The following is a 113284-nucleotide window of genomic DNA, read 5'->3' as shown; positions in this document are numbered from 1 at the left end:
TCGTGGCTTGCCGCGACGGGGGCAGAGCCCCCTACCCTTACATGTGGATTACGCGCCCATAAGCATCCAGAACGGCTTCGTGCATCATCTCTGACAGGGTCGGATGCGGGAAGACGGTGTTTATCAAATCTTCTTCGGTGGTCTCCAACTGGCGGCCAACCACATAGCCCTGAATCAGTTCTGTCACTTCCGCGCCGATCATATGGGCGCCCAGCAGCTCTCCGGTCTTGGCGTCAAAGACAGTTTTGATCAGACCTTCAGGCTCGCCCAGTGCGATGGCCTTGCCATTGCCGATGAAGGGGAAGCGACCGACCTTGATGTCATAGCCAAGTTCCTTTGCCTTGGCTTCGCTGTACCCGACCGAAGCGACCTGGGGCTGACAATACGTACATCCTGCGATGCTTTCGGGCTTGACCGGGTGCGCGTGTTTCCCGGCGATCAGGTCCGCGACCATAACGCCTTCGTGGCTTGCCTTATGCGCCAGCCAGGGGGCGCCTGCGATATCACCAATGGCATAGAGCCAATCGACGCCCGTACGGCAATACTCATCCGTGACGACATGGGTCCGGTCGATTTTCACGCCCAGAGCCTCAAGCCCCAGGTTTTCGACATTGCCGACGATTCCAACAGCGGAGATCACAGTGTCGAAATCGTGTTTTTCGATTTTGCCCTTCACCTCGATATGCGCGGTAACCTTGCCCTTGGCGCGATCCAGTTGTTTGACCATCGCCTTTTCCATGATGGTCATGCCTTGTTTGGTAAAGGCCTTCTTGGCAAAGGCGCTGATCTCTGCATCTTCGACGGGCAGTACGCGGTCCATGACTTCGACAACGGTCGTATCCGCGCCCAGCGTGTTGTAGAAACTGGCGAATTCGATCCCGATGGCGCCTGAGCCGATAACGAGCAGCTTCTTCGGCATCCGCGGCGGTTGCAGCGCGTGTTTATATGTCCAAACCAGATCGCCGTCAGCTTCCAACCCCGGCAATTCACGCGCCCGAGCGCCGGTGGCCAGAACGATGTTCTTGGCGGTCAGTTCTTCGTTGCCTTTGTCTGTTTTGACTGTGACCTTGCCTTTGGCCGGGATCGTCGCCTCGCCCATCACCACGGTCACTTTGTTCTTCTTCAGCAGGTGTCCGATGCCACCCGAAAGCTGCCCTGCTACGCCGCGTGAGCGTTTGACGACCGCGTCCAGATCATATCCGACCTTGTCCGCCTTCAGGCCGAAATCCTTGGCACGCTCCATCAGGTGGAACACCTCGGAAGAGCGCAGCAGTGCCTTGGTCGGGATACAGCCCCAATTCAGGCATATCCCGCCCAGATGCTCTCGTTCAACCACACAGGTATTTAACCCCAATTGCGCGGCGCGGATTGCAGCGACATAGCCCCCCGGACCAGCCCCGATAACGATCAGATCAAAAGATTGTGCAGCCATGTGTCCCTCTCGGCGCAGGTCGAACGAAATTTAGTTTACCATTAAACTACTTTTCAGAGCGCATCAACACAGCACATCCGCGACAAAAGCGACGCGAGGAACCAGCAGCGAAAAGGCGCTGTTTTCAGCCTATACCCGGGACTGCCCAAAGGCTAGAACAGAAGAGCCTTAGGCAATTTCATAGTCTCAACCCCAGTTTATTCGAAAGGCTTCCCATGGCCAAAACATTGAAAGATCTTTTGCTCGCGCTGCTCAATGCCACCCTGATCCTGGTGGCCCTTTGCCTATTTCTTGGCTGGAAACTAGCATCGAGTGTGGAGAGTATTTCGGCTAATTTTTCGGATGTCATTCAAGTCGTTGCCCCCTTGCGCGACGAAGCCCAGGGCATTCGCGGAGAGCTGACTGCCCTGCGTAGCGAACTGGCTTCTCTGCCAACCGATGGCAGCGCATTGGATACGGCCACCACGCAGCGTATTTCCATGACGCTGAATCGTTTGGACGCGATTGAAGACAGTTTGAAATCTGCTCAGACCCGGTTCTCCGACCTGGCCGAAGAACCTGATGTGTTGGTGGAGACGGCCATCACCACCGCAGGCGATGTGATCGCCGAGAAGGTTCTGGCCATTCGCGGATGCGTGCCCGAGGTTTAACCCCCAGCCTGTAATTCCCGTACTGTCGAGCCATAGCCGCCCATGCTGACATAGGCCATTTCATGTTCGGTGGAATGGCGTGACAAAGCCTCATTCCGATAGGGGAACCGGCCGAATTTGCGGATCACCTCACGGTGGGCGCGTGCATGTAGCAGATTGCTGGGCTCGCTGCTGAGGTTTTGGCAAATCAAGCGGACACAGCGTTCCTGATCGCACAGGTTTTCTGAATGCATCATCGGCAGATAGAAGAACTGCCGCGCCGGTTCATCGATCTTAAGGTCCCAGCCTTTGTCGACCGCACATTTGGCTGCGGCCAGCGCAGCCCGGTCAGTTGAGAATGCCCGCGCACTGCCCCGGAACATGTTGCGTGGAAATTGGTCGGTCAGAATGATGTATGCCAAGGCACCGCTGGGATATGTCAACCAAAGCGAGAACTTGCCTTCGGTCGATGCTTCCCAGGTTTTCAGAAAACGATCACGGATTTTTGCGTCCAAGGCATCATCCTGCAGATACCAACCGTCTGGACCAACTTCATCCAACCAAAAACTCAGTACGTCTTCAGGCCCTACCATTGCCCTAAACTCCGTCTTGTGCCCTCCCCAGGGACGTAAGGTCATTTATTGCCATTTTACAGATTTGTTACAGTAAAATATTGCAACAATATCGACATATTTTCGTGTCTTAAGCTGTTTCCTGCGCATCCTGCTCGGCCTCGGCGGCTTCAATGGCAACTTCCTGCGCCACCTCAAACGCCACAGGCGAGGCTGTGGGGTAAAGCGGCGACATCGTACCGGTCTCGTCAACAGGAACCGTCGGGCGCTGCGTGGTCCGATAAAGCGCATAAATCGCGGTCATGAACAGCAATGCGGCGAGGAACAGGAAAAAGCCCTGCGGGCCAAAGACCTCATCGCCCATTAACCAACCCGTGATCAGTGGGCCCGCAATGGCGCCCAAGCCGTTGATGAAAACTAATCCGCCTGAAGCTGCGGCCATATCCTCGTGATCAAGAAAGTCGTTCGCATGCGCAATCAGCAATGAATAAAGCGGGTTCGACAGACCTCCGATGACAAACGCCGACCCAAGCAAAACAGGATAGGTCACGCCATAGATCATCCCGACCACGGCACCAAGGCCACCGGCGACCGAGACAAGCGTGATCAGCAGGCGGCGGTCCATTCGGTCCGAGAACCAACCCAGCGGATATTGGAAAACAACCGCGCCGACATAAAACGCGGCCACAAAGGTCGAAATTTCGAACAGCGACAACCCGGCCCGCGCGCCGTAAACCGCCGACATACCAAACTGCGCCGAGAACACACCGCCCAGCAAAAACATACCAACGCAGGCCAAGGGCGACTTTCCAAGCAGCTCGCGCAATGTCATCGGCTTCGTCGAATCGAACGCAGGGGTTGGCGAGATGGACAGCAAAATCGGCGCGAATGAGATCGAAACTAAAATCGAGGCAATGACAAAGGTCTGATAGCCAGCCGGGTCCCCGAGCAGAACCAAGCCCTGCGCGCTGATGATGCCGGTCATCTGAACAATCATGTAAAGCGACAGAGCCTGGCCGCGGTTTTCATTGCTGGCTGCGTTATTCAGCCAGCTTTCTGCGGTCACGTATACGCCCGAGAAACAGAAGCCGATTACGACACGACCGAGGACCCAGGCTATCGGATCGGTCAGCATCGGATACATGATCATGACAGCCGAGATGAACGAAGCCAGCGCCGCAAAGACACGCACATGGCCAACGCGGCGGATCATCTCGGGCGCCAGACGTGATCCGCCCAGAAAGCCCACGAAATAAGCTGACATCACAAAGGACATCTCGAGCGTCGAGAACCCTTCGATCTCACCGCGCACACCCAGGATCGTGCCCTGCAGGCCGTTGCCGACCATCAACAGCCCCATTCCCAGCAACAACGCCCACGCGCTGGACAGAACCTGAATCATTGGGGCCTCCGGTGAAATGCCGATCAGAATACGGATTCGTTGGTGCGATCAAAACCCGCCTCGGTCGCGCTTGTCTACGACATTCCTATAGTTCGCCGCCTGAAACGCGGCCCTCACGGGATCAAAAGCGACGAATCTCCATATGAGAAGAAACGATACTTTTGAGCGATTGCATAATCATAGAGCTGCCGCATCCGGTCCTGACCCATCAGGGCGGACACCAGCATCAACAAGGTGGATTTGGGCAGGTGGAAATTGGTCATCAGCGCATCGGTTACATGGAACTGAAAGCCGGGGTAGATGAAGATATCAGTTTCACCTTCCCAGGCCTCGATCTGCCCCGCGCGTGCAGCGCTTTCGATCAGGCGCAGTGCTGTGGTGCCCACCGGGATGACGCGTCCGCCTGCGGCTTTGGTCGCCCTGACCTCAGCAGCGGCTTCCGCGCTGACCCGACCCCATTCAGCATGCATTTTATGAGTGGTCACATCCTCAACCTTGACCGGCAGAAACGTACCCGCGCCTACGTGCAATGTCACATAGCTGAAGGTGATGCCCCGTGCGACCAAGGCCTGCATCAGCGCCTCATCAAAATGCAGTGATGCGGTTGGCGCAGCCACGGCACCTGCATTTTGGGCCCAGATGGTCTGGTAGTCGGTCTTGTCCTGCTCATCCGCCGGGCGTTTGGCGGCAATGTAAGGCGGCAAAGGCATCGCGCCTGCCTGTTCCAGCGCCGCGTCGAAATCATCACCAGTCAGGTTGAAGCGCAGAAAAGCCTGACCGTCCTCAACCCGATCCAACACCGCTGACAAATCGTCCGAGAAGACGATCTCCTCCTCTGGTTTCACCTTTTTCAAAGGTTTGACCAAGGAGGTCCAACAGCCATCTGACTGCGGCTCTAGCAAGGTTGCTTCGATCGCGGCAGAGACTGGGCCCTGCGCGCTATCTCGGTGTCTGCGCCCGCTCAAGCGCGCCGGGATCACCCGTGTGTCGTTTAACACAAGGCGGTCGCCGGGTCGCAACCAATCGGGCAGATCGAAGACATGGCTATCGGTGACCCTATCCCCTTGCGCAACAAGCAAACGCGCCGAGGATCGCGGATTGGCGGGCCGCGTGGCAATCAGGTCTTCGGGCAGGTAGAAATCAAAATCGCTGAGTTTCATGGCCGCGCCTTACAAGGCCAAGACAGATTCGGCCATATCCCGGTTCAATTGTCCCGAGGCGGTGATCCGAAGGTCCGCTTTGGCTCATCCGGTTTCTGCCGCTGCGCATTCGGCCCGTCCGAGACGGTCGGTGCCGGCGGACGCAACAGATTGCGCAGGAACAACGGGGCCAGTCCGGACAAAGGGTTCACCGATACTTTAGGCGCGCTCAGTGGGCCAGTGAGAGAATAGTTAAAGCCGATGATCCCCTCACCCTTGCGGGTCAGCACGCTGCCGATGGCATTCACCAGGTAGATTGGCGAGATCGCACCACGTAGATCCAGCCTGCCGTTCACCGTATCAATAATGCCGTCGAAAGACAGACCCATCGACGGGCCAACGGCGCTGCCGCTTAGCACTTTGATTTCGCTCGGCGTCAGCCTCATCCGGCTGTCGATGGATGAGAAGAAGATCCCCTGCCCAGCCATCTCATCCAGTAGACCCACAAGGCTGATGGCATTCAGCAGCGCCGCCATGGCAGGGGCGTCGGTAATGCGGGTATTTATGATCTTGAGGATCACGTCATAGCTGTCGGGCGCGGTTACCGGCTCAAGCTGCAAATCCAGATCGCCCCCCTTTGCCTGTGTCAGCACCCCGGCAGCGCGCAAAACTGCCCCCGCGTCGCCAGAGGTCAGGCTCACAGCGCTGCGATTGCCACGCGGCGTCACCTGACCCTGAACCGCGGCCTCCCCATTCACGCGCGCCCGAAAGCCTCCATTGAGCCCGCCCGTGGTTTGAAACACCCCCTGAAATCCAGTCAACGCCACGGATTCGGTGACCTGCAACCGATCTAGCGTCACGTCCACCTGCGATCCTTGGCCCGAGCCGCCTGCGCCCCCGTCTCCAGCGCCGAATTGCGCGCGGCCCAGGTTCAGCACGCCCCCCAGCACGCGGATGTCGGGTGGCCCGGCCTCGCGCCTGATCAGCACCGCCGGGACGGCCAGCCAATCACCCAGATCAAATGAGCTAAAGTTGACGCGATCGAAGGCCCCGTCTTCGCGGAAGGAAATCGCGCCTTTGGCCCGCAATCCAGCCGCGTTCAATTGCAAGCTATCGACACTGATCTGATCTCCCAAGGTTGCTTCTGCACTCAGCGTACCAGTGCTGCCCGCAGCTTTGCGCCAGCTGAGTTCCGGGATGGCGAGTGCAACCCCCTGCAAATCAGACTGGGCCGACAGTTTCGGCGGTTCCCCTGCACCGATCCCCAGCGTGATATCGGCCGTGCCTTTCCCCGTTAGCATCCCGCGTGGCAGCCCCGCCTTCAGCGTTTCCATCAGTTTGGGAGACAACTCAATCTGGCCGGTCAATTCGCTGCGCTGCGCCGTTTCACCATTGATGGGTTGCCGCCAACTGGCCTCGATCGGCACATCACCGAAAAGGCCCTGCCCTGCGATCTGCACGCCAGTTTGATCGCCGCTCAGGCGCAGCGTGTCAGCGGACACGGAAAACCCGGGAACCAGCCTATCGCTGCTTAGATTGTCTAGATCGCCATCGAAATGGAACTGGGTCTCCTGAAACTTCAGCTTTTTCTTTAACGGCAAAGACAGCGTACCGCTTAGCGAAACGGTACCATCAGCCAGATCAACTGGCAGATTGGCTTTGCTGAGCAAGGATAGCGGCGGTCGATCCAGCAACGACAGCGCGGCTGTCACACCGCCTGATGCCTTGATCCGGGCAATGGCGGGGGCGGATTTCTTGATATCCGTATCCGGGATAATGAAGGACGTCCCCGACGCGTCCACCGGACCGCCAGCATCTGCAACAACAATCCCGTTCTGCGCCGTTGCCGTGAACCTGTTGTTGATCAGGCTGGCCTGACCTTGCGCGTTTTCTATCGGGGGCAGGGTTTTGACAAACCGGATTGTTGCGTCTTCGAACCCGAAATCAAGGTAAAGATCGGGTTTCGATCCGGGTCGCAGGCGCAATGCGAAATCCATATCCGACAGTTTACCCTGATATAGGTTCTTCGTGACCCATTCGCGCGGCTTCGGGGCCAGACGCTCAGGCCAATAGCCAAGCACCTGATCCGAGGTCATGCGATCCAGATGGGCATCCAGATCAACGGACCAGCCCTCCTCAAGGCCGATTAGTTCGCCGGATGCGCGTACACGATGTTCGCCGTCTTCGAGGGTTATCTGTCCAAGGCGCAGCTTGAACGGCGCGAAGGTCATTTTGAAATCAAGATCCGCCTGCCGCAGCTTCAAAGCCTCGGGAAACAGCCCCGCCGGATTGGCATCGATACCGGTGAATCGAAGCTGCGCATCAAGGCTGTCCAGCGTTCCATTTTCGACCCCCTGCAAATAGGCCTTACCGGACGCCTGCACCGCCCCCCAAGCCGAGACAACCGATACTTCGTTAAAATCGATCTCCTGACGTGTGGGCTCATAGGTGAAATAGGTCCGGGCCGAATCAAACGGCACCGGGCGCGTCTCGGGCGTTGGCTGCACCACACCGGCCCCCAGATTGAGCGTTGCAAACAGCGAACCGACTGCGCCTTCTCCATCGATGCTGCCCCGCAACGCGCCAGAGATTGGCGTACGCAGAACTTGCAGCCATGCCAACGCGGGGCTTTGGCCGTAGACATCCTCGGCAGGTAGATCCGTGATCGTGACCCCGAACCGCGCCTCGGGCGTGCCCAGAACGCTGGTGTAATTGGCCTCGATCCCGCTGACAAAATCGCGTCCAGATAGAACCGAGAAGCCCGTTGCCAGTCGCATTTCGTTGTCGTTGCGGGTGATCTGGATATGCCCGCCATCCATGATCCATGACCGACCCAGTCGCAGATCGCGGTAGTCCAGCGTGATCGCGTCCAGCCGGACGGATGTAAGGGCCGAGAGCATCGGAGACAAAAAGACATCATCCGAGGTTTCGATCAGCTGCGCCAGGTTGGGGGCCTGCTGAACTGGTGAACTGTCAGTGCCAACCGTGAGGGTCAGCGCCCCATCCAGGCCCCGGGTCAACGAAATCTGGGCACCGCTCAGCAGGATGCGCTTGGGGCGTACGTTGCCGCGCAGCAAGGGGCGCATCGCAAGGCTCGCCCGCATGTCCGACACCTGCGCGATTTGCTGGCCCGCCGCATCCGCGATGCTGACATCTGTCAGGCGCAGGCGTGGGCGCCAGCCTTCATTGATGATAAAACTGACATCGCCAAACCGAACCTGTAGCCCGCCAAGGCTCTGTTCCAGCCGCGCCTCGACCCGATCCCGCACCCAGGCCGGGGCATGCATGCGCTGGCCAATCAGCATGAAACCCGCAATCAGCGCCAGCACCACCAGCAGGACGGCCCCGCGCATGGCCCAGAGCCCTGCAACCCGGCGGCGCGAGCGGCGACGCGGGGCAGGTTCCGGCGGATCGCCCCCTTGCTGTTCCTGCTGCGCCAATTTGCTGTCCACGCCTTTTAACCCGCTGATATCGCCCTATGATGTCGGGCAGCCCTTAAAACCCTATTGCGGAGTATCCAATGCCCGACATTTCAGACATGGCCCCCGATTTCACCCTGCCTCGTGACGGAGGTGGCGAGGTCACCCTATCGGACCTGCGCGGCACAACCGTCGTTTTGTTTTTCTATCCCCGTGATGATACGCCGGGCTGTACCAAGGAATCCATCGGTTTCTCGGAACAACTTCAGGCCTTTGCCGATGCGGGTGCTCAAGTTTTCGGCATCTCGCGCGACAGCGTTGCCAAACATGACAAGTTTGTCGCCAAGCATGGGCTGACCACGCCGCTTTTGTCCGACGAAAACTCGACCGTCTGCGAAGACTATGGTGTCTGGGTTGAAAAGAACATGTATGGCCGAAAGTCGATGGGAATCGAACGGTCCACTTTCATCATCGACGGCGAAGGCCGCATTGCGCAGCTTTGGCGCAAGGTCAAGGTGCCTGGCCATGTTGATGCGGTATTGGATGCAGTGAAGGCGATGTAAGCCTCTCGACCCCGACGGCCATCCGGTTTATGCCGCAGCCTTGCATTAAACACGCGGAGCGTATCTGTGCCCACAACACTGACCCAGATGGCCACCGAGGTTCTGACAACAGCGGACGGGCGGGAAAAAACCGCCCTTTCGAAACGCCACGCCGCCGCATGGTTTGCCGCCCGCAAAGGTGATGCCGAGGCGATCGAGATCGGCACCGCGACGCCCCCCTTGCAACCCGCGCGCCCGGACAACCCCGAGCTGCTGTCGCCGCGCGAAGTGCCCAAGCGCAAACCGGGAACCGAGGCCGGGCGGATCGCTCTGCTGCACGCCGTTGCCCATATCGAGCTTAATGCGGTCGACCTGCATTGGGACATCATAGCCCGGTTTGGGCATGTCCCGATGCCCATCGGATTCTATGACGACTGGGTTAAATGCGCCGAGGAAGAGTCGCGCCATTTTGAGATGGTCTGCGACTGCCTGGAACAGATGGGCAGCTCTTACGGTGCCCTGCCCGCCCACGCAGGTATGTGGCGTGCGGCCGAAGACACGGCAGAGGACTTGATGGGGCGTCTGGCCGTTGTGCCCATGGTACTGGAAGCCCGCGGGTTGGACGTCACGCCCGGCATGATCAACATCTTTCGGAAGGCCAAGGCCGATCAGGCCATTGCGGCGCTGGAAGTCATCTACGCAGAAGAGGTCGGGCATGTGGCCTACGGGTCCAAATGGTTCCATTTCCTGTGCGGACGTGAGAATGCCGATCCCAAGGATGTGTTCCACGACTTGGTGCGGCGCTATTTCCATGGCGTCCTGAAACCGCCCTTTAACGAAGAGAAACGCGCCGAGGCCGGATTGCCGCCAGATTTCTACTGGCCCCTCACCGAAGACTTACCACAGCCCGGCACCGTCTCAGATTGATCCAATTAGGTGAATTTAGGCGAATTCCTGCCGATGACACAGGGTAATTTCGCAAGCTTCGCGTCAAATTGGTCAGCAAACTTGCCCGATGTCCCGGTCCGCTTTATGAAATCCCCCCAAGGGACGGAGATTGCACCACGACTGGTCCCGATCTTGGGGATGAGAGGTAAGACGCGTGAGAACACGTCTGGCAATAAAGTTTCACTCATGGCTTGAACGCCGTTTCCCGGAACGCCGGGTTTTTCTTAAATCAGATCAGGACACCCGGTTCATCCGGCTCAGCTCCGAGACGCAAGTGGTCGCTGTTGCCGGTGTTGCGGTGATTGTTGGCTGGACCGCGCTTTCGACCGCGATCCTGCTGATGGACAGCATTGGGTCAGGCAACTTCCGAGAACAGGCGAAACGCGATCAGGCGACCTATCAGGAACGGCTGAACATATTGTCTGCTGAACGGGACGCTCGCGCGCAGGAAGCGCTGGCCGCACAGGACCGGTTCAATGCAGCCCTTGCGCAGATTTCGGCAATGCAGTCGGAACTGCTGGCCTCGGAAAACCGCCGCCGCGAGTTGGAAACCGGGATCGAGGTGATCCAGACCACGTTGCGCACAACCATGAAACAGCGCGAAGAGGTCCGCACCGAACTGACCGAGTTGAAGCAGGACAGCGACGGATCAGGGATGTATCTGGCGTCGGTCGGCGACCCGGCGCAGATGGAGTTCATGACAGACGCATTGGCGCGCACCGCCGAAGAACGCGACCAGATCGCCGCCGATGCGCAGACCGCGTTGGATCAGCGCGACGAATTGGAGCTGGAAATCCGCCTGATGCAGGAACGCAGCGACGAGATCTTCCGCCAATTGGAAGAGGCGATGGTTATCTCGGTCGAGCCATTGGACAAAATGTTCCGTCAAGCAGGCATGCCAACAGATCGTATCATCGAAGAGGTCCGGCGCGGATATAGCGGTATGGGCGGTCCGCTGACCCCTTTATCGATGAGCACCCGCGGCGAGAGTGATCTCTCTGCCGATGAGGTGCGTGCAAACCAACTTCTGCAACAAATGGACCAGCTGAATCTGTACCGCATCGCGGCGGAGAAGGCGCCGTTTGCTACCCCGGTGCATTCTGCAGTTCGCTTCACCAGCGGCTTCGGCTCGCGCCGCGACCCGAAAACCGGCGGTCGCCGGATGCATAACGGCGTCGATTTTGCGGGTCCGCAAGGCACCGACATCTTTGCAACTGCCGATGGTGTGGTCAGCCATGCCGGCTGGCAATCAGGCTTCGGACGCCTTGTGAAGATCAAGCACGCGTTCGGAATTGAGACACTTTATGCTCATAACACCAAGATCAACGTAAAGGTCGGCCAAAGGGTCTCGCGCGGGGATCATATTGCTGATATGGGTAGCACCGGACGGTCCACCGGCACGCATCTGCACTATGAGGTGCGCGTGAACGGGAAACCTGTAAACCCAATGACTTACATCAAGGCTGCGAGAAATGTTTTCTAAGAGCAAAATCAACGAGCCCGCATCCAAGGAAACTGAGGCGGCGAAACCTGCTGCTCCGGCGACCCCGGCGGCCCCTGCCCCATCCGAAACCAAGGCCAGCACCGCGCCCAAGCCAAAGCCGCCCGCATCGGTTCTGTCTTCGGACCTGCACATCACCGGCAATATCAAGACCACTGGCGATATTCAGGTTGAAGGCACTGTCGAAGGCGACATCCGCGCGCATTTGCTGACCATTGGTGAAACCGCCACGATCAAGGGCGAAGTCACCGCGGACGACGTTGTGGTCAATGGCCGTATCGTGGGCCGCGTGCGTGGCCTGAAGGTCCGCCTGACCTCGACCGCTCGAGTCGAAGGCGACATCATTCACAAGACCATCGCCATCGAAAGCGGCGCGCATTTCGAAGGCTCGGTCCAGCGTCAGGACGATCCGCTGAACCCCGGTCGCAGCGGCAAATCCGGCGGCAACCCTGCGGCGGACGTCAAACAGTAAGCCAAACGCGAAGCAGATTTCTGAAACGCCGTAGGACAATCCTGCGGCGTTTTTCTTTCGACGCCCGATTTGCGTTTCCCGCCGGGCAGGAACTGGCATAGGGTCGGATCATGTTGATTTTCCTAAGCCTTGTCGCCCTGATTGCCTGTGCCATTGCCTACTACCTATGGTCGCGCAAGCAGGCCCGCGCCCGGCTGCTGGCCACCACGCTAACAGCTTCGGAACGACAGCTGGTCGAGACCATGGTGCCGATCGTTCGGCGGTTGCCACCCGATTTGCGCAGCAAGTTGGACGGTAAGATGACCCTGTTTCAGGATCAGGTTCGCTTCTTTGGCTGTGATGGGCTTGAGGTCACAGAAGAGATGCGCCTTTCGATCTCGGCTCAGGCCTGCCTTCTGGTTTTGAACACCGACATGTGGTTCGACAATCTGACGACCATACTGATCTATCCGAATGCGTTCAAATCCCGCCAACAAAGGCGCAGCGGCTACGTCGTGACGGAGAAAGAAATCATCCGCACCGGAGAAAGCTGGAACCGAGGCCCGGTGATCCTATCCTGGGCGCATAGTCGGCAAGGGGCCCTGAACGACCATGACGGGCACAATGTTGTGTTTCATGAGTTTGCGCATCAGATCGATGACCTGTCTGGCGGCACAGATGGCGTACCAGTCCTGAGCCGAGGGCAGAGCTATGCCGACTGGGAGCGCGTTTTTGTCACCGCTTACGATGCCCATGTCCTCGCGGTTGAAACCGGAAGGCCCACTGTCATCGATCCCTATGGCGCCGAAGGGCATGAAGAGTTTTTCGCCGTCTCAGTCGAGGTTTTCTTTGAACGCCCAAACGCGCTGAAAGACAGTGTGCCCGATGTCTATGAACAGCTCTCACTGCTGTTTCAACTGGACCCGGTCAGCTGGACTTAACGCAATACGCGTTATCTGTGACACGTTCCCCAGAAAACTCCCCGTGCCTGCAAATTTAACAAAGGGCATCTTCTGAACTAAACTCAAACCCATTGGTTTATCGGAGGAGTTTTCATGTCATCAAAACTTATGGCCGAGTTTTTCGGCACATTCTGGCTGGTCCTGGGCGGATGCGGCAGTGCGGTTCTGGCCGCTGGCGTGGCAGATGTAGGTATCGGATGGCTGGGTGTATCTTTCGCCTTTGGCCTGACTGTCCTGACCATGGCCTATACGGTTGGCCATATCTCGGGCGGGCATTTCAACCCGGCGGTCAGCCTGGGGCTGATGATCGGCGGGCGGTTTCCAGCCAAAGACCTGTTGCCCTATTGGGTCGCTCAGGTCATCGGAGCCATCGCGGCTGCCGTCGTTCTGTATCTGATCGTCAGCGGCGCGCCCGGCTTTGAGGGCGTCGGTGGATTTGCCTCAAACGGATATGGCGACGCCTCACCTGAGGGATACTCAATGATGTCCGCTTTGGTGATCGAGATCGTGCTGACCGCGTTCTTCCTGCTGGTCATCCTGGGTGCGACCTCAAGCAGCGCCCCGGCCGGGTTTGCCCCGATTGCGATCGGTCTGTGCCTGACGCTGATCCACCTGATCTCGATTCCGGTGACCAACACATCGGTGAATCCGGCACGGTCTACCGGTGTTGCGCTGTTTGCCGATGGCCCGGCACTTGCTCAGTTGTGGCTGTTCTGGGTGGCGCCGCTGATCGGTGCTGCAATTGGCGCACTGATCTGGAAAGTGATGTCTCCCGGCGACTAACCTGAACAAAGCGGCGCAGCCAAAGGGTTGCGCCGCTTGATCTGATACAAGACACACATTCCGTCGGAATTCCCGCCCTGATAACTGCCAGGTTGAATTCCGCCCGAAAGCCGCGAATATCGCTGCGTATGTGTAAGAGTTTCTGTTCATGACCTCGCGAACCGGCTTTAAGCGTCCCGCATCGGCCATCCCGGCCTCAACCGGGTTGGTCGCGATCTTCAGTATCCCGATCCTGCACTATCTGTGGCCCGCGATGCCCGGTGTTTCAGACCGCGATCAAACCGTGCTGTTCGCCCTGACCGTATTTGGTTTGATGGTCGCGTCAGAATTCGCCTTTGCCAAGCTTCACCGCATGCCCGGCAGCGGGCTGGTTTTCAAGGCGCAGAACTTTCGTGATGCTGGCTATATTCAAGATTTTCAGGTCAAGCTGGTCGGACTGGCGGCCAGTGCCGGATTGCTTGCCTTGTTTTATTGGTCAGCGGACCTTTATCGCGGGGATTGGTATTCACCCTTCTTTTCGCTGCTCGCCGACTACTGGTGGCTAATTCTGGCCGTCGTTCTGGCGGTTGTCACTTCGGTGCATTTCATGATGCGGCATCCGCGGGATGGGATGTGGCATCTGGGGCGCGTAGTTCTGACCTTTGGACAGCATTCCGCCCGCGCGCGTGGGCTGAAGGTCTATCTGCTGGGCCTTTTGGTCAAAGGCTACTTTCTGCCTCTGATGTTCTGCTATCTGGTCTATGACTGGACATTTTTTCAGTCCCGATCCTTGTGGGAGATGACAAGCTTCCCCCAGGTCTATGAATACCTGTTCCGCTTCTCCTTCTTCCTTGATCTGACGGTTGTTGTCATCGGCTACGCAACGGCCACCCGGCTGCTGATGTCCCATATCCGATGGACAGAAACCACCGTCAGCGGCTGGCTGGTCTGCCTGGCCTGCTATGCGCCGTTCTGGCAGGTACTGTCGCGGGACTATTTCAACTACACCCAAGAGGGGTTCGCCTGGGGTGCGTGGCTGTGGGATTATCCGGTTCTCTACACGATCTGGGGCTGCACGATCCTGTTTTTCCTTGGGATATACTGCCTGACAGCGGCCCGTATGGGGCTTCGGTTTTCCAACCTCACCTATCGCGGACTGGCCTGTGATTTCCCCTATAATCTAAGCAAGCACCCCTCATACATCAGCAAGAACATCAGCTGGTGGCTTGTCTCGATCCCGTTCATCGCGGTGGATTTCTGGACCGGATTGGCCAATTGCATGGCCCTGCTGGGGGTGAACTTCATCTATTTCATGCGCGCCTGGCATGAAGAACGGTGCCTGTCGCAGTCGCCATCCTACAGGGCCTATCAACAGCATATTAGGGAAAACGGGTTGCTGGCCCGGATCAGGCGCGCGGTGTTTCCAGCGGCACAGCAAGCGTCAGAAAAGCTGAACTAGGACAGACCCGGCGCTTTGGCGCGCCGGGCAAAACGTTTATTCGGTTACAGTGACGGTTTTCATCATATCCGGTTGGCCGGAAACAGCACCCGATTCAGGATGACCACGCTTGATCGCATCAACCACATCCATGCCTTCGGTGACCTGACCGACAACCGTATACTGGCCATTCAGAAACGGCCCCGGTTCGAACATGATGAAGAATTGCGAGTTTGCGCTGTTGGGGTCCTGCGACCGTGCCATGCCAACGACACCCCGATCAAAGCTGACATCCGAGAACTCTGCCGGTACGTCCGGGCGATCCGACCCGCCACGGCCCGCATAGCGCATGTCAAACGCCTCATCGCTTTGATCGCCATATTGCACATCGCCGGTCTGGGCCATGAACCCATCGATCACCCGGTGAAACACCACACCGTCATATTGGCCTTCGCTGGCCAGAGCGGTGATCTGTTCGACATGTTGCGGGGCGACGTCTTCGAACAGGTCGACAAGAATGATGCCGTTGGCCCCTTCCCCTTCGACCTCGATCTGCAGGCCTGTGGCCAAGGCCGGGCTGGCCAGCAAAGTGAAAGCGACAGCAAGCTTACGCATCTGCGGCCACTTTCACGCTGATCATGCGATCGGGCTGCATCGGCGGCTCGCCTCGCACGATAGCGTCCACATGTTCCATGCCGTCGATGACACGGCCATATACGGTGTACTGACCGTTCAGGAAGTGATTGTCCTTGAAGTTGATGAAGAACTGCGAGTTTGCCGAGTCCGGGTTTTGCGACCGGGCCGCGCCCAGCGTACCACGATCATGCGGCAGTTTCGAGAACTCTGCCGGAACGTTCGGCAAGGAAGACCCGCCGGTGCCCGCCATACGCAGGTTGAACCCGTCTTCCATGTCGCCATGCTGCACGTCGCCGGTTTGCGCCATGAAGCCGTCGATCACACGGTGGAAGGCGACGTTGTCATACTCGCCACCACGGGCCAGCTCCTTCATCCGTGCGCTGTGTTGCGGGGCGACGTCGGGCAGCAGCTCGATGACGACATTGCCGTCTTTCAGCTCGATGATGATTGTGTTTTCGGGATCCATGATTTCGGCCATCTGGCCCTCCTGTCGTTTTATCTTGCGCAAATACCTATGCGCAGGGCGCATGAAAGCCAAGTGACGCATTGACCTGAGGGCAAAATGAAGGAAAAGAACCGCCTAAATCGATAACAAACGCACGAAGGAATGCACGATGGGCTGGAAAACGCTGGACGATATGGACCTGAACGGCAAACGCGTCTTGGTGCGTGTGGACATCAACGTGCCCGTCGTGGAGGGCGTTGTCACCGACGCCACTCGGATCGAGCGGATCGTGCCCACCGTCCGTGATATTTTGGCTGCGGGCGGCAAGCCGATCCTTCTGGCGCATTTCGGGCGGCCGGGTGGTGAGCGACGCGAGAACCTATCGCTGAAACAGTTGGTGCCAACGCTAGAAAGCGCCTTTGGCACACCGGTTCTGTTTGCCGCTGATTGCGTCGGCACCGAGGCCGAACTGGCCGCAGAGGCCCTGCAACCGGGTCAAGTTCTGCTGTTGGAAAACACTCGCTTTCACGCGGCAGAAACCAAAAACGATGCTGATCTGGCCGCAGGCATGGCCAAGCTGGGCGACGTCTATTGCAACGACGCGTTTTCAGCCGCACACCGTGCCCATAGCTCGACCGAAGCGCTGGCCCGTCTTCTACCCGCCTGTGCAGGCCGCTTGATGCAAGCTGAACTGCAAGCGTTGGAAGGTGCCTTGGGCGCGCCAAAACGCCCTGTGACGGCAGTTGTGGGTGGCGCGAAAGTGTCGACCAAGCTGGAGCTGCTAGGCAACCTGATCGACAAGGTAGACTATCTGGTGATCGGTGGCGGCATGGCCAACACCTTCCTCGTTGCGCAAGGGATCAATGTCGGAAAATCGCTGGCAGAGCGCGATATGAAGGACACCGCGGCTGAGATATTGGCAAAGGCCGAAACCTCGGGCTGCACCATCGTGCTGCCCACCGATATCGTCGTTGCCGAGAATTTTGCCGCCCATGCGCCGCATCAGGTGCTGCCCGCCGATCAATGCACCGAAGAGGGCATGATCCTGGATGCCGGTCCCGAAAGCGTTGCGGCAATTTCCGAGATCTTCGCAAAAAGCCAGACCCTGATCTGGAACGGTCCCCTTGGTGCCTTTGAACTGGAACCTTTTGATGCGGCCACAAATGCAGCCGCGCTGAAAGCCGCCGCGCTGACACGCGCAGGCCAGTTGGTGTCGGTCGCAGGTGGGGGCGATACGGTTGCCGCCCTGAACGCATCCGGCGCGGCCGCAGATTTCTCGTATATCTCAACAGCGGGTGGCGCGTTTCTGGAATGGATGGAGGGCAAAACCCTGCCCGGAGTTGCTGCGCTGGACCAATAGCCCTGTTTTGCGGGCGGTCGAATAATCTGACTTTCCCGCAAGATTTTGCGAATCAGGGGATTCACAAGCCGAATCACCTGTGACATAGTGCTGCCAGAGGTTCGCAAAGGACCCGTTATTGAGGCAAGTTTTCATACGGCGGTAAACAGAGTGTCCCGTTCCAATCGCCCCGGTTTGGGCTCAGTCGCGTTTTTCTCGGTGGCTTTCATGCTGGGTGTCTATTTCACCTTTGCCGCCGTGCAGGGTGACTATGGCCTGTTCCGACGGGTCGAGATTGCAGCGGAACGGGACGCTCTGTCACGCGACCTGGCCAAGCTTGAAACCGAGATCGTCGAGATGGAAAACCTAACGCGTCGCCTGTCGGATACCTATCTGGATCTTGACCTGCTGGATCAACAGGCGCGGTCAATCCTGGGCATGATCCGCGCAGATGAGATTGTGATCCGTTAAGACGGACCAAGCTATCGTCAAATTCCCTGTCTTTCTCCGCAAACAAACCGGTTACGCCCTAGCCGGTCGCTACGCCGTGCGACGCTGCGTCAGATTTCCCCTCGCCAGAAAGCCCGAAATGCTTTATGAGATAGTTTAACGCTAAACTATCTGTCCGAAAGGGAGAGGTCGCCAAGATGGCTGCGCGAAAAACCACAAAGAAACCAAATGTTTCTGCGGAAGAACTCAAGACATACTACCGCGAGATGCTTCTGATCCGCCGATTCGAAGAAAAGGCTGGTCAGCTTTATGGAATGGGTCTGATCGGTGGGTTCTGCCACCTCTATATCGGACAGGAAGCGGTTGTTGTCGGTCTGGAGGCGGCCGCCAAGGAAGGCGACAAGCGGATCACCTCGTACCGCGATCACGGTCATATGTTGGCCTGTGGGATGGACCCGGGCGGCGTGATGGCCGAACTAACCGGGCGCGAGGGCGGCTTGTCCAAGGGCAAAGGCGGCTCGATGCATATGTTCTCGAAAGAGAAGCATTTCTACGGCGGCCACGGAATTGTCGGCGCGCAGGTCCCGTTGGGTGCGGGTCTGGCTTTCGCAGATAAGTACAAGGAAAACGGCGGCGTCACCTTCACCTATTTCGGCGATGGCGCAGCCAATCAGGGTCAGGTCTACGAAACCTTCAACATGGCCGCCCTTTGGGATTTGCCTGTCGTATTCGTGATCGAGAACAACCAATACGCCATGGGCACCGCGCAGGCGCGCTCGACATCGTCCGCCGATATTTATCACCGTGGTCAGGCCTTTGGCATTCCCGGTGAGATGGTCAACGGTATGGATGTGCTGGCCGTTAAAGAGGCGGGTGAAAAGGCTGTTGCCCACTGCCGCGCGGGCAAGGGCCCTTACATCCTTGAGGTCAAGACCTACCGCTATCGCGGCCACTCGATGTCCGACCCGGCCAAATACCGCACCCGCGAAGAGGTTCAGAAGGTCCGCGAACAAAGCGATCCGATCGAACATGTGCGCGAACTGCTGCTGACCGGCAAACACGCGACCGAGGATGATCTGAAGGCGATCGACAAAGAGATCAAAGAGGTCGTCAATCAGGCCGCCGAATTCTCGAAAGAAAGCCCTGAGCCTTCCGTCGAAGAGCTCTGGACCGATATTTACGCCTGAGAGGACGAATAAGACATGGCAACCGAAATTCTCATGCCCGCCCTTTCGCCCACGATGGAAGAGGGCACGCTGGCCAAATGGTTGGTCAAAGAAGGCGATACCGTATCCTCGGGCGACATCATGGCCGAGATTGAAACAGACAAAGCGACCATGGAGTTCGAAGCTGTCGATGAAGGCATCGTTGGCAAGATCCTGATCGCGGAAGGCACCGAAGGGGTCAAGGTGAATACCCCTATCGCGGTGCTGGTGGAAGAAGGCGAAGACGCCTCCGCCCTGCCGGCGGCTGCGCCCGCGGCCGCAGCGGTGGCCGAGGCCGCCCCTGCGGCGGTTGAGGCCCCCGCTCCCGCAGCTCCGGTCGTGGACCGGTCGCCGGATTGGCCTGCCGATGCCGAGATGAAATCCGAAACCGTCCGCGAAGCACTACGCGATGCGATGGCCGAGGAAATGCGCGGCGACGAAGACGTCTACCTGATGGGCGAAGAAGTCGCCGAGTATCAGGGCGCCTATAAGATCAGCCAGGGTCTTTTGGACGAGTTCGGCGCCAAACGCGTGATCGATACCCCGATTACAGAACATGGCTTTGCCGGTATCGCGGTTGGTTCAGCCTTTGGTGGCCTGAAACCCATCGTCGAGTTCATGACCTTCAATTTCGCCATGCAGGCGATCGACCAGATCATCAACTCCGCCGCCAAAACGCTCTATATGTCCGGCGGCCAGATGGGCTGCCCCATCGTGTTCCGTGGCCCCAACGGTGCCGCCGCCCGCGTGGCCGCGCAGCACTCTCAGGATTACGCCGCATGGTACATGCAGATCCCCGGTCTGAAGGTTGTAATGCCATACTCAGCTGCCGACGCCAAAGGCCTGCTGAAATCGGCGATCCGCGACCCCAACCCGGTGATCTTCCTGGAAAACGAAATCCTCTACGGACGCACATTCGACGTGCCGCAAGTGGATAACCTGTCCATTCCTCTGGGCAAGGCCCGCATCTGGCGCGAAGGCTCAGATGTGACCATCGTCAGCTTCGGCATAGGCATGCAATATGCACTCGAAGCCGCCGACAAACTCGCCGAAGAAGGCATCAGCGCCGAGGTCATCGACCTGCGCACCATCCGTCCGATGGACACCGGCGCGATCATCAACTCGGTGATGAAAACAAACCGTCTGGTCACGGTCGAAGAAGGCTGGCCGCAAGGCTCGGTCGGCAGCTACATCAGCTCGGTCGTGATGCAGGATGCGTTCGACTATCTCGACGCGCCTGTCATCAACTGCACCGGCAAGGACGTTCCGATGCCCTATGCCGCGAACCTGGAAAAGCTGGCCCTGATCACCACCGATGAGGTGATCGCGGCGGTCAAACAAGTGACCTACCGATAGGCAATGACCCCCGGGAACGTACATAATCCTGCGGGCGTGGACTGGCTTTTCGAAAGCCTGGTCTCCGCGCGCAAGGATAACAACCGCAACCTCCTTTATGTCTGTGCGGCGTTCCTGGTGGTTTCCTTTGTCAGCATCGCGTTCAATCTGGAGGCCTTCGACCAGATCTCGTTCGATCTATTGTCGGTCGAAGGCAGCCTGACAAGCGCCTGGCCCATCCGAGCCATGCTGTGTGTTGCCTGCGTCGTCTCATACGCTTCGGTCATTTACATCGTGCTCGAGCAGCAACGCCTGCAATTGGGTATGGATTATCTGGCCGCAGTGGAACACAGCGATGCCGCTGCCCTGGGCCAGTTCACCGAGTGGCTTGAAAAGAACCATCCGCGTGTCTCAAAGGCGCGCTCTGTGGTCGTGGGAGTGTTCGTCACCTTTTGCGCGGCCATCCTCCTGATCGATATCGCAACGCTGATTTACTCATTTTCGAAGTAAGAGGACATGAAGACATGCCCACCGAAATCCTGATGCCCGCCCTTTCGCCAACCATGGAGGAAGGCACGCTTGCAAAATGGCTGGTCAAAGAGGGCGACACCGTGTCGTCCGGCGACCTGCTGGCCGAGATCGAAACCGACAAGGCCACGATGGAGTTCGAGGCCGTCGACGAAGGCACCATCGGCAAGATCCTGATCCCCGAAGGCTCTGAAGGGGTCAAGGTCAACACCGCCATCGCCGTTCTGCTGGAAGATGGCGAAAGCGCTGATGATATCGCCGCTGCGCCTGCCAAGGCCCCTGAGGCGGCCCCAGCCGCCGCAGGCAACGAGGCCGCCGCGCCAGCGGCGTCCGAGGCGCCGGCCCCTGCTCCGGCGGCTCCGGTCAAGGCCGATGGAGGCCGTATTTTTGCTTCACCTCTGGCTCGTCGTATCGCGGCACAGAAAGGTCTGGACCTGGCGCAGATCACCGGCTCTGGCCCCCATGGTCGTATCGTCAAGGCGGACGTGGAAGGTGCTACTGCGACGGCTCCGGTTTCTGCGCCTGCCGCCGCTACGGCCCCGGCTGCCGCCGCTCCGACTGGCCCATCCGCCGACATGGTCGCGCGGATGTACGAAGGTCGCGAATATGAAGAAATCGCATTGGACGGGATGCGCAAGACCATCGCCGCGCGTCTCAGCGAGGCCAAGCAGACCATCCCACATTTCTACCTGCGTCGCGATATCAAGCTGGACGCGTTGCTCAAGTTCCGCAGCCAGTTGAACAAGCAATTGGAAGGCCGTGGCGTGAAGCTGAGCGTCAACGACTTCATCATCAAGGCCGTCGCCAACGCACTGCAACAGGTTCCGGCTTGTAATGCGGTCTGGGCAGGTGATCGGGTTCTGCAATTGAAACCTTCGGATGTGGCCGTTGCGGTTGCCATCGAAGGCGGCTTGTTCACCCCGGTCCTGCAGGACGCCGACACCAAGTCGCTGTCAGCGCTGTCAACCGAAATGAAAGACCTCGCCGGTCGTGCCCGCGAGCGCAAGCTGGCCCCACATGAATATCAGGGGGGCACTTTCGCGGTTTCGAACCTCGGTATGTTCGGCATCGACAATTTCGACGCCATCGTAAACCCGCCGCATGCTGGCATTCTGGCCGTCGGTTCGGGCATCAAGAAACCAGTTGTTGGCGAGGACGGAGAGCTAGCGGTTGCGACCGTCATGTCGGTGACCATGTCCGTCGATCATCGGGTCATCGATGGGGCGCTTGGGGCAGAACTGTTGCAAGCTATCGTCGACAATCTGGAGAATCCGATTGTCATGCTGGCTTAAATACAGCCAACCACAAAAAACAAAGGCCGCCTCGGTTACCGAGGCGGCCTTTTGCGTTTATCAATGTCCAGCTACTGATCTTTGCCGAGCATGTGATCCATCGAGATCGAAGGTTGATCACAACCAGCCTCGCCTACGATCTTGGCGGGTATGCCAGCAACGGTTTTGCAGGATGGAACAGGCTGCAGAACCACAGACCCGGCAGCGATGCGGCTGCAATGACCCACTTCGATATTGCCCAGAACCTTAGCCCCAGCTCCGATCAGAACGCCATCACCAATCTTGGGATGGCGCTGCTCCTCTTCCTTGCCGGTCCCGCCCAGCGTGACCGAATGCAACATCGAGACATTGTCGCCCACAACCGCAGTCTCACCGATAACAATGGAATGCGCGTGGTCGATCATAATGCCTTTGCCGATCTTGGCCGCCGGGTGAATATCGATCCCGAATATCTCGGATGACCGCATCTGAAAGAAATAGGCCAGATCATGGCGTCCCTTCCGCCACAGCCAATGCGCCACGCGATAGGCCTGCATCGCCTGATAGCCTTTGAAGTACAAGATCGGCTGCAACAGGCGGTGGCAGGCCGGATCGCGTTCGTACACCGCCATCAGATCGGCCCGCGCGGCCTCAAGCAGGCTGGGATCGTCCGCATAAGTTTCATCCACGATCTCGCGCAGCACCATCATAGACATCTCATTCGAACACAGTTTGGCCGAGATACGATAGGACAAAGCCCGCTCAAGACTGCGGTGATGCAACACACAAGCATGGACGAGCCCGCCCATCAGCGGCTCTTTTTCCACGGCCTCGGTCGCCTCTGAGGTGATGCGGGTCCAAACCGGATCGACCGGCGTTACATGGCTGCGCTTTTCAAACATGGCTTTTGATCCTCTGCTGCGCCTAGAATGCCATTTAGTGACAAAAACACCAAACGCAAACCCGTGATCGGGTCTTCAACAAAAATGAATGAAACAGAACGAAGCCATTTTGACATCCTCATTCGCGCCCGTTTAGCCGAGCTAACGGCGCTTTCGGCATCATCTCAGCAGGCGCAGGCCGTCGTCGAATTGGACCAACAGGCCGTCGGACGCCTCAGCCGCATGGATGCCTTGCAGAATCAGGCGATGGCCAAAGCGCAGCAAACGAACCGGAATATCGAAACGCACCGTCTCAAAGCGGCGTTGCAACGTTTAGAAGGCGGTGAATACGGGTATTGCGAGGACTGCGGCGACCGAATTCCGGATGGCCGTCTAAAACTGGACCTGGCGGCCAGCAAATGCGTCAGCTGCGCCTCTGGCTAAGGTGAAAGCGGGCCAGCTGACGCAGAACCAGTTCAAAACATTGGTAATACTGCGTATCATCAAACCCTGGTTCATCCGCAAGTTGTCGGTTTCGCGCCGCAGCCATCAGCGATCCATTTCCATAAAACGGATGCAAGCGCCCGGATGATCTGACATGCGCGTCGACCAGTTCCGCCTCGGCGATCATCTTCAAACACAGGCTCTTTCGCTGAGGCTGCGGCACCGTCAACAAGGCGCGCGCCGCAGCGCCAAGGTCCCCATGAAGCAAAGGGCGCATCAGGCCGGTCTACCCGACCATCACGCGGGCCGAAGCACCCGGACCGTAAATGGCGGAAACCTGCGCAACTTCTACTTCAAACGGCCCGGATACCCCATCTGCGGCCTGCATCGCGGACGTGTAGGTCCATTGCGGTTGGGTCACCACCTCTTCACGTAGAACCGTTGTGCCGGACCAAGCGCGCACCAGATACGCTTCGGTTTCCTCGCCCAATGGTACGTCCAGACCGGACCAGTCATCGCCATCTACACGGGTGCGACGCACCCAGCTGATTGCATAACCATCGGTCACTGCCCTTGCCGTCAGATGCGCCGGCGAGTAGGGCCGAAGCCCATTGCCATCAAAGGTTCGCACCAGGTGCGTATAGGACGGATCATCATATCCCCGGGTCGCCGGTCCGATACGATAGTGCTTATCTATCCGCCGCTCGGTCCGCAGCAGGTTGATCTGCGAGACACTGTCATTCAGCAGCACAAAGACCGACCCATCAGGCCAAGCATCCGGCATCAGCGCGTCCGTCCCCAGCTGTCCGCGCAACCGCCCCGAAAGCGCGTAGACACCGGGGCTTTCCAGCACCGCGTTCGAGAACTGGAACACTTCCCAATTGCCAGGTGTTCCATCGCCGATGGCCGCAAGGTTCAACCCGTTCAGGAGTGCCTCGCGCGGTTGCGACTCCAATTGGCCGTCGATCAGTCTGATCCGAAGGATTGGTCCGTTATCCCAAAGCCCAGCGCTGGCGCGCAGCAGCGGCGTTTCGGTCCGGCCAATCGTGGCTGGTGCGGTGATCACATCGCTGAGCGTATAACCCTGATCCGTCGTCGAACTATAGACCGCCGCATTGCCTGGCCATGGATCAGCCGACACAGCCAGATAAGGCGCATGCGGCACCTCCGCCCCTGTGATCAACGGTAAATCCATGAAGACGGGCAGCACCGGAACAGGCGCCAAATAGGGCTTTACCGAAACAGGGTCCTCTTCAATGTCCAACAGCTTATAGACCCCCGGCTCAACCCGAATTGCGTCTGCCAGTTGCAGTTCTGCCGTCTCCATCCGGTCAATTCTGTAGAGCGCACCCTTGGCCTCACCCGACAGGCGGACGACATCCCCGGCGCCCAGATGCATCATCGACGGCGGCAGCGCAAACCGGGTGCTGTCGCGCGACACGCGCGCCTCGCTAAGCCAGCGTTCCGCCGTTTGTCGCCCTTCGCCGCGCGTCATCGACAGGGGCATCTCATTGACCGAAACGGCATGGGTGCTTACATCGGGCAGCACAGCCTCCTCGGCAACGAAATCGTGGTCTGCATCGGACTGGACAAAACGCAGGCGCACGCGACCGGTCATCTCCGCCTCGGCCTCACGACGATATTCGACAGTGCCATCCAGATCGGGGCTGACCGCCAGAAGATCCGGGTTCAGATCTACAGCGCCATAGCCATCCCGCATCTGAAACCGCAACACGCCGTCACGTTCGATGGCGTCGAACCCATAGCGCAGCATCAGTGGTTGCAGGGCGGACCGCGCATTGGTGACGTCTTCGATGACATAGCCACGTACAACGCCATAGAGGCCCGATACGTCGATATCAGTCACCCCGGCGCCATAGCAGATTTCAGTCACGACCGAGGCCAGCGTGCGTGCGCCTGATCGCCCGTTCAGCCAGTGACCGCGCGCATAATTGCCACCGTCACTCCATTTCGCGCTCTGGTTCGGGAACGCCGGAAACGGCCGCGCGTCCCAGGCCCAGACATAGGCATTGGACATATCGACCATCGGACCACCATAGACCGTCGAGATCGGGTTGATCTGCGGATCGCCCCAATAGCTCAGCATCGCCCTAAGGTACTGAACCTGGATGAAATCGTCGCGCATGCCATTGGAATAGGCAGGCAGCTGGGATTCCGACGATTTGGGGTCAAGGAACTTGTTCGGCTGATTGGTGCCCTTATCAATGGCCGCACAGCCCAATTCCGTGAACCAGATCGGCTTTGATCCCGGAATCCAATCCGTTGGATTCACCTGTCGCACACCATCGATCCGGTCATGGTGGGTGTTCAGCCACCAGTTCCGCACATCTTTGTAGCGCCAGATCCAAGGCTCATCATAATCGCCGTCTTCGATAGGAGCGCGTATCTGCGCCTCTGCTTCTTCGGGCGAGGCATAGTACCAATCATACCCTTCGCCGCCTTCGATGTTGCTGCGCAGATAATCGAGATCATAGATTGATGGCGCGCCCGCAACGGCATCCAGATGATCTTCGCCATCGCGCCAATCGGACAGGGGCATATAGTTGTCGATACCGATGAAATCGATATTGCCATCGGCCCATAGTGGATCGAGGTGGAACAGCCGATCATTGGTACTGGGCGGTTGATAGCCGAAATATTCGCTCCAATCCGCTGCATAGCCGATTTTGGTATCGGGGCCCAAAATGCTGCGCACCTCAGCCGCCAGCGTCCGCAGACGTGCAACAGCCGGGAAACCGCTCGCTCCGCGTATTTGCGTCAGCCCGCGCATCTCGGATGCGATGCAAAACGAACTGACCCCGCCCGCAGCCTTGCACAAGGCTGCATAGTGCAGAATGAACCGGTTCAGCCCCCATTCCTGTGGCCCTGAATAGCTAACGGTGCCATTACCAATGACAAAGTCACTGGCCTTTGCCGTCCCGAAAAACGCGGCAACCTGCGCGTCGGCATCCGCAGTGCCATCGGGGGAACCCGTGCGCCCGGGGGCCTCACTCAGCGTGATCCGTCCGCGCCAGGGCAGATGCGGCTGATCTGTTGCATCCGACCAGGGGTCGGGCAATCCGTTTCCAGCCAACTGCTCCATCAGGATGAACGGGTAGAACATGACCCGCTTGCCCCATAGCTTCAGATGCCGGATCGCCTCGACGACCGAGGCATCCGTGGGCGTCCCACCATAGACCGGGCGATCATCCTCTCGCGCTACTAGCTGCGCCTGGCTGCGTGACAGGCCAGATACGTTCCATGGCATCCCCTGCCCATCTGCATCACGGCGTTCAACCTTGGGACGGATGTCACAGGACCCGCAGCGCAGATCATCCCCGAACCATGACACGATCAGCGAGGTCGCATCGCAATGCGGCAACTCTTGCGTCAGAGTACGGGTCGAGGTCACCAAATCCGTCCACCCAGAAGCGGAACTTGCATTGGCCGGTGCGCTTTGGCCGTAACCAAGCGCATAGTTCACTTGCGAACTGGCCAAGGCGTATTCACCCGACCCGGGCATCATCGCGACACCCCGCACCAATTCCTGGACCGAGGTTTCGCGATCCGGCAGGTCCGTTTGCGGCGGGCGCACGACTTCGAAGGAAAACTGCGGAACACGATTTCCGAAGTTCCCAAGCTGGAAGTCTTCTATCACGACATAGGCCGTACCACGATAGCCTGGCACCTGGCCCGCGCCTTCGATGGATTCGATCAGAGGGTCCGGCAACTGATCGTCAGACCCATGATAGATGCGCATGTTCAGGCCGCTCAGTTCCTGTTCTTCGCCATCGGCCCAGACGCGGCCAACATCTGCGATCTGTCCCGCGCCAACGGCAATCGCCAGCGAGATGGAGTAGCTGTAGGTAACGGTCGTCACCTTGGGCGTCTTCGGCTTGCCTTTGCCCCCGCCTCCGCCTTCGGTGGTCTCACTGCGCGTTTCTAGAAAATCCGAAGCCCAGATCACTTGCCCTCCGACCCGCATCCGCCCGAACACGGTCGACACCGGCGCGCCCTCGCCTGTCTCGGTCAGGCGGAACCGGTCCATCCGCCCGGTTTCGACAACGTCACTACCGCCGCCCATCACGGATTGGCTGAGAAGCCGTTGGTCAATCACCCGCCCGATGGTTGCGCCCACGGCACGGCCAATAATGGCGGTCGACAGGCCGGCAATCGTGCCACCGATTGACCCACCTAATGCAGCACCGGCTGCGGAAAGAACTATCGTCGCCATCAGCGGACCTCCAACGGGAACTCAAAACAAGCCACAATCCGACGGCGCCACGGCTCGCTCAGGGCGTTCTCGACAACGCCGTGCCCGTCATAGGCATGAACAAAACGCGGAACTGCGCCGATGCTGGTCATGATCCCCAAATGCTTGGCGATGCCGCTGTCGCGCATGCGAAACAGCACCACATCACCCGCCAAAAGCTCTGCGCTTGGCTTTTCGATCAAATGGCGCTGCGCAGCGGCCCACATCCGCTCCTCGCCCTGAGGTTCGGACCAATCCATCGTGTAGATGGGCACTTCTTCCGGCTCATGACCAATCTGCGCGCGCCAAACGCCGCGCAACAGGCCCAGACAATCGGTGCCTGCTCCCTTGGTCGAAGCCTGATGAACATAGGGCGTGCCAAGCCAACTGCGCGCCTCGTCCACGATATCCTGTCTGTGTGGTGTCACCGCCTGCTTCCCCCGTTGTTCGAATTGGTCTTTTTGGGCACCGCCATCATCCAATCTTCGCCCGGAAGATCGGGAAAGCCCTGAAAATTCAGAATATTGTTGAACTTCAACCGGCAGGTTGTCATGCGCTTGTCGCAGCCCGCGGTCAGCCGGACCCGGTCGCCAACAGACAGCCCTCCGCCAATTCCGGACCACAAGGTCACCTCGCGCCCGCCATCAACCCTCTGATCCGCTTTGATCGAAGACCAAAGTCCGCCGGCCGTACCGGACAGAACGTCCAGACGACCACGCTCAAACCATGCCGCAGCCGCGTTTTCAGCCCCGTCCACACGGATCAATGTAGCACCGTCAAAGGCCACAATCTCTGCCTCAAACGAGAACCCCTCGGCGTTGGTATTGAACCGACACACTTTGTCGCCCAGAACCGCCGTACAGGGTTTCTGATAGATGCGCCCAAGCGGACGGTTCAGCAGATCGGTCAGCCCGCGCAGCTCGGCGTGAAATGCCCCGCCCGAGCGGCGCAGCTCTCCAATCGATCCGCGAAACTGCAGGATGCGCTGATCCAGATCGGCCCAGTTGACCAACCAGGCCCGCACCTTTGCGCCATCGAACCGGCCCGCTTCGATATCTTCCTCGCGCACGGCGGCGTCAGACAGCGCGCCCATTGCTTCGGTGTTATCAATCGACAGCCCGGTCGCCTGTTCAATCGCCGCAGCGGTCAGGCCGGTACTGGCCTTGAAGATCACTCCCTCGAATTCCAGTTCCCGGTCGTGATCCGTAAAGCCATATTCCTGCCCATCCGCGCGCGTGATTGCCCAACAACGGCATACAGTGGTCAGACCGGTCTGAAGATGGGCGTGCAGCCCCTGAACATCCCCGGCCATCAGACACGCACCTCGACCACAGGAACATTTGGCGCGTCACCGGCCTGAAAGCTAGCAACACTGGTCTGAATCTTGTCGGTATCGAACCGCACCGGCACGTCGAACTCGTACCCGGCTGTGATCTCGACACCCTCAGGCGGCGGATCCGCGAACACGACTGCGCCTGTAGTCAGATCAACTTCGAAATCCACGCCTTCTCGAATTTCATCCTGATCCAGCCCCAAGACCACCGTGCCCAACGCTGGCTTGGCAATCGGGCGTACATAGCTGACACCGCCCGATGTATAGGTCTTGACCAGCTGAAATTCAGTGCGCACACCATCGCCCAGCGCGATGACCTGATCACTACGTTCAATATCCGCCGAGGCCAGGCCCGATTTGAAATCAGACCAATCCTTCCAGCGAAACCCGAACATCTGCCCCTGCCGCGCCTCAAAGAAAGAAATCAGCGTCTCGATATCATCCAGCGACCGCATCCCAAGCCCTGCGTCATAGCGACGGCGCGAATGTGCCCAGGGGGTGTTGCGTTCTTCGAACCCGTTGGCCAGCGTCACGATATCTGTGCGCCGCTCGGGACCGCCGACCGAGCCAAAGCTCAGGCTGGCCGGAAATCTGACCTCGTGAAAATTCATGACCTGCTCCCGGTTTTATCTGTTGCGATTGCCGCGCCCCAAAGCGCGGCTCATTTGTGCTGCGATCTGGCCCTGGCTGCGGCGGAACCCCTGAACATCGGGTGTTGAGATGTTCATGACGACGTTGACGGCACGCCCGCCGCCCGAGCTGCGAACCCCCAGTTTGCCATCCGCCCCGCGTGCCAATGGCATGATGGCCTCAGGGCCCGCCTCGCCCATCAGGCCGGTGCCGCCTCGCATCGGAAAGGTTGTGGGGCCGCTGATCACACCGCCATTGGCAAAGGGCATCACCCGCCCCTGGCTGAAACTGCCGCCATCGGCAAAAGGCAGAAGCCCCTTCACAAGGCCACCGACCGTACCGGACAACAGCCCACCAAAGTGATCCGTTACCGGCTTGATCGCAGCCGAATAGGCCGTCTGGATCAGCGAGTTCTTCAGCACGTCCAGCGCATCAGACAGACTCTTCCCATCCAGCACCACACCATCAAAGGCTTTGCGTAGCCCGCTTGACATCCCCCGCTCCAGCGTGGCGACATCCTTGCCCGTTTCCTCAAACGCAGCGCCGATCCGCTTCATCTGACTGTCAAATGCCGCCGCCATGCTGGCTGCATCACCTAACGAGTCGCCCAGCGCCTCGCCCCGCTCCTGCAGGTCGTCAAACCCATCACGATCCGTCATCACGCTCTCCTTGTTCTCTGTCCGGATATGCTGCCAACAGCGCATCCAGCCCGGCCCGGTTCATCGCGGGCAGCCCGGCACCCTGCCCCAACATCAGCCGCAGCTCGGCCGGGGTCAGACGCCAGAACTGATCCGGCGTCAGGCGCAGCCCGAGGAACCCGGCCCGCATCAAAACGGGCCAGTCGAACCCGCTCATGTGCCACCCGGCACCATGAAGGCCCGCGCCAGCAGCTCAGCCGCGGCCCTGGCTCCGGCCAGGGGCCCACCTTCGATCTCGGCATGCATCACGTCAGCACGGGTCACATCTGAACCGCCCCCGCGCAGCCCCGCCACGATCAGCGCCATTACATCGCCGCTGGAATAACCGCCGCCCTCGAACCGCTGGACCAACTCAACCAATGACCTGGTGTCCAGTTCCTGTTCCAATTCCGCCAAAGCACCCAGCGTCAGCTTGAGCACCCGCCGCTCCCCATTGATGGTCAATGCCACCTCGCCCGTCCACGGATTGGCCATCGGATTACAGCCCTGTAAAGGTCAGCGCGCCGGCGCTTGCCAGACTCATCTCATAGGTCGCCTCACCATTGTGCGAGCCCGCATACTCGATGCCAGTCACCTGAAACGGCCCCTCGACAATGCCGAAATCGGGGATGATCACCTGAAAGCCCGGCGTCTCACCATCAAAGAACAGCTGTCGCGCGCGCTCGTCGGTGCCTTCATCCTTGAAGACGCCCGAGCCCGAGATCGCGGCCGATTTGACCCCTGCCCCCGACAGCAACTCGCGCCAGCCCCCCTGGCTTTCCAGCGTGGTCACATCCACGCTTTCGGCATTGAAACTGATCCGCGTGGCGCGCAGGCCCGCGATGGTTTCGAACAGGCCCGTGCCGTTCATATCCACTTTGACCAACAGGTCTTTTCCGTTCTGGGCAGCCATGTGCTCTCTCCGTTGATTGCTTAGTCGTCTTCCACGCGGGCGCGGAATCTCAGGTCGATCTGGCGGATTGCACCGCCGGTTCCGGTGCGTCGGGCGCTGGCGCGCTCGAACCACAGCCCCACGAGGCGGCCCCGATCCAAACTCAGCGCTGTGCCGTCCAGCGCGTCACACACGGCACCGGCCAGTGATTTTGCAGCGCCAAATCCTGCGGCCTCGGACACGACCGAGACCGTGAACCGATGCAGCGCACCTGCGCCGGATTTGTCCGATGCTTCGCGGACCTCTTCCGGGCCCAGCGTCACATAGGTGGCAGGGACCGGCCCGGTCGGCACCGCATCAAAGATTGCACCGCCGGATTGCGCGCTGACATCTGCGTCCCCAGACAATTGCTGAAACACCGCCGCCTGCAACGCGGCTGCTACGCCATAGCTCATGCCGCCACCTCTTCATCTGCGAAACAGGTCAGGTATTGGCCGCGCGGATCACGATCCGCGACAGCGCGGATCACGAAACGCCGCGTGCCTTCGACAAAACGCTGATCCGGGGTTGGCCGCATCGACGATCCCTCGGGCGCCCCGCGCACTACGACGCGATAACCCACCCGCGATACCGGCACCCCTGCGATGGACCGCTCGGACCCGCTACGCGCCGTAACCTCGGCCCAAAGCGTGCCCAGAACCGTCCAGGTTTCAATGAACCCGCCCGCACCATCGGCAACACGATCCGGCGTTTCCAGCACCAGCTTGCGGTTCAGACGAGGCGCTGTCATTGCGCAATCCCCGAACCAAAGCGTACCATGCGGTAGCGCTGAATCAGGCTGGTGACCCCAAAGGGCATGCACCCATCGCTTAGCGACGTCTCATCGCGGTATTCGTAGTAATGCGCTGCCAGCAGCAGCACCGCCTGTCCCAGATCGGCAGGCAAGCTATCCCAACCTGCGGCCATACCTGCAGTGAAGGCAATCTTCACCGATCCACCCGTTGAAACACTTGGCAAAGACGTTGCCGTAGGTCGCAATCGGGGGCGCTGACTATCGCGCTCCAACCGATAGGCATCGGCATCAAGATCAGTGTCCGCGCCCGTCGCATCTGTCATCGTGACCGCATCAATTGCTGAAACCGGGGCCACGGGCAGCACTTCACCTGCCGGATCGCGCCAACAGCTGAGGCTCCAGGAAAAGGCACGCTCGATCAGCACTTTACCGGTTCTGGCCTCGATTGCCGCAAGGGCGGCACGCAAGAACCCTTTCAGCACCTCGTCCTGCACATCACTCTCGGCAAACCCCGTGCCCATCCGCAAATGCGCTTTGAACTGATCCACCGGCAGCGTCGCATCCGCGATGGCGGTCTCTTCGATCAACATCATCCATTCACTCCGCAATCTCGGACCCCTCCGGGGCCGTAGTCTTGAAAATGACGGGCACGCACCGCCCCACGTTGCTCGGACGGAGGGGAGCAGCTAGACAACGCGGGGGGTCTCACCCCGGCCCGTACCCGCCGCCCGAAGGACCGGTTACCCGGCCCCTCGGATCCGTCACCGCTTAGGCGGTGCCGAATTTCAGCAGCTTGATCGCGGCAAAGTCGCTGACATCACCGCCCACGCGCTTGGTTGCGTAGAACAGGACATGCGGCTTGGCGCTGAACGGATCACGCAGCACGCGCAAATCGGGACGCTCGGCAATGGTGTAACCGGCCTGGAAATCGCCAAACGCGATCGAGAAGCTGTCCGAGGCAGCATCCGGCATGTCCTCGGCGATCAGAACCGGATAGCCCATCAGGCGCGCAGGCTCACCCGCGGCCAGGCCATCCGACCACAGGAAGCGACCATCGCTGTCCTTCAGCTTGCGGATCAAACCAGCGGTTTTCGAGTTCATGACGAAGGTGCCATTGACGCGGTACTGCGCGCCCAGAGCATAGACCACTTCGACAATCGCATCCGCGTCGATACCCCCATCGATGCCGGTTGCGACGTAGCCAAGGCTGCCCCATGACCAACCATCATCCGGCACGGCCCGGTGAATCATCAGACCCTTGGGTTTGTCCACACCATCGCCGTTGATAAACGCCGCTGCTTCGGCGCGTGCGAACTTGTCCGCAATACGACCAGCCAGCCAGCCTTCGACATCAAACGCACTGTCGTCCAGCAAGCGCTGCGAGGCTTTGGGCAATGCACTCAGCTCGTGCAGCGGGATTGAAATACGGTCAATCGACGGGGTCCCGGTTTCTGCCGTCGCCGAATTCTCATCGGCCCAGCCCGCGCCCACATCCGTGTGGTCGATCAGCACATCGAACGAGTTCGCCTCGACATTCACTACCGAAGCAATCGAACGGATCGACGCGGTTGAATTCAATACCGATTTGATCGCCTCAGCGGTCTGCGGATCAACCAGATACCCGCCTTCGCTGTTCACAGCGGTCGATAGCGATTTGGCCTCGATCTCCAGCCCGCGCAGCCCGTCATCCTCACCCGAACGCACATAGGCATCAAAAGCTTTCTGATGCGGGGCACCGTCCTCGTTCGAGGCCGCAAGATGCGGGCGCGCCGCGATGGTTGATTTACGATCCAGCATGGTCAGTCGCTCTTCTGTCTGTTGCAGTTTGGTTTTAACATCAGCCTTCAGGCCCTTGAATTCATTCACGAAGCCAGCCATCGCCTGCTTCACCTCCTGAACCAGGGGCGCACCCTCTCCGGTCAAGGCCGGGGTCTCGGTCTTGCTCATCAGTATGTCCTGTTTTTCGGTGGGTTTGAGGCGCGCTAGGTCCGCGCCAGCTCCTGCCGGGCGTCGATGAACACCTCGGCAATACTGCGCAGGGTGTTCTCGGCCTCAGGGTCCACACCCTTGGCCGCCACCCGCGCACTGGGCAGCATCGGGAAGGTCACCAGTGATACCTCCCACAGCTCCAGTTCGGTCAGGACCCGCTGGCCCTTGTCATTCTTAACAGCCCGCTTCGTACGATAGCCAATTGACAGACCATCCATGGCCCCCGCCCGGATCAGCTCGGCCGCTTCTCGGCCTTTCTGCGTGCTTTCCAGCAGACGCCCCTTGACCCAAAGGCCCTTGTCGTCTTCGCGCACCTCGTCCCAGACACCGATGGGCTGCGCCGGGTCGTGCTGCCACAGCATCTTGACCCGTTGGCCCGCCTTGGCCAGCCCCGTCAGCGAAGCGCGATACGCACCGCGCTGCACCACATCACTACCCTGATCGACCTGCCCGAACAGGCTGGCATAGCCCTCGATCACCGCGTCATCGGTCACCGACAAACCATCGCCAAACCGTGCAAATTTATGTTCCAAATCCATGAACTTCTCCATGTAAACCACTGAACTCATGGCGTTACCGCCAAAAGGGACTGAAAGGCTTGTGCCAAGATCACCGCCGCCACGCCATAGACCGTCAGCCATAACCGCTTCTCCAGCCGCTCCATCATTTCTTCGATCTGATCCAGCCGCCGACACAGATGTGCGTGCTGAATCTCGGCCACCCGCTCGTGCGCGGCCAGCCGCAGGCCTGGCGCACACTCGAACGGAGGATACGGATCACCCATCGCCACGCTCCGGCAGCCCCAGCAACGCGCGTTTCTCGGCATCGCTCAGGAACTCGGCCCCGCTGACCCGCGCCCACTGCGCATCCCGTTCCGCCGACAGCGCAGGCACCTGATCCAGATCGGGTTTCAGCACCAACTCCTCGCCGGTAAAGCCCGACAGCCAATCCGACACCGCCGCCGCCACCCGCGTCACCAGGGGCAGAACAGTCAGGCGATAAAACGCCCGGTTGGCCTCCTGATAGTTCGAATAAGTCGCATCGCCTTGTATCCCCAGCAACATCGGCGGGACCCCAAAGGCCAGCGCGATCTCGCGGGCGGCGGCTTCCTTTGTCTTTTGAAACTCCATATCGGACGGAGAGAAACCCATCGGCTTCCAATCCAGCCCCCCTTCCAGAACCATCGGACGACCCGCATTCCGCGCCCCGCGATAGTTCTGCTCAATCTCGTCCGACAGACGCCGGAACTGATCCTCGGCCATCACCCCATGGCCATCGCCTTTCCAGACCAGAGCCCCCGAAGGCCGCGCCGCATTATCCAACAACGATTTCGACCACCGCGACGCGCTGTTATGCACATCAATCGCCATCGCCGCCGCCTGCATGGGCGAGAACCCGTAGTGATCATCCTGAGGGTGGAACGACTTGATATGACAGATATTTTCCGCCGCAAACCGGTGCTTCTTGCCGCCCACAGCGTAGTCATAGGCCTTGGGCCACCCATCCGCCCCCGGCACCACGCTCATCCGGTCCGAGCGCAACACATGCAGCTCAACCGGCAGGCCTTCTTCAGCCTGCACAGCCTCAACATAGGCATTGCCCGACAGCAGCAGTTGCCCGAACAATGCTTCCATCAACTCCGCCCGCCCCTGCGCCGCATTCGGACGGCGCATCAGCGACAGGATCGGATGCGCATCAAACCGCTGCGCCTGATCCTGCAGCACCAACGGCAGAGCCGCCGCCGCCTCGGCAATCAGCTTGACGGATCGAAACCCCACCGGGTTCCCTGAAAACCCCGTCCGCGTCAGCGACACCGCGTCCCGAGGGCTCCACGCCACGCGCCCGCCCGTCTGCCACGCCACCACAGGCCCCGCCGCGCTCGCCTTCGCCTCGGGCGCTTCGCCCGTCGCTCCACGACGCAAGAAATCGAATACCATCTGTGCTCCTTTCTGCCGCCGCTCTGCCCGGCTTGTTGAAAGGAGTTATGACGGAAAGAAGTTTACGGCTTGGGAATGGGGCGTACGGGGGGTGGGCAACACCCGCAGCACCTACTCAGGCAGCGGATACAGTCTTTTGATAAGGCGATCCGCCTCAAGTTTATTAATCAGCGCCGCGAACTCGCGCCACTTCGCAAATTCTTGATCCTTGTTATGAAATTGGATCGCGGTGGTTCTAAAGTTCATATACGCTGAATAGAACCGTCTGTTTTCCTGAGTCACTTCCTGCTCGCCGTCCAATATCTGCTTCGTTGCGCTATACATAGACAAAGCTCGTTCTATGTCGCCTTCGAACAACTTAATATCCGCCAGAAAGAGATTGTAACCTACCGAACGCGGGTATTTCTCCAGCAGTCGGCTAACAATTCGCTCTGCTTTGGAATACTCACCATTTGCAACCAGTCGTTGCGCCTTGAGCAACTTATAGTTTCGAACAAGCCGTGCGAGCATTTACAATCTCCAAGCATTCAATGAGAGAACTTTGGTTATAGACGCATTGTTTTTCAAGCATTTTTCTTAGAATCAAATTCCAAGACGGGATCACAAACTCCTCACCCTAGGCCGCCGATACACCCCCGCGGGCCCCACAATCAATTCATGCAGCGCCCAGACCAGCGCGTCGACCCGGTCGGGCGAACCCTGCCCCTCGAACCCGCGCGCGGTCATCTGGCACATCTGCTCCTCGAGCGCGTCCAGCCCGGCCACATGGCTCACCCGCCCCTGCTCGTACAACGCTGCCACAGGCTCGGCCCGTGCCACCTTGCCGCGTGAGGCCCGCACCGCGCGGAACGGGACCAGAGGGTCCACCTGCCGCACGACCTCTTCCACCAGTTGCCCGCCCTGATTGACCTCGGCCACCAGCCGTTCGGCTCCAAACTCATCCATCGCATCAATCGCTGCCTGCGCCCAGCCCGCCGGGCCAACGCCCTGCACCGTCCGGTCGGCCAGTACGTAGGCGCGCCAGTCCTCTGGTGGCCCCTGCACCTGAGCGCCGACCACCACGATCCCACAAGCATCCGCATCCGCCCCTGCCGTCACCGCCGGGTCCAGCGCCACGACGATGCGATCCAACGCAGGCACGCGGCTCACCCGTGCCGCCTCCAGCATCGAGCCCGTCCAGAGCGCCCCCTCGGCATCTGACAGCAGCACCCCGTCCAGTTCCTGCCGCCCCAGCCGCGTGCCCGCATAGCGCGCGCGCACTTCGTCCAGAAACGAGTCCGCCAGATTGGCCCGGTTCGCCTCGGTCGGCGCGTGGGTCTGCACGGTGGACGGCGACGCCAGCAAGTCCTTCAAAACCTTCACATTGCGCGGGGTCGTCGTCACGCAGACCCGGGGCCGATCCCCCAGCCGCAGCGCAAATTGCAGCATATCCCAGGTCTCCCCCGCCTTTTTCCACTTGGCCAACTCATCCACCCAGGCCGCATCGAACTGCGGCCCGCGCAACCCCTCAGGATCATGCGCCGAAAACGCCTGCGCCTCGGCCCCGTTCGGCCAGACCAGCTTGCGCTCCGTCGCCTTCCAAACAGGCCGCCGATCCGGCGGTGAGCACTGCAAAATCCCGCTATCGCCAAAGATCATCACATCGCGCACCTGATCGAATGTCTCACCCAACAAAGCCACACGACTGGCCTCTCCACGATCCAAAGGCAAAGACCCCTCGACCGCAGACCGCACCCACTCAGCCCCGGCGCGCGTCTTGCCCGCACCACGACCGCCCATGATGACCCAGGATCGCCAGTCGCCTTCAGGCGGCAATTGATGCGGCAGCGCCCAGAACTCAAACAGGAAAGGGAGGGCACACAGCCCCCCCTCCCCGATCTCACTCAGAAATCTATCCTGCACCGCAGCAGGCGCGGAGGCGAGCCAGCCTGCACCCGATCTCAGATCGTGCCCGATCAAGGTCGAGCGCGTAGCCCCCTTGGGCAATACCGGCTTGTCTGTGATGTTGTTCGACAAAGCTTGTCTCCACTTTCTGACAACTGCGGATCAGCCCCTCTAACTGCCCGAGTTGCTTGGCTGAACCAGCAAGATCTGCATCCTCCCCGGCACCAATTTGCTTGCGCAGGTCTTCCGCCGCTTGCCGCAAACTGCGAATGGACGCCTCGAGCGACTGCAACAAATCTGCCGTCTGAGAAATCCGCTCTTCCGGGGTAATTAACGTCATGTTTGCCTGTGACCTCATGCGTGAGTTTTCTCCGCACGACAGAAACGAAAAACGGCCGCCGGGTCGCCCCGGGGCCGCTGCCCACTTCTTCTAGCATGACACAACTTATACGCGACACCGCACGTAAAGTCAATGTTCCGCGCAACGGCTCGCAACACCCAACGCACGGAAATCGTTAAATTTTCTTAAGGTTTGGGCTCACAAGATCGGTAAAGGCCCGCGTGTTTTGGTCTGACGCAAAACAAAGTTGCTGCGCGTGTCGCGCACCAGCCCTGATTTCAAAAGCCGCTGCATAATGAAATGCTCCAGATCTTCGGGCGTCTTGGCATAAACCTTAAGGATGAAATCATGATCCCCTGTAATCGAAGCGCACTCAACGATCTGCGGCTCTGTTTCAACTAGGCGCAAGAACGAAGATATACTGTCTTCCTGATGATCCCGCAGCGCCACATGTACATAGGCAATCGCATTCAGACCCACCGCCTTGGCCGTGACCTGCGCGCGATATCCCGAAACCACGCCCGCAGCTTCAAGATCACGAACCCTCCGCCAGCATTGCGATGCGGACAGGCCGGTTCGCTCGGCCAATTCCTGCATCGACAGACGGCCACTGATCTGCAGCTCCTGCAGGATTGAAATGTCCGAGGACTGAAGTGTTTCTTTCACTTTTGGCTCTCTTCTGAATTGTTCATCTCAATTTTGGCGAGATTTCCACGAATTTCAAAGATTTTTCTTGGCACGACACCTCTAGACTCGTTGTAGGAGGATGCCCGAGATGCCCAAATCAACCAAGTACACTGCAAAATGCGCCGATGCGCGGGGTCACATTGACTATTCCGCAGAAGAAGATGCCGTCTGGGCCGATCTCTATGCCGCTCAAGAACCGAACATTCGAAGCTACATGGCCCGCGAATATCTGGATGGGCTTGGCCGCTTGGACCTTCCCAAAACCAAAGTTCCCTCATGTGCTGACATCTCGGACCGACTGCTCGATTTGACCGGCTGGCAGGTTCAACCCGTTCCGGCCTTGATCGGTTTCAAAGAGTTCTTTGGAATGTTGGCCAACAAGGTCTTTCCTGCCGCGTCTTTCATCCGCTCTCGCGAAGATTTCGATTACATCGAAGAACCAGACATTTTTCACGAAATCTTCGGACACACTCCCCTTCTCAGCGACCCGCGCTTTGCGGCGTTCAGTCACGCAATCGGAAAGGCCGGAACACGGGCAGATGCCTCCGACTACACTTGGTTGATCCGCCTCTACTGGTTCTCGATCGAGTTTGGCCTGCGCCGCCAGAACGGGCAAATCAAAGCGCTTGGATCTGGACTTGCATCTTCGCCAACCGAACTGATTTATTCTGTGTCCAGTGATATTCCCGACCGCGATCCGTTTGATGTTCTGACTATTCTGCGAACACCGTATCGGATTGACATGCATCAGATGGGATATTTCGTTCTGGACGACCCCGAAGAACTCTTCGCGGCTGCCGAACGTGATCTTCTCGCCGACGTGCATCAGGCGCGTTCGTTGGGCCTGTTACCAAACAAGTTCCCACTAAAGGCCACGGCTGCCGAATGAAGCATCGAAACCGATTTGCTACCTGCGGTCAAACGGCCACTGGCCGACAGTTCGCACGGTTCATGGCTTGACAATCCTCTCTCGACACCGCATGTGCCCCTCAAACAGCGCTGATGCGTGAGCACAGGCGGGCCTCACCCGCCCCACAGCGCCCTACAAACACTTCTCCAGTTCCCCTTCACGCAGGGTTCTTGATGCGACGGCCAGATAGTACAGGGTGCGCCTGTATATCCCGAGGTCACGCAAAACCCCTGCCGGTTGCGCGGTTGCCGCGCGACCTGTTTCAATTGCGCTTCTGCCAATGCGGCCCGGGGCAAAAAGGATAAACATTGTTCGACTTCGATATGCTGGGCCTGGCGCCCGCGCTGAACGACGCGCTGAAACGCGCAAACTTTTCTGAACCGACCCCGATCCAGAACCAAGCCATTCCATTGGCCCTGAACGGGCATGACATCCTCGGCCTGGCCCAAACGGGAACCGGCAAAACATTGGCCTTTGGCCTGCCTTTGATCGATCACCTCTTGGCCCAACCGGGCAAGCCCGATCCCAAAACCGCCAAGGCCCTGATCCTGGCCCCGACGCGCGAGTTGGTAAACCAGATCGCCGACAGCCTGCGCAATCTGACCAGAAAGACAAAGCTGCGCGTCGCCACGGTTGTGGGCGGCCAATCGATCAACAAACAGATCGCCTTTCTGGCGCGCGGCACAGACATTCTGGTGGCGACCCCCGGTCGTCTGATCGACCTGATGGAGCGTGGAGCCGTAGATCTCGGCGCTGTGCGCCATCTGGTGCTGGACGAGGCCGACCAAATGCTGGACTTGGGATTTATCCACGCACTACGCAGGATCGCGCCTGCTCTGGGAACCCCACGCCAGACCATGTTGTTCTCGGCGACCATGCCCAAGCAGATGGAAGAGCTTAGCCGAGCCTACCTGACCAACCCGCAGCGCGTGCAGGTGTCGCCTCCGGGCAAGGCGGCGGACAAGATCACCCAATCGGTGCATTTTGTCAGCAAGCCGGAAAAACCCCAAAAGCTGCGTGAAATCCTGTCGCAAGATACCGATGCGCTGACCCTCGTCTTCTCCCGCACCAAACACGGGGCCGAGAAGCTGATGAAAGGTCTTGTCGCAGACGGCTACAACGCGGCCTCGATCCATGGCAACAAAAGCCAGGGTCAGCGCGATCGCGCGATCAAGGCCTTCCGCTCCGGTGAAACTACAGTGCTCGTCGCAACAGATGTGGCCGCACGCGGGATCGATATTCCCGGCGTGGCTTACGTGATCAACTATGATCTGCCCGAGGTGCCCGACAATTACGTCCACCGCATCGGGCGCACCGCGCGGGCTGGACGCGAAGGCGAAGCTATTGCCTTCTGCTCCGCAGAAGAGGTTGATCTGCTGCGTCAGATTCAGAAGCTGATGAAAATCGACATCCCCGTCGCCAGCGGAGAAATGCCCGAAGCCGTTCAGGCGGAACGCCCCGGTCGGCGACAAGGCAACAGACGGCGTGGCTTCAAGCCGAAACCTGCCAATGGGACATCAAAGCCGTCGCAATCCAAGCGGCGTCGGCCCCGGCGCAAACCGGCAGCCTGATCCAAACAAAAAAACAGCGCCCCAATCGGCGCTGTTTTTTTCTTCTTTAGCTTAGTTGCCCGAGTTCCGCTCGGCCTCAATCTCGCGCCATTTGGCGACGTTGAGGTTGTGCTCTTGCAATGTCTCAGCAAAAGCGTGGCCACCGGTGCCGTCTGCCACAAAGAAAATGTAGTCCGTGTTGTCCGGGGCCACAGCGGCTTCAAGACTGGCCTGACCCGGATTGGCAATCGGTGTCGGCGGCAAACCGTCGATCTGATAGGTGTTCCAAGGCGTTGGGCGATTCAACTCGCTGCGCCGCAGGCCGCGCCCCAGTGTTCCCTGCCCTTTGGTGACGCCATAGATCACGGTCGGGTCAGTTTGCAGCCGCATACCTTGATTCAAGCGGTTCACAAAGACGCTGGCCACCTGCCCGCGCTCACTGGCAACGGCAGTTTCCTTTTCGATGATCGACGCAAGGATCAACATCTCTTCGGGGCTTTGCAGTGGCAGGCCTTCCTGTCTGTTCTCCCAGGCTGCATTGATACGCAATTGCTGCTTATCCTGCATCGCCTTCAGGATTTCATTCCGGTCCTGCCCGGCAGCGACATCATAGCTGTCAGGTGCCAACGACCCTTCGGCGGGAATCTCAGTCACCTCACCACTCAGCGCTTCAAAACCCTTCAATGCCTCGACCACCTGCCACGAGGTCACACCCTCGGCCAGTGACACACGGTAGCGAGTATCCGCTTCGTTACGTTTCTGGGTATAGGCCTCCGGAGTTTCCTCTTCCGCAGCATCGAATGACGCGATCTCATCGAAATCCAGCGTCGCCGGATTCAGTTCGCGCACCCGGGTCTGGGCACGGGTCACACCGATCCGGTATTCTATCTCAGACCCACAGGTGCTGGCACCGCTGCTGGTGATTTCGTCGATAATCTCCTCCATCGACGCACCTTCGCGCACCAGAAAGCTACCCGCTTTCAGCTGCTGTGACCGGTCGGTATAGTCCGCAGCCATGCGAAAGATCGTGGCACTGCTGATGGCGCCCTGATCCTCTAGCTCACGGCTGACGCGGGTCATGTTCGATCCGCCTGCAACCTGCAGACAGATCGCGGTTTCTAACGGGCCCTCAGCCTTGTACTGGGTCTGGCCCCACAAGATCAGACCGCCCATCAGAAACAGGCCGACCACCAGAATGGTCAGCGCGTTTGATGCAATGGCCCGCCACATTTAACTGACTTTCCCGAAGATCACGCTGGCATTGGTGCCACCAAAACCGAAGGAGTTCGACAGGGCTACGTTGATCGCACGCTCACGTTTCACGTTGGGTGCCAGATCGATGGGCGTTTCGACCGCCGGATTGTCCAGGTTGATCGTCGGCGGGGCAACCTGATCGCGGATCGCAAGGATCGAGAAGATCGCCTCGATCGCGCCCGCCGCACCCAACAGATGGCCTGTGGCAGATTTGGTCGAGGTCATCGTGGCATTCGCAGCGTGATCACCCAATAGGCGCTCAACAGCGCCCAGTTCGATTGTGTCCGCCATGGTCGAGGTGCCATGTGCGTTGATATAGTCCAAATCCTTGGGCTCAAGACCTGCGCTGCGCAGCGCGGCCTTCATCGAACGCTCGGCACCGTCTCCGTCCTCGGACGGTGCAGTGATATGATAGGCGTCACCCGACATGCCATAGCCCAGCACCTCGGCATAAATCTTGGCACCGCGCGCCTTGGCGTGTTCATAGTCTTCCAGCACCACGATGCCCGAACCTTCGCCCATGACAAATCCGTCGCGGTCGATATCATAAGGGCGGCTGGCTTTCTTCGGATCGTCGGCATATTTGGTCGACAGCGCTTTGCACGCGTTAAAACCCGCAATACCAATCTCGCAAATGCAGCCTTCGCCGCCGCCTGCGATCATCACATCCGCATCCCCTGCACGAATGATCCGGCTGGCATCGCCAATTGCATGGGCGCCGGTCGAACAGGCCGTCACAACGGAATGGTTCGGCCCCTTGAACCCAAACCGGATCGACACCTGCCCCGAAGCCAGGTTGATCAGAGCACCTGGAATGAAGAAAGGCGACACGCGACGCGGGCCCTTGTCACGGATCAGATTGGCAGTTTCGGCAATCGAGCCCAGGCCGCCAATCCCGGAGCCAATCAGAACCCCGGTCCGCAGACGATCTTCTTCGTCCTCAGGGGTCCAGCCAGCATCCATACAGGCCATCTCGGCCGCCGCGATGGAATACAGGATAAAGTCTTCGATCTTGCGCTGTTCTTTCGGCGGCATCCAATCGTCAGGATTAAATGTGCCGTTTGTTCCGTCGCCACGGGGAACTTCGCATGCATATGTCGTGGTGACGCCGCTTGCTTCGGCATCAAACAACGTGATGGGGCCTGCGCCGGACTCACCGTCCAGCAGGCGCGACCAGGTTTCTTCGACCCCGCTGGCCAAAGGAGTGACCAATCCCAGACCGGTTACGACGACTCTGCGCATGTAGTGCCTCTTGCCTGCTTGCTGTTATGAGAAACGCTCATACCCCGGCCCGGGGTCCGGGGGCAAGAGCAAGGCGATAATCGGCGCAAGCGACTTACCGCCTTGCCGTCAATCTATGCCGTATTACTGAAACTGCGCTACGGGTTCCCGCGCCGAGGCAGCAACGTCCAGCACATCATGCAGGTCCACGGTCTTACGGAACAGTACCCTACCAACCAGAGCCCCCGCGATGTTGGGTATATAGCTAAGGCGCGAGATATCATCCGCCGTGCGTACAACCCCGCTGGCAATGACCGGTGTACGAGAATGCTGCGCCAACCCGGAAATTAACCCAAGCTGCGCTTCGACATCTTCCACATCGCTGTCAATATCGGTGACGAGAATGGCGGCAAAAGGTGTGCCATCAAACGCGTCGATGAACGCCTCAGGCGTGAACGCACTTTGGCTGCGCCACCCTTCGGTCATGACGAACCCTTTCCAGACATCCACCGCCAGAACGATCTGATCCGGATAGAGTTTCGCCAGTTCCTTGACCAGGTTCGGGTCCCGGGCTGCCAGAGTTCCGATAACGATCCGACCGGCCCCTTTGTCGATCCAGTTTTCAACCTGCTCGCGGGTTCGCATGCCACCCGCCAGTTGCACCGGCATCTCTGCCGTGCGGATCAATTCTTCGACCAGCTCGGAATTGGTATCGCGCCCTTCGATCGCATCGAAATCCGTCAGATGCATCCACTCAGCACCCGCTGTTGACCAGCCGCGCGCCGTTTCAACCGGATTCACATGCCAGATCATTGCCTCATCCAGACGGCCCTTGTCCAGTGTCACACACCGGCCGTTCTGCAATTCCATAGTGGGGTAAATCCTCATGAGCACGCTCCTTCGCTCAATCGCTCTAAAACACAGTGTAGCATAAACGCAGGAATCGCGCCCGTTCGATCGGGATCGGCACAGTTTAGCCGTTTTGCGGCATCTGTAGATATAGGCGAGTTTACGCCCGCGCAGGGGGACCGTCGCGACGCAACAGCTGGACATCTGTGCCATTGAACTGCGCCACGCGCATCCGCGCATATCCAAGCTTTTCGGCCAGTTTCTGCGAGGCCTCATTGGCCGCATTCACCATGGCCACCAACGGGCCGGGCATAATTCGGTCAAACCAGTCATGTGCAGCCAAAGCTGCCTCATATCCCAATCCCTGCCCCTGCGCTTCGGTGGCCAGAACCCAACCTGCTTCGGGACAGGCATCGAAATCCTCACCGAGCCCGCGATTTCCATAGAAAAACCCAGCCTGCCCAATCAGCTTACGATTCGATTGCTGCAGAATACCCCACTGGCCAAAGCCAGCCATCTGCCAATGCCCAGCGTTTCGCAAAAACGAGTCCCAGGATTCTCCACGTGACCGCGGCGAGCCGCCGATATGTTCGACAACGCAAGGATCACGCCAGATTTCGGCAAAGCGCTCAAAATCTTCGGGCCGCATCGCACACAATGTCAGCCGCGCTGTATTGATCATAGGAGTGGATCTTATCATAGCCTGCCCACTTGGAATTATGCCTCAATGGAAACAGTGCTCAGCGAAAGGTGCTGGCGCAAGACAGAATTGAGGGCCGGCAATAAAAAACGGCGCCTCCGTTGCCCGGAAGCGCCGCTTTTGATCAGAAATGAAACGCTTAGGATGCTTCGCTGATGAATTTGACCGCGTCGCCGAAGGTCTGAATGGTCTCGGCTGCGTCATCAGGGATCTCGATGCCGAACTCTTCTTCGAAGGCCATGACCAGTTCAACGGTGTCCAGGCTGTCTGCGCCCAGATCGTCGATGAAGGACGCGTTTTCCGCAACTTTGTCCTCTTCAACACCCAGGTGCTCAACAACGATCTTCTTAACGCGATCTGCGACGTCGCTCATGTCTATTCCTCATTCCTATTCAGGGCGGTTTGCCCGGTTCTGCCCTTGCCCGCTCAGGCTGGCCTTAGTTTGCCCATTCCGGGCGGTTTGGGTCCCGGTGCACCGGGAAAGTAGAAGGCCGATCTGAACAACCGGCCTCTGCATAGATGCGCCGCCTATAACATAGTCGGCGCACAAGGCAAACGCTTTCGCACCTGTCCTGTTATGCGCTCACAACATGGCCATACCGCCATTCACATGCAAGGTGCTTCCCGTGACATAGCCCGCTTCGGGGCTGGCTAGGTAAAGAACCGCCGCCGCGATTTCCTCGGGGTCGCCCATCCGACCAGCCGGAACCTTGAGCAGCAGCCCCTTTTTCTGCTCCTCGGTCAGCTTCTCGGTCATGGCCGTGGTGATAAAGCCTGGGGCCACCGCGTTTACGGTAATACCGCGCGTTGCAACTTCATGCGCCAAGGCCTTGGAAAAGCCGATCATTCCGGCCTTCGACGCTGCATAGTTCGCTTGCCCTGGATTGCCGATCGCAGCAACAACGGACGAGACATTCACGATCCGGCCCCAACGCGCCTTCATCATGCCCCGGATAACGCCTTTGCACAGTTTCATGGTCGAGGTCATGTTTACGTCGATGACGCTCTGCCATTCCTCATCGGACATACGCATAAACAGATTGTCCCGGGTGATCCCAGCGTTGTTGACCAGAATATCCACCGATCCCATGGCCTCGGCTGCCTGTTTCGGCAGCGCCTCTACGGACTCGGGGTCACTCAAGTTGCAAGGCAGAACATGCGCACGCTCGCCCAGCTCATCTGCCAGCGCTTGCAAGGGCTCTACCCGTGTGCCGGACAGGCCAACCGCAGCCCCTGCGCCATGCAGCGCGCGCGCAATGTCACCTCCGATCCCGCCTGACGCGCCCGTGATCAGCGCGTTCTTACCAGTCAAATCAAACATTCTGTTTCCTTCGTGAGGCGCCCTTGCGGGCGCATTCTATGCTTACGATTCGGCGCCAATGGCCTTCTGGACATCGTCAGGTGTGCCAACCGCCTTGCCGGCTATGTCGCGGTTGATCTTGCGCACCATGCCAGACAGCGCCTTGCCTGCACCGATCTCCCAGGTTTCGGTCACCCCTTGTGCCGCCATATACTGCACGCTTTCACGCCAGCGCACGGAACCGGTGACCTGTTCGACCAGCAACTGCCGGATCAGATCAGGGTCCGAGACCGCCTCGGCGCGCACATTGGCGACGAGAGGCACTGCCGGAGCTTTGATCTCAACCGCCGCCAGGGCCTCTGCCATTACATCTGCAGCAGGTTGCATCAGCGCACAGTGAAATGGAGCACTTACAGGCAACAAAATCGCGCGTTTTGCGCCCTTTTCTTTGGCAATCTCTGCCGCACGTTCGACGGCGGCCTTTGCGCCAGACACAACAACCTGGGTCGGATCGTTGTCATTGGCAGCCTGACAAATGTCACCCTGTGCGGCCTCTTCAGCCACGGCGCGTACGCCTTCCAGGTCAAGGCCAAGGATCGCGGCCATCGCGCCTTCGCCCACGGGAACGGCACTTTGCATCGCCTGCCCGCGCTTGCGCAAAAGGCGGGCGGTATCGGCAACCGACAAAGCACCCGCAGCCGCCAGCGCTGAGTATTCCCCCAGCGAATGCCCAGCTACAAAGGCTGCATCGGTGACCGAGACACCCTCAGCCTCCAACGCGCGCATTGCGGCCAGCGAGGTGGCCATCAGCGCGGGTTGAGCGTTCTGCGTCAGCGTGAGATCAGCAATGTCACCTTCCCAGATCAGATGGCTCAGTTTTTCACCCAGTGCGTCGTCGACCTCATCAAAAACGGCTTGGGCGGCCGGATAGGCTTCGGCCAGTGCTTTGCCCATTCCGATGGTCTGGGCACCCTGCCCCGGGAAAACGAACGCGCGTGTCATTGCAACCTCATGGATGACGTTAGGTTGCGGCGGGGTGTAAACTGACAAGGGGCGCGGCACAAGTAGGGTGCATAGCGGCACTGGGTATGTGCGCAAGCTGTTACTTGCACGCACGCCCGGTGGCTTTAGGTTGGACACAGCCAAACAAATCCGGAGTTCCCATCCGATGCCCGCAATTAACACGTTCTCAAGCTATGGCAGTGTCACCAAAGCCTTTCACTGGCTGACCGCTCTGCTGATTTTTACGGCACTGCCTTTGGGATGGTTCGCCAACCAACTGGCCCACGCGATCTATGATCCTTCCATCCCGACCACAGAAGAGGACATCGCCCGCGCCGCCCGGTTGTTCTCACTTCACAAAACCGTCGGGATTACAGTGTTCTTTGTCGCACTGGGGCGCATCCTCTGGGCTGTCACGCAAACCAAACCCGGGCTGCTGAATGCCGAAAACAGGCCAGAAGCCTTCGCCGCCGAGACGGTGCATTGGATGCTCTATGCCTCTCTGGTTGTTGTCCCGCTAACGGGCTGGATACATCACGCCGCTGCCGAAGGATTTGCTCCGATCTTCTGGCCCTTTGGCCAAAATCTGCCCTTTGTCCCCAAATCGCCCTATGTGGCAGAGGTCACAGCCGGGCTGCATTGGCTGTTCATTTGGGTTCTGGCAGGGTCCTTGGCACTGCACATCATGGGCGCTTTGAAACACCATGTAGTTGATAAAGACAGCACCTTGCGTCGCATGTTGCCCGGCCACTCTGACGCCCCAGAGCCCCCTGCCCAACACCACTCCATCCTGCCCGCCTTCGCAGCGCTGTGCATCTGGGGCGCGGTTCTGATCGGCGGCGGGATGATCGGCGTCTTTGCAGATCACTCCAAGGCACATACCGACACGACAGAGCTTGCCGAGGTGCAATCGGACTGGCAGGTGCAAGATGGCACCCTGTCGATCACGATCACGCAGCTAGGCAGCCCGGTCACCGGTAGTTTTGCGGATTGGACAGCAGCCATCGCTTTCGAGGACCTATCTGAGCCCGGCCTGGCCGGATCGGTTGATGTAAATGTATCTATCGGATCGCTTACCCTTGGAACGGTCACGGATCAGGCGATGGGTGCCGATTTCTTTGACAACAACCAGTTTCCAACCGCGCGTTTTGCAGCCGACCTGTATAAAACAGAAACCGGGTACGAGGCCCGCGGCCCCCTGACCATTCGAGACAAGACGCTGGATGTGGTCTTGCCGTTCGACCTGGCACTTCAGGGCAACACCGCAACCGTTGCAGGGCGGCTGGAGCTAAACCGTCTCGATTTCGAAATCGGCGCGACGATGCCAGCCGAGGATTCGCTGGCCTTTGCCGTATCGGTTACGATTGATCTGACCGCGATCCGGGCCGAATAAGCCTACAAAAAACCGCCGGGGCAAAGCCGCCGGCGGTTTCTATTCCAGAGTTAGATCGGATATTAGTCTGCTTTTTGCGCTTCGACCGAGATCTGAACTTCGACTTCATCGCTGACGAACGGGGCGAACTGGCCCAGATCAAATTCGCTGCGGACCAGAGTTGTGGTCGCGTTGAAACCCGCCCAGGGCTTATTTGCCATCGGGTGCTGATCCACTTTGTTCAGCTTCGCATCTAGAACAACCGATTTGGTGACGCCGTTCATGGTCAGATCACCTGTGATATTAGCTGTGCCTTCACCGGTGACTTCAATACCGGTCGAGGTAAAGGTGACCATGTCTCCCTCAGAGGCACCAAAGAAATCTTCGGTCATAAAGTGATCCGAGCGCGCTTCCCAGCCAGTAAACATCGACATCACAGGCATGGAGACCGACACAGTCGAGGCTGCAGGGTTTTCCTGATCAAACATGATCTCGCCCTCAAAGCCCGAGAACATGCCATAGGTGGTCGAAAAACCAAGGTGGTCGTAGCTGAAGAGTACTTGGCTGTGGCTCGGGTCCAGAACGTATTTCTCGGCACTGGCGAACGCTGTGGTCGCCGACAGTGCAAGCGCGGCGGCAAGAAGTGTGGATTTCATGACAGTCTCCGGGTTTATGAACACTATGCAAACTAGCGCGTTTGCTCGGAAACAAAAATGTGCCGCCAAACGGCGGCACACAAGTCATTTTGATTCACAAACTCTGTTCCTTTTTGAACAGAATAAAAATCAGGCGAAAATTGTTACTGTTTGGCTCAATTGCGCTTTGAGCGCTCGGCTAACATCCGCCGATTGCAAGGGCAGCTTCATCAAAAGACTACCATCGACGTCATAGAGTTCCACCTCATCGTCCTCGAAACGGGCTCCACCCAACGTGTCATAGCTGCGGCGCAGTACGGTCTGTGGGCGACCGTTTTCATTCTTTTGCAGAATGCGCACTTCGCGGCGGATGGGATCAAAATAGGCGTCTGGACGCGGGTCCATCAACTCGATCGTCAGCAGGCTGACCCCGATAATCAGGAACAACATGGATGCAGCCAGTTTGATCGGCCAGACCTCAGCGCCAATCACCGACCCCGGCATCAGCCACATGGAAAAGGCAGAGACGATCAGAAACGCGCCAACAACCCGCGCTAGAATGATCCGCGCCTGCCAGTTCGCCTTGAACGCGATCTTGACCGGCACCGAATGCTCAAAGCTCGCGCTGGGGGTCTGCTTGGTAAGTGTGTTTGTGTTCATCGCGGTCATAACATATTCACCCTGAATAGGTTGCCTTTCTCGGCTAACTGTCCGGCTCATCTCCGGTTTGGTAAACAACCTTGAGCCGAAAAGCGTCAGGAATTGGGCGCAGCAAAGGAAATTGGGCGACTTCACCAAGGCATCTATGGCAGGTCTTGCCCCGCGCGCTGAAACGTGTATATCGGGCCATCCTTCGCACTACGTATGAATCGCGCAGCCTCTCGTGGCAGGGTCGCGAAGGACCAGATGGCCCCGCCTTTGAAATGCGCCTTGATATAAACAGGAGTGAACATGCCACTGTATGAGCATGTAATGATCGCGCGTCAGGATCTGTCCAACGCGCAGGCAGAAAGCCTTGTCGAACACTTCGGCACCGTTCTGGCTGACAACGGCGGCAACGTCGTCGACAGCGAGTACTGGGGCGTTAAGACGATGGCCTACAAGATCAACAAGAACCGCAAGGGTCACTACTCTTTCCTGAAAACCGACGCGCCCGCGGGCGCCGTTCAGGAAATGGAGCGCCTGATGCGCCTGCATGATGACGTGATGCGCGTTCTGACCATCAAGGTTGACGGTCACGAAGACGGCCCGTCGGTTCAGATGCAGAAGCGTGACGAACGTGGCGACCGCCGCGAGCGTCGTTGATCACCGCCTGAGGAAAGGACACTAAACCATGGCCGCAAAACCATTTTTCCGCCGCCGCAAGGTCTGCCCGTTCTCGGGTGAGAACGCGCCGAAAATCGACTACAAAGACACCCGTCTTCTGCAGCGCTACATCTCTGAGCGTGGCAAGATCGTACCTTCGCGCATCACTGCCGTTTCGGCGAAAAAGCAGCGTGAACTGGCCCGTGCTATCAAGCGCGCCCGCTTCCTCGCCCTGCTACCCTACGCCGTGAAGTAAGGAGAGACTGACATGCAAGTTATCCTGCTGGAACGCGTTGCGAAACTGGGTCAGATGGGCGACGTCGTTGACGTCAAGCCCGGCTACGCCCGCAACTTCCTGCTGCCCCAGGGCAAAGCGCTGAGCGCGTCCGAGTCGAACATCGCCTCGTTCGAAGCGCGCAAGGCGCAGCTTGAAGCGCACAACTTGGAAACCAAGAAAGAAGCTGAAGCACTGGCTGAAAAGCTGGACGGTCAGCAGTTCATCGTGATTCGCTCGGCCTCGGATGCTGGCGCTCTGTACGGCTCGGTCACCCCGCGTGACGCCGCAGACGCTGCGACTCAGGCTGGGTTCACAGTCGACAAGAAACAGATCGCCCTGATCGCACCGATCAAGGAACTGGGTCTGCACTCGCTGGCAGTCAAACTGCACCCCGAGGTCGAAGTTGAGATCAAGATGAACGTCGCCCGTTCGGAAGAAGAAGCCGAACTGCAGGCGTCGGGCAAATCGATCCAGGAACTGGCCGCTGAAGAAGAAGCCGCTGCTGAATTCGAGATCGCAGAACTGTTCGACGACATCGGTTCCGCCGCTTCGGATGATGACGAGCTGGTTTCTGACACAGCACCCGCTGCTGAAGAAGACGAAGCAAAAGCCTGATCAGGCCACGCTGAACGCAACAAAGGGCTGCGCCTTCCGCGCGGCCCTTTTTTAATTTCCAACCAGCAAAATTCGGCCCAAATTCACGGATATGGTTGCGACACCCAATGCGATCCATATCATCGCGCTTCTGAGCTTGGAGTACATAAATGGCAGTCTTCTCCCGCCGTGGCCTCATCACGTTGATCGCAATCTCGGCTCTAAACGCATGTAGCGGCGCCGAGGTATCGCGAAACGACACCGAAGCGTTCGATCCTCCGCTCTACCCCAATGAAACGCCAGAACTGCGTGCATCGATCAACAATTGGGCCGATCATTACGACCTGCCCCGCGAACTCGTGCACAAGCTGGCGATCCGTGAAAGTACGCACAGACCGTGGGCTGTAAACCGACCGTATTACGGACTGTTGCAGATTCTGCCGGCCACAGCGCGCTCAATGGGCTATCAGGGCGACGCTCAGGGCCTATTGGACGCAGATACCAATCTGGAGTTCGCAGGGAAGTACCTACGGGGCGCATGGCTGCTATCCGATGGTGACCAGCAACGGGCGATTTTCCTGTACGCCAAAGGCTTCTATCCCGAAGCAAAAGCGCGCGGAATGCTGGTTGAAACAGGCCTGAGACCTGGCCCCTGACACCATACCAAATCCAGGACAACGCCTGTGGATTTGGAATTTGGTTATAGTGATATAAATGTTCTAGTCTACGCAAGTAATACTCAAATGTGCAGACAATTGGCACCTCGCCTTGTCATATTCCCGAAAGTATGTTGTCCTTTCCGATGTGAGGTAATTTGGGTTCCGCTCTAAGTTTACTACTGGTCCGAAGACACCATCGGGCCTGTGGGATGGGCCGCAGTTGGTAGACGCCGCATGGAAATTGTTGATCTGAGCACTCTGCCGGATGCAGAAACTCGGTATACCGAGTTTCTGAAACAAGTGTGCGAAAAGCATGATATGGATCATGCCGCCTATGCAGGCATGAACCCTGCGTCTGGTACGGTTGCGGGCTTTGTAACTTATGATGATGCTTGGACCGAACATTACCAGAACCAGGGTCTGATCATGATCGACCCCACGATCCACATGGCCCGTCGCAGTATCGCACCCGTGGATTGGAGCCGGTTGGAACGCGGCCCTGAATTCCAGCGCATGTTCAATGATGCCAGTGAATTTGGCATATCAAACCAAGGTGTTACGATACCAGTCCGGGGGCCGTTCGGGGATATCGGATTGCTAAGCGCCTCGCGCGACTGCAGCAAGGAAGAGTGGCGCAAGCTCTACACCCATGTGATTGGCGACTTGCAATCCATGGCTGTACATATCCACGACCATGTCGTGTCTTCTGATGAGATTACAAGCGCGCTCTATCATCCCAACCTTTCGACACGTGAAGTCGAGATCCTGCAATGGGTTGCAGCGGGGAAATCGCAACAGGATATCGGCGATATCCTGTCGATTTCGCATCGCACGGTTGAGGTTCATCTGCGATCCAGCCGCGAGAAACTCAGCGCATTGACAACGCCACAAGCGGTTGGTCGCGCTATCGCCATCGGCCTCATTACGCCTAGTTAACCACAAAAAACCCCAAATTCTGCCAAAATACGGGAAACCCCCAATAGAAAACCCCCGGCAAAACGGTAACGTCTAGTTTACCGAACAACCACTCGAAGGGGGAAAAAATGATTGTTGTTGTTGATGGGCTGAACAGACACCTGTTCGGCGAAGTTCTCGACGAAATGTATGAACTGCGTGCGCGCGTTTTCGGCGGGCGCCTTGGATGGGACGTAAAGATCGAAGACGGGAAAGAGATTGACGAATTCGATCATCTGGACCCGGCATATGTGATCGGACTCGACGACGGGGGGAATGTCGTCGCAGCCGTGCGTGCCCTACAGACCACCGGACCTCACATGCTGGCTGATGTTTTCTCAGCCATTCTCGACGGAGAGGCTCCGATCCGTAGCGCGAGAATGTGGGAATCCACACGCTTCTGTGTCGACACTCAAAGGCTCAGCCGCGGGAAAGAGAAAAACTCGGTCTCTTATGCGACCTGCGAATTGATGATTGGCTCGCTTGAATACGCCAAGAATGCTGGCATGGAAGACATCATCACTGTGATCGATCCGGTCATGGACCGGGTTCTGAAACGCTCGAATTGCGCGCCTTACGACTATGTGGGCAAAACCGTTCCGATGGGCAAAGTGTCGGCTCTGGCCGCACTGCTGGATTGTACTGACGAACGTATCCAAGGCATTCGCGAATTCGCCGGTATCCACGAGGACGTGTTCCTGAAAGAAGAAGAGGCGCTGGCCCTGTTCAACTCGAAAAAAGCCATCGAGAAGCAACCCGCGAACCGCGATCACAAACCGCTCACGGATCTTGAGAAATACTTTGTTGAGCAGATGAGCGCAGCGCGCACCGAAGAGGAACGTCAAGATGTTCTTCGGTTGATTGAGACGCTGACCGATACCTTCACGCCAGAGCAAAGACATGCTCTGCTAGATACCCCCCGTGCTTTTGCTCATGAGGCCTGACCCCCTCACCTCATAATACAAAAGCCACCCACGCGGAGCCGCCCTATTCAAAGGCGGCTCCGCTCTATTTCAGCCCCCCACAAAAAGGGGGAAGAGGATTATTCCTCTTCCAGTGCCTCAACGGCTTTTTGCAGATCGTCCTTGCTGACTTCTTTGTCCGCAACTGTGGCCAGTTCGAACACGTAGTCGACAACCTTGTCTTCGAAGATCGGCGCGCGCAGCTGCTGCTGCATCTGAGCGTTCTGCTGAACGAACTCAAAGAACTGACGTTCCTGACCCGGGTACTGACGCGCCTGGTTCATGATCGCCTGAGTCATCTCCGCATCGGTCACCTCAACCTCGGCTTTCTGGCCCAGCTCGGCCAGCAACAGGCCCAGACGCACGCGGCGTTCGGCCAGCTTGTTGTGCTCGTCGGTCGGCTCAATCTCGCCATGGTCGTGGCCTTCCACATCCGGGTTTTCTTCGTGGAACAGCTGATGCGCGATCTGCTTGGCCTCGGCCTCAACTAGCGACGGGGGCAGGTCAAACGAGACTTTCTCGTCCAGCACATCCAGCAGGCCGCGCTTCATAACAGCGCGCGAGGCGCCAGCATATTCAGCTTCCAGACGTTCAGAGATCTGACCTTTCAGCGCGTCCAGATCTTCGGCACCGAATTTCTTGGCCAGCTCGTCATTCAGTTCAGCGGCAACCGGTTCTTTCACTTCTTTGATTGTGCAGCTGAAAACCGCATCTTTACCGGCCAGGTGTTCCGCACCGTATTCCTCGGGGAAAGTGACGTTCACGTCCTTTTCTTCTTCGGCCTTCACGCCGACCAGCTGCTCTTCGAAACCCGGGATAAAGCTGTTCGAGCCCAGAACCAGCGGGTAGTCCTCGGCCGAGCCGCCTTCGAACTCTTCGCCATCGACCTTACCGACAAAGTCGAACACGATCTGATCGCCGTCCTTGGCTTTCGAACCCTTGCGGCGCGCTTTGAAGTCCTGCGCGGTTTCCGCCAGGTTGTTCAGCGCTTCTTCGACCGCTGCATCATCGGCTTTGACAACCAGCTTTTCCAGCTCGACCGACTTCAGGTCAACCTCGGGAATCGCTGGCAGGGCTTCGTAAGACATCGCAACTTCGACATCGTCGCCTTCTTTCCAGTCCTCGTTGGTCATCTTGACCTCGGGCTGCAACGCTGGGCGCTCACCGCTGTCCTCAAAGTGCTTGTTCATCGCACCGTCGATGGTTTCCTGCATGGCTTCACCCAACAGACGCTGGCCAAACTGCTTCTTCAGCAGCGCCATCGGCACCTTGCCTTTGCGGAAACCTTTCATTTCGACCTCGGGCTGCGCTTCGGTCAGTTTTTCGTTGACCTTATCGTCCAGCTCAGCTGCGGTCACAACGATGTTGTAGCCGCGTTTCAGACCTTCGTTCAGCGTCTCGGTAACCTGCATTATGGTAGTCCCCATAGGATTCGGGGCGCGCAACACGGGCGCGCCGGGCAAATTTGACGCCTTCTATTTGCACAGCCGCCCGCGTGCAAGGGGTCAAAGGCCCGATCACCCCGGTTTTAGGGTGTCTGCAACGAAAAAACGCTCAGTATCAAAGCGGGGCCAGTGCATTCCTTCAGAACGTGCTTTTAGAACCGCCAGCGCGCGCCCAAAACCCAAGCCGCATTCTTGTCGAACGAAGTCCCGTCATCAAAATCGTGATTGCGGTATTTCAGGTAGGCATCGGTATTGATGCTGTCGATCCGCTGAACCACAGCGATCCCCCAGGCCTGGGTACTAGAGCCATCGGTCTCGAAGTCCGAGCCGTCATAGTAGTCAATACCGAGACCGGTTTTTCCCCAGGCTATCCAATCGCCTTCATATGACAGCTTTCCATACCAGAAGCTGGGGTCCGAGACGCCAGCCTCATCTTCATCCCGGGTACCAGCCGCGAATGTAACGCCTAACCCGCTGGGCAACAGAACCGACGCGGATCCGATCGTATCCTTGCGGTCCCCGGAATTGTCATCACGCGACCGCACGGCATAGGCCAGCGCGGCTTTGACTTCAGCGCCGCCAGCAAAGGTGGATTGATATCCAAGGCTGATATCGTAGTAGTCATCATCATCACTGCTGGACAGAATGTTCTGGCCATAGGCGATGGCGGCTGAAAACCCGTTGAAATCTGGCGTGTCATAGCGAATGCGGCCGCGCCGGGACCCATCGAAGTTGCTGCTACTGTCTCCGATTGTGATGTCACTCAGAACGCCATCAGTGCCACGATAGAAGAAGCTGGAATTCTCATCATTGGTAAAGGAATAAAGCGCCGTACCGACATAGGTCAGGTCCACCTCAGCCGCCCCGTCCGAGGCCATGCTGCCCTGTCCGGCCGAGAATTTGCCCCATCCCCCTTTCAGCGCGAAATCCACATGTCGGATATCCTCACGCGACCACCCATCGCTGTTGGTGCCGAACTGATCAGCTGATGCCGATCCGGGCAAACCTAACCCGGTTTCAAACCGGAACGTGAATTCGTTGGTCCCGAAGGGCTGCATCAGACGCAGGCCAACCCGGCTGTTGGACAGATCATTGTCCAGCACGCGGGTTTCGGTTTCCTGCCCATCGTCGACCGAGATCAGCGCCGGGTTGAACTGACCATACAGTTCGACATAACCGCCACTGTTGTTTTCATACTTCAATTCGGCGATTGCCGAGGTCGCAGTGGCTGTGACCACAATGGCGGCAGCGGATGTTGGTTTGAAATAAGAGTTCATATCAATCACCATCAATGGCTTAGGTTTTGGTACTGCCCAGACAATCACAAAAACATGTGTTTCCGGTGATGAGGGTTCCGGGTCGCCCGCCGTCGATTCAGCTGCCAAATCCCACAGATGTGGGCATAAATATTTTTTTGATCACTAGCTTGGAATTGCGTGGTGTCTCTTTTGATCCACCAAGGCAAGTTTGCACCTTTGCGGTGGCTCATGCAAATCCCAGGCATCACCCAGCGATCGGCGACACTATAAAACCGTTATTTCTTGGCGATCACGGCCAAAACCCGCTAATTGCCTTCACGTCTCCAGTGTCCGAAACACGGCCGGCAGTTGCTCAGGCAAGTCCTCGGCGATCAGGCCCGGCCCGAACTGTCGGGCACATTCCACATGAAGCCAGGCTGCGCTTTCAGCAGCCTGCATCGGGCCGAAACCGCGTGCAAGCAAACCAGTGATAAACCCGGCCAAGACATCGCCTGACCCAGCTGTTGCCAGCCAAGGGGCCCCGCGTTCATAAACCGCGGCATTGATAGAACATTGCCCGTCCGGGTTTGCGATCACCGTGTCTGGTCCTTTAAACAGCACAATGCACCCTGCCCGTTGAGCGGCCTCTCGCGTCGCATCAACCTTGGAATAGGCCGGACCTTTGATTGGCACAGCGTTTAGTTTTTCCGAGATGTCCGGAAACAAACGCGCAAACTCGCCCCCATGAGGGGTCAGTACACAGTTCTTGTGCAGTTGCGCGAACAGTGCAGCGGGGTCATCTCCAAAAGCGGTCAAAGCATCCGCGTCCAAAACCGTTGCGCGCCTAGCCTCCAAGGCAACCGGCACGAGTTCGCGCGCACGTTCTAAACCTAGACCGGGGCCAAGACACAAAGCGTTAAGCCGTTCGTCCAGCAACACCTCGGACAACCCATCTGCACCTTCAACCCGCTGCAACATGATCGCCGTGACTTGCGTCGCAACCTCCATCTGCGCCGAGGGAGGTACACCCAGCGTCACCAGCCCTGCCCCGATCCGCAAAGCCCCCCGCGCCACCAACCGGGCTGCGCCTGTTTTGCCGGGACCGCCGGACAGGATCAGTGCATGGCCGTGGGAGTATTTGTGAGACGACGCAGACTTGGTGAGCTCTCGAGTTTCTGAAGACACATCGCAATCCGAGTCCAGATCGATTTCGATCAACTGCACTGGATCAGAAGCTCTCTCAAACAATCCTTTTCTTTCAAGACCAATGGATTTGACGACGACTTTTCCGCAAACATCAGGCCCCATTCCAAGAACATGGCCATCCTTTAATGCGTGAAACGAAACGGTCAATTCTGCACGATAACTGTGACCAATTTGCTTTCCGCTATCCGAACACAAGCCCGAAGGAACATCGACTGCCACCCGTTTGACATTCTCATGAGAGATCAGGTTTTGCATAAGTAAATCAAACTCGAAAGTGCTTTTGGAAAGCGGCTTTGAAAGTCCGGTACCGAACACAGCATCCACGAAAACCGTTGGAACCTCTGCCTTCGAAAAAACATCGATCAGCTTAAGGCAAGTATCAGTTGGCAACTTTGATGGGGGATTTGCCTCTCCGATGCTTATCCACCGCTCATAGTTCATCCGCGCATCCGGTGGCAATTTAAGGGGATCGCCATACAGAAAAACCTCAACCTCCCATCCCCGCTCTCGCAACAACCGCGCGACAACAAACCCGTCACCGCCATTGTTCCCCGGCCCACACAACACCACGGCACGCAGGGGATCCTCTTCATCTGGCCCCAAATATCCCGGGGAGCTCGAGGGGCTGGCCCCTCGATCCGTCAACTCCGGCCATTCCTCAAAGATCGCCTCAACAACGCCCTGCCCGGCACGCTCCATCAACTCCAGCCCGGTGACTTTACCGGACTCGATGGCCGCCTGTTCAATCGCCCGCATCTGCGCCGCCGTCAGCAATTCCACCATCCCGAACCCTCATGCGATTCAATTGTGATTACTTTTTGTGCAAGTTGCACAAAACTTAACCCGCCGCCAAGATTCCATCCATCCGAAACAAGCCAAATCCGCAATCACATTGCCCCCCCGATTTAGACGTGATCACTGCGGGTCTGACAACCATGCGAGGTGAGCCGGGATGAAAAAGATCGAAGCGATCATCAAGCCGTTCAAACTGGACGAAGTGAAAGAGGCATTGCAGGACGTCGGCGTCCAGGGCCTCAGCGTGATCGAGGTTAAGGGCTTTGGCCGCCAGAAAGGTCACACGGAACTGTACCGTGGTGCTGAATATGTGGTCGACTTCCTGCCCAAAGTGAAGGTCGAGGTGGTGCTGGACGACGATCAGGTCGACGCCGCCATCGAAGCCATCGTTTCGGCCGCAAAAACCGACAAGATCGGCGACGGTAAGATCTTTGTCTCACCCGTTGAACAAGCCATCCGCATCCGTACCGGCGAAACCGGCTCGGACGCGCTGTAACACACCCATCTTCAAACCAGAGGAATAGATAGTATGAGCAAGGACGCAGTTCTTCAGCTGATCCGCGATGAAGACGCAGAATATGTCGACATCCGCTTTACCGACCCGCGCGGCAAACTTCAGCACGTGACCGTTATGGCCGATCAGGTTGACGAAGACTTCCTCGAAGAAGGCTTCATGTTCGACGGGTCGTCCATCGCGGGCTGGAAATCAATCGAAGCATCTGACATGAAACTGATGCCCGATACTGACAGCGCTTATGTCGATCCGTTCTATGCGGAAAAGACCATTTGCCTGCACTGCTCGGTTGTAGAGCCCGACACTGGTGAAGCGTATGAGCGCGACCCGCGTGGCACCGCTGAAAAAGCCGAAGCCTACCTGAAGTCTTCGGGCATCGGTGATGTGGCCTATATGGGGCCCGAGGCCGAATTCTTCCTGTTTGACGATGTCCGCTTCTCGAACAGCATCAACAAGGTGTCCTACGAAGTGGATGCCACCGACGCGTCCTGGAACACCGACACCGAGTACGAAATGGGCAACATGGGCCATCGTCCGGGCGTCAAGGGTGGTTACTTCCCGGTAAACCCGATTGATGAAAGCCAGGACCTGCGGTCGGAAATGCTGTCGACCATGAAACGTCTGGGCATGAAGGTCGACAAGCATCATCACGAGGTTGCCTCGTGCCAGCACGAGCTGGGTCTGATCTTTGACAGCCTGACCAAGCAAGCCGACGAGCTGCAGAAGTACAAGTATGTCATCCACAACGTAGCTCACGCCTACGGCAAATCGGCAACCTTCATGCCGAAGCCCATCGCAGGTGACAACGGCACCGGCATGCACGTGAACATGTCGATCTGGAAAGACGGCAAGCCGCTGTTCGCAGGCGACAAATACGCCGATCTGTCGGACGAAGCGCTGTACTTCATCGGCGGTGTTCTGAAGCACGCCAAGACCCTGAACGCCTTCACCAACCCGTCGACCAACAGCTACAAGCGTCTGATCCCGGGTTTTGAGGCCCCGGTTCTGCGCGCCTACTCGGCCCGCAACCGTTCGGGTTGTGTCCGTATTCCGTGGACCGAAAGCCCGAAAGCCAAGCGCGTCGAGGCCCGCTTCCCGGATCCGGCTGCGAACCCCTACCTGGCGTTTGCTGCGCTGCTGATGGCTGGTCTGGACGGCATCAAGAACAAGATCGATCCGGGCGAGGCCATGGATAAGAACTTGTACGATCTGCCTGCCGAAGAACTGGCCGACATCCCAACCGTTTGCGGTTCGCTGCGCGAGGCTCTGGAAGCTCTGGCATCCGATCACGACTTCCTTCTGCAGGGCGACGTGTTCACCAAGGACCAGATCGACGGCTACATCGCACTGAAGATGGAAGAGGTCGAAACCTACGAGCACACACCGCACCCGGTAGAATACGGCATGTACTACAGCTGCTGATCCGGCACTGGGTTACATCTATCTGCAAGGGCGTCCATTCGGGCGCCCTTGTTTCGTTTGTCGTGATCTTTCAAACTGGCCGCCAAAACAGGTTGGGAGAGAGCATATGTCATCCGATGACCCGTTCGCGCAATTCACGGATTATGTGACCTCGGCAGAACAGCTGGAAGGCATCTCCGGCGTGCCATTGCCTCAGATCATCGCAAAGGAATTGCCGGCTCTGGATCAGATGTGCAGGGACTTCGTCGACAGGTCCACCTTCTGCTTGATCGCATCTGCCAATCCGGACGGGTATCTTGATATCTCGCCGCGTGGCGACCCCGAAGGGTTCGTGCACGTCATCTCTGACAACTTTCTTGCCATCCCTGACCGCCCCGGCAACAAGCGCGTCGATACCTTTCACAACGTTCTGAAAGACCCACGCGTCAGTGTGATCTTCTTTGTCCCCGGAAAGATCGAGACGCTGCGCCTTCGCGGCACGGCGCGTATCTGTGCGGATGAGACGCTGTTGGGGACCATGGCCGTCAACAGCAAAGCGCCCAAACTGGCGCTGCTGGTCCATGTCGAAACCGCCTTTGCCCACTGCCCCAAATGCGTCATCCGCGCCAACCTCTGGCAGCCGGAGAACTGGCCAGACTCCTCGGAGCTGCCGAACATGAACGCGATGATGGTCAAACACGCCAAGATCGGCAAAACGCCTGATGAATGGTTCGAAGACCTCAAGCAAGCAGGCGAGTTGGACCTGTATTAACGCCTTTGACAGGGGACGGTTGGCGTTTAGCCTTGATGCAGATTGTACAAAGGAATTGACTTGATGTTGCGCATTCTAAGCCTCACGCTCGCCCTGTCTGCACCGACGCTTGGCCTTGCGGCCCCTTGCGGAAATACCAATGCCGGGTTCGACGATTGGAAAGCCGATTTCGCCAAAGAGGCCAGAAAGGCAGGAGTGAAAAAGAAGGGCCTTCAAGCGCTGGCACAGACGCAATACGCCACAAGAACCATCGCGGCGGACCGGAACCAGAAGAGTTTCAGATATTCGCTGGACAAATTCATGCGTGTGCGCGGCGCAGACGCGATTGTTGCCCAAGGGCGCAAACGCAAAGCGCGGAACCCGCAGTTTTACGCTGCGCTTGAACAGCAATACGGCGTGCCAGCAGGCGTTCTGATTGCCATCCACGGCATGGAAACCGGCTTTGGCAATTTCATGGGCGACAGCCAAGTCGTGTCAGCAATAACCACTCTGGCCTATGATTGTCGCCGATCCGAGTTCTTCGTTCCCCATGCAATTGGGGCACTGAAACTGGTCGATCAGGGCAGTATCACGATGGCGACAAAAGGGGCAAAACATGGCGAGCTGGGCCATACCCAGTTCCTGCCAGGCAATGCTCTGAAATACGGTGTGGATGCCACTGGGGATCGCCGCGTGGATTTTTACAACCTGACGGATGCAATGGCCTCAACCGCCAATTTCCTGCGCAAAAAAGGGTGGAAACCGGGGCGCGGCTATCAGCCGGGGCAGCCCAATTTCGCTGTTATCGAACAGTGGAACGCGGCCACGGTTTATCAGCAATCCATCGCCATCATGGCCGCCCGAATCGACCAATAGCCCAGTCATGTGCGCAACACGTGATTTACGCAATTTCGCCACAATGTCGCCACAGCGGTCGCAAAAACCCCTTATTTTATTGGTTTCCAAAGCGTAATCAATCATTGGATTTTTCGATTTTTTTGCACTTTTCGTCAAATTCTACCCAAAAACGGTTGTTAACCTTTCATTTGCAACGAAAGCGACAAAGGAAACTCCCGTGGCTCAGAACCGCAGTTATCATGGCGGCCTGCAATTCGATGGCGACGCCGATGGCGCAATCGAACGGTTTAGTTCGATCGTCGCGACAACACTTCAGGATTACGGTCACCTGATCGAGCGCAAAGCGATGCTGAATCACACAGAGGCCAGCATCGTCTCAAGCCAGTATCTGGTGCGCCTGACGCTTAAGCGCGAGGCCGCGAACGCGGACACCCATCACGACCGCCTGGATCGGGTGGTGGGGTTGAAAACAGCGCCGCGTCGCCGCATTGCCACGCGCCCGCAGAACAGGATGCAGATCACTGTCTCGCCGGTCTCTCCTGTACTGGACGATCCGGAGATTTCAGAGCTGATGCTGGCGGTCATGCTATATCGCATGGTCGATATCTGCTCGACCCGTCGCGTCGAATGGCTGTCGCCGCGTACTGTTTTGACGCTCGAACAGTTCATGAGTGCGTTTGACACTCTGGCGCCCGGAAAATCCCGAGACAGAAAACAGATTTTCCAATCAATATCCGGCCAATTCGCGGGTGTGGATATACCCGAGCCCGACGAACAGATCGCGGTCTCGAACCCGTCTGCCCGCCCGATCCAGCTGACCGATGACCAGCTACTGAGCATCGCGTTTCGCGCGGATGAGACGCTGGAGCCGCCATCAAACGAAAACAAACCTTTTGAGCAGATCCAAGACAATACCGAAGACGAAGACCGCCCAAGCGACATCCTGCGGCTCAGCAGTTGGTGTGTAACGGGCGTGATTGCCAGCGTTTCCATGCCCATCGCCTGTTCGATGGCAGCCGTTAATCTGATCCGGGGTGAAGACTTCCGGCTAAACACGCAGGTTCTGGTCTTTTCCTTTGCCATCGTAGCGCTCAATGCCAGCAATGCCTTTGCCGACGTGGCCAACGTCCTGGGCATGTAACCGAATTACCGAAGACCCTCCTTGGAGGCCCCGCCGTCAGGCGGGGTTTTCCATTTTTGGCAGGCTGTCTGCGGCCAGAACATAGGTGTGGATCGAAAACACAACTGCCCCGGTGCGCGGCAAACGCAGCAAGGTTTGGCGCTCGCTACGTAGGTACGAGGTTGTCCCCTCCTCGGGCTTTTCACGCGGGGTACTGGCGCTGCGCGGCTGGTAAAGCTCGGGGTCTTCATACCAAAGCGCATTGAAGCGCCACAGCGGGCGGTCAGGCTTTATCCCATCAAACAGACGCTGCACGCGCCGCGCAATGTTGTCATCATAGCTGTCAACGGGGATATGAATATCCACCAAAGGCCGCATGAATTTTTCCGACAGGCGCCAGCTGGCCGGAAAGCACAGAATCGCACCTGTTAGAACGTGTTCGTTCCCATGCTTTTGAAGGATGCAGAAATCCTCTTGCACCAACAGGCAGAGCGTATCCATCGGTCGTGCCGTATCAATTTCAACGCGCACCCCGTCAGGCCGTACTACGTGATCAGTTGCACCGGGGTAAGCCGTTGCCAGAACCAGCGCCAACAACTCCTGCGCGGCCTCTTCTGCCTGCGGGTCCAGCGCCAGCACATCGTCACGACGTTCACTCAGCAGCGCCGCGCGTCTATTCATCTGCGCCGCAAAGGCATCATCCTGATACAGCCAATCCTGCATCTGTGTCGGCTGGATGCCCGGCAAGGCGCGTAAGTCCGTCGGATCGTAAGGAATTTTCTTTTGCAGGATCACGCTCATGAAAACCAGCTATCATTGAATTTCTCGAATGTCGGTCAAAAAACGACAAGCGGGCGGTCGCAATCTTCTGCGACGTCTTTCGACCGTCTCAACAAGATTGCCTCAATCTGAGGGAGGCGCGCTGTGAATCAACACTATCGGGATACCCGTAAAATCGACCCAACTCGTGGCGAAACGCTGGGCGATGGCACACCGAATGACAACGACAGAATCGAGATCGGACCCACCCAGCTGGCCTTTGACGAATGGTCAGCAGCAGGGCTCGCGCTGCCCAATCTGGACCAGATGCGCGCTTTTCGGTGGAAACGCCTAACGCAGGCTATCGTAGATCGCGGTTATGGTGGTTTGCTGATTTTCGATCCGCTGAACATCCGTTACGCGACCGACAGCACCAATATGCAGCTGTGGAACACCCACAACCCGTTCCGTGCGGTCCTGCTGTGTGCCGATGGCTATATGGTGATCTGGGACTACAAGAACTCCCCCTTCCTCTCCACCTTCAACCCTCTGGTCCGCGAACAGCGGTCGGGCGCGGACTTGTTTTACTTTGACCGTGGCGACAAGGTGGATGTGGCCGCCGATGTGTTCTCGAACGAGGTGCGGGTACTGATCGAGGAACATGGCGGCGGCAACAAACGGCTGGCCGTTGATAAAATCATGCTGCACGGGCTGCGCGCGCTTGAGGCACAGGGTTTTGAGATCATGGAAGGCGAAGAGCTGACCGAGAAAACCCGCGCAATCAAAGGACCCGATGAAATCCTGGCCATGCGCTGTGCCAGCCATGCCTGTGAAACCGCCGTGGCCGAGATGGAAGCCTTTGCCCGCGCCAATGTGGGCGATGGGAAGACATCGGAAGATGACATCTGGGCCGTTCTGCATGCCGAAAACATCCGCCGCGGTGGTGAATGGATCGAGACACGCCTGCTGGCGTCGGGCCAACGCACAAACCCCTGGTTTCAGGAATGCGGGCCCCGGATCACCCAGCAAAATGAGATCATTGCTTTCGACACCGACCTCATCGGATCCTACGGGATTTGCGTCGATATTTCACGCACTTGGTGGATCGGCGATCGGAAGCCGCGCGCCGATATGGTCTATGCCATGCAACATGCACATGAGCATATCATGACCAATATGGAGATGCTGAAACCCGGCGTCATGATCCCCGAGTTGACAGCGAATTCGCATCGGCTGGATGATAAGTTTCAGGCCCAGAAATACGGCTGCCTGATGCACGGCGTTGGCCTCTGCGATGAATGGCCACTTGTCGCCTACTCGGACAAGGCGGTTGCAGGGGCTTATGACTATCCGCTGGAACCCGGCATGGTTTTGTGTGTCGAGGCCGCGGTTGGCGAGGTGGGCGGCGATTTCTCGATCAAGCTGGAAGACCAGGTTCTCATAACCGAAGATGGCTACGAAAACCTGACGCGATATCCGTTTGATGCCCAGCTTATGGGGCTGTAGTAACCCGGTTAGTCAGGCCAGGTCGACCGCCGCACATTGCCATGCCAGTCTTCGACGGGCGGGCTGATTGTATCAGAACGCTCATTCTCGCTAAGTGACAAAGACTGGCCCAGTGCGAACCCCAAGACGACGGCTAGAATAAGTGCGACCAGCCGTTCCATGCCAACCCAGGGTGCATTTGGCTTTGCTGTAATATCTACCATGTTTCCCTCCGGCTATGGTTTCGATAGCGGGAAGATGGGTCTTTATGTGAAGTAATTAAAACGAATGTTTGACTGACTATACATCACAAAACGGAATGAATGACTTATCTTCCGGTTTCGATGGCGGACCTCAAACCCGTCGCCAACCTTACGGCAGTCCCTCACCTTACCGTGACGCCTTTGACATATAGGTTGTGGCAGGCCCTGCATGATCGCAATATTGCAAACGCCCCCAATGGAAGGAGCCGAAATGCCTACGGAACGCATCACCTTTGCCGGTCATGATGGCGGCCAACTTGCCGCTCGGCTGGATTTACCCGATGGTCCGGTTCTGGCGACGGCCCTGTTTGCCCATTGCTTCACCTGTTCCAAAGATATCCCTGCCGCGCGCCGGGTCTCAGCCCGATTGGCGGCGATGGGAATCGCAGTGCTGCGGTTCGATTTCACCGGTCTGGGGCATTCCGAGGGCGAGTTTTCCAACACCACTTTCACATCGAATGTCGAAGACCTGATTGCGGCGGCGACCTATCTGGCTGGCCGAAACATGGCCCCAGCCCTGCTGATTGGCCATTCACTAGGGGGAGCCGCTGTGCTGCGCGCCCGCGCGGGTATCCCATCGGTCAAAGCGGTGGTCACGCTGGGGGCCCCTGCTGATCCCAGCCATGTTTCGCACCATTTCGAACAGGCTTTGACCGAGATACAGAAGGAAGGCAGCGCCGAGGTCTCGCTGGGTGGTCGACCGTTCCGCATTGGCAAAGCCTTTGTAGACGACATCGCTGAGACGGCCCTGACACCCTCGGTGGCAGAGTTGAAAGCCGCCCTGTTGATCCTTCATGCACCCCTGGATGAAACCGTCGGTATCGACAACGCCAGCACCATCTTTCTGGCCGCCAAGCATCCCAAAAGCTTTGTGACGCTTGATAACGCCGATCACTTGATCACCCGTGCCGCAGATGCGGAGTATGCGGCGGATGTGATCGCTGCGTGGGTATCGCGATACGTGCCCCTGCGGCCCCCGGCCCCGCCTCCCGGCGCGCCCGAAGGCGTTATTCGCGTGACCGAAGCAGACCCGGATGGGTTTTTGCAGGATATTCAGGCCGGACCGCGCCATCATGCCGTAGCGGATGAACCCGTCTCATATGGCGGCACAGATCGCGGCATGTCGCCTTATGGGTTCGTTTCGTCCGGGCTTGGGGCCTGCACCTCGATGACCATTCGCATGTATGCGCGACGCAAACGGTGGCCCTTGACCGGGATCAGTGTGGATGTCTGTCATGACAAAGTTCATGCACAGGATGCAGGGCTGGCAAACGAAGGCAAAGTGGATCAGTTCAACCGGAAAATCCGATTGCAGGGCCCATTGACCCAGGAACAAAAGGAACGGCTGCTGGAAATTGCCGATAAATGCCCGGTGCACAGAACGCTGGAAGGCTCGGCACTTGTCACGACCATATTGATTGACAACTGATTGGAATAGCTGTCACAAGGCCGCTTTATTAGGCAGTAAGCGGCAGGCGTATGGACAAACAGATCGTTTGCATCAACTGGGGCACGCGCTACGGTGCCCCCTATATCAACCGCCTTTACCGGATGGTCTGCGCGAACACGACGCCGCCCTTTCGGTTTGTCGCCTTTACAGACACGCGCGAAGGGGTCGACCCCGGCGTTGAATGTTTTGACTTGCCCGAAATGCCGGGCTTTATGCCCGAACGCACCATCGGACAATGGCCAAAATCCAGGCTTTGGGCTGCTGAACTGGCCGATATAAAGGGCCCATTTCTGTTCCTGGATCTGGATGTTGCGATCACGGGTTCTTTGGACCCGTTCTTTGAATTTGGTGATCCTCAGGATGTCGTCCTGGCGCGCAACGTAGCCAAGCCTCTAAACCGGCTGGGTCAAACCTCAATCTACCGCATGCCCGTTGGTGCCCTTGCATCGCTTCAGGATGTCTTTGCGGCTGACCCTCAGGGCGTGGCCGACAAATACCGGTTCGAACAGCATTTTGTCACGAAGAATGCTCCAAACGGCGTGAAGTTCTGGCCGACCGGATGGGTGCGTCATTTCCGGATCGAGTGCATTCCAACTTTCCCACTGAACTACTTCAAAGACACGCGCCCACCCAAAGGCACCCGCGTGGTCATCTTTGCCGGGTCGCTGAACCCGCCGGACGCGATCAAAGGGCAGTATAACGACGCGGTTCCACACCTGCCCCCGAAACAGCATATCCTGAGGGCGCTCAGGTCAAAGCACAAACTCCGCGCGATGCGACAGTACTTTCGACCTGCGAACTGGGTGGCCCGGATCTGGGATCAGGCCGAGCGCAACTAGTTTCGACTTGCTTTTGTAGACTTTAAAAAATCTCAAAAAACAAAAAAACCGCGCCGGATCTCTCCGGCGCGGGTCATTCAGATTGAAAATGGCAATCGCGGTTAGCCGCGCGCGTTTCCAACCAGTTTCCAAACCGCAGGGATCAGCAGCGCAGCCAAAGCCAGCTTGATCGCATCCCCTGCCAGGAACGGTGTCAGACCCCATTCAAGGATCGGCTTATCCCAACCATACAGCTGACCCAGCCACAGCAGACCGGGAACATAGATCAGTACGTTGGCCAAAAGCAGTGCGAATGCCAGTTTGCCAACCGACCGGTCCCAACCACGTGCGGCCAAGGCGCCCAGCATGACGGTGGCCAGCAGATAGCCAACCAGATAGCCGCCCGTGCCGCCCATCATGTAGGTCAGGCCAAATTTCTCAGCCGACGAACCGGCAAAAACGTCAAAGCCCAAAGCACCGACCAGCAGATAGCCCATCATGGTGACCAGACCCAGACGCGCGCCATAGGCTGTGCCGATGGTCAGAACGGCAAAGGTACCCATTGTCATCGGGACCGGCCACATTGGCACTTTGATCTTTGCGGCGATGGCCAGAGCGGCGACACCCAAGACAACCAGAGCCACCTGCTTGACGCGCAGCGCCGTTCCTTCGCGTGGGCCAAATGCGTTGGCCAAAACGTTTGCGTTCATCTCATATCTCCACGTTCGGATTTATTTGCACCTGCAGCAATGCCTGTTCCGGGCGTCTGCTGCAAGATGATTACGCTATCGCAGCGTGTATTTGGTCTCCATTTCATAAGATTTTCGCGGTCCAGACACGGACCAACGGACTGTCCAGATTGGCCATCCCGAGAAATCGTAATCTGCATCATAGCTGTCAGGGGGGCAATCATGATGATCGGTCACCGTGGTTTCGCCAAGTTTCAGCGTATGAAAATACCGCCCATCGTCAAAATAAACGGAAATGCGATCCCCATCTGACCGCCATAGATAGCGACGGGTGCCCTTTATCGGTGGCTGACCCGGAACACGCACCGTCACCTCTTCACTATAGATCAGACCGTTGGCATCTGGCACTAGATCAGCGATGCCATCGGCCTGCACAATCTGCCCGGCCTTGTTGTCGCGGATTTTTCGCGTCAGAAGCCAGCTTCCGGCGAAATCCTTCAAATCGCGTGGCAGGATCATTCCGCAAACACGCCATCTGTTGCATTGCCCGCGTCATCAATAAACCGGATCGTCTGACCATTTTGCTGAACGTCGTAACAGGCCCACAAGTCCGACGGCGGCCAGAGCGAACAATAGCGATTATCCCGAACGGCCCACCGACCCGCGCTGGGTCCACCCGAGAAGTACTGCGTCAGCATCGAGCCCTCGAAGGTTTGCCAGACACCGCCGCCATAATCCAGCTTTCGCTCGGTCAATGCCGCCAGTATTTCAGGGCCTGACAGCTCTCTGAACTCGCTTGCTGCCAAAACACCTGGCCAGATCGCTAGAATCAGGGCAAACCGTCTCATATTTGCACTCTCGTCTTGTTCCTGTGGCTGCTCAGGTTTAAACCCCGCGACATCACCCACTGCCCAATCACAATAAGGCGATGCTGCCAATGATTCCACGTTATTCCCGCCCCGATATGGTCGCCATCTGGTCGCCTGAATCCAAATTCCGCATTTGGTACGAGATTGAGGCTCATGCCTGCGACGCCATGGCCGATCTGGGCGTGATCCCGCGTGCGAACGCCGACGCGGTGTGGAAAGCCAAGGACGTGGAATTCGATGTGGCCCGGATTGACGAGATCGAGGCCGTCACCAAGCATGACGTCATCGCCTTCCTGACCCACCTGGCTGAACATGTCGGCAGCGAAGAAGCCCGTTTTGTGCATCAGGGCATGACATCATCGGATGTGCTGGACACCTGCCTGAACGTGCAGCTGACCCGTGCCGCCGATATCCTGATCGCCGATCTCGAAGGCTTGTTAACCGCGTTGAAACGCCGTGCGATCGAGCACAAACATACCGTCCGTATTGGCCGCAGCCACGGTATCCATGCCGAACCGACCACCATGGGACTGACCTTCGCCCGCTTCTACGCCGAGATGGACCGCAACCTGTCCCGCATGCGCGACGCCCGTGCAGAAATCGCCACTGGCGCGATCAGCGGCGCGGTTGGCACTTTTGCCAATATCGATCCGCGTGTCGAAGAACATGTCTGCGACCAGTTGGGACTTGTGCCAGAGCCGATCAGCACACAGGTCATCCCGCGCGACCGTCACGCGGCGTTCTTTGCTACGCTGGGCGTCATCGCCAGCAGTATTGAAAACATCGCCATCGAAATTCGCCACATGCAGCGGACCGAAGTTCTGGAAGGCGCCGAATTCTTCTCGATGGGTCAGAAAGGCTCCTCGGCCATGCCGCACAAGAAAAACCCGGTTCTGACCGAGAACCTGACCGGTCTGGCACGTATGGTGCGCGCGGCTGTGATCCCGGCGATGGAAAACGTGGCGCTGTGGCATGAACGCGATATCTCGCATTCCTCGGTCGAGCGCATGATCGGCCCCGATGCCACAATCACTCTGGATTTTGCGCTGGCCCGTCTGACCGGCGTGATCGACAAAATGCTGATCTTCCCCGAAAACATGCTGGAAAACATGAACAAATTCCCCGGCCTTGTGATGAGTCAGCGGGTTCTTCTGGCGCTGACCCAAGCCGGGGTCAGCCGCGAAGATGCCTATGCCATGGTTCAACGCAACGCGCTGAAAGTCTGGGAACACCGGACCGACTTCAAAGAAGAACTGCTGGCGGACGCCGATGTCACCGCTGCGCTGAGCGCCGAGGAAATCGAAGAGAAGTTCGACCTCGGCTATCACACCAAACATGTCGATACGATTTTCGAGCGAGTGTTTGGCGAATAAGCGCCTGCGATAACTCAGAAAAAGCCCGGCTAGCCTGATGCTGGCCGAGCTTTTTGATGAATCCACGGGAATCGGGTAGTCTGGTGGCGATACTTCCGCGAAGAGGACAGATCATGATCAGAACCGTATTTTGCTCAATCGCACTTGTTTGCATGGCCTCAGCCAGCCTGGCCTGTAGCGGCCATAGCAAGCAAACCCAATCCTGTATCGAAGGGACAACCTGGGATCAGGAAACCCAAAGCTGCCTGAAAATCATCAGCAGCTGAAAAATTTCTTTCCTGTTTGTGAATAAACGCGACCGATCCGGTGTTAGCTTTTTGGAAGATCACACTATGATTTCAAAAAAGCAGACCTGAGAACGGAGTCGAATAATGCGCCTTGTCCTAGCATCCGCAATCGCGTTTCAAGCCTTTGCCTTTGCCCCCGCCGTCCACGCCGCCGGCGGCGATAGCAATCCGCCCAAACCCACGAACACCACGAAAAAATGCCTGTTCGGCCGGGTGTATGACGAAGCGGCCGGTAGATGCGTAAAGCCGGACAAGAACAAGTTCTCGGATGATCAGCTTTATGACGCGGTTCGTGAGCTGGCCTATGACGGCCAGTACAAAAACGCTCAGGGTATTCTGCGCATTATGGATCAGGCCGATGACCGTGTGCAGACCTATTGGGGCTTCACCTACCGCAAGATGGGTGAGCTTGAGCTGGCGAACCTGTTCTATGAAAAGGCCATCGCGGCCAACCCCGATAATATTCTGGCCCGCAGCTATATGGGTCAGGGGTTCGTAGCCGAAGGCAAAACCGATCTGGCCATTGAGCAGTGGCGCGAGATCAAGGCCCGCGGCGGAGAAGGTACCTGGGCCGAAGCCTCGTTGCGCGAGGCGATCCAGACCGGGCTGACATACAGCTATTAAGACCTTTGAACAGCGGCACATCGCCAGCTTTCCGGATATGCAAAAAGCATCAGCCGGGGCTGGCGGTGGGTTTGTTTTAGTGCATTGGGCTTCAGCCTTTCTTTACCCAACTCTCTTTATGCTGACTGCGGAACTGAATTTGGCTCGGCAGGCACATGCAGGATACAAACGCACTGATAAAAATGGCTCCGGGGGCGACGCCACCCGCGGGCACTGAAAGCAGCGCTGCCAAGATCGTCCCCAGATCGCTGAGCAGTTTGCAAAAAGCCGCCGTTGTCGTGCGGCTACTGCTAAACGAAGGCGCGGATATCCCGCTAGAGGAGCTGCCAGACGATCTGCAGGAACGGCTTACGCATCAGCTTGGCCAGATGGGGTTGGTGGATCGGGTCACACTGGATTCCGTGGCGCAAGAGTTTGGGGATGCGCTTGATAATATCGGACTGTCCTTTCCCCATGGGCTGGCCGGCGCGTTGGATGCAATTAACGGCAAGATTGCCCCTGCGACGGCTGCACGCTTGCGCAAGGTTGCCGGTGTTCGCCAGATTGGGGACCCTTGGCAGCGTTTGCGGGAAATCCCGACCGAAGAACTGGCAGACTTGGCGCAAGCCGAGAGCACCGAGGTAGCCGCTGTCATGCTGTCAAAGCTTGATACGGCGCAGGCCGCGCAGCTTTTGGGGCACCTGCCCGGCCCGGTCGCGCGCCGCATCACCTACGCGATATCAAAAACCGCCAGCGTCACACCCGAAGCGGTGGAGCGTATCGGCTGGTCACTGGCCTCACAATTAGATCAACGTCCGGCCCAAGCGTTCAGCGATGGCCCGGGCGCGCGTGTCGGGGCAATCCTGAACCAATCCGCTGCTGCAACCCGCGACGGTTTACTGGATGCGCTGGATGCCGAAGATGCCGATTTCGCCAGCGTTGTTCGCCAATCCATCTTTACCTTTGCGCATATCCAGACCCGTATTCAGGCACGCGATATCCCAGCGGTCTTGCGCGAGGTTGAACAACCGGTTCTGATCACCGCCTTGGCAGGCGCTGCTGCAGATGATGACAAGGCATCGGTTGAGTTTCTGTTGTCGAACATCTCCGCCCGCATGGCCGATAACCTGCGCGAAGAAATGGCCGAGCGCGGCCGCGTCAAACAGGCTGAGGCCGAAGACGCAATGACTCAAATCGTTGGAGCTGTGCGCGGGCTGGTTGATGCAGGCACGATCGTTCTGGTCGAACCCGAGGAAGAAGAAGAAGATTAGATCCTTCGCTTGCTGCTTCTCAGGGTCAAACCAACTTGTCTGGCGTCAACCGTGCTTGAACGCTTGAGATTGCAGGTCCTGACATATATGTCTGATCCCAAAATGCGCAAAACGCGGTGAGACGCTTTCATGCCCGTCGAAAAGTCAAGGCTCAGCCGAAGTGAGCTTGCAAAATACTATGTCGCCAATCTGTTCCTGAAAGGGGTCATCGGCACCATGCGCTTACTGCCTTACGAGCGGCGCATCGCCACAATGGGCGCAATCGTCCGCGGCCTTGCGCCCATTGTCGGCTTTCGCCGACGGGTTCTGCGCAACCTGAACCTTACTTGTCCCGAACTTTCAGACGCCGAGGCGAGAAAGATCAGCAGCAATGTCTCTGACAATGCAGGGCGTGCGATCATGGAGCATTTTTCGCCCGAAGGGTTCATCGAACGTCAGAAACACGCAAAAATAAGCGGGCCCGGTATCGAAGCCTTTGACGCAGCGATTGCCGAAGGTCGCCCGGTCATGATGATAACAGCGCATTTCGGGCACTATCTGGCTGCACGCGTTGCATTGCAGTATCGCAGCGACAAACCGATCGGCTGCCTGTATCGCCGCATGGCGAACCCCTATTTTAACGATGCCTATGTCGAAGCCTTCTATAAATCGGGCTCGCCGATGTTCGAACAGGGCCGGCGCGGCATGGTGGAAATGGTCAGGTCCCTCAAGAATGGCGGTATCATCGCCATCGTCTCGGACCTGCATTCACAGGGTGGCGAACAGCTGCAGTTTTTCGGCAAACCGGCGATCACATCGGTCCTGAATGCTGAACTGGCGATAAAATACAAAGCAGTCTTGATCCCGTGCTACGCGGTTCGTCAACCCAACGGGCTGGATTTTGAGATCATCCTGCACGACCCCGTTCCGCACACGACTCCGCAAGACATGACGCAGTTCACCAACAATGATCTGGAGCAGATGGTTCGCCAGCATATGGGCCAGTGGTTTTGGATTCACCGCCGCTGGAAACACTGGAATGGTCTGGGCGTCAGCCCTGAGGAAATGCCCTGATCATTTCACATTGGCGGCGGCGACAATGGGTCCGTGTCCGACTTGTTGCACCAAAACGACGGCAGGGAATTCGGAGTTCAGAGGGGTCTCGAAACTCTGCGGCGCGGTGCCATCCCATTGACCTGCGATCTGCCAGTTTTCAACAACGTTGGCATAGTCCAGGTCATGCCCGGCCAACTCACCCCGACGGATCGAGGCATGCCGCATCGGAGAATACTGAACCACCCGCACATCATAGACTTGCCCATAGGGCAATGCGACTGGGGTAACATCGACCAATATTGCATCCCCATCACGCCGGGCCTGAACCGAAGCCTGGGGCGTATTCGCCAAATGCGCCTCGATCAGCTGGTTCAACTCGGCTGCTTTGGCACCGACCACATCCTCTTGTCCGTTGATCACCATCTGAGGCGTATAGATCATCGACCGCCCGCCCTGACGCGCATAGGCTCGCTGTCGCAACGTATGATCAGGATCTGCATATTCATCTTTCCAGCCGATATAGTCCCAGTAGTCCACATGCAGCGCCAGACCGATCACATCGTCGCGTTTCGCGAGTTGGTGCATGATCCGGTCGGCTGGCGGGCAAGACGAACACCCCTGCGAGGTAAACAGCTCAATGACAACCGGGTCTTCTTCGGCCGCAGCATGGGTCGCGAGCAGAAGGGCAAGAACGGTTGTGACGACAGTGGCTTTAAACATCGGTAGGCCTTGGCTGGTTGGGCTGCTCAGAAGGTTTAGCTGCTTTGACGTTCAACCTCCAATCAAGGTTTCTTGAAACGCAGTAAGAATACACTTAGATTGCTGTGTACAATGGTATACAAAAATCAAATCAAAAGCGCTGATCACCCTTGAACCGACAGTGCTGGTGATGCAGATAAAGTGTAGCGACCCCATAATCCAAGTCATTTGAGAGGGAGGCCAACAGATGCCCATCAAAGTCGGACAGGACACCGCCAAGACCCGCCGCAGCCTGAGCGTGAATGGTAAATCCATTTCCTACTATTCGATCCCTGCGGCGCAAGAGGCCGGTCTCGGCGATTTCTCGAACCTGCCCGCCGCGTTGAAAGTGGTGCTCGAAAACATGCTGCGGTTCGAGGATGAGGGTTTCTCGGTCTCGGTCGATGACATCAAGGCCTTTGCCGAATGGGGTGCGAATGGGGGTAAAAACCCACGAGAGATCGCTTATCGCCCTGCCCGCGTTCTGATGCAGGATTTCACCGGTGTTCCGGCGGTCGTCGACCTCGCCGCGATGCGCGACGGGATCAAAGGCCTGGGGGGCGACGCGCAGAAGATCAACCCGTTGAACCCGGTTGATCTGGTCATCGACCACTCGGTCATGATCGACGAGTTCGGCAACCCACGCGCCTTTCAGATGAACGTGGACCGCGAGTATGAACGCAACATGGAACGTTACCAGTTCCTGAAATGGGGTCAGACCGCGTTCAACAACTTCCGCGTTGTGCCCCCCGGTACTGGCATTTGCCACCAGGTGAACCTAGAATATCTGGCCCAGACTGTCTGGACCGATACCGATCAAAATGGGGAAGAGGTCGCCTACCCCGACACGCTGGTCGGCACCGACAGCCACACCACCATGGTCAACGGCATGGCCGTTCTGGGCTGGGGCGTCGGCGGGATCGAGGCCGAGGCCGCGATGCTGGGTCAACCGATCTCGATGCTGATCCCCGAAGTCGTGGGCTTTGAACTGACCGGTGCGATGGTCGAAGGCACCACCGGCACCGATCTGGTTCTGAAGGTCGTCGAGATGCTGCGCGAGAAAGGCGTTGTCGGCAAATTCGTTGAATTCTACGGTGAAGGTCTGGACCATCTGCCGCTGGCAGATCGGGCGACCATAGCCAATATGGCACCTGAATACGGTGCGACCTGTGGCTTCTTCCCCATCGACGGAGAGACCCTGCGCTATATGCGGAATACAGGCCGCGACGAAGACCGCATTGCGCTGGTCGAAGCCTATGCCAAGGAAAACGGGTTCTGGCGCGGTTCGGATTACGCCCCGATCTACACCGATACATTGACGCTGGATATGGGCACCATCGTACCTGCGATTTCCGGCCCAAAACGTCCGCAGGACTATGTTGCGCTGACGGATGCCAAGGCCGCCTTCACAAAGGAAATGTCTGAGACGTTCAAACGCCCTATGGGCAAGGAAGTCGCCGTCAAAGGTGAAGACTACACGATGGAATCGGGCAAGGTCGTGATCGCCTCGATCACCTCCTGCACCAATACGTCGAACCCATATGTTATGATTGGTGCGGGTCTGGTGGCGCGTAAGGCAGCGGCTCTGGGTCTGGATCGCAAACCTTGGGTCAAGACCTCACTGGCGCCGGGATCGCAGGTTGTGTCGGCCTATCTTGAGGCTGCTGGTTTGCAGGATGATCTGGACAAGATCGGCTTTAACCTTGTGGGCTATGGCTGCACCACCTGTATCGGGAACTCGGGTCCAATTCAGAAGGAAATCAGCGACGCCATTGCCGAAGGTGATCTGGTCGCAACATCGGTTCTGTCGGGCAACCGCAACTTTGAGGGCCGCATCTCGCCTGATGTACGTGCCAACTATCTGGCCTCGCCGCCGCTGGTCGTGGTCTATGCGTTGGCCGGCACACTGGATATCGACCTGACTTCGGACCCCATTGGTCAGGACAAGGATGGCAACGATGTCTACATGAAAGACCTTTGGCCTAGCCAAGCCGAGATTGCGGAACTGGTTCAGGCGACCGTGACCCGCGACGCGTTCCAGTCGAAATATGCGGACGTCTTCAAGGGCGACGAGAAATGGCAGAGCGTCGAGGTTCCGCAACAGGAAACCTATGACTGGCCGCCGACCTCGACCTACATCCAGAACCCGCCCTATTTCCAGGGTATGGGGGCTGAACCGGGCACCATCTCGAATATCGATGGGGCCAAGGTTCTGCTGATCCTGGGGGACATGATCACCACCGATCATATCTCGCCCGCCGGATCGTTCGCGACCACCACCCCTGCCGGGAAGTATCTGATCGAACGGCAGGTGCAACCGCGCGAGTTCAACTCGTATGGATCACGCCGCGGCAATCACGAGATCATGATGCGCGGTACTTTTGCCAATATCCGCGTCAAGAACGAGATGCTGGATGGCGTTGAAGGCGGGTACACGAAAGGGCCTGATGGCCAACAGACTTCGGTCTATGAGGCGTCGATGGCCTATCAGGAACAGGGCACGCCCTTGGTGGTGTTTGGTGGTGAGCAGTACGGAGCGGGCTCATCCCGCGACTGGGCGGCCAAAGGGACCGCCTTGTTGGGTGTGAAGGCCGTGATCGCCGAAAGCTTTGAGCGCATCCATCGGTCAAATCTTGTTGGCATGGGTGTTATTCCGCTGGAATTCACGGGCGGCGACACGCGTAAGACGCTGGGCTTGAAAGGCGATGAGACCGTGTCGATCCATGGGTTGGATACGGTCGAGCCGCTGCAAGAGGTACCCTGTACTATCACCTATGGCGATGGGTCCGAGAAGAGCATCACCCTGAAATGCCGGATCGATACCGCGCCCGAGATTGAATACATCGAAAATGGCGGTGTGTTGCATTATGTATTGCGAAATCTGGCCAAGGCTGGCTGAAGCCGCTTTGTTCGTGGCCGTAAAAGGACGCCTACGGGCGTCCTTTTGCATTTATTAGCGAGGCTCTGCCTCGCGCTCCGAGGTATTTATGAACAGAAGAAGTTGAATATCGCCCATAATCCGGGTCTGGTCAGCGCAAGGAGGCTGGTATGGATAAAGTGGCATTGATAACAGGCGGCGCGCGCGGAATTGGGCGCGCAATTGTCGACGAATTGCGCGGCGACCACCATGTGGCGTTCACTTGGTTGACGAGCGAACCTGAGGAGAAAAGCGAGTGTCTGGCCTTGCGATCTGACCTGACAGCAGAGGGGCAGCCAGAGGCGGTTATTCAGCAGGTCATAGAAAAGTTTGGACGTCTCGATCTGATCGTGAACAATGCCGGGGCGGTTACGATGACCCCGAAAGACGTGTTCGATAAGGATGATCACCTCTCCATATTGGACCTGAACCTGCTGGTGCCCGCCGCGTTGCTGACCGCAGCTTTGCCGCATCTGAAACCGGGCGCCGCGATTGTCAGCATCTCTTCGATGAATGCCGTTCTGCCGCCCAAGGATGCGGTGACCTATGGGGCCAGCAAGGCCGCACTGAACTTGTGGACGCGTGGTATGGCCAAAGAGTTGGGCCCCAAGGGTATTCGTGTGAATGCCGTGGCCCCTGGCGCGATCAACATCCCCGAGGCGCCGCGCCCGCATGACCTGACCGCCTTATTCGTCAAGGATACCGCTGTTGGACGCGTAGGCCGGCCAGAAGATATTGCAAAGGCTGTTCGGTTTTTGGCCTCGGATGATGCCAGTTTCATTACGGGTGAAGTTCTGGGCGTTACCGGCGGGTATCGGTTATGAGCCGCCTGCCGCCTGTTCCAGAGCAGGCCGGATCGTGCTTTCGATGACACGCCGCGTAATCGGCCCAGCGAAGCGTAGGATCACGGTACCATCGCCATCAATCACATATGTCTCTGGCACGCCGTAGAGGCCCCAATCCAGAGCCATACGCCCCTGCTCGTCTCGGCCTATGCCTGAATAGGGATCGCCCAGTTCTTGCAGAAAGCTTTCGGCATTATCCAACTGATCTTTGTAGTTGATGCCGTAGACGGGGATGCCTTCGGCAGACAGCGCTTCGAGGTTGGGATGCTCGGCCCGGCAGGGGGCGCACCAGCTGGCCCAATAATTGACCAGCTTAACCTTGCCATCCCTTAGCGTTTCATCGTTGAACAAGGTTTTGCCGGGAAACTCGGTCAGGACGACAGGTGGTGCAGGCTGTCCTTGCCGCGCAGAAGGTAGCGCGTCAGGATCCTCACGGAACATGCCAATCCCGGCAAGAACCGCAAATGCGCCGAAGATCAGGGGTGGCGCGATCATAAGGGGCGAAATCTTAGCCATTGCGCGTCACTCTTTGTTCAACCTTTTCCATCTCGGTCCGTACTTTGCGGCCCCGCATCACGCTGATCGCAACCAGTGCCAGCAGCAAGCCGATTGAAACGGCATAGGACCACAGAACAGCATCTGCATATTTTCCAAGATCGGGGATCATCCGCCCACCCTTTCGCGTGCCAGCAGGGCCTTGACGCGCCGCGCGCGGATTTCGGTGCCTGTGCGGTACAGAACCAGCGCGACGAACAGCAAAACAAAACCGATGATGCAGACCAAAAGCGGGTAGAAGAAGATGTTGCTCACCTTCTCTTCGGTATCAGTACCTGTGATGGCTCCGGCCCGCATAACGGATGCGCCCTGATGCAGGCCTTGGTTCCAGAAATTCACTGCATAGCGGCTGAGGATGGCAAAGACCGAGCCCACCAGACACAAGACCGAGGTCAGGTCGGCCGCCGTATCAGGGTCTTCTATGGCTTCCCAGAGCGCTACATAGCCAAGGTAGAACAGAAACAGGATCAGGAATGAGGTCAAGCGCGGATCCCACGCCCACCAGGTGCCCCACATGGGCTGGCCCCAGATGGCTCCGGTTGCCAATGCAATCAGAGTCATGACAATGCCCACCGGGGCTGCCGCCCGGGCAGCCAGGGCGCTGACGTGATGGCGGCGCACCAGCCAGATCAACGAGGTCACCAGCATCATCAGCCAGCAGTTGATGGCCATCAATGCCGCAGGAACATGCAGATAGATGATCTTGACGGTCGATCCTTGTTTGTAGTCGTCCGGCGTGAAGAAAAAGCCCCAGACAAGCCCGACCATCAGACATAATGCCGATGTCATCCAGAAGAACGGCAAGATGCGTTCGCTGGTGGCAAGAAACTTGCGCGGATTGGCATATTCCCAAAGGGCGTTGGCTCTGGCTGCGATTGTCATGGCTGATATCTAGTCTGAAACAGGCAGTTTCTCAATTGACCTCCGTCAAGAATGTGGCGCTTCACCGCAGATTGATCCGTAGCACAGCCGCGCTGGCAAATGGCAGCAAGGCAATCGTGGCGGCGGTGATCCCGGCCAGCATCAGCAGCGGGGTCTGTGTGTCCATTCCGATCGCACCGCGACGGGCGACCTCTGCCCCGAAAATCAATGTCGGAACGTAGAGCGGCAGCACCAGCAATGACAGCAGCAACCCTCCGCGTTTCAATCCAACGGTTAAGGCGGCACCGAAGGTGCCGATCACGCTCATGGCAGGGGTGCCCAGCAGCAGCGAGATCACCAGCCAGAAAAAACCCGATGGTGGCAGATTCAATAAGATGCCCAGAAAGGGGGCCGCCAAGACCAGCGGCAGCCCCGTGGTGATCCAATGCGCAAGCGCCTTGATGGAGACAATCGCCTCAAGCGGCAGCGGGGCCGTGGCGAGAAGATCCAGTGATCCATCTTCCCAATCCAGCGCCAAGAGACGGTCGAGCGAAAGCAGACAGGCCAACAGCGCACCGAGCCATAGAATGCCGGGTGCGATGGTGGACAGCAGCGCCGACTGCGGGCCAACTGCAAAGGGCACCAGAACCGTCAAGATCAGGAAAAAGGCCAACCCCAGTCCAAAGCCACCCCCGGCCCGAAAGGCCAGTTTCAGGTCGCGCAGCAGCAGAGCGATCACAGGAACCCTCCGTCCAGGTCATCGGTCAGGTCAAGACGGGCTTTGAAGGGGCCGACATCCAGTATTTCAGCTTCAAGACCCAGATCGATATGGGTGGCGATCAGGGCGGAACCGCCCTGCCCCAGATGCCTTTGCACGGTTGACGCGAACATCTGCACCGCGCTTTGGTCCAGGGAAACGGTCGGCTCATCCAAGGCCCAGATGGGTCGGCCCGTCACCAACATGCGCGCCAAGCCCAGCCGCCGTTTTTGGCCTGCCGACAGATTGCCCGCGTGGCGATCTGCAAGCGCGTTCAGTTGAAAGGCATCCAATGCCGGTTGGATGTCATGCGTTCCGAAGACCGCAGCCCAAAAGGTGAGATTCTCAGTCACGGTCAGGGTTGGTTTCAACCCGTCTGAATGGGAGGCGTAGGCAATCTGATCCTCGGCACCCTCGATGCGCCCCCCTAGCGGTGGTTGAAGTCCTGCCAAAGTGCGCAGCAGCGTTGTCTTGCCGATGCCGTTCGGCCCGCGAAGGATCAGTGCCTGACCGGGGGCAAGCGAGAAGCTCAGCCCTTCGAGCACGGGAATGCCGCCACGCGCAATCGCCAAATCTGTCACCGTGAGTGTCATATCCTTCGCTTATCTGATTGGAGAGGCGGGCAAAAGGATGGATTTGCCGCAGGGTTCGCGGGCCTGTTCATATGGTGAGTGCGGGTGCGAGAGGCCAGCCTCTCGCGCTCTCCGGGATATTTTTGGCCAGATGAAGGAGGATCCGCTTACACGGGGATCAGGGCGAGCGCGATGCGGCGGCCCTCGGAGAGCAGCACGTTATAGGTGCGGCATGCGGCGGGTGAGTTCATGATCTCGACGCCCAGGCCAGCCTCTTCCAAAGCGCTGCGCAGGTCTGCTGGAATATGGGATAGTTCAGCGCCTGTACCGATGAACAAGACATCGACCACATCTGCAAGTGCCAGCAGGTCGCCGACCTGTGCATAGCCGTCCCAGAGTGTTGTTCCTGTTGGGCCGGTCAGGACGCCGCCGTGATGCACCTGTCCACCAATGCGAAAAAAACCGGGGCCATAGCCATCGATAGGCTGGGCATTTGTATAGGTGATCTCATTCAATCGCATGGGTGTTCTTTACCCCCAAAGCGGCAGGCCGGACAAGGCGGCAAAGGCAATCGCCAAATAGGCCGCGTTGCGGTACAGGCGCTCTCGCTCGGGTCGGAACAGCCAGCCACCCAGCCAATTGCCCAGCAGGTTTGGTATAGCCAGCGCAAGCCCCAGACCTGCAGTTGCATAGGTGACTTGCCCCATTGCCGTCAAAAACCCCAGCAGCAGGAAGTCGAACGCCAGAAGGAACAACAAGATGGTTGCCCGGATCACCTCGACCGGTAGCGGTCGTGACATATAAAACAAAATGACAGCTGGCCCCGGGAGGCCCGCAACACCCCCCAGGAAACCGGCTGCGGCACCGATCGCGTTGACCATCATGCGGCCGACGTGACCGTGATAGCGCAGGCCCAGGATCAAGATGGCCAGCATCGCCAGCGCAAGGCCACTGACCGCGTAGCGGAACACATCCGGGTCGACTTGGGTAAGAACCCACAGGCCAACAGGCAAGAGTGCGGCGCAGCTTACTACCAAGCGCCACAGGTCGGCCTGATTCACAGACGCCCAAGCCCGTCGCAGATTAGGCAATGGGCCGAAGACATCCATGATGGTTAAACCGATCAGGGCACCAAACGGACCCAAATGCGGCGTTGCAAGGGGAAGGAAGATCAGCGCAGTTCCAAAACCTGAAAACCCGCGCACAACGCCGCTGAGACCTGCGGCAAAGACAATGATGGCCAGCCCCTGAGAGGACTGGCCGAAAAGCTCAGGCATCCACGTTGGCAAACTGGTTGCCCGCGTTGTTTGATGGCTTGGACCAGTCGCGCTTAACACCCAACCACAAAAGGATGGTCGAGGCGACGAAGACCGACGAATAGGTTCCCACAATCACGCCCCAGATCATCGCAAACACAAAGCCGCGGATCACGTCTCCGCCCAGCACATAGAGCGAGATCAATGCCAAAAGGGTCGTGACCGAGGTCATCACTGTCCGGCTGAGCGTTTCGTTGATCGAGATGTTGAGCACCTCTTTGAGGTCTTTCTTTTTGTATTTCCGCAGATTCTCGCGCACCCGGTCGAAGACAACCACTGTGTCGTTCAATGAGTAACCGACGATGGTTAGCAGTGCTGCGATGATAGCCAGATCAAAGCGGATTTGCAGCTCTGAAAAGATGCCGATAGTCAGGATCACATCGTGCACAAGGGCCGCGACCGCGCCCAGTGCGAATTGCCATTCAAAGCGAAGCCAAATGTAAACAAGCACCGCGCCAATGGCCAATGCCACGGCGATGATCGCCGTTTGAATCAATTCGCCAGATACTTTCGGGCCGACCGATTCGACTGAGACAAACTGAATGTCCGGGATCACGGTTTTTAAAGCCTCTTCGACGGCGGTGATTGTCGCGGCCTCGACCGCTTCGGCATCAGCCTGCGCCTGAATGCGGATCATCGCAACGTTTTCGTCCGGGCCAAAGGTCGGATCAAAAATCTCGGTGATCGTCACATCGCCAAGCCCCAAAGGCGCGATGGCATCACGATAGGCACCCACGTCAATTTCAACCGCACTTTGGGTCCGAATGGTCGTCCCACCTCGGAAGTCGATACCAAAGTTCAGCCCCTGCAGCAGGAAAGAGGTGAAGGCGATGACCATCATCAGGCCCGAGATACCCAGCCAGAGCTTCCAGCGGCTGAAGAAATCGAACGAGGTGTTCTGGGGTACGAGTTTCAGTCTCATGTCAAACCTCGATCGTTTTCGGGCGGCGGCGTTCGAACCAGATGACAACCAACAGTCGCGTCACGAAGATCGCCGTGAAGACTGAGGTCAAAATGCCCAGCCCCAGTGTAATCGCAAATCCGCGGACCGGCCCGCTGCCCATGGCAAACAGAATCACGGCGGTGATGAAGGTGGTGACATTGGCGTCCACAATGGCCGACAGCGCCTTTTCATAGCCCAGCTCAATAGCGCGTGCCGGGCCTTTGGCGGATTTCAGTTCTTCTCGGATTCGTTCAAAGATCAGTACGTTGGCGTCCACAGCCATACCAACTGTTAGAACGATGCCCGCGATGCCTGGTAGAGTTAATGTAGCTCCGATGATGGACAGAAGGCCGAACAGAAGGCCCACGTTGATGATGAGCGCGACATTGGCGAAGAGACCAAACAATCCGTAGCTGAGCGCCATGAAGGCCAACACTGCCACAAATGCCACAATGGTTGCGACCTTACCTGCATCGATACTGTCTTGGCCCAGCTCGGGACCGATCGTGCGTTCTTCCAGAAACACCAACTCGGCCGGCAAGGCACCCGCACGCAGCAAGATTGCAAGGTTGGTGCTTTCCTCAACGGTGAAATTTCCGGTGATGATCCCGGACCCACCCGGGATATGGCTTTGGATGACAGGGGCCGAGATGACCTCATCATCCAGAACAATCGCAAAAGGCGCGCCGATATTGTCGCGCGTGTAGTCACCAAACTTACGCGCGCCCGAGGTGTTAAAGCGGAAGCTGACAGCCGGGCGGCCATTTTGGTCAAAGGAGGGCTGCGCATCCACCAGTTCCTCACCGGTTACCACCGGTGCGGATTCGATGATGTAGAAGACACCGTTTTCATCAATCGACGGCACCACCTCTTGACCGATGCCAGCGACGGCATCTGGATCGGTGCCGCGATTGATCACGGGGTTAAAGGTCAGCTGCGCCGTGGTTCCTATGATATCCTTCAGCTCTCCAGCGCTGCCGATCCCTGGCACTTGAATCAGGATACGATCCGACCCCTGACGTTGGATGGTTGGTTCACGCGTGCCGACCTCATCAATCCGGCGGCGCACGATTTCCAGCGCCTGACGTACCGTTCGGTCGTCCGAGGCCAGTTTTTCGGCCTCGGAGAGTTGCACGATAATCGTGTCCCCGTCGGCGCGGGCTTCAATATCCGTGGCGCCTACTCCGGTCAGGGTCTGCACCTGGCGGGCCAATCCCCTGACAACCTCTAGCGCGCGGGGCATGCCTTCGGGCTGGCTGATGCGCACCCGAATCTCACCCGGCGCGGCGTCTTGTCTGCGGATCGTACCGACAGTGGCCCGTTCATCCCGCAAGGCGTCGCGGATTTCCGGCCACATCGACTCCATCCGCGCCTCATAGACGTCTTCTACCTTCACCTCGGCCAGCAGATGCGCGCCGCCCCGAAGATCGAGGCCCAGATTGACCAGCGACGATGGCAGCCAGTTTGGCCATAGTGCGGCGTCGGCCTGATTTTCCGGCGTATCCGCGCCCAGTTCGATTGCGGCTTTGGCGTCGTTCGAAAGCTCGACCCGCGTGTAGAACGCATTCGGCAGGGCCAAGAGCAGGCCGGTCACGCAGACCAGCCAGATAAGAACCCGCTTCCAGGTATCAATTTGCAGCATTACCCTGCCTTTTCAAGGAATTGTCAGGCGAAGTTATTTCGCAGGTTCGGTCTTGTTCAGAACTTGAGCAATGGTTGACTTGACCACGCGAACCTTGACGCCCTCGGCGATCTCGACCTCGATCTCGTTCTCGCCTTCCTTGACCTTAGACACTTTGCCGATCAGCCCGCCTTGGGTAACAACTTGATCCCCGCGGCGCACCGCCTCGACCATGGCCTGATGCTCTTTCATCTTCTTTTGCTGCGGACGGATCAGCAGAAAATACATGATCGCGAAGATCAGGATCAGCGGGAGAAACTGGGCGATTGCGCCACCTTCCATGGGATATTCCTTTGCTTTGAGCTGCGGTACCGTTCCGCAAATTTGGCGGGAACCTATGCGCTGATATGCCTGTTTGCAAGCAAAGGCGGCGGTGTGACCCACCTGTACGGCCCTTGCCCCCCAAAGACGGCGCAGAGCGTTGCAGATATGCCCTAGGAACACGAGGCATCTTGGGTATAGTCGGCCCTAAGGGGGCGTGATGAGATTTCTCTACAAATACTTGCAGCGACTGAAGCTTTTGCTATCGACGCTGCTGCTGATCAACATTCTATCCACCGCAGGACAGGCGCAGGATACACCCGCTGAGCAATCCGAGGCTGACGCGACTGGCTCTGAAGTGTTCAAAGCGCCTGTCACTATCGACGGTGATCCGCTCTTCTTCCTGCGTGGTTCCTCTGCTCTGCCCGCCAATGAACGGGCTGAGCGGGTCCAGAACCGGATCATTGAAATCGCTGAATCATCAGAAAGCCTGAATGTCGAGATCACATATCGGGACAGCGAGCTCGGAACAGAGATTCTTGCAGATGGTGTTGTTGTGTCCGTGGCAACCGAGGCGGATGCCGAACTGGACCAGATGGAGATCGATATTGTCAGCGTGTTGCAGGGAGATGCGATCCGCGAAGCAATCGTCACCTACCGTGCCAACCGAAGCGACGAGGCCCGCGTATCCGGCGCAATCGAGGCCGCTGGTTGGACCTTTGGGTTTGTTGTCTTCATTGTGTTGATCCTGTGGCTTCACCGCCGGATCAGACGGCGCACGCTGGAAATCGTTCAAAGCTATCTGAAAGACGTCGAAACCGTGACGGCCAAAAGTGTCCAGGCCGAAGCGATTGCCGCCCTGATCCGCTATGGGCTGAACTTTATCCTGCTGGTCCTCTTCTTTCTGGGTTTCTACTACTATTTGTCTTTCGTGCTGCTCTCGTTTGCCGAGACACGGTATTTTGCGCAGTTGCTGCTAACCTATCTGACAGATCCGGTCCTGCTGATTTTCCGAGGGATCATCAGCTACATCCCCAACTTGATCATGCTGGCGCTGATCACATGGATCACGCTGTATATCATTCGGGGAATGCGCGTGTTTTTTGATGCGGTCGAGGCCGGATCTTTTGAGATGCGGGATTTCGAACGGCATTGGATCAATCCAACCTTCAACATCGCCCGGGTTGTCGTCGTTCTAATCGCCCTCGTATTTGCGGTGCCTTACATTCCGGGCTCGGACTCGGCAGCCTTTCAGGGGCTGACCATCCTTGTGGGAGCTATGCTGTCGTTAGGCGCGAACTCGGTCGTGTCAAACATGCTGGCTGGGCTGTTTGTGATCTATCGCCGATCAACCTCGATCGGGGATCGCATTCAGATCGGCGATCACATCGGCGACGTGGTCCAGATCAAGCTGATGGAGACCCATCTGAAATCCATCAAGAACGAATTGATCTCGATCCCAAATTCCCAGTTGATGAATTCGGACGTTGTGAATTTCTCGAAGAAAACCGATGGCAGCGGCTTGTTGCTGCACACAACGGTTGGCATTGGTTACGAAGAGCCACCCGAAAAGATCGAGGCGATGCTGATCGAAGCCGCGCATCGCACCAAAAGCATCAAGACCAAGCCAGAACCCTTCGTTTTGTGGACTGCGTTGGCTGACTACGCGATCAACTATCAGATCAACGGATACACCACGCGCGGCAGCATCATTCCCAAGATCAAATCTGATCTGCACCGTAACATCGTGGCCGTGTTCAACGAGAACAACGTCCAGATCATGACGCCGTCATATATCGCCGATCCGCCAGAGCCCAAAATTCCGACTGAAGGTTGGGACGGCCATCTTGCGCATGAAGATGATGGGGATGAAAAGGCATAGGCGGAAATCGCTTAACCGGTGCTACACCCTTGCCGCCATATGGTGCATAAGCGGCTTTAGTGATTCACGCAGTAAGGATCTGAACCATGCACGACATCCGCGCTATACGCGAAAACCCCGCCGCTTTCGACGCCGCCCTTGCGCGCCGTGGGGACGCGCCGGTGTCGTCAGATTTGTTGCGGCTGGATGAAAGCCGCCGGGCCAAGATTCTAGCCGCAGAGACGGCGCAGGCCGAACAGAACAAGGCCAGCAAAGAGGTCGGCGCTGCCAAGGGTCGCGGGGATGAAGCCGAGTTCGAACGCCTGCGCGCGCTTGTGGCGCAGAAAAAGGCCGAAATCGCCCAGATGCAAAACGAGGCCAAGGACCTTGATGCCCTGCTGACCGACCAACTGGCCCGCATTGCAAACCTGCCCGCTGACGACGTACCACAGGGTGCGGATGAGGATGACAATGTCGAGGTGACCCGTTGGGGAAACCCGCGCAACTTCGAGTTTGACCCGAAGGAGCATTACGACATCCCCGCCGTTGCCGCAGCGATGGATTTTGAAACCGCCGCCAAGACCAGCGGTAGCCGCTTTGTAAACCTGTCAAAAGGCGTTGCGCGCATTCACCGGGCACTGGCCCAGTTCATGCTGGACACCCATATCGACAAGAATGGTCTGACCGAAATGCAAACGCCCGTTCTGGTTCGGGATGAGGCGATGTACGGCACAGACAAGCTGCCGAAGTTCGGAGATGACAGCTATCAAACCACCAATGGCTGGTGGCTGATCCCCACCTCCGAGGTAACGCTGACCTATTCGGTGGCCGGTGACATCCTGGACGAATCCGCCCTGCCCATCCGCATGACGGCCCACACCGCCTGCTTCCGGTCCGAGGCTGGCAGCGCGGGCAAAGACACCGCCGGAATGCTGCGACAGCACCAGTTCGAAAAGGTCGAGATGGTCTCGATCACGCATCCCGACAAATCGGATGAGGAACAAAAACGCATGCTGCGCTGTGCCGAGGACTTGCTGGAACAGCTGGGCATCCCCTATCGCACCGTCGTTCTGTGCACGGGCGACATGGGCTTTGGCGCGCGCCGCACCTTTGATATCGAGGCCTGGTTGCCGGGTCAAAATACCTATCGCGAAATCAGCTCGGTCTCGACCACCGGTGATTTTCAGGCCCGCCGCATGAACGCCCGCTTCCGCCCCGAAGGCGGCGGCAAGCCGGAATATGTGCACAGCCTGAATGGCTCGGGTCTGGCTGTGGGCCGCTGCCTGATCGCAGTGCTTGAAAACGGTCAGAACGAAGATGGTACCGTGACCCTGCCCGAGGTACTGAGCCCCTATCTGGTCGGTAAGCTGACGCTTCAAACAGACGGTACACTTACATAAGAAAACCGGCGCTTCGATCAGCGCTGGCTTTTCATACTATGGGGCGAAGATAGGTTACTTCTTCGCCTTTTTCTTATCCTTTTTCTTGTCTTTCTTCTTGCTGTCTTTCTTGCCAGCATCTTTTTTCTTGTCGTTCTTCTTGGACTTCTTGTCCTTTTTAGACTTGGCCTTCACCTTGTCCTTGGCTTTCGAAAACGCGGCCTCCATCTCGGCGCGTTTCTTGGCAGCCTTCTCAGCCTTTGCTTTGGCTTTGGCCTTTTTCTTAGCCTTCGCCTCGGCGGCTTCGGCAGCGGCTTTCTCTGCAGCAGCTTTCTTCGCAGCTTCTTCCGCACGTTTTTCGGCCGCAGCGGCTGCGACTGTTTTGCGCGCAGTGGTCGTGCGGGTCGCGGGTTTGCGGGCTGCCGGTTTGCGTGTGGTAGCACGTCGCGTTGCCGGGGCGCGTTTCGCGGCGGCGGGTTTCGCGGCGATTGCTTCTTTGGCGGCAGCGATCAGAACGGCCGCGCGCGCCAGACCAATTCTGGGAACCTTGACCAAATCTTCGGGCTTGGCCTTTGCCATGGCTTCTGCTGTCTTAAAGCCATTGGCGGCCAAAGCTGTGGCGAGCACGTCTCCCACACCTTTTACGTTGGTCACTGCGGTCATTATTGGTCCTTTCTATCATTCCCTGCATTTACGTATATACATTAAATATACAGGTCTTCAAGTCACGAGGGTCACTTGCTGCGATCTTAACTGCTATGGGCCAAATTGGCCGTGCGCCCCTTTTTCGGAAAAGGCACCAGACGCTTTGCATCTTCGTCCCAAAGTTTGAGGTTCAGCGCCGCCACAGCCTCGGGAAACTTGATCCGGCGCGGGGTGTATTCGGGCGGCAGATTATAATGACAGGCGCGCAGCCTGTAAGACGGGATGCGGGCATTGAAATGGTGGATATCGTGCAGGGTGATACAGGCCACCGCATTATCAAACCACCATCCAAAGTCCAAAGCCGAAGATCCCTGTAGCGCTGCGATTTTAGGATCGAGATCAGGCCGCCTGTCCCAATAGGTGTCTTCGAAGTTGTGCTGAAGATAGACAAGGAACACACCCAGCATTCCTCCGATAAACGAAAACACAAGCCAGACCAGAATGCCCGTTGTCCCCGCGATCAGCCAGAGCAACCCCAGAAACACGATGATCGACAGGTTGTGCAAAAGAACACCAGCAACGCCGAACCGGACCGTGTTCTTGGGCCAGCGATAGCGGATGAAATAGGTGAACAACGCCCCAATGGGCACAAGAATGAACGGGTTGCGATACAGGCGGTAGAACAGGCGTTTCTTCCAGTCTGCTTCAGACCACTCCCGCAGGGTCATGGTGTGGATTTCACCGGTTTCACGGTGTTCCAGATTGCCGATCCCCGAATGATGCAAGTTGTGGTTCTGCTTCATCACCTCGAACGGCGCGAAGGTAAACGGCGACAACCCATGCCCCGCCCATTCATTCTGTTGCCGTGTCTCAAACAGCGAATGGTGCCCACAATCGTGTTGCAACACGTAAAGGCGTACGGCTGAGAACGCAAAAACGATGCCAGCCGGAACCATGATATACCAGCGATCCACAAACGCGATCGCGAGAGCCAGCGATACAAAATACACAGCAAAGGTTCCAAAATAGCTTAGCGCTGCCAGCCTGTTATCCTGAACTGCGTATTGTCTTGTATATTCCCTAAGATCCATCCAATGCGCTCCCCACGAGGCTTGGTTAAATTTGAACCAAAAATAAGCGCGGATTGCCCGCGTACAAGCAGCGCGCATAGAAACATATGCACGCAGACGAATGCTAGCGCGGGGAAAAGGCGCTGTCACGCCCCGAGGCTAAAAACGCTGAAAATTGGCGCAGTTACGCCTTACCCTTGAGATGCTTGGCCAAAGCACCGGCATTTTTCTTGCGCCGTCCCTTATACGGGTTCTTGTCGCCCTGACCGCGCAGGGTCAGGCGGATCGGCGTGCCGGGCATGTCAAAATCTTCGCGCAAACCATTCACCAGATAGCGGGTGTAGCTGGCGGGCATCTTGTCGGGATGTGAACACATCACCACAAACCCCGGCGGGCGGGTTTTGGCCTGGGTCATGTAGCGCAGTTTGATCCGACGCCCTTGGGGTGCTGGCGGTGGGTGCTGTTCCAGCATTGCGGTCAACCAGCGGTTCAACGCAGCTGTGGGCACGCGGCGATTCCAGACGTCATGTGCACGCAGGATCGCTGCACGCAAGCGTTCAAGCCCGCGACCCGTCTTCGCCGATACGGTGATCAGGGGTGCACCGCGCAGTTGCGGCAGCAAACGCTCAAAGGACTCCTTGAGACCGCGCAGTTTTTCCTGCTTGTCCTCTTCGATATCCCATTTGTTGACAGCAACGACTACGGCGCGCCCTTCGCGCTCAGCAAGGTCTGCGATGCGCAGGTCCTGCTGCTCGAATGGAATGGCCGCATCCAGCAGGACGACGACAACTTCGGCAAACTTCACCGCGCGCAGACCATCTGACACCGAGAGTTTTTCAAGCTTTTCCTGAACCTTGGCCTTTTTGCGCATCCCCGCCGTGTCGAAAATCCGCATAGGAGTGCTGTCGCCATCGGGATCGGCCCAGTCGATCCGCAGGCTGATCGCGTCGCGGGTAATCCCGGCTTCGGGGCCGGTCAGCAGGCGATCTTCACCGATGATCTTATTGATCAGGGTGGATTTACCAGCATTCGGGCGACCTACGACGGCAACCTGCAAGGGCTTGGCTGCGGTGATCAGAGGTGTTTCGCCCTCGCCTTCCTCATCAAGCTCAATGTCGACGATGGGCGCGTCATCCTCGGCCTTTTCCTCAGCCGCATCTGCCAAAGGCATCAGCTGGGCATAAAGGTCTGTCATCCCCTCGCCATGCTCTCCTGATAGGCGCACTGGCTCACCTAGGCCCAGATTGTATGCTTCCAACACACCCGCATCCGCCGCCGAGCCTTCGGCTTTGTTGGCAGCCAAAATCACGTGTTTTGAGCGTTTGCGCAGGATCTCCGCAAACATTTCATCGGTTGGGGTCAGCCCGGTGCGCGCGTCTATCATGAACAGGCACACATCGGCCATATCCACCGCACGTTCGGTCAAACGGCGCATTCTGCCCTGAAGGCTGTCATCGGTCGCATCCTCAAGACCCGCCGTATCAATCACGGTGAACCGCAGATCGCCCAGCCGCCCTTCGCCTTCGCGCAGGTCGCGCGTCACGCCGGGCTGGTCATCGACCAAGGCCAGACGTTTGCCAACAAGGCGGTTGAACAGGGTGGATTTGCCCACATTTGGGCGCCCCACGATGGCGAGGGTCAGTGACATGTTCTCAACTTTCAAGACTCAAGATGCGCCCTTTAGCGTATCTTTGGGTCAACGGAAAGCGTGTAGATCACCCTTAGTCGAGACAACATACAATGTCTGGTTGGCCACAACAGGCGTTGTTGTTGCACCACCCGGCACCTCGAGCTGATTAATCAGCGATCCGTCAACCGGACTGAAGAAGCGCAGATAGCCATCATTGGACGCCACCACAAGACGCCCACCCGCCAAAATCGGGCCATAGTGGGCCACAATCGGCCCGCGCCGTCCTGGTCGATCTTTTACAAAACCCGGTAGGTCTTGCGCCCAGATGACGGACCCGTCAGCAGCACTCAGGCGTACCAGCTGGCTGCGATCACTGATCAGGAAAATGCTGTTACCTGCAGGCCAAACCGTATCGACCGCGCCTTCATCTGCGGTCCAATTTCGCTCACCCGATGCGGCGTCAAACGCAACGGTGCGGCCCGAGTGATTTCCGATGTAGATCGTATCGCCGACCACCATGGGGGAACCCGTGACATCCACGATCTGAGCGGCGGCCCGCCCCCGACGCCCACCAGCGACCGAGGCGTTCCAACGGCGGATCCCACCACGACGGAAGGTGGCCGCGATGTCCCCTGATCCGAACGCAAATACCGAAAGGTCCGAAGCAATGACCGGCGCAGGCGCACCCAGGACATTGCCGACGCTCGGGGTGCCTTCGATTTGCCAGGCGATGCGCCCATCCTTGGTTGTGATGGCCCAGCCGGTTTCGTCGCCCGCGACCAGATACAAAAGCCCATCTGAAACCAAGGGCGAACCACTGCCTGTTGCGTTCAGGCGATTCTGCCAGCGAACGGCACCACTTTTGGCGTCCAACGCGGTCAGACGGCCAAAACCCGATGACACATAAAGAACCCCATCCGCATAGGCCATGCCACCACCTGTGGCATCACCGTCTTTGTCCGTGGCAGGGATAAGATCTGCGGTCCAAGCAACCTGCCCCTGAGGCGTCACCGCCGAAACGGTGCTGGCCGCGTCAAGCGTATAAATCAGGCCACCGGCGACAACGGGCTCGGCAGTGATGCGCTGCTTGCGCGAGTCGCCTGCACCGATCGAAGCCGACCACACCCGCTGCGGCGCGGCCCGCAATGCGGCATGGGTTGTTCTGAAGGCAGGCGTACCTGGGCTTTGTGACCAGTTGCTATTCGCAGTTTGCGCCGGCAGGCTGATGGGCTGCGACCCTTGCGTTTCGACAGTCTCGGTATCGGATGCGGGCCGGATGTCTTCGCGTGCGCCGGGCAGGATAACCTCGGGCTCTTGGCAGGCAGCCAACGTGGTCAGGGCAATCGCCGCAGCGGGCAGCCCCATGCGGGAGAATACATTTGTTACCATATCAATCCGAACTCGCCTGTCCTTTATCTTCCCGTCAGCTTAGCCTTGTTGTGCCACTAACGGGTCCGGCTCGCCACCCAAAGCGGTGATCAGTTGCGCGGCACGCTGCTGCATATCGATCCCGATCTCGGCATCCTGTCGCAGCGCTTGCAGACGATCCAGGGCCGCATCCACATTGCCTTCGGAAATGTCGATGAGCGCCAATTGCTCTTCCGCCAGCAGGCGCAGCGGTGCACCAGGGGCGGCCAGCGCCTCAAACTGCAAGCGCCGATCTGCAACTGGCATCGTATCTGTCTGCAGCAAAAGCGCTTTGAAGCTTGCAATCGCGCGATAGATTTCCGGCAGATCCCCCTGCACAGCGATTGCATTCAGGCTGGCTACTGCATCCGGCTCCGAGCCGGCTTCGATCTGCGACGCGGACAGCAACATGTTCAGAACCGCCTCACCACCCGCAGATTGTGTCTCAATCCCTTGCAAGCCAGCAGCCCGCGCCGCGGAATCATTCTCGGACAATGCCGCGAGAATCTCATCCCCGAGCGATTGTGCTCGTGCTGTTTCGCGCGCTTTGCGCACCTCATTGAAGGCCGCGCCACCTACGATCAGGATGACAGCAACAACACCGACCCAGCCCCAGCGGCGCAACAGCAGGTACATCCGGTCGCGCCGGACCTCTTCTGTGACCTCATCGATGAAACTGTCGGTATCGCTCATCCCTGCCCCCGGGCTGTTCTGTCTTGCATTCGTGCGCCATGTCATACCCCGCCGCCACGGCCAAGCCAAGAGCCGGATTTCGCACGATCATGATGCCAGAGTCCGCCCTTGCGAAAAAAAGTGAACCGAACTATTCAGTTCAGCGTAGAAAATCCACATGCCGAACCCCATCTACAGGCATGAATGTCAGATATTTTCTGATACGGAACTCTGGGAGTACCACTTTATGCGGTTGATTTCATTCATCAACGCCCTTCTGGTGATTGTTGCTTTGTATTTTCTGGTTTTTGAGCGCGACTCGCTATTTGCATTTGCCGGGCGCGACGACGCGGATGCGCCTGCCGCCGCTGAGGGTGAAAACCCGGACGCCGCAGCCGAAGACGCGGTGCGCGTGGTGGCTATTCGCTCACAAGCGCGCGAGATCGACAGCGCCGTTCTGTTGCGCGGCGAAACACAAGCGAACCGTCAGGTCGAAGTGCTGGCCGAAACCACATCGACCGTTGTGTCAGAACCCAAGCGGCGCGGCGCCTTTGTCGAAAGCGGCGATCTGCTGTGCGAACTTGATCCCGGCAGCCGTCCCGCCAGCTTGGCCGAGGCGATGGCCCGGAAGCTGGAAGCGGAAAGCCGTATCCCTGAATCCGAAGCGCGCCTGGAAGAGGCTCACGCCCTTGTCGCCGAAGCCGAGATCAACCTGACTGCAGCCCGGAAACTGTCGGAAACCGGGTTCGGTTCAGAAACCCGCCGGATCTCAAGCGAAGCTGCGATGAGCAGCGCCGAAGCGGGCATCAAGTCTGCGGAAGCCGGGTTGGAAGCCACCCGTGCAGGGATCGAAGCTGCTGCTGCCGAAGTTGAGGCCGCTCAGCGTGAGATCAACCGCCTGACCATAGACGCCCCGTTCCGAGGTCTGCTAGAAAGCGACACGGCGGAACTTGGCAGCTTGATGCAGCCTGGCTCTCTTTGTGCCACGGTAATTCAGCTGGACCCGATCAAGTTGGTCGGATTTGTGCCCGAGACCGAGGTCAATCGCGTGCAAGTCGGTGCTGAAGCATCTGCACAGCTGGTCACGGGCCGACAGGTTGAAGGTCGCGTGACATTCCTTAGCCGTTCAGCGGATGAAACCACCCGCACCTTCGAGGTGGAAATCACCGTGCCCAACGCGGACCTGACCATCCGCGATGGACAAACCGCCACGATTCGCATTGCCGCCGAAGGGGCCAAGGCACATTTGCTGCCTCAGTCAGCATTGACGCTGAATAACGAGGGCCAATTGGGCGTTCGGACAGTCGGAGCGGGGAATATTGTCGATTTTGCACCCATCCGCGTGCTGCGCGACACGGCTGAGGGCGTTTGGGTTGGCGGATTGGCAGAAACCGTTGATATTATCGTTGTCGGACAGGAGTTCGTGATCCGGGGCGTCACTGTCGCCCCAACCTATCAGGAAGCGTCGCAATGACAGGTGTTGTCGCATGGGCCGCTGATCGGGCCCGAATGGTTCTGGCCTTTATCGCCATCTCGCTGGTCATCGGCGGCTTAGCCTATGTGAACCTGCCGAAAGAAGGCGAGCCGGATATCGACATCCCGATGCTCTTTGTCTCTACCCAGTTTCCGGGCATCTCAGCAGAGGACAGTGAGAGCCTGCTGATCAGACCAATGGAAACCGAGATGGCCGATCTCGACGGGCTGGACTCGATGACCGCCACCGCCGCCGAGGGCTACGCGGGCATCCTCCTGGAGTTTGAGTTCGGCTGGGACAAATCCGCTACCATCGCAGATGTGCGCGATGCGATGAACAGTGCGCAGGCGGATTTCCCCGATGGGGCCGAACAATATACGATTACCGAGGTCAACTTCTCGGAATTTCCCGTCGTCATCGTCAACTTGACCGGCGCGGTGCCGGAACGCACGATGGCGCGCGTCGCCAAAGACCTGCAGGATGAGCTGGAGGCACTGGATTCAGTGCTTGAGGCCGGGATCGCCGGCAATCGGGACGAGCTACTGGAAGTCATAATCGATCCGTTAAGGCTCGAAGCCTACAACGTCACTGCAGCTGAGTTGATTGATGTTGTTCGCAACAACAACCAATTGATCGCAGCCGGTGAAGTTGATACTGCACAGGGCACATTCTCAGTCAAAATCCCTTCATCATTTAAAGCCCCAGGGGACGTGTATGGCCTTCCGATCAAGGTCAATGGTGACCGGGTAATCACGTTGGGAGAGCTGGCCGAGATCAACTATACCTTTGAAGACCGCGAAGGCACGGCCCGTTTTGACAATGTGCCAACTGTTGCCTTGCAGGTGGTCAAACGCAAAGGGTTCAACCTTATCGACACGGTCGAACAGGTCAAAGCCACAGTGGCCGAAGCGCAAAGCAAATGGCCGCCTGAACTGCAAGCTGCAGTCGATGTAGGCACGTCGAACGACCAGAGTCGGATCGTCGGTTCCATGGTCAGCCAGCTGGAAGGCTCGGTTCTGACGGCGATTGCGCTGGTGATGATCGTGGTTCTGGCCTCGCTAGGCACCCGTGCCGCCCTGCTGGTGGGTTTTGCGATTCCGACCTCGTTCCTGCTGTGCTTTGCCTTTCTCGCCGCCATGGGTGTGACGATTTCGAACATGGTTATGTTCGGCTTGATCCTGGCGGTTGGGATGCTGGTCGACGGGGCCATCGTAGTGGTCGAATACGCTGATAAGCGCATCAAGGAAGGCGTAGGGCCTATGCATGCCTATGTCGAGGCCGCCCAGCGGATGTTCTGGCCCATCGTGTCCTCAACGGCCACAACGCTCTGTGCCTTCCTGCCGATGCTGTTCTGGCCGGGTGTACCGGGTGAGTTCATGAAGATGCTGCCCGTGACGCTGATCTTTGTCCTGTCAGCCTCGCTGATCGTTGCCCTGGTCTATCTGCCCGTGGTGGGCGGCGTGTCGGGACGGCTGAGCCGTATCTTCGACCGTTCGTCTAACTGGCTACGCGCACGCACGCCATGGTGGTTGCGGGCTGTTCTGGTTCTGCCAACCTTTTACCTTGTGTTTCTGGGTGCCATGCAAATGGTCAATCCCGACTACCTGTCGCCCACAGGTGGGCGGATCCTCGGCGCGTTTTTGATGATGATTGGGGCGTTTAGTGGCTCGGTCGCCTTGGGTGCGGCCAAGATCCAGCGCGCACCTGATTCCAAGGTTCATACAGCCAAGGAGCACACGCCTTTTGGCTATGTCATCAAATTCATCGTGGGCAATCCGATCATGCCCATCGTGTCCATTGGCGCTGTTGTCTTTGCGGTCATCACAGTGATGTCGATCTTTGGAGAAAACAATCGCGGTGTTGAGTTTTTCGTCGAAAGCGAACCGGAACAGGCCACCGCCTATGTACGTGCACGTGGGAATCTGTCTCTTGATGAAAAAGACGCCATGGTGCTGGCAGCAGAACAGGTCATTGCCGCGCATCCAGCGGTTATCAACGTGTTTTCATTTGCGGGCGAAGGCGGCTTGAATCAGAACAATGGAGGGGCCGAAGCTCCGGCAGATACGGTTGGTCGCGTCCAATTCGAAATCATCCCATGGGAAGATCGCCCCAATGTACACGAGCCCATTCTGGGCGGCTTGTTTGATCGTCATTCCGTGGCCCCCGAGTATGACGGCGACTTTGTCCTGGAAGAGCTGGGGGCTCAACTGGCCGAACTGCCGGGGTTTGTGGTCGAAATTGCGGCGCTAGAACAAGGCCCTGCCTCGGCCAAGCCTGTGCATCTGCGGATCAAGGGTGACAACTGGGACAGCTTGACCGCAGCCACCGACGCCGCACGCGCGCAGTTCGATACGACACCCGGCCTGATAAAGGTTGAAGACACCCTGCCCCTGCCTGGCATCGACTGGCAGATCGATGTGGATGTTGCCAAAGCGGGCCGTTTCGGCGCCGATGTGGCGACCGTTGGTGCGATGGTTCAACTGGTCACACGTGGCATTCTGCTGGGAGAGATGCGCCCTGACAGCACGGATGAAGAAATCGAAATCCGCGTTCGTCTGCCCGAGGAAGATCGGGTGCTATCAACGCTTGACACCTTGAAAGTTCGTACCCCTGACGGGTTGGTGCCCTTGTCGAACTTTGTCACGCGCCAACCGGTGCCCAAACTGGCCGAGATCAACCGCATTGATCAGGAGCGCTACTACGATGTCAAAGCGGATGTTGAACCGGGCCTAAGCAAACTGTTTGTAGACGGCGGTGACGGCACCGAACAGCGTCTGGCCGTGGTCCGCGCTCTCGAGGACGGCACAGAGCCTACCGCATCAACCCTGACCATGCCGGATGGCAAGCGGTTCGATCTGGTGATGCTGACGGGTGCAGCTTCGATTGACGAGCTGCGCACAGCCATCGACGATGGTGAAGCGCGGACCAGCCTGATCAACCCGAACGAGCGGATCGCTGTTCTTACCGAATGGCTGGACACCAGCCCCTTCGACCCTGCGATCAGCTGGGAATGGACCGGCGATCAGGAGGATCAAGCCGAATCCGGGGCCTTCCTGATGAATGCCTTTGCCGGTGCGTTGGGTCTGATGTTTGTGATCCTGCTGGCTCAGTTCAACAGCTTCTACAACTCGATCCTGGTTCTGCTGGCCGTGGTCCTGTCCACCACCGGGGTACTGATCGGGATGCTGGTGATGGAGCAACCCTTCTCGATCATCATGACCGGCACCGGGATCGTGGCGCTGGCGGGGATTGTGGTGAACAACAACATTGTTCTGATCGATACCTATCAGGAATACAGCCGCTATATGCCGCGTATTGATGCGATTGTTCGCACGGCCGAAGCCCGGATTCGCCCAGTTCTGCTGACCACGCTGACCACGATGGCCGGTCTAACGCCGATGATGTTTGGCCTGTCTCTGGACTTCATCAATGGCGGCTACACAATCGACAGCCCGACCGCATTGTGGTGGAAGCAGCTGGCAACTGCCGTGGTCTTCGGGTTGGGCATCGCAACGGTTCTGACGTTGATTGTCACGCCCTCAATGCTGGCGCTGCGCGTTTGGGTGACAACCTACGCGATCTGGTTCGGCAAGTTGCTGGCACGCGTCACCGCAGGCCGCTCTAGCCAGATCGCGCAGGATATGGCCATCGGGCGCAGCGCGCGCGCCATGCAAGCAACCGAGCTTGTCTGGACAAATCCACCCGCAGCAGCGGACAAAACGCCAGACGCACCACCCGGTGCACCCTTGAAAGCTGCGGAGTAAATCAAAAGGGCCAGATCAACCGGCCCTTTTTTTTCACCTCGAACAACTGCTGAAAATAGATCAGTTCAAGCTGCCTGAGTATCTGATTGCTGGCGGCTCCAAAGCTGCGCATAACGCCCCTCATGGGCCAACAATGCATCATGTGTGCCCTGTTCGATAATCTCACCGCTTTCCAGAACCACGATCTGATCCGCCTCAGCAATCGTGCTCAGCCTGTGGGCGATGGTGATCACTGTACGCCCCTCACCTGCGCGGGCCAGAGCATCCTTGATTTCTTGCTCGGTATCAGTATCCAGTGCCGAGGTCGCCTCGTCCAGCAGCAGAATGGGTGGGTTCTTAAGCAGCGTCCGGGCGATGCCAACGCGCTGCTTCTCACCGCCTGACAGTTTCAACCCGCGCTCACCAACCTTGGTATCGTACCCCTCGGGCAGAGAGGTGATGAACTCATGTATCTGCGCTGCGCGTGCGGCCTCTTCTACATCGGCCTGCGTCGCGCCGTCCCGTCCATAGGCGATGTTGTAACGGATGGTGTCATTGAACAGGACAGTATCCTGCGGCACCACACCGATAGAGGCATGCAGGCTGTCCTGCGTCACATCGCGCACATCCTGACCATCAATCTTCAGCGATCCGCCGGTGACGTCGTAAAAGCGAAACAGCAAACGCCCGATGGTCGACTTACCTGATCCGGTCGCGCCTACAATGGCCACTGTCTGCCCTGCGGGGACGGTCAAGGACACACCTTTGAGGATTTCGCGTTCTGCCTCATAGCCGAAACGCACATCCTTTAGGGTAACCTCGCCGCCGTTGACCTGAAGGTCGGGCGCCGCGGGCTTGTCTTCAACCTCGGCAGGCTGTTCCAACAGATCAAACATCTGCCCCATATCAACCAAAGACTGCCGGATTTCGCGGTACACTGTGCCCAGAAAGTTCAGTGGAACGGTGATTTGGATCATGTAGGCATTCACCATCACGAAATCGCCCACGGTGAGTGAGCCGTTTTGCACCCCGAGGGCGGCCAACACCATGACACCGATCAGTCCACAGGTGATCAGGAAGGACTGGCCGAAATTCAGAAACGCCAATGAATAGGCTGTTTTCAACGCCGCCCCGGCATAGGCTTTCATCGAGACATCGTATCGTTCTGCCTCACGCGTTTCGGCATTGAAGTACTTGACGGTTTCGAAGTTCAACAGGCTGTCGATGGCGCGCTGGTTCGCTTCGGTATCCTGATCGTTCATTTCGCGCCGCAGTTTCACGCGCCATTCGGTAACCGCAAAGGTGAACCAGATATATAGCGTGATCGTCGCCGCCACGACGACCAGATACCAAACGTCAAACAGCCACATCAGGATGATGGCGATCAGCAACAGTTCCAAGATCAGCGGCCCGATTGAGAACAACAAGAACCGCAGCAGAAAGTCGACCCCTTTTACGCCACGCTCGATAATCCGGCTTAGCCCACCGGTACGACGAGAGACGTGATACCGCATCGAAAGCTGATGGATATGCTGGAAGGTCTCTAGCGCCAGCGCGCGCAGGGCCCTCTGACCCACTGGTGCAAAGGCTGCATCCCGTAGCTGCTGAAATCCCACTGTCATCATCCGCGCGACACCATAGGCGACGGTCAAACCGACCGCGCCCAGCGCCACGGGCGGCACCCCTTCGCCGGCCAATGCATCGACTGCCCCTTTGTACAGGATTGGCGTATAGACCGCGATCAGCTTGGCAAGCACCAGCATGGCCATCGCAATCACCACCCGGCGTTTCACCCAAGGCTCATCCTCGGGCCACAAATACGGCGTCACCTTGCGGATCGTTCGCCAGCCCGAGCGGCGTTCGTCGATCTCGGCCAATTCGTCAGAAGTCATTGGGGCCGTCCGTCTCATCACGTGCCTTATCTGCGGTCAGAGATATCGTCTGGCCCTCAAAGGGCCAGAAGTTTTTATTCGGGGATCGTGAAAATCTGCCCCGGATAGATCAGATCAGGATCACGGATCAGATCGCGGTTGGCATCGAACAGGCGCACATAAAGGACGCCATCGCCAAAACGTTCCCGCGAAATCGCCCACAACGTATCCCCTTTTTGCACGGTGACCTGGCGGATAGGGGGTGTTTCAGCGGCTGCATCCGCGGTTGTCGCGGCGTCTGCTGCTTGCAAAACTTCGACAGGCTCGCGCTTGAATGGCGTCTCAAGGCGACTGACAACGGTACCATCGGTGCCGACCTCATCAACGCGCAGGGTGTAAACACCGGGTTCAATCCCCTGCAACTCACCTCTCCAATTGCCGCCTGCCTCAGGCGTAACACCCGCAACCAGACGGTTGTTCAGATAGAGGCGCACAGCGGAACCTTCGGTGACCCGACCCGTTAGCTGAACATCACCCGTATCCGAATAGCCGATCGTATCCAGTTCCACTTGCTCGGGCTCTGTCGGCTCCGTCGATGGAGATTGAACCAGTTCGACCCCTTCTTCGCCCGAGCGCAGCACGGCCACTTGTTGATCATCTGGTGCGGCTTCAGCCTGTGATGCGCTTTCAGCCGGAACCTCAGCAACCTCAGTATCCGCAGGCTGCTGTGGCTGTTCCCCAGCGTCTGTGGTGTCAGAGGCATCAGACGGGGCCGCAGTGTCAGCCTCGTTATTCTCGGGTGTTACGGAAGGATCGGCGCTGGCGACCTGCTCTTCTTCAACAGGTTTCGGCAGGGCCGCAATCAGGTAGTCATCGGATTGGGCAGTCACCGCACCATCAGACGTTTCCAACACCAATCCCCGCGCAACCTCACTGAACGGGATCGAAACAAATTCGGCAAACTGTCCGGTATTGTCGACCGTAAAGCTGTGCACGGCTTCACCATCCAGCAAAACCCGAACCTCACTCCCGGGCGCAGCCTCACCCGAGAGGAGTGCATTGCCATCTTTCTCGACGAAAATCTGATCCAAAACCGGAGCGGTTATCTGAGGTGTTTCTGCCCCTTCTTGCGCGAGATTCTCTGCGTCGCCATCCGCATCGATATCGGCCGCGGTGTCAGGTTCCGCATCGGTTGGAGCGTTTGTCTCGGTGTCCGCCGCCTGTGCGCTCGGCTCTGATGCTTCGGGCGCAGGCGCAGCAGCCGTTTGTTCCTGAGGCGCATCCGCTTGGTCCGGCGCGCTGTCAAATGCACCGGACAGGTACGCCCCGCCCAAGCCCAACAGCGCGACTATTGCGGCAACAACCCCCCAAATGAAGTTGCCCGAACTTCCGTTTCCCGACTTGGCGTCCATTGTTTTCCTTTCACCCCGCTGCACAAACACATGGTTTCTGAATGTGTTCAGGCGGACAGTTGAGCCAATTTATCAATCCCGCTATCACGGGTCAAAACCTCTGACACAACCCCGGAGCGTCAAATTCATGTCTCAGAAGTCTGTCTGTGTGTATTGCGGGTCACGCGATGGCGCTAACAAAGCCTATGCCAGCGCGGCCCAATCGCTTGGGACTCTGCTTGCGCGCGAGGGCTGGCGGCTGGTCTATGGCGCGGGTGATGTCGGTCTGATGGGAGAGGTTGCGCGCGCAGCTCAAACTGCAGGCGGAGAGACGTTTGGGGTCATACCCGTGCATCTGGTTCAGCGCGAGGTCGGTAAGACCGACCTGACCCATTTCGTGATCACCGAAACTATGCACGAGCGCAAGAAAGTGATGATCATGAACGCTGACGCGGTGGTTGTACTACCCGGCGGCCCCGGATCGCTGGACGAGTTATTCGAAGCACTCACATGGCGGCAGCTGGGCTTGCACGACAAACCCATTGTTGTGGTGAATGTTGACGGTTATTGGGACGCCCTGAAAATGCTTCTGGAACAGATGACCAGTCAGGGCTTCGCAGACACATCTTTGATCGAATTGATCACCTGGGTCGAGACATCGGATGCAGCAATCTCGAAATTGCGCGCGTTGATGGGCTAACGCGCGCAATCTTAGGATCAGTCACCCCCACCAAGGTCATTGATACTTCCCGTCATCAGGCAGTAGGACGTCCCGTTGATACAGATGTCATCGATCATCAACGCAACATTCTGAAGCTCGGTCACATCGGGTCCGGCAAGCTGCTGAACGGAAAAACTCAATTTTTCGCCGGTTTGTTTTGGGCCGCTCAATTCCAGGACCACTCCGACCTCTTCGCCATCTACTATGCCAGTCAATGCTGCGTTGGGCGGGTCAGAGGCCAGATCATTCTCGCCTTTTGACCAATTGTCGATCATCGCTGACAAGGGCAAGGTTTTCGTGTCGCGATAGGGTCGATCAGAAAAGGCCAAAACCGATCCATCCACACCGTCTAAGGTGAGAGCCCCATCTGAGATTTGCGCCGAGTTGGCCAGTTCAACGACCAGAAAGCTCTCGGGCTTCTGATCTTCAGCCCAGGCAGCGCTAGACACAATGCACGATGCCAAGGCGGCTACTACGATCTTGTTCATATGTCTTTTCCTCTTCACGAAAAATGGCGCCGATGTCCGCGTATCGAACCACACCTCGAGCAATTACCCCATGGGTCGATACCGCGGATGAACCTTAGCGCCTGAGTGGCGGAGAAGTTAACCCCGCACACCTCGGTTTTTCATGAAATCTGGATTAAGAGTTGCTTAGTGGCTCAGGCAGGCCGCGCCAGCTTGGAAATCAGCACTCGTTCAACTTTGTGTAACGGATGGTTTGTCAGCGTCTTGTCGACCTCCGCCACGACCTTGGCCAGCACTTCGCTGTGCAGCCGCCGGCGCAAAAGCCCTAGAACATGCGGACTGGCAACGAGAACAAGGCGTTTGTAAGCACCCTTCAGCCCCTTGCGATTCAACAAAGTTGCCAATTCCTGTACAAACAGAGACTTGGCATGAGTTTTCCAGGACGCATCATTCAAGGCTGACTTCTGGTTGGGTCCGCCATCATTGCGCCGCCCTGCCCGGTCAGAAGGTTGTGCAGCTGGCATGTCTGCCTCTTCGACTGAAACAACAACCAGATTGGGATCTTCGGCATCAGTTATGTTCTCCATGAACAATGCCTTCTCTCCATCTGCGACAATGACCCAAGTTCCCTGTGAAAGTGCGACCATCGAGATCTCCTGTTATGACGTTTTTTAGACGCATCCCTCGTCAATCAGGCGGGGTTGGTTCCCACGTTGCCGGACGAATCCGACGCCTTGCCTGTCTGTTGGTATGTGGTTTGCGGCTCTCCCGGTCCGCTTCACCTTAGGTAAGCACTACAGGGCCGCATTCAATCCCATCTCAGCATGAAGCTTCGTTTAGGAACGGTTGTTCGCAGCAAAAAGGCCTGCCAGCGTCTCCGCCAGCAGGCCCTTAAACACCCGTAATCGGGTCAGACATTACATGCGCGAAGCAACGTTTTCCCAGTTCACCAGATTGTCGAGGAAGTTCGACAGATAAACCGGGCGCTTGTTGCGGAAGTCGATGTAGTAGCTGTGCTCCCACACGTCACAGCCCAAAAGCGCGGTCTGACCAAAGCACAGAGGGTTCACGCCGTTTTCAGTCTTGGTCACGGCCAGCGAGCCGTCTGCGTTTTTCACCAGCCACGCCCAGCCCGAGCCGAACTGACCGGCACCCGCCGCGCTGAACTGCGACTTGAACTCGTCGACAGAGCCAAAGCTCTCGGTCAGTGCTTTTTCCAGCTCACCGGGCATGGCGTTGCCATCGGGGCCCATCATCTCCCAGAACTGGTTGTGGTTCCACAGCTGGCTGATGTTGTTGAAGATACCGTTCTGTGCCACGGCATTGGCATCATAGGTACCGACAATGATCTCTTCCAGCGACTTGCCGTCCCACTCAGTGCCCGCGATCAGCTTGTTGCCGTTATCGACATAGGCCTTGTGGTGCAGGTCGTGGTGAAATTCCAGTGTTTCAGCGGACATACCCTTGGCTGCCAGCGCGTCATGTGCATAAGGAAGATCAGGAAGTTCAAAAGCCATGTCGGCCCCCTGTTGAAATGAATGTTGCGGTTTCCAAAGGTTAAATGCTTTGGCAAGCGCCGCAGGTCAAGGGCCACGACAAGAAAACCGAAAGGTCCGCGATGCGAACAAAGGCACGCAAGATGTTCTACCGCGCGCGCGGATACTATGCGGGCAATCTGAACGGCGAGGCTTTTCGCCTTGATCCGTACCATTCAAAATTCTGGCGCGAAGCAGGCGATGGAACATGGGAGCCCGAAACGTTCAAGGTTCTCGACAAATTTCTGACGCCCGATAGCGACTATCTTGATATCGGGGCCTGGATCGGCCCGACGGTTCTGTATGGGGCCCGCAAAGCCCGGCATGTCTATTGCTTTGAGCCTGATCCAGCGGCCTACCGGTTTCTGGCGTGGAATCTGGACCTGAACCAGATCAGAAATGTCTCTGCTTTCGGTGTCGCCTTGTCCGACACGTTTGGCGTGGCCAGAATGGCCTCTGTCTGGGGCGAGCCCGGGGATTCGACCACATCCCTGCTGCATGACGAAGCCCATGGGAATGACGCGCTGACGATCACATGGGAGCAGTTCCAGTCGACCTGTGATCTGTCAAAGGTTTCACTGGTCAAGATGGATATTGAAGGGGCCGAGTTTTTTGTTCTGCCGACGATACTGGACTGGCTCAGGGAACACCGACCGCCATTGCTGCTTTCGCTTCATTCACCGCTGCTTTCTGAGGAAACGCGGAAAGCACAGACCGCAGACCTGCTTGGATCCTTGTCTTTCTATTCCGGCGCCGCAGATGAAAATGGCGATGTGATAGAGACGGATACACTGCTTGAGTCAAAAAATTTGTCACAATTCAGAACTGTTCTGTTTACTGAATAGGTTCTCCAAAACAAAACAGGCTCCGGTAGACCCGAAGCCTGAAACTTTTGAAAGATACGTCTGTGGATATCGTGAAGGTTACGAGCCGTAAAGCGAAGGCCCAGCGTCAACCTTGCATGGCCCTTCGCCCTTCGGCCGGTTGCTTGCATTCACCTGTGGGAACCGCGCAATCAGGTTCAAGCTTTGTTTCTTAGGGTCCAGCGTTCCCGTGTAACTCACATAAATAAGTTCGCCCGAGCTTGAAGGAATTTTCATCTTCCAAGTCAGCCGGTATGTGCCCTTGCGCGTTTCTTTGAATTTGACGTCCTTGGGTTCGCCATCAAACTCATGAATGTAGCCGTCATATGCCCGTGCTCGTTTGTTTTCTGCATCGACGCTCAGAATGACGCGCTCAGCAATCCAACCACGTTCAAGACGGTGCAAAGTACAGTCATAGGTCACGACTTCAGCTGATGCAGAATTTGCAGCCAGCGCACACGATGCGGCGAAGAACAACGTTCTCATTTAGATGTCTCCTGTGTTATTTGTCTCTAAGCTTTTTTCGCGCACAACTGCCAGACGAAGTGCCATATCTGGACAAGTTCAACCCCCGTGCGTCGGATCGAACGGTCGCCTTGTGCTTGGTGCGATCTATGAAAATCGAAAATTCCACCTCTCTCAAATCAAATGCTCTAAGCCTGCTTACGTTCGATGCGACTGGTCGACCGCTTGACGTGAACGTGTACTCTGATCCAATCCAAGAAATAGACAGCCTTTTGATACTGTCGAAGCTAACTTTGCCCGAACCCTTCGTGGTTTCGATTCCCGGAATAACAACGTCATGCAGCAACGCGGAACTTCCAGATTCATCCACCGAGAAAAGGACATATGCCGGCGTTGGTCTATTGATCAATCCCTTTCCAAAATGGCACTCGAAGCTCTCTCTGTACGTCTCCGCTACCACTATAGCCGGTGAAAGCAAAGTGCCTAGCGCAAGTGTTATTCCTAACAATTTCAATATTTTACCCTGCCCCTTACTACTTCTGAAATTGCACTTCAACGCAAGTGCCGTTGGCGTTCCCGTCATGCGAAGATTGCGTATCCGATTTCGAGCTGGCTATTGCCTTCATCGTTTCGCGATTCAGGAAAATCGAAAATTCTTGGCGCCCTAAATCAAGAACCATCCTGCGAGGGTCACCAACTCTGGTTCGTCTACCGGTTCGTGAAAACGTATAGGTGTCGCCCGGCCAACTGATCGAAAGTACCCGAAAGCTGTTTCTGTTGATTGCAGCCGATATTTGTGGCGTATCTATATCCCACATTTCAACTTCATGAACCAGCGCCGAGCGTCCGAACGCGTCAACTGAGAAGACAACACGGGTCGGAGTGGGCCGGTTTGCCAGGCCTTTGTTGAAAACACACTCAAACGACTCTGCATATGTCTCGGAAATGGTCACGTTAGGTATAGTTGAAACAGCGATTACGCTGCTTACGAGTAGTCTTAAGAACTTCATTTCAAAACTGTCTGAATCTAGCGCTTTAGCGATCGGTAGCCCAATCACATGGCACCCGCAATAGGAGAAGTCGCACGGCCAAGCTCGCGGCGAATTCTGTTGTGTTTCGCACACTCAAATTGCTTTGCTTATATGCAAAATTCGATGGCCGCCTGTACAGGACAAGGCGGCCATGGGTCACAACTTCAGATGTACAGTCGAGTCAATAAACTCCGACCTCACTGCCGGGCTGTGCCGCAACCTTGAGCAGTTTGAACACGTAGTCCGCAGCCGAACGGAAGCAGACCACGCGGAAGCTGTCGGCGTCATCCATCCAGAATGCCCCTGCCACCTGTGCCAGACGCGAGCGGCGGATTTGGCCGGGTTGGAACGCGTCGCCCGAGAAATCCACCGGGGCAACCTTGCCCATCACCTCGCGCGCGGTTGCGCCGGACACGCGAAACACCGCGCGGGCATCCGAGACGTTGACAGCTAAGGCATGCGTTCCGCCCAGCGCATTGGTCATGGCGGCCAGTTTGGCTTCGACCTCAGCATATGGGACCAGCACCAGCAACTCGTCCGGGGACATCCAGCAGACGCCAGTATCGCCGCTCACCAATGCCTCATGCTGACCGGGCACTTTTTGCCCGGTGGCGTCTTTGATCGCTTTGGCCAGCACCTTGTCGGATTGGTTGCCGCGCAGGGTGATCATGCCCTGAAGTCCGCATTCCTCGATCTTAGCGATGCCGTCATAGCTTGCGTGATTCAGGGCGCTGATGGGTTCAGACATTCTGCTTCTCCCCGTCTTTGTCATAGAAGATCGGATCTACGATCTTGGCTTTGTAGATTTTGCCATCCGTTCCAGGGAACTCGACAATCTCTCCCATCCGATCAGGCCCATGCTTGATCAGACCCATGGCGATGCCTTTGCCCAGATTGGCCGAGTAGTAGGTCGAGGTGACACGCCCGATCATATTACGCTGACCATTGGCGTTGACGCCCTCTCCCACTGCATAGGCGCCATCTGGGATGACGGAACCATCCACAGTCTCCAGCCCAACCAGTTTCCAACGGTCCGGGTCGGCCATGTGGCTGCGCGAATGGGCGCGTTTACCCAGATAGTCCTCTTTCTTCTTGGACAGAGCCCAGTGCAGCCCCAGATCTTGTGGGATCACGGTGCCGTCGGTCTCATCCCCGATCATGATAAAGCCCTTCTCGGCCCGCAGGATGTGCAGACATTCGGTGCCATAGGGCATCACGCCGAACTCTTTGCCTGCCTCTATCAGCACGTCCCAGAACGCCTGTCCCTGCGACGCTGGCACGGCGATCTCATAAGACAGCTCACCCGAGAACGAGATGCGGTAGGCACGGCAATCGAAGTCGCCGATCTTGCCATCGCGCCATTCCATGAAGGGCAGCGCCTCTTTACTGACATCCATGCCACCCAGCTTCTCAAGCACCTTGCGAGCGTTGGGGCCGACCACGGCGACCTGAGCATATTGCTCGGTCACGTTGGCGACGTAGACTTTCCAGTCCCACCATTCGGTTTGCAGCCATTCTTCCATGTGACCATGGATACGCTCGGCCCCGCCGGTGGTGGTGTGGCACAGCCATGTATCCTCATCGATCCGCGCGACAACGCCGTCGTCGATCAGGAAGCCATTCTCGGAACACATCAGCCCGTAGCGGCATTTGCCGATCTTCAGCGTGGACATCATGTTGGTGTACATCATGTCCAGGAACTTGCCCGCATCCGGGCCCTTGACGATCAGCTTGCCCAGCGTCGAAGCGTCCAGCAGTCCGAGGTTTTCACGCGTGTTCTTCACCTCGCGATTCACCGCGTCATGCACGGATTCACCGGGACGGACATAGGCATAGGTCCGGCGCCAATGGCCGACCGGTTCCCAATCGGCACCGTTCTTGTCATGCCAATTGTGCATCGGCGTTTGACGGATCGGCTGGAAGATTTCGCCACGCGCTTCGCCGCCAATCGAGGCCAGCGAGATCGGCGTGTAGGGCGGACGGAAGGTGGTGGTGCCAACCTTCGGAATCTCCGAGTCCAACGCATCAGCAAGGATCGCCAGGCCGTTGATATTGCTCAGCTTACCCTGATCTGTCGCCATGCCCAGCGTGGTGTAACGTTTGGTATGCTCAACGCTTTCGTACCCTTCGCGCGCAGCCAGTTGGACGTCGGATACTTTCACATCATTCTGGAAATCCAGCCAGGATTTGGCGCGCAGTTGGATTTCCGCATTGGCAGGCATTAGCCAGACGGGTTCCATCGGTGCCTCAGCGGTGGTTTCACCTTCAGGGGCCTTGGTGCGTTTGGGTTTGTGCCCGGCCGCTTTCGCGGCAGCCTTGCCGGCCGCATCCGCGTCAGTCAGAACGTCACCCAGCGCAAGCGGCCCGTTCGAACTGCCTGCCGCCAGAACAAAGCCTTCGCCGTCCGCACCCAGTGGGGGACGTGAGGGATCGGGGCGGAAATGGGCATTTGCCTCATCCCAGATCAGCTTGCCGCCGCAATGCGACCACATGTGCACAACCGGGGACCAGCCACCGGACATGGCGACCGCATCAGCCTCGACCTCTTCACGGGCGCCGCCGATGCCGTCTTGATTGCAGATGGCAACCTTCTTGACGCGCTTGCCGCCTTTGACTTTGGCGATGGCTTTGCCCGGATCGACACGGATGCCCAACTGGCGCGCCTCGTCGGCCAGCGGACCTGCCGCAGCGCGGGCATCGACCACGCGTAACACGTCAACACCAGCCTGTTTCAGGATAATCGCAGTGCGGTAAGCGTCGTCATTGTTGGTTGCAACGATCACGCGCTGGCCCGGGGTCACGCCCCAGTTCACAACGTAGTCACGCATGGCAGAGGCCAGCATGACGCCCGGCACATCGTTGCCTGCAAAGGACAGGGGGCGTTCAATCGCACCCGTCGCAGTCACAACCTGCTTGGCGCGGATGCGCCACAGGCGATGGCGCGGGCCCTGGGTGCCAGGTTTGTGGTCAGTCAGGCGTTCATAGCCCAGCACATAACCATGGTCGTAAACCCCCGCGCCCATACAGCGGGTGCGCATGGTGACATTGTCCATCGTTTCGAGTTCGGAAACCAATTGTTCCACGAACTTATCCACAGGCTCACCTTTGATCGAACCGCCATCAACCGGGGCACGACCACCCCAATGGGCGGTCTGCTCGATCAGCATGACCTTGGCGCCAGACGCCGCCGCCACCTTGGCCGCTTGCAGGCCTGCCACACCGCCGCCGATCACCAACACATCGGTGAAGGCGTAGAAATGCTCATAAGTATCCGCATCGCGGCTGTCTTTGTCGGGCGCTTTACCCAAGCCAGCAGACTGCCGGATGAACGGTTCGTAGACGTGTTTCCAGAATGGTTTCGGATGGATAAACGTCTTGTAGTAAAACCCGGCAGGCAGGAACCGTGCCAGAGCGGTATTGACCGCACCGATATCGAATTCAAGGTTCGGCCAGTGGTTCTGCGAGATTGCAGTCAACCCGTTGAACAGCTCGGTCGTGGTGGCGCGCTGGTTCGGCTCGAACCGGTTGCCCTGCCCCAGACCGACCAGCGCGTTCGGCTCTTCCGCGCCGCTGGCGACCATGCCGCGTGGACGGTGGTATTTGAACGACCGGCCCACCATCATCTGGTCATTGGCCAGCAGGGCGGAGGCCAGCGTATCGCCCTCAAAGCCCTGCATAGAGGTGCCGTTGAAGGAAAAGGTAACCTTTTTCGACCGGTCAATCAGCCGGCCTTGTTTTGCGAGACGGGTGCTCATGGTGCGGACCTTTCGCATGTGGAAGCGTCAGGGCTTCCGGCGGGAGTATTTTTGAACAGGTGATGCATCAGGAGAACTCTCTCCACGACCAGCCGGGGCGTTTGGCTGTGATGGCGTCCTTGATCTCTTGCGGCGGTTCAGTGGTCTGTGCCGGATAAGTTCCGTAGACCTCAAGCGTTTCCGTATCGCGGGCTGCAATGAACCATTTGCCGATACCATAGGCATGCAGCCAAAGTTCGAAATGCACGCCGCGCGAGTTTTCACGGGTGAACATGTAGCTTTCGAACTCTTCATCCGAAGAACCTGGGCCAAAGCGTTTGCGATGCGCTTCACCACCACAATGGAGTTCGGTTTCATCCAGCATCGCGCCGGTGAAGGGGCATTTGAGTGTCAGCATGATGCGATCTCCTTGAAGACGCAGAGGTGAGACATCAGGATTTCGGTGAACTGTGAACGCATCAGTGCGCCACCCCGGCGGCGACGCTTTCGTCGATAAAGCGGCCCTCTTTGAAGCGGTCCATCGTGAAAGCTTCGGTCAGCGGCGAATGACCCGTGGCCATCAGCTGCGCCATGCCCCAACCCGAGCCGGGAATGGCCTTGAAGCCGCCAGTGCCCCAGCCGCAGTTGATAAAGCAATTGCCCAGCGGTGTGGTCGACAGGATGGGCGAGCGGTCACCGGTCATATCCACGATCCCACCCCACTGACGCAGCATTTTCAGGCGTGAGATCATCGGGAAGGTCTCGATCAGCGCGCGCACGGTTTCTTCGATATGATGGAAACTGCCGCGCTGAGTGTAGTTGTTGAACCCGTCTGTGCCGCCGCCGATGACCATCTCACCTTTGTCGGACTGGCTCATATAACCATGCACGGTGTTGGCCATCACGACCACATCCATGCAAGGCTTGATCGGTTCGGACACCAGCGCCTGTAGCGCCACC

114 protein-coding genes (1 of these 114 running past the window's edge) are annotated in these 113284 nt (G+C 57.8%); 44 read left to right on the top strand and 70 right to left on the bottom strand.

The annotated features are described in order from the left end of the window. Window positions 1-37: 37 nt before the first annotated feature. Window positions 38-1432, bottom strand: coding sequence for a dihydrolipoyl dehydrogenase (gene lpdA / locus ACR0EL_RS01460; protein ID WP_480497595.1), 1395 nt, complete (start codon window positions 1430-1432; stop codon window positions 38-40). A gap of 215 nt (window positions 1433-1647) precedes the next feature. Here lpdA and ACR0EL_RS01455 point away from each other — a divergent pair, with 215 nt between their 5' ends. Then, entirely contained in the window at window positions 1648-2082 is a 435-nt protein-coding gene (locus ACR0EL_RS01455; RefSeq protein ID WP_480497593.1) for a hypothetical protein, read from the top strand. Here ACR0EL_RS01455 and ACR0EL_RS01450 read toward each other — a convergent pair. The 4 genes from ACR0EL_RS01450 to ACR0EL_RS01435 all read right to left on the bottom strand — a co-directional run bounded on the left by ACR0EL_RS01450 (window position 2079) and on the right by ACR0EL_RS01435 (window position 8626). Then, window positions 2079-2654, bottom strand: coding sequence for a DUF924 family protein (locus tag ACR0EL_RS01450; RefSeq protein WP_353006581.1), 576 nt, complete (start codon window positions 2652-2654; stop codon window positions 2079-2081). The genes ACR0EL_RS01455 and ACR0EL_RS01450 overlap by 4 nt on opposite strands. A 109-nt stretch (window positions 2655-2763) precedes the next feature. After that, entirely contained in the window at window positions 2764-4035 is a 1272-nt protein-coding gene (locus ACR0EL_RS01445; protein ID WP_480497591.1) for an MFS transporter, read from the bottom strand. A gap of 113 nt (window positions 4036-4148) precedes the next feature. Next, complete coding sequence (gene queA / locus ACR0EL_RS01440; protein ID WP_480497589.1) at window positions 4149-5195, bottom strand: tRNA preQ1(34) S-adenosylmethionine ribosyltransferase-isomerase QueA; 1047 nt, start codon at window positions 5193-5195, stop codon at window positions 4149-4151. A gap of 44 nt (window positions 5196-5239) precedes the next feature. Beyond that, window positions 5240-8626 (bottom strand): YhdP family protein, encoded by a 3387-nt coding sequence (locus ACR0EL_RS01435; RefSeq protein ID WP_480497586.1) that lies wholly within the window; start codon window positions 8624-8626, stop codon window positions 5240-5242. Window positions 8627-8694: 68 nt separating this feature from the next. Here ACR0EL_RS01435 and ACR0EL_RS01430 point away from each other — a divergent pair, with 68 nt between their 5' ends. The 7 genes from ACR0EL_RS01430 to ACR0EL_RS01400 all read left to right on the top strand — a co-directional run bounded on the left by ACR0EL_RS01430 (window position 8695) and on the right by ACR0EL_RS01400 (window position 15218). Further along, window positions 8695-9156, top strand: coding sequence for a peroxiredoxin (locus ACR0EL_RS01430; RefSeq protein ID WP_353006573.1), 462 nt, complete (start codon window positions 8695-8697; stop codon window positions 9154-9156). A gap of 87 nt (window positions 9157-9243) precedes the next feature. Continuing rightward, window positions 9244-10062 (top strand): ferritin-like domain-containing protein, encoded by an 819-nt coding sequence (locus ACR0EL_RS01425; protein ID WP_480498402.1) that lies wholly within the window; start codon window positions 9244-9246, stop codon window positions 10060-10062. A gap of 175 nt (window positions 10063-10237) precedes the next feature. Further along, complete coding sequence (locus ACR0EL_RS01420) at window positions 10238-11566, top strand: DUF5930 domain-containing protein (protein WP_480497584.1); 1329 nt, start codon at window positions 10238-10240, stop codon at window positions 11564-11566. Continuing rightward, window positions 11556-12056, top strand: coding sequence for a bactofilin family protein (locus tag ACR0EL_RS01415; RefSeq protein ID WP_480497582.1), 501 nt, complete (start codon window positions 11556-11558; stop codon window positions 12054-12056). The genes ACR0EL_RS01420 and ACR0EL_RS01415 overlap by 11 nt, the downstream gene beginning before the upstream one ends. 110 nt (window positions 12057-12166) lie before the next feature. After that, on the top strand, window positions 12167-12976 hold the full coding sequence (locus ACR0EL_RS01410; RefSeq protein WP_480497580.1) for a M90 family metallopeptidase: 810 nt from the start codon (window positions 12167-12169) through the stop codon (window positions 12974-12976). 114 nt (window positions 12977-13090) lie between these two features. Next, on the top strand, window positions 13091-13780 hold the full coding sequence (gene aqpZ / locus ACR0EL_RS01405) for an aquaporin Z (protein ID WP_480497578.1): 690 nt from the start codon (window positions 13091-13093) through the stop codon (window positions 13778-13780). Between the two features lie 148 nt (window positions 13781-13928). Continuing rightward, window positions 13929-15218: a hypothetical protein gene (locus ACR0EL_RS01400; protein ID WP_480497576.1), complete on the top strand. Its 1290-nt coding sequence runs from the start codon at window positions 13929-13931 to the stop codon at window positions 15216-15218. Window positions 15219-15254: 36 nt separating this feature from the next. Here the strand turns inward: ACR0EL_RS01400 and ACR0EL_RS01395 are convergent, their stop codons facing one another. Next, a complete protein-coding gene (locus ACR0EL_RS01395) occupies window positions 15255-15812 on the bottom strand; it encodes a peptidylprolyl isomerase (RefSeq protein WP_480497574.1) in 558 nt (185 codons plus the stop codon). Continuing rightward, window positions 15805-16311: a peptidylprolyl isomerase gene (locus tag ACR0EL_RS01390; protein WP_480497572.1), complete on the bottom strand. Its 507-nt coding sequence runs from the start codon at window positions 16309-16311 to the stop codon at window positions 15805-15807. The genes ACR0EL_RS01395 and ACR0EL_RS01390 overlap by 8 nt, the downstream gene beginning before the upstream one ends. A gap of 136 nt (window positions 16312-16447) precedes the next feature. Between ACR0EL_RS01390 and ACR0EL_RS01385 the strand changes: the two genes are divergently transcribed. From ACR0EL_RS01385 to ACR0EL_RS01360, 6 genes are all read left to right on the top strand, one after another. Next, complete coding sequence (locus tag ACR0EL_RS01385) at window positions 16448-17638, top strand: phosphoglycerate kinase (protein ID WP_480497570.1); 1191 nt, start codon at window positions 16448-16450, stop codon at window positions 17636-17638. A gap of 150 nt (window positions 17639-17788) precedes the next feature. Beyond that, window positions 17789-18088, top strand: coding sequence for a septum formation initiator family protein (locus tag ACR0EL_RS01380; protein ID WP_170530568.1), 300 nt, complete (start codon window positions 17789-17791; stop codon window positions 18086-18088). A gap of 176 nt (window positions 18089-18264) precedes the next feature. Continuing rightward, complete coding sequence (pdhA, locus tag ACR0EL_RS01375) at window positions 18265-19254, top strand: pyruvate dehydrogenase (acetyl-transferring) E1 component subunit alpha (protein ID WP_353006546.1); 990 nt, start codon at window positions 18265-18267, stop codon at window positions 19252-19254. A 15-nt stretch (window positions 19255-19269) separates the two neighbouring features. Continuing rightward, window positions 19270-20628 (top strand): pyruvate dehydrogenase complex E1 component subunit beta, encoded by a 1359-nt coding sequence (locus ACR0EL_RS01370; RefSeq protein WP_480497567.1) that lies wholly within the window; start codon window positions 19270-19272, stop codon window positions 20626-20628. Between the two features lie 3 nt (window positions 20629-20631). After that, the gene (locus tag ACR0EL_RS01365) at window positions 20632-21117 is read left to right on the top strand and encodes a hypothetical protein (protein ID WP_480497565.1); all 486 of its coding nucleotides are present in this window, start codon (window positions 20632-20634) and stop codon (window positions 21115-21117) included. Between the two features lie 14 nt (window positions 21118-21131). Further along, complete coding sequence (locus tag ACR0EL_RS01360; RefSeq protein WP_480497563.1) at window positions 21132-22427, top strand: pyruvate dehydrogenase complex dihydrolipoamide acetyltransferase; 1296 nt, start codon at window positions 21132-21134, stop codon at window positions 22425-22427. Window positions 22428-22498: 71 nt separating this feature from the next. Here the strand turns inward: ACR0EL_RS01360 and cysE are convergent, their stop codons facing one another. Next, window positions 22499-23308, bottom strand: a complete 810-nt coding sequence (gene cysE / locus ACR0EL_RS01355; RefSeq protein WP_480497561.1) for a serine O-acetyltransferase — start codon at window positions 23306-23308, stop codon at window positions 22499-22501. 63 nt (window positions 23309-23371) lie between these two features. Here cysE and ACR0EL_RS01350 point away from each other — a divergent pair, with 63 nt between their 5' ends. Then, window positions 23372-23731, top strand: a complete 360-nt coding sequence (locus ACR0EL_RS01350; RefSeq protein WP_480497559.1) for a TraR/DksA family transcriptional regulator — start codon at window positions 23372-23374, stop codon at window positions 23729-23731. On the opposite strand, the gene ACR0EL_RS01345 is transcribed toward ACR0EL_RS01350, so the two are convergent. The 19 genes from ACR0EL_RS01345 to ACR0EL_RS01255 form a co-directional block, all read right to left on the bottom strand. After that, window positions 23712-24008, bottom strand: coding sequence for a DUF7742 family protein (locus ACR0EL_RS01345; RefSeq protein WP_480497557.1), 297 nt, complete (start codon window positions 24006-24008; stop codon window positions 23712-23714). The genes ACR0EL_RS01350 and ACR0EL_RS01345 overlap by 20 nt on opposite strands. Window positions 24009-24017: 9 nt before the next feature. Continuing rightward, entirely contained in the window at window positions 24018-27965 is a 3948-nt protein-coding gene (locus tag ACR0EL_RS01340) for a baseplate multidomain protein megatron (protein WP_480497555.1), read from the bottom strand. Then, complete coding sequence (locus ACR0EL_RS01335; RefSeq protein WP_480497553.1) at window positions 27965-28411, bottom strand: NlpC/P60 family protein; 447 nt, start codon at window positions 28409-28411, stop codon at window positions 27965-27967. The genes ACR0EL_RS01340 and ACR0EL_RS01335 overlap by 1 nt, the downstream gene beginning before the upstream one ends. Next, window positions 28408-29295 (bottom strand): DUF2163 domain-containing protein, encoded by an 888-nt coding sequence (locus tag ACR0EL_RS01330; RefSeq protein ID WP_480497551.1) that lies wholly within the window; start codon window positions 29293-29295, stop codon window positions 28408-28410. The genes ACR0EL_RS01335 and ACR0EL_RS01330 overlap by 4 nt, the downstream gene beginning before the upstream one ends. Next, window positions 29295-29927, bottom strand: coding sequence for a phage distal tail protein, Rcc01695 family (locus ACR0EL_RS01325; RefSeq protein ID WP_480497549.1), 633 nt, complete (start codon window positions 29925-29927; stop codon window positions 29295-29297). The genes ACR0EL_RS01330 and ACR0EL_RS01325 overlap by 1 nt, the downstream gene beginning before the upstream one ends. A gap of 15 nt (window positions 29928-29942) precedes the next feature. Next, window positions 29943-30605, bottom strand: coding sequence for a phage tail tape measure protein (locus ACR0EL_RS01320; RefSeq protein WP_480497547.1), 663 nt, complete (start codon window positions 30603-30605; stop codon window positions 29943-29945). Then, on the bottom strand, window positions 30592-30801 hold the full coding sequence (locus tag ACR0EL_RS01315) for a rcc01693 family protein (protein WP_480497545.1): 210 nt from the start codon (window positions 30799-30801) through the stop codon (window positions 30592-30594). Before ACR0EL_RS01315 ends, ACR0EL_RS01320 begins: the two co-directional genes overlap by 14 nt. After that, complete coding sequence (locus tag ACR0EL_RS01310; RefSeq protein ID WP_480497543.1) at window positions 30798-31118, bottom strand: gene transfer agent family protein; 321 nt, start codon at window positions 31116-31118, stop codon at window positions 30798-30800. The genes ACR0EL_RS01315 and ACR0EL_RS01310 overlap by 4 nt, the downstream gene beginning before the upstream one ends. Before the next feature lie 4 nt (window positions 31119-31122). Next, window positions 31123-31536: a phage major tail protein, TP901-1 family gene (locus ACR0EL_RS01305; RefSeq protein WP_170530581.1), complete on the bottom strand. Its 414-nt coding sequence runs from the start codon at window positions 31534-31536 to the stop codon at window positions 31123-31125. A 20-nt stretch (window positions 31537-31556) separates the two neighbouring features. After that, the gene (locus ACR0EL_RS01300) at window positions 31557-31970 is read right to left on the bottom strand and encodes a DUF3168 domain-containing protein (protein ID WP_480497541.1); all 414 of its coding nucleotides are present in this window, start codon (window positions 31968-31970) and stop codon (window positions 31557-31559) included. Further along, window positions 31967-32305: a phage head closure protein gene (locus ACR0EL_RS01295; protein ID WP_480497539.1), complete on the bottom strand. Its 339-nt coding sequence runs from the start codon at window positions 32303-32305 to the stop codon at window positions 31967-31969. The genes ACR0EL_RS01300 and ACR0EL_RS01295 overlap by 4 nt, the downstream gene beginning before the upstream one ends. Beyond that, window positions 32302-32901, bottom strand: a complete 600-nt coding sequence (locus ACR0EL_RS01290) for a head-tail connector protein (protein WP_480497537.1) — start codon at window positions 32899-32901, stop codon at window positions 32302-32304. The genes ACR0EL_RS01295 and ACR0EL_RS01290 overlap by 4 nt, the downstream gene beginning before the upstream one ends. Before the next feature lie 175 nt (window positions 32902-33076). Next, window positions 33077-34255, bottom strand: a complete 1179-nt coding sequence (locus ACR0EL_RS01285) for a phage major capsid protein (protein WP_480497535.1) — start codon at window positions 34253-34255, stop codon at window positions 33077-33079. A gap of 35 nt (window positions 34256-34290) precedes the next feature. Continuing rightward, window positions 34291-34848 carry an HK97 family phage prohead protease gene (locus tag ACR0EL_RS01280; protein WP_480498401.1) on the bottom strand — a complete coding sequence of 186 codons (558 nt, stop codon included), beginning with the start codon at window positions 34846-34848 and terminating at the stop codon, window positions 34291-34293. Between the two features lie 14 nt (window positions 34849-34862). Beyond that, on the bottom strand, window positions 34863-35081 hold the full coding sequence (locus ACR0EL_RS01275) for a GTA head formation protein, RCAP_rcc01685 family (RefSeq protein ID WP_353006496.1): 219 nt from the start codon (window positions 35079-35081) through the stop codon (window positions 34863-34865). Beyond that, window positions 35074-36234, bottom strand: coding sequence for a phage portal protein (locus tag ACR0EL_RS01270; protein ID WP_480497533.1), 1161 nt, complete (start codon window positions 36232-36234; stop codon window positions 35074-35076). Before ACR0EL_RS01270 ends, ACR0EL_RS01275 begins: the two co-directional genes overlap by 8 nt. 111 nt (window positions 36235-36345) lie before the next feature. Further along, window positions 36346-36744: a tetratricopeptide repeat protein gene (locus ACR0EL_RS01265; protein ID WP_480497531.1), complete on the bottom strand. Its 399-nt coding sequence runs from the start codon at window positions 36742-36744 to the stop codon at window positions 36346-36348. A 90-nt stretch (window positions 36745-36834) separates the two neighbouring features. Then, entirely contained in the window at window positions 36835-38121 is a 1287-nt protein-coding gene (locus ACR0EL_RS01260; RefSeq protein ID WP_480498399.1) for a DNA-packaging protein, read from the bottom strand. A 535-nt stretch (window positions 38122-38656) separates the two neighbouring features. Beyond that, on the bottom strand, window positions 38657-39124 hold the full coding sequence (locus tag ACR0EL_RS01255) for an Lrp/AsnC family transcriptional regulator (protein ID WP_480497529.1): 468 nt from the start codon (window positions 39122-39124) through the stop codon (window positions 38657-38659). Between the two features lie 109 nt (window positions 39125-39233). Between ACR0EL_RS01255 and phhA the strand changes: the two genes are divergently transcribed. Both phhA and ACR0EL_RS01245 read left to right on the top strand, forming a co-directional pair. Beyond that, window positions 39234-40034 (top strand): phenylalanine 4-monooxygenase, encoded by an 801-nt coding sequence (gene phhA, locus ACR0EL_RS01250; RefSeq protein ID WP_480497527.1) that lies wholly within the window; start codon window positions 39234-39236, stop codon window positions 40032-40034. A 329-nt stretch (window positions 40035-40363) separates the two neighbouring features. Continuing rightward, window positions 40364-41626 carry a DEAD/DEAH box helicase gene (locus ACR0EL_RS01245; protein ID WP_480497525.1) on the top strand — a complete coding sequence of 421 codons (1263 nt, stop codon included), beginning with the start codon at window positions 40364-40366 and terminating at the stop codon, window positions 41624-41626. Between the two features lie 51 nt (window positions 41627-41677). Here ACR0EL_RS01245 and mltG read toward each other — a convergent pair whose 3' ends face one another. The 7 genes from mltG to fabD all read right to left on the bottom strand — a co-directional run bounded on the left by mltG (window position 41678) and on the right by fabD (window position 47931). Continuing rightward, entirely contained in the window at window positions 41678-42835 is a 1158-nt protein-coding gene (gene mltG / locus ACR0EL_RS01240; RefSeq protein ID WP_480497523.1) for an endolytic transglycosylase MltG, read from the bottom strand. Beyond that, the gene (gene fabF / locus ACR0EL_RS01235; RefSeq protein ID WP_480497521.1) at window positions 42836-44101 is read right to left on the bottom strand and encodes a beta-ketoacyl-ACP synthase II; all 1266 of its coding nucleotides are present in this window, start codon (window positions 44099-44101) and stop codon (window positions 42836-42838) included. A 123-nt stretch (window positions 44102-44224) separates the two neighbouring features. Further along, window positions 44225-44968: a 1-(5-phosphoribosyl)-5-[(5-phosphoribosylamino)methylideneamino]imidazole-4-carboxamide isomerase gene (locus tag ACR0EL_RS01230; RefSeq protein ID WP_480497519.1), complete on the bottom strand. Its 744-nt coding sequence runs from the start codon at window positions 44966-44968 to the stop codon at window positions 44225-44227. A gap of 121 nt (window positions 44969-45089) precedes the next feature. Beyond that, window positions 45090-45629 carry a GNAT family N-acetyltransferase gene (locus tag ACR0EL_RS01225; RefSeq protein ID WP_480497517.1) on the bottom strand — a complete coding sequence of 180 codons (540 nt, stop codon included), beginning with the start codon at window positions 45627-45629 and terminating at the stop codon, window positions 45090-45092. Window positions 45630-45768: 139 nt separating this feature from the next. Next, window positions 45769-46002 (bottom strand): acyl carrier protein, encoded by a 234-nt coding sequence (locus ACR0EL_RS01220; protein ID WP_008756330.1) that lies wholly within the window; start codon window positions 46000-46002, stop codon window positions 45769-45771. Between the two features lie 210 nt (window positions 46003-46212). Continuing rightward, on the bottom strand, window positions 46213-46950 hold the full coding sequence (gene fabG / locus ACR0EL_RS01215; RefSeq protein ID WP_170530597.1) for a 3-oxoacyl-[acyl-carrier-protein] reductase: 738 nt from the start codon (window positions 46948-46950) through the stop codon (window positions 46213-46215). A gap of 42 nt (window positions 46951-46992) precedes the next feature. Further along, complete coding sequence (gene fabD, locus ACR0EL_RS01210) at window positions 46993-47931, bottom strand: ACP S-malonyltransferase (RefSeq protein ID WP_480497515.1); 939 nt, start codon at window positions 47929-47931, stop codon at window positions 46993-46995. A gap of 166 nt (window positions 47932-48097) precedes the next feature. Between fabD and ACR0EL_RS01205 the strand changes: the two genes are divergently transcribed. Next, window positions 48098-49324 (top strand): cytochrome b/b6 domain-containing protein, encoded by a 1227-nt coding sequence (locus ACR0EL_RS01205; protein ID WP_480497513.1) that lies wholly within the window; start codon window positions 48098-48100, stop codon window positions 49322-49324. A gap of 62 nt (window positions 49325-49386) precedes the next feature. Here ACR0EL_RS01205 and ACR0EL_RS01200 read toward each other — a convergent pair whose 3' ends face one another. Continuing rightward, a complete protein-coding gene (locus ACR0EL_RS01200) occupies window positions 49387-49959 on the bottom strand; it encodes a YceI family protein (RefSeq protein ID WP_480497511.1) in 573 nt (190 codons plus the stop codon). A 129-nt stretch (window positions 49960-50088) separates the two neighbouring features. Beyond that, window positions 50089-50607, bottom strand: a complete 519-nt coding sequence (locus tag ACR0EL_RS01195) for a hypothetical protein (protein ID WP_353006459.1) — start codon at window positions 50605-50607, stop codon at window positions 50089-50091. A gap of 282 nt (window positions 50608-50889) precedes the next feature. On the opposite strand from ACR0EL_RS01195, the gene rpsF reads away from it, so the two are divergent. The 6 genes from rpsF to ACR0EL_RS01165 all read left to right on the top strand — a co-directional run bounded on the left by rpsF (window position 50890) and on the right by ACR0EL_RS01165 (window position 54671). After that, on the top strand, window positions 50890-51243 hold the full coding sequence (gene rpsF, locus ACR0EL_RS01190) for a 30S ribosomal protein S6 (protein ID WP_480497509.1): 354 nt from the start codon (window positions 50890-50892) through the stop codon (window positions 51241-51243). 28 nt (window positions 51244-51271) lie between these two features. Further along, entirely contained in the window at window positions 51272-51499 is a 228-nt protein-coding gene (rpsR, locus tag ACR0EL_RS01185) for a 30S ribosomal protein S18 (protein ID WP_005608650.1), read from the top strand. 12 nt (window positions 51500-51511) lie between these two features. Then, a complete protein-coding gene (gene rplI, locus ACR0EL_RS01180) occupies window positions 51512-52135 on the top strand; it encodes a 50S ribosomal protein L9 (RefSeq protein ID WP_353006455.1) in 624 nt (207 codons plus the stop codon). Window positions 52136-52284: 149 nt separating this feature from the next. After that, window positions 52285-52770 carry a lytic transglycosylase domain-containing protein gene (locus tag ACR0EL_RS01175; RefSeq protein ID WP_353006452.1) on the top strand — a complete coding sequence of 162 codons (486 nt, stop codon included), beginning with the start codon at window positions 52285-52287 and terminating at the stop codon, window positions 52768-52770. A 237-nt stretch (window positions 52771-53007) separates the two neighbouring features. Further along, window positions 53008-53709 carry a LuxR family transcriptional regulator gene (locus ACR0EL_RS01170; RefSeq protein WP_480497506.1) on the top strand — a complete coding sequence of 234 codons (702 nt, stop codon included), beginning with the start codon at window positions 53008-53010 and terminating at the stop codon, window positions 53707-53709. A 107-nt stretch (window positions 53710-53816) separates the two neighbouring features. Further along, a complete protein-coding gene (locus ACR0EL_RS01165; RefSeq protein ID WP_480497505.1) occupies window positions 53817-54671 on the top strand; it encodes an acyl-homoserine-lactone synthase in 855 nt (284 codons plus the stop codon). Window positions 54672-54769: 98 nt separating this feature from the next. On the opposite strand, the gene tig is transcribed toward ACR0EL_RS01165, so the two are convergent. From tig to ACR0EL_RS01150, 3 genes are all read right to left on the bottom strand, one after another. Continuing rightward, complete coding sequence (gene tig / locus ACR0EL_RS01160) at window positions 54770-56101, bottom strand: trigger factor (RefSeq protein ID WP_480497503.1); 1332 nt, start codon at window positions 56099-56101, stop codon at window positions 54770-54772. A 185-nt stretch (window positions 56102-56286) separates the two neighbouring features. Further along, complete coding sequence (locus ACR0EL_RS01155; protein ID WP_480497501.1) at window positions 56287-57411, bottom strand: porin; 1125 nt, start codon at window positions 57409-57411, stop codon at window positions 56287-56289. Window positions 57412-57708: 297 nt separating this feature from the next. Further along, window positions 57709-59361 (bottom strand): NAD(P)H-hydrate dehydratase, encoded by a 1653-nt coding sequence (locus ACR0EL_RS01150; protein ID WP_480497499.1) that lies wholly within the window; start codon window positions 59359-59361, stop codon window positions 57709-57711. Window positions 59362-59530: 169 nt separating this feature from the next. Here ACR0EL_RS01150 and ACR0EL_RS01145 point away from each other — a divergent pair, with 169 nt between their 5' ends. From ACR0EL_RS01145 to ACR0EL_RS01125, 5 genes are all read left to right on the top strand, one after another. Next, entirely contained in the window at window positions 59531-59869 is a 339-nt protein-coding gene (locus ACR0EL_RS01145) for a P-II family nitrogen regulator (protein WP_050602105.1), read from the top strand. A 33-nt stretch (window positions 59870-59902) separates the two neighbouring features. Then, window positions 59903-61309: a type I glutamate--ammonia ligase gene (gene glnA / locus ACR0EL_RS01140; RefSeq protein WP_170530610.1), complete on the top strand. Its 1407-nt coding sequence runs from the start codon at window positions 59903-59905 to the stop codon at window positions 61307-61309. 106 nt (window positions 61310-61415) lie between these two features. Next, window positions 61416-62060: an MSMEG_1061 family FMN-dependent PPOX-type flavoprotein gene (locus ACR0EL_RS01135; protein ID WP_480497496.1), complete on the top strand. Its 645-nt coding sequence runs from the start codon at window positions 61416-61418 to the stop codon at window positions 62058-62060. Window positions 62061-62123: 63 nt separating this feature from the next. Further along, window positions 62124-62915, top strand: coding sequence for a lytic murein transglycosylase (locus tag ACR0EL_RS01130; protein WP_480497495.1), 792 nt, complete (start codon window positions 62124-62126; stop codon window positions 62913-62915). A gap of 199 nt (window positions 62916-63114) precedes the next feature. Beyond that, a complete protein-coding gene (locus tag ACR0EL_RS01125) occupies window positions 63115-64038 on the top strand; it encodes a hypothetical protein (protein WP_480497493.1) in 924 nt (307 codons plus the stop codon). A 36-nt stretch (window positions 64039-64074) separates the two neighbouring features. Here ACR0EL_RS01125 and ACR0EL_RS01120 read toward each other — a convergent pair whose 3' ends face one another. Continuing rightward, entirely contained in the window at window positions 64075-64818 is a 744-nt protein-coding gene (locus tag ACR0EL_RS01120) for a heme-dependent oxidative N-demethylase family protein (protein ID WP_480497491.1), read from the bottom strand. A 123-nt stretch (window positions 64819-64941) separates the two neighbouring features. Between ACR0EL_RS01120 and dddP the strand changes: the two genes are divergently transcribed. Next, on the top strand, window positions 64942-66282 hold the full coding sequence (gene dddP / locus ACR0EL_RS01115; RefSeq protein WP_480497489.1) for a dimethylsulfonioproprionate lyase DddP: 1341 nt from the start codon (window positions 64942-64944) through the stop codon (window positions 66280-66282). A gap of 8 nt (window positions 66283-66290) precedes the next feature. Here dddP and ACR0EL_RS01110 read toward each other — a convergent pair whose 3' ends face one another. Next, window positions 66291-66485 carry a hypothetical protein gene (locus tag ACR0EL_RS01110; protein ID WP_480497486.1) on the bottom strand — a complete coding sequence of 65 codons (195 nt, stop codon included), beginning with the start codon at window positions 66483-66485 and terminating at the stop codon, window positions 66291-66293. Window positions 66486-66735: 250 nt separating this feature from the next. On the opposite strand from ACR0EL_RS01110, the gene ACR0EL_RS01105 reads away from it, so the two are divergent. Further along, window positions 66736-67953: a bifunctional alpha/beta hydrolase/OsmC family protein gene (locus tag ACR0EL_RS01105; RefSeq protein WP_480497484.1), complete on the top strand. Its 1218-nt coding sequence runs from the start codon at window positions 66736-66738 to the stop codon at window positions 67951-67953. Between the two features lie 50 nt (window positions 67954-68003). Continuing rightward, window positions 68004-68813: a glycosyl transferase gene (locus ACR0EL_RS01100; protein WP_480497482.1), complete on the top strand. Its 810-nt coding sequence runs from the start codon at window positions 68004-68006 to the stop codon at window positions 68811-68813. A 101-nt stretch (window positions 68814-68914) separates the two neighbouring features. Here the strand turns inward: ACR0EL_RS01100 and ACR0EL_RS01095 are convergent, their stop codons facing one another. From ACR0EL_RS01095 to ACR0EL_RS01085, 3 genes are all read right to left on the bottom strand, one after another. Then, complete coding sequence (locus tag ACR0EL_RS01095) at window positions 68915-69502, bottom strand: biotin transporter BioY (RefSeq protein ID WP_480497481.1); 588 nt, start codon at window positions 69500-69502, stop codon at window positions 68915-68917. Window positions 69503-69577: 75 nt separating this feature from the next. Further along, window positions 69578-70000, bottom strand: coding sequence for a DUF6314 family protein (locus tag ACR0EL_RS01090; RefSeq protein ID WP_480497479.1), 423 nt, complete (start codon window positions 69998-70000; stop codon window positions 69578-69580). Then, entirely contained in the window at window positions 69997-70329 is a 333-nt protein-coding gene (locus tag ACR0EL_RS01085; protein WP_480497477.1) for a hypothetical protein, read from the bottom strand. The genes ACR0EL_RS01090 and ACR0EL_RS01085 overlap by 4 nt, the downstream gene beginning before the upstream one ends. A gap of 89 nt (window positions 70330-70418) precedes the next feature. On the opposite strand from ACR0EL_RS01085, the gene purB reads away from it, so the two are divergent. From purB to ACR0EL_RS01065, 4 genes are all read left to right on the top strand, one after another. Continuing rightward, window positions 70419-71723, top strand: coding sequence for an adenylosuccinate lyase (purB, locus tag ACR0EL_RS01080; protein ID WP_480497476.1), 1305 nt, complete (start codon window positions 70419-70421; stop codon window positions 71721-71723). 371 nt (window positions 71724-72094) lie between these two features. Continuing rightward, a complete protein-coding gene (locus ACR0EL_RS01075; protein ID WP_353006402.1) occupies window positions 72095-72634 on the top strand; it encodes a tetratricopeptide repeat protein in 540 nt (179 codons plus the stop codon). Between the two features lie 182 nt (window positions 72635-72816). Continuing rightward, window positions 72817-73884, top strand: a complete 1068-nt coding sequence (locus ACR0EL_RS01070) for a flagellar motor switch protein FliG (protein WP_480498397.1) — start codon at window positions 72817-72819, stop codon at window positions 73882-73884. A 129-nt stretch (window positions 73885-74013) separates the two neighbouring features. Next, the gene (locus tag ACR0EL_RS01065) at window positions 74014-74937 is read left to right on the top strand and encodes a lysophospholipid acyltransferase family protein (RefSeq protein ID WP_480497474.1); all 924 of its coding nucleotides are present in this window, start codon (window positions 74014-74016) and stop codon (window positions 74935-74937) included. On the opposite strand, the gene ACR0EL_RS01060 is transcribed toward ACR0EL_RS01065, so the two are convergent. After that, a complete protein-coding gene (locus ACR0EL_RS01060; protein WP_480497472.1) occupies window positions 74938-75639 on the bottom strand; it encodes a DUF1223 domain-containing protein in 702 nt (233 codons plus the stop codon). It lies immediately after the preceding gene. Window positions 75640-75865: 226 nt separating this feature from the next. On the opposite strand from ACR0EL_RS01060, the gene acnA reads away from it, so the two are divergent. Beyond that, entirely contained in the window at window positions 75866-78556 is a 2691-nt protein-coding gene (gene acnA / locus ACR0EL_RS01055; RefSeq protein ID WP_480497470.1) for an aconitate hydratase AcnA, read from the top strand. 149 nt (window positions 78557-78705) lie between these two features. Continuing rightward, window positions 78706-79398, top strand: coding sequence for an SDR family NAD(P)-dependent oxidoreductase (locus tag ACR0EL_RS01050; RefSeq protein ID WP_480497468.1), 693 nt, complete (start codon window positions 78706-78708; stop codon window positions 79396-79398). Here the strand turns inward: ACR0EL_RS01050 and ACR0EL_RS01045 are convergent. The 10 genes from ACR0EL_RS01045 to yajC all read right to left on the bottom strand — a co-directional run bounded on the left by ACR0EL_RS01045 (window position 79393) and on the right by yajC (window position 86386). Beyond that, window positions 79393-79935, bottom strand: coding sequence for a DsbE family thiol:disulfide interchange protein (locus ACR0EL_RS01045; RefSeq protein WP_480497466.1), 543 nt, complete (start codon window positions 79933-79935; stop codon window positions 79393-79395). The two genes, ACR0EL_RS01050 and ACR0EL_RS01045, sit on opposite strands and share 6 nt — an antisense overlap. Beyond that, on the bottom strand, window positions 79928-80086 hold the full coding sequence (ccmD, locus tag ACR0EL_RS01040; RefSeq protein WP_480497463.1) for a heme exporter protein CcmD: 159 nt from the start codon (window positions 80084-80086) through the stop codon (window positions 79928-79930). The genes ACR0EL_RS01045 and ccmD overlap by 8 nt, the downstream gene beginning before the upstream one ends. Continuing rightward, window positions 80083-80856: a heme ABC transporter permease gene (locus tag ACR0EL_RS01035; protein ID WP_480497461.1), complete on the bottom strand. Its 774-nt coding sequence runs from the start codon at window positions 80854-80856 to the stop codon at window positions 80083-80085. Before ACR0EL_RS01035 ends, ccmD begins: the two co-directional genes overlap by 4 nt. Before the next feature lie 61 nt (window positions 80857-80917). After that, a complete protein-coding gene (ccmB, locus tag ACR0EL_RS01030) occupies window positions 80918-81574 on the bottom strand; it encodes a heme exporter protein CcmB (RefSeq protein ID WP_480497459.1) in 657 nt (218 codons plus the stop codon). Continuing rightward, entirely contained in the window at window positions 81571-82185 is a 615-nt protein-coding gene (ccmA, locus tag ACR0EL_RS01025) for a heme ABC exporter ATP-binding protein CcmA (RefSeq protein WP_480497457.1), read from the bottom strand. The genes ccmB and ccmA overlap by 4 nt, the downstream gene beginning before the upstream one ends. 146 nt (window positions 82186-82331) lie before the next feature. After that, window positions 82332-82685 (bottom strand): Mth938-like domain-containing protein, encoded by a 354-nt coding sequence (locus ACR0EL_RS01020; protein ID WP_480497455.1) that lies wholly within the window; start codon window positions 82683-82685, stop codon window positions 82332-82334. A gap of 9 nt (window positions 82686-82694) precedes the next feature. Beyond that, window positions 82695-83441, bottom strand: a complete 747-nt coding sequence (locus ACR0EL_RS01015; RefSeq protein WP_480497453.1) for a TSUP family transporter — start codon at window positions 83439-83441, stop codon at window positions 82695-82697. After that, window positions 83434-84402 (bottom strand): protein translocase subunit SecF, encoded by a 969-nt coding sequence (gene secF / locus ACR0EL_RS01010; RefSeq protein WP_353006374.1) that lies wholly within the window; start codon window positions 84400-84402, stop codon window positions 83434-83436. Before secF ends, ACR0EL_RS01015 begins: the two co-directional genes overlap by 8 nt. 1 nt (window position 84403) lies before the next feature. After that, window positions 84404-86065 (bottom strand): protein translocase subunit SecD, encoded by a 1662-nt coding sequence (gene secD / locus ACR0EL_RS01005; RefSeq protein WP_480497451.1) that lies wholly within the window; start codon window positions 86063-86065, stop codon window positions 84404-84406. A 33-nt stretch (window positions 86066-86098) separates the two neighbouring features. Next, complete coding sequence (gene yajC, locus ACR0EL_RS01000) at window positions 86099-86386, bottom strand: preprotein translocase subunit YajC (protein WP_170449793.1); 288 nt, start codon at window positions 86384-86386, stop codon at window positions 86099-86101. A gap of 199 nt (window positions 86387-86585) precedes the next feature. Between yajC and ACR0EL_RS00995 the strand changes: the two genes are divergently transcribed. Together ACR0EL_RS00995 and serS are read left to right on the top strand one after the other, a co-directional pair. Further along, a complete protein-coding gene (locus ACR0EL_RS00995; protein WP_480497449.1) occupies window positions 86586-88247 on the top strand; it encodes a mechanosensitive ion channel family protein in 1662 nt (553 codons plus the stop codon). 86 nt (window positions 88248-88333) lie between these two features. Further along, on the top strand, window positions 88334-89626 hold the full coding sequence (serS, locus tag ACR0EL_RS00990) for a serine--tRNA ligase (RefSeq protein WP_480497447.1): 1293 nt from the start codon (window positions 88334-88336) through the stop codon (window positions 89624-89626). 54 nt (window positions 89627-89680) lie between these two features. On the opposite strand, the gene ACR0EL_RS00985 is transcribed toward serS, so the two are convergent. The 5 genes from ACR0EL_RS00985 to ACR0EL_RS00965 all read right to left on the bottom strand — a co-directional run bounded on the left by ACR0EL_RS00985 (window position 89681) and on the right by ACR0EL_RS00965 (window position 95050). Continuing rightward, window positions 89681-90268, bottom strand: a complete 588-nt coding sequence (locus ACR0EL_RS00985; protein WP_480497445.1) for a helix-hairpin-helix domain-containing protein — start codon at window positions 90266-90268, stop codon at window positions 89681-89683. A gap of 86 nt (window positions 90269-90354) precedes the next feature. Beyond that, a complete protein-coding gene (locus tag ACR0EL_RS00980) occupies window positions 90355-91341 on the bottom strand; it encodes a fatty acid desaturase (protein ID WP_480497443.1) in 987 nt (328 codons plus the stop codon). A gap of 163 nt (window positions 91342-91504) precedes the next feature. Continuing rightward, window positions 91505-92968, bottom strand: coding sequence for a ribosome biogenesis GTPase Der (gene der / locus ACR0EL_RS00975; RefSeq protein ID WP_480497441.1), 1464 nt, complete (start codon window positions 92966-92968; stop codon window positions 91505-91507). A gap of 48 nt (window positions 92969-93016) precedes the next feature. Then, window positions 93017-94339 carry a PQQ-like beta-propeller repeat protein gene (locus tag ACR0EL_RS00970; protein WP_480497439.1) on the bottom strand — a complete coding sequence of 441 codons (1323 nt, stop codon included), beginning with the start codon at window positions 94337-94339 and terminating at the stop codon, window positions 93017-93019. A 39-nt stretch (window positions 94340-94378) separates the two neighbouring features. Further along, window positions 94379-95050: a hypothetical protein gene (locus ACR0EL_RS00965; RefSeq protein ID WP_353006355.1), complete on the bottom strand. Its 672-nt coding sequence runs from the start codon at window positions 95048-95050 to the stop codon at window positions 94379-94381. A 226-nt stretch (window positions 95051-95276) separates the two neighbouring features. Between ACR0EL_RS00965 and ACR0EL_RS00960 the strand changes: the two genes are divergently transcribed. Next, window positions 95277-96503 (top strand): efflux RND transporter periplasmic adaptor subunit, encoded by a 1227-nt coding sequence (locus ACR0EL_RS00960; RefSeq protein ID WP_353006353.1) that lies wholly within the window; start codon window positions 95277-95279, stop codon window positions 96501-96503. Beyond that, window positions 96500-100267 carry an efflux RND transporter permease subunit gene (locus tag ACR0EL_RS00955; protein WP_480497436.1) on the top strand — a complete coding sequence of 1256 codons (3768 nt, stop codon included), beginning with the start codon at window positions 96500-96502 and terminating at the stop codon, window positions 100265-100267. Before ACR0EL_RS00960 ends, ACR0EL_RS00955 begins: the two co-directional genes overlap by 4 nt. 65 nt (window positions 100268-100332) lie before the next feature. Here ACR0EL_RS00955 and ACR0EL_RS00950 read toward each other — a convergent pair whose 3' ends face one another. Then, window positions 100333-102138: an ABCB family ABC transporter ATP-binding protein/permease gene (locus ACR0EL_RS00950; protein WP_480497434.1), complete on the bottom strand. Its 1806-nt coding sequence runs from the start codon at window positions 102136-102138 to the stop codon at window positions 100333-100335. A 74-nt stretch (window positions 102139-102212) separates the two neighbouring features. Further along, window positions 102213-103529: a LysM peptidoglycan-binding domain-containing protein gene (locus tag ACR0EL_RS00945; RefSeq protein WP_480497432.1), complete on the bottom strand. Its 1317-nt coding sequence runs from the start codon at window positions 103527-103529 to the stop codon at window positions 102213-102215. A gap of 127 nt (window positions 103530-103656) precedes the next feature. Here ACR0EL_RS00945 and ACR0EL_RS00940 point away from each other — a divergent pair, with 127 nt between their 5' ends. Beyond that, window positions 103657-104208, top strand: coding sequence for an LOG family protein (locus ACR0EL_RS00940; RefSeq protein ID WP_480497430.1), 552 nt, complete (start codon window positions 103657-103659; stop codon window positions 104206-104208). Between the two features lie 17 nt (window positions 104209-104225). On the opposite strand, the gene ACR0EL_RS00935 is transcribed toward ACR0EL_RS00940, so the two are convergent. The 3 genes from ACR0EL_RS00935 to ACR0EL_RS00925 form a co-directional block, all read right to left on the bottom strand. Further along, window positions 104226-104717, bottom strand: a complete 492-nt coding sequence (locus tag ACR0EL_RS00935) for a hypothetical protein (protein WP_480497428.1) — start codon at window positions 104715-104717, stop codon at window positions 104226-104228. Window positions 104718-104890: 173 nt separating this feature from the next. Continuing rightward, entirely contained in the window at window positions 104891-105343 is a 453-nt protein-coding gene (locus ACR0EL_RS00930; protein WP_353006337.1) for a host attachment family protein, read from the bottom strand. 270 nt (window positions 105344-105613) lie between these two features. Continuing rightward, window positions 105614-106213 carry a superoxide dismutase gene (locus tag ACR0EL_RS00925; RefSeq protein WP_170530688.1) on the bottom strand — a complete coding sequence of 200 codons (600 nt, stop codon included), beginning with the start codon at window positions 106211-106213 and terminating at the stop codon, window positions 105614-105616. Between the two features lie 44 nt (window positions 106214-106257). Here ACR0EL_RS00925 and ACR0EL_RS00920 point away from each other — a divergent pair, with 44 nt between their 5' ends. After that, window positions 106258-107076 carry an FkbM family methyltransferase gene (locus tag ACR0EL_RS00920; RefSeq protein ID WP_480497425.1) on the top strand — a complete coding sequence of 273 codons (819 nt, stop codon included), beginning with the start codon at window positions 106258-106260 and terminating at the stop codon, window positions 107074-107076. A gap of 78 nt (window positions 107077-107154) precedes the next feature. Here the strand turns inward: ACR0EL_RS00920 and ACR0EL_RS00915 are convergent, their stop codons facing one another. From ACR0EL_RS00915 to ACR0EL_RS00895, 5 genes are all read right to left on the bottom strand, one after another. Then, window positions 107155-107580 carry a hypothetical protein gene (locus ACR0EL_RS00915; protein ID WP_480497423.1) on the bottom strand — a complete coding sequence of 142 codons (426 nt, stop codon included), beginning with the start codon at window positions 107578-107580 and terminating at the stop codon, window positions 107155-107157. A 1191-nt stretch (window positions 107581-108771) separates the two neighbouring features. Continuing rightward, window positions 108772-109338 carry a sarcosine oxidase subunit gamma gene (locus ACR0EL_RS00910; RefSeq protein ID WP_480497421.1) on the bottom strand — a complete coding sequence of 189 codons (567 nt, stop codon included), beginning with the start codon at window positions 109336-109338 and terminating at the stop codon, window positions 108772-108774. Continuing rightward, a complete protein-coding gene (locus ACR0EL_RS00905) occupies window positions 109331-112345 on the bottom strand; it encodes a sarcosine oxidase subunit alpha family protein (RefSeq protein WP_480497419.1) in 3015 nt (1004 codons plus the stop codon). Before ACR0EL_RS00905 ends, ACR0EL_RS00910 begins: the two co-directional genes overlap by 8 nt. Before the next feature lie 67 nt (window positions 112346-112412). After that, complete coding sequence (locus ACR0EL_RS00900) at window positions 112413-112742, bottom strand: sarcosine oxidase subunit delta (protein WP_480497417.1); 330 nt, start codon at window positions 112740-112742, stop codon at window positions 112413-112415. A 61-nt stretch (window positions 112743-112803) separates the two neighbouring features. Then, window positions 112804-113284, bottom strand: the end of a protein-coding gene (locus ACR0EL_RS00895; RefSeq protein WP_480497415.1) for a sarcosine oxidase subunit beta family protein. It continues 764 nt past the right edge of the window; the window shows 481 of its 1245 coding nt (coding positions 765-1245); the start codon falls outside the window, past its right edge; it ends in the stop codon at window positions 112804-112806.

The sequence above is a fragment of the Ruegeria sp. AH12 genome (assembly GCF_056541465.1).
The sequence above is the reverse complement of the archived record's forward strand: the minus strand, read 5'-3'. Positions and strand labels throughout refer to the sequence as shown.

Excerpts from the sequence above, each read along its gene's own strand:
- ACR0EL_RS00955 (WP_480497436.1), top strand. The coding sequence starts at position 96,500 with ATGACAGGTGTTGTCGCATGGGCCGCTGATCGGGCCCGAATGGTTCTG.
- ACR0EL_RS01105 (WP_480497484.1), top strand. The coding sequence starts at position 66,736 with ATGCCTACGGAACGCATCACCTTTGCCGGTCATGATGGCGGCCAACTT.
- lpdA (WP_480497595.1), bottom strand. The coding sequence starts at position 1,432 with ATGGCTGCACAATCTTTTGATCTGATCGTTATCGGGGCTGGTCCGGGG.
- ACR0EL_RS01035 (WP_480497461.1), bottom strand. The coding sequence starts at position 80,856 with ATGACAATCGCAGCCAGAGCCAACGCCCTTTGGGAATATGCCAATCCG.
- ACR0EL_RS00910 (WP_480497421.1), bottom strand. The coding sequence starts at position 109,338 with ATGTCTGAACCCATCAGCGCCCTGAATCACGCAAGCTATGACGGCATC.
- ACR0EL_RS01310 (WP_480497543.1), bottom strand. The coding sequence starts at position 31,118 with ATGGCCAATCCGTGGACGGGCGAGGTGGCATTGACCATCAATGGGGAG.
- ACR0EL_RS01205 (WP_480497513.1), top strand. The coding sequence starts at position 48,098 with ATGCCCGCAATTAACACGTTCTCAAGCTATGGCAGTGTCACCAAAGCC.
- ACR0EL_RS01290 (WP_480497537.1), bottom strand. The coding sequence starts at position 32,901 with ATGATGTTGATCGAAGAGACCGCCATCGCGGATGCGACGCTGCCGGTG.
- ACR0EL_RS00915 (WP_480497423.1), bottom strand. The coding sequence starts at position 107,580 with ATGAGAACGTTGTTCTTCGCCGCATCGTGTGCGCTGGCTGCAAATTCT.
- ACR0EL_RS00965 (WP_353006355.1), bottom strand. The coding sequence starts at position 95,050 with ATGAGCGATACCGACAGTTTCATCGATGAGGTCACAGAAGAGGTCCGG.
- ACR0EL_RS01135 (WP_480497496.1), top strand. The coding sequence starts at position 61,416 with ATGTCATCCGATGACCCGTTCGCGCAATTCACGGATTATGTGACCTCG.
- rplI (WP_353006455.1), top strand. The coding sequence starts at position 51,512 with ATGCAAGTTATCCTGCTGGAACGCGTTGCGAAACTGGGTCAGATGGGC.
- ACR0EL_RS01015 (WP_480497453.1), bottom strand. The coding sequence starts at position 83,441 with ATGCCTGAGCTTTTCGGCCAGTCCTCTCAGGGGCTGGCCATCATTGTC.
- purB (WP_480497476.1), top strand. The coding sequence starts at position 70,419 with ATGATTCCACGTTATTCCCGCCCCGATATGGTCGCCATCTGGTCGCCT.
- ACR0EL_RS01305 (WP_170530581.1), bottom strand. The coding sequence starts at position 31,536 with ATGGCTGCCCAGAACGGAAAAGACCTGTTGGTCAAAGTGGATATGAAC.
- ACR0EL_RS01230 (WP_480497519.1), bottom strand. The coding sequence starts at position 44,968 with ATGAGGATTTACCCCACTATGGAATTGCAGAACGGCCGGTGTGTGACA.
- ACR0EL_RS01130 (WP_480497495.1), top strand. The coding sequence starts at position 62,124 with ATGTTGCGCATTCTAAGCCTCACGCTCGCCCTGTCTGCACCGACGCTT.
- ACR0EL_RS00920 (WP_480497425.1), top strand. The coding sequence starts at position 106,258 with ATGCTTTGGCAAGCGCCGCAGGTCAAGGGCCACGACAAGAAAACCGAA.
- ACR0EL_RS01385 (WP_480497570.1), top strand. The coding sequence starts at position 16,448 with ATGGGCTGGAAAACGCTGGACGATATGGACCTGAACGGCAAACGCGTC.
- ACR0EL_RS01225 (WP_480497517.1), bottom strand. The coding sequence starts at position 45,629 with ATGATAAGATCCACTCCTATGATCAATACAGCGCGGCTGACATTGTGT.
- ACR0EL_RS01100 (WP_480497482.1), top strand. The coding sequence starts at position 68,004 with ATGGACAAACAGATCGTTTGCATCAACTGGGGCACGCGCTACGGTGCC.
- ACR0EL_RS01445 (WP_480497591.1), bottom strand. The coding sequence starts at position 4,035 with ATGATTCAGGTTCTGTCCAGCGCGTGGGCGTTGTTGCTGGGAATGGGG.
- ACR0EL_RS01090 (WP_480497479.1), bottom strand. The coding sequence starts at position 70,000 with ATGATCCTGCCACGCGATTTGAAGGATTTCGCCGGAAGCTGGCTTCTG.
- ACR0EL_RS01325 (WP_480497549.1), bottom strand. The coding sequence starts at position 29,927 with ATGAATTTTCACGAGGTCAGATTTCCGGCCAGCCTGAGCTTTGGCTCG.
- ACR0EL_RS00985 (WP_480497445.1), bottom strand. The coding sequence starts at position 90,268 with ATGACCGCAGTGACCAACGTAAAAGGTGTGGGAGACGTGCTCGCCACA.
- ACR0EL_RS01170 (WP_480497506.1), top strand. The coding sequence starts at position 53,008 with ATGGAAATTGTTGATCTGAGCACTCTGCCGGATGCAGAAACTCGGTAT.
- ACR0EL_RS00900 (WP_480497417.1), bottom strand. The coding sequence starts at position 112,742 with ATGCTGACACTCAAATGCCCCTTCACCGGCGCGATGCTGGATGAAACC.
- glnA (WP_170530610.1), top strand. The coding sequence starts at position 59,903 with ATGAGCAAGGACGCAGTTCTTCAGCTGATCCGCGATGAAGACGCAGAA.
- ACR0EL_RS01275 (WP_353006496.1), bottom strand. The coding sequence starts at position 35,081 with ATGGGTGATCCGTATCCTCCGTTCGAGTGTGCGCCAGGCCTGCGGCTG.
- ACR0EL_RS01045 (WP_480497466.1), bottom strand. The coding sequence starts at position 79,935 with ATGGCTAAGATTTCGCCCCTTATGATCGCGCCACCCCTGATCTTCGGC.
- ACR0EL_RS01200 (WP_480497511.1), bottom strand. The coding sequence starts at position 49,959 with ATGAAATCCACACTTCTTGCCGCCGCGCTTGCACTGTCGGCGACCACA.
- cysE (WP_480497561.1), bottom strand. The coding sequence starts at position 23,308 with ATGTTTGAAAAGCGCAGCCATGTAACGCCGGTCGATCCGGTTTGGACC.
- ACR0EL_RS01085 (WP_480497477.1), bottom strand. The coding sequence starts at position 70,329 with ATGAGACGGTTTGCCCTGATTCTAGCGATCTGGCCAGGTGTTTTGGCA.
- ACR0EL_RS01300 (WP_480497541.1), bottom strand. The coding sequence starts at position 31,970 with ATGAGCTATGGCGTAGCAGCCGCGTTGCAGGCGGCGGTGTTTCAGCAA.
- ACR0EL_RS01395 (WP_480497574.1), bottom strand. The coding sequence starts at position 15,812 with ATGCGTAAGCTTGCTGTCGCTTTCACTTTGCTGGCCAGCCCGGCCTTG.
- ACR0EL_RS01075 (WP_353006402.1), top strand. The coding sequence starts at position 72,095 with ATGCGCCTTGTCCTAGCATCCGCAATCGCGTTTCAAGCCTTTGCCTTT.
- ACR0EL_RS01050 (WP_480497468.1), top strand. The coding sequence starts at position 78,706 with ATGGATAAAGTGGCATTGATAACAGGCGGCGCGCGCGGAATTGGGCGC.
- ACR0EL_RS01410 (WP_480497580.1), top strand. The coding sequence starts at position 12,167 with ATGTTGATTTTCCTAAGCCTTGTCGCCCTGATTGCCTGTGCCATTGCC.
- der (WP_480497441.1), bottom strand. The coding sequence starts at position 92,968 with ATGTCACTGACCCTCGCCATCGTGGGGCGCCCAAATGTGGGCAAATCC.
- ACR0EL_RS01285 (WP_480497535.1), bottom strand. The coding sequence starts at position 34,255 with ATGAGCAAGACCGAGACCCCGGCCTTGACCGGAGAGGGTGCGCCCCTG.
- ACR0EL_RS00925 (WP_170530688.1), bottom strand. The coding sequence starts at position 106,213 with ATGGCTTTTGAACTTCCTGATCTTCCTTATGCACATGACGCGCTGGCA.
- ccmD (WP_480497463.1), bottom strand. The coding sequence starts at position 80,086 with ATGATCCCCGATCTTGGAAAATATGCAGATGCTGTTCTGTGGTCCTAT.
- ACR0EL_RS00980 (WP_480497443.1), bottom strand. The coding sequence starts at position 91,341 with ATGGATCTTAGGGAATATACAAGACAATACGCAGTTCAGGATAACAGG.
- queA (WP_480497589.1), bottom strand. The coding sequence starts at position 5,195 with ATGAAACTCAGCGATTTTGATTTCTACCTGCCCGAAGACCTGATTGCC.
- pdhA (WP_353006546.1), top strand. The coding sequence starts at position 18,265 with ATGGCTGCGCGAAAAACCACAAAGAAACCAAATGTTTCTGCGGAAGAA.
- ccmA (WP_480497457.1), bottom strand. The coding sequence starts at position 82,185 with ATGACACTCACGGTGACAGATTTGGCGATTGCGCGTGGCGGCATTCCC.
- ACR0EL_RS01145 (WP_050602105.1), top strand. The coding sequence starts at position 59,531 with ATGAAAAAGATCGAAGCGATCATCAAGCCGTTCAAACTGGACGAAGTG.
- ACR0EL_RS01320 (WP_480497547.1), bottom strand. The coding sequence starts at position 30,605 with ATGACGGATCGTGATGGGTTTGACGACCTGCAGGAGCGGGGCGAGGCG.
- ACR0EL_RS01360 (WP_480497563.1), top strand. The coding sequence starts at position 21,132 with ATGCCCACCGAAATCCTGATGCCCGCCCTTTCGCCAACCATGGAGGAA.
- ACR0EL_RS01280 (WP_480498401.1), bottom strand. The coding sequence starts at position 34,848 with ATGGAGAAGTTCATGGATTTGGAACATAAATTTGCACGGTTTGGCGAT.
- fabF (WP_480497521.1), bottom strand. The coding sequence starts at position 44,101 with ATGCGCAGAGTCGTCGTAACCGGTCTGGGATTGGTCACTCCTTTGGCC.
- ACR0EL_RS01270 (WP_480497533.1), bottom strand. The coding sequence starts at position 36,234 with ATGGTATTCGATTTCTTGCGTCGTGGAGCGACGGGCGAAGCGCCCGAG.
- ACR0EL_RS01150 (WP_480497499.1), bottom strand. The coding sequence starts at position 59,361 with ATGGTGGAATTGCTGACGGCGGCGCAGATGCGGGCGATTGAACAGGCG.
- ACR0EL_RS00960 (WP_353006353.1), top strand. The coding sequence starts at position 95,277 with ATGCGGTTGATTTCATTCATCAACGCCCTTCTGGTGATTGTTGCTTTG.
- ACR0EL_RS01400 (WP_480497576.1), top strand. The coding sequence starts at position 13,929 with ATGACCTCGCGAACCGGCTTTAAGCGTCCCGCATCGGCCATCCCGGCC.
- ACR0EL_RS01155 (WP_480497501.1), bottom strand. The coding sequence starts at position 57,411 with ATGAACTCTTATTTCAAACCAACATCCGCTGCCGCCATTGTGGTCACA.
- ACR0EL_RS00945 (WP_480497432.1), bottom strand. The coding sequence starts at position 103,529 with ATGGACGCCAAGTCGGGAAACGGAAGTTCGGGCAACTTCATTTGGGGG.
- rpsR (WP_005608650.1), top strand. The coding sequence starts at position 51,272 with ATGGCCGCAAAACCATTTTTCCGCCGCCGCAAGGTCTGCCCGTTCTCG.
- ACR0EL_RS01415 (WP_480497582.1), top strand. The coding sequence starts at position 11,556 with ATGTTTTCTAAGAGCAAAATCAACGAGCCCGCATCCAAGGAAACTGAG.
- ACR0EL_RS01430 (WP_353006573.1), top strand. The coding sequence starts at position 8,695 with ATGCCCGACATTTCAGACATGGCCCCCGATTTCACCCTGCCTCGTGAC.
- ACR0EL_RS00995 (WP_480497449.1), top strand. The coding sequence starts at position 86,586 with ATGAGATTTCTCTACAAATACTTGCAGCGACTGAAGCTTTTGCTATCG.
- ACR0EL_RS00905 (WP_480497419.1), bottom strand. The coding sequence starts at position 112,345 with ATGAGCACCCGTCTCGCAAAACAAGGCCGGCTGATTGACCGGTCGAAA.
- ACR0EL_RS01110 (WP_480497486.1), bottom strand. The coding sequence starts at position 66,485 with ATGGTAGATATTACAGCAAAGCCAAATGCACCCTGGGTTGGCATGGAA.
- ACR0EL_RS01455 (WP_480497593.1), top strand. The coding sequence starts at position 1,648 with ATGGCCAAAACATTGAAAGATCTTTTGCTCGCGCTGCTCAATGCCACC.
- ACR0EL_RS01295 (WP_480497539.1), bottom strand. The coding sequence starts at position 32,305 with ATGACAGCGCCTCGTCTGAACCGCAAGCTGGTGCTGGAAACGCCGGAT.
- ACR0EL_RS01345 (WP_480497557.1), bottom strand. The coding sequence starts at position 24,008 with ATGCGCCCTTTGCTTCATGGGGACCTTGGCGCTGCGGCGCGCGCCTTG.
- ACR0EL_RS00970 (WP_480497439.1), bottom strand. The coding sequence starts at position 94,339 with ATGGTAACAAATGTATTCTCCCGCATGGGGCTGCCCGCTGCGGCGATT.
- ACR0EL_RS01175 (WP_353006452.1), top strand. The coding sequence starts at position 52,285 with ATGGCAGTCTTCTCCCGCCGTGGCCTCATCACGTTGATCGCAATCTCG.
- serS (WP_480497447.1), top strand. The coding sequence starts at position 88,334 with ATGCACGACATCCGCGCTATACGCGAAAACCCCGCCGCTTTCGACGCC.
- ACR0EL_RS00950 (WP_480497434.1), bottom strand. The coding sequence starts at position 102,138 with ATGACTTCTGACGAATTGGCCGAGATCGACGAACGCCGCTCGGGCTGG.
- secF (WP_353006374.1), bottom strand. The coding sequence starts at position 84,402 with ATGAGACTGAAACTCGTACCCCAGAACACCTCGTTCGATTTCTTCAGC.
- rpsF (WP_480497509.1), top strand. The coding sequence starts at position 50,890 with ATGCCACTGTATGAGCATGTAATGATCGCGCGTCAGGATCTGTCCAAC.
- ACR0EL_RS01365 (WP_480497565.1), top strand. The coding sequence starts at position 20,632 with ATGACCCCCGGGAACGTACATAATCCTGCGGGCGTGGACTGGCTTTTC.
- ACR0EL_RS01060 (WP_480497472.1), bottom strand. The coding sequence starts at position 75,639 with ATGTTTAAAGCCACTGTCGTCACAACCGTTCTTGCCCTTCTGCTCGCG.
- ACR0EL_RS01370 (WP_480497567.1), top strand. The coding sequence starts at position 19,270 with ATGGCAACCGAAATTCTCATGCCCGCCCTTTCGCCCACGATGGAAGAG.
- ACR0EL_RS01070 (WP_480498397.1), top strand. The coding sequence starts at position 72,817 with ATGGCTCCGGGGGCGACGCCACCCGCGGGCACTGAAAGCAGCGCTGCC.
- ACR0EL_RS01095 (WP_480497481.1), bottom strand. The coding sequence starts at position 69,502 with ATGAACGCAAACGTTTTGGCCAACGCATTTGGCCCACGCGAAGGAACG.
- ACR0EL_RS01165 (WP_480497505.1), top strand. The coding sequence starts at position 53,817 with ATGATTGTTGTTGTTGATGGGCTGAACAGACACCTGTTCGGCGAAGTT.
- ACR0EL_RS01340 (WP_480497555.1), bottom strand. The coding sequence starts at position 27,965 with ATGGCGACGATAGTTCTTTCCGCAGCCGGTGCTGCATTAGGTGGGTCA.
- ACR0EL_RS00935 (WP_480497428.1), bottom strand. The coding sequence starts at position 104,717 with ATGAACAAGATCGTAGTAGCCGCCTTGGCATCGTGCATTGTGTCTAGC.
- yajC (WP_170449793.1), bottom strand. The coding sequence starts at position 86,386 with ATGGAAGGTGGCGCAATCGCCCAGTTTCTCCCGCTGATCCTGATCTTC.
- ACR0EL_RS01450 (WP_353006581.1), bottom strand. The coding sequence starts at position 2,654 with ATGGTAGGGCCTGAAGACGTACTGAGTTTTTGGTTGGATGAAGTTGGT.
- mltG (WP_480497523.1), bottom strand. The coding sequence starts at position 42,835 with ATGTGGCGGGCCATTGCATCAAACGCGCTGACCATTCTGGTGGTCGGC.
- aqpZ (WP_480497578.1), top strand. The coding sequence starts at position 13,091 with ATGTCATCAAAACTTATGGCCGAGTTTTTCGGCACATTCTGGCTGGTC.
- acnA (WP_480497470.1), top strand. The coding sequence starts at position 75,866 with ATGCCCATCAAAGTCGGACAGGACACCGCCAAGACCCGCCGCAGCCTG.
- ACR0EL_RS00930 (WP_353006337.1), bottom strand. The coding sequence starts at position 105,343 with ATGGTCGCACTTTCACAGGGAACTTGGGTCATTGTCGCAGATGGAGAG.
- phhA (WP_480497527.1), top strand. The coding sequence starts at position 39,234 with ATGCCCAAATCAACCAAGTACACTGCAAAATGCGCCGATGCGCGGGGT.
- ACR0EL_RS01120 (WP_480497491.1), bottom strand. The coding sequence starts at position 64,818 with ATGAGCGTGATCCTGCAAAAGAAAATTCCTTACGATCCGACGGACTTA.
- ACR0EL_RS01065 (WP_480497474.1), top strand. The coding sequence starts at position 74,014 with ATGCCCGTCGAAAAGTCAAGGCTCAGCCGAAGTGAGCTTGCAAAATAC.
- ACR0EL_RS01020 (WP_480497455.1), bottom strand. The coding sequence starts at position 82,685 with ATGCGATTGAATGAGATCACCTATACAAATGCCCAGCCTATCGATGGC.
- ACR0EL_RS01265 (WP_480497531.1), bottom strand. The coding sequence starts at position 36,744 with ATGCTCGCACGGCTTGTTCGAAACTATAAGTTGCTCAAGGCGCAACGA.
- fabD (WP_480497515.1), bottom strand. The coding sequence starts at position 47,931 with ATGACACGCGCGTTCGTTTTCCCGGGGCAGGGTGCCCAGACCATCGGA.
- ACR0EL_RS01330 (WP_480497551.1), bottom strand. The coding sequence starts at position 29,295 with ATGGCCGGGGATGTTCAGGGGCTGCACGCCCATCTTCAGACCGGTCTG.
- ACR0EL_RS00940 (WP_480497430.1), top strand. The coding sequence starts at position 103,657 with ATGTCTCAGAAGTCTGTCTGTGTGTATTGCGGGTCACGCGATGGCGCT.
- tig (WP_480497503.1), bottom strand. The coding sequence starts at position 56,101 with ATGCAGGTTACCGAGACGCTGAACGAAGGTCTGAAACGCGGCTACAAC.
- ACR0EL_RS01315 (WP_480497545.1), bottom strand. The coding sequence starts at position 30,801 with ATGAGCGGGTTCGACTGGCCCGTTTTGATGCGGGCCGGGTTCCTCGGG.
- ACR0EL_RS01195 (WP_353006459.1), bottom strand. The coding sequence starts at position 50,607 with ATGACCGCGATGAACACAAACACACTTACCAAGCAGACCCCCAGCGCG.
- fabG (WP_170530597.1), bottom strand. The coding sequence starts at position 46,950 with ATGTTTGATTTGACTGGTAAGAACGCGCTGATCACGGGCGCGTCAGGC.
- ACR0EL_RS01390 (WP_480497572.1), bottom strand. The coding sequence starts at position 16,311 with ATGGCCGAAATCATGGATCCCGAAAACACAATCATCATCGAGCTGAAA.
- ACR0EL_RS01425 (WP_480498402.1), top strand. The coding sequence starts at position 9,244 with ATGGCCACCGAGGTTCTGACAACAGCGGACGGGCGGGAAAAAACCGCC.
- ACR0EL_RS01220 (WP_008756330.1), bottom strand. The coding sequence starts at position 46,002 with ATGAGCGACGTCGCAGATCGCGTTAAGAAGATCGTTGTTGAGCACCTG.
- secD (WP_480497451.1), bottom strand. The coding sequence starts at position 86,065 with ATGCTGCAAATTGATACCTGGAAGCGGGTTCTTATCTGGCTGGTCTGC.